Origin of the sequence: Nocardioides sp. (assembly GCF_047606145.1) — a bacterium.
Lineage (GTDB): Bacteria > Actinomycetota > Actinomycetes > Propionibacteriales > Nocardioidaceae > Nocardioides.
The window spans coordinates 1-111016 of sequence record NZ_JASGET010000025.1 but is presented as its reverse complement, the minus strand read 5'-3'; the positions used below and the strand labels follow the sequence as shown (position 1 = coordinate 111016).

The 111016-nt window shown below is 70.2% G+C and carries 114 protein-coding genes, 2 tRNA genes and 1 pseudogene (1 of these 117 cut by a window edge); 66 read left to right on the top strand and 51 right to left on the bottom strand.

The genetic code is table 11. The annotated features are described in order from the left end of the window. A protein-coding gene (locus QM638_RS04535) for a hypothetical protein (protein WP_415140746.1) crosses the window boundary here: on the top strand, positions 1–267 show its 3' portion. 357 nt of this gene lie to the left of the window's left edge; only the last 267 of its 624 coding nucleotides appear in the window; the start codon falls outside the window, past its left edge; its stop codon occupies positions 265–267. On the opposite strand, the gene QM638_RS04530 is transcribed toward QM638_RS04535, so the two are convergent. Beyond that, positions 227–964, bottom strand: coding sequence for a hypothetical protein (locus tag QM638_RS04530; RefSeq protein WP_415140745.1), 738 nt, complete (start codon positions 962–964; stop codon positions 227–229). The two genes, QM638_RS04535 and QM638_RS04530, sit on opposite strands and share 41 nt — an antisense overlap. A gap of 59 nt (positions 965–1023) precedes the next feature. On the opposite strand from QM638_RS04530, the gene QM638_RS04525 reads away from it, so the two are divergent. The 4 genes and pseudogenes from QM638_RS04525 to QM638_RS04510 all read left to right on the top strand — a co-directional run bounded on the left by QM638_RS04525 (position 1024) and on the right by QM638_RS04510 (position 5185). Beyond that, positions 1024–1821: an ABC transporter ATP-binding protein gene (locus QM638_RS04525; RefSeq protein ID WP_415140744.1), complete on the top strand. Its 798-nt coding sequence runs from the start codon at positions 1024–1026 to the stop codon at positions 1819–1821. 133 nt (positions 1822–1954) lie between these two features. Further along, positions 1955–2389 (top strand): annotated as a pseudogene (locus QM638_RS04520) (transposase); the annotation flags it as partial. 1112 nt (positions 2390–3501) lie between these two features. Next, a complete protein-coding gene (locus QM638_RS04515; RefSeq protein ID WP_415140743.1) occupies positions 3502–3942 on the top strand; it encodes an NfeD family protein in 441 nt (146 codons plus the stop codon). Positions 3943–3976: 34 nt separating this feature from the next. Continuing rightward, a complete protein-coding gene (locus QM638_RS04510; RefSeq protein WP_415140742.1) occupies positions 3977–5185 on the top strand; it encodes an SPFH domain-containing protein in 1209 nt (402 codons plus the stop codon). A 17-nt stretch (positions 5186–5202) separates the two neighbouring features. Here the strand turns inward: QM638_RS04510 and QM638_RS04505 are convergent, their stop codons facing one another. Next, positions 5203–6150 carry an alpha/beta hydrolase gene (locus tag QM638_RS04505; RefSeq protein WP_415140741.1) on the bottom strand — a complete coding sequence of 316 codons (948 nt, stop codon included), beginning with the start codon at positions 6148–6150 and terminating at the stop codon, positions 5203–5205. A 13-nt stretch (positions 6151–6163) separates the two neighbouring features. Then, positions 6164–6883 carry a glycerophosphodiester phosphodiesterase gene (locus QM638_RS04500; protein ID WP_415140740.1) on the bottom strand — a complete coding sequence of 240 codons (720 nt, stop codon included), beginning with the start codon at positions 6881–6883 and terminating at the stop codon, positions 6164–6166. Between the two features lie 146 nt (positions 6884–7029). Between QM638_RS04500 and QM638_RS04495 the strand changes: the two genes are divergently transcribed. Beyond that, the gene (locus QM638_RS04495) at positions 7030–8574 is read left to right on the top strand and encodes an amino acid permease (RefSeq protein WP_415140739.1); all 1545 of its coding nucleotides are present in this window, start codon (positions 7030–7032) and stop codon (positions 8572–8574) included. 78 nt (positions 8575–8652) lie between these two features. Here the strand turns inward: QM638_RS04495 and QM638_RS04490 are convergent, their stop codons facing one another. From QM638_RS04490 to QM638_RS04480, 3 genes are read right to left on the bottom strand one after another with little or no spacing between them, the layout of a single operon-like run. Beyond that, the gene (locus QM638_RS04490) at positions 8653–9675 is read right to left on the bottom strand and encodes an ABC transporter ATP-binding protein (protein ID WP_415140738.1); all 1023 of its coding nucleotides are present in this window, start codon (positions 9673–9675) and stop codon (positions 8653–8655) included. Position 9676: 1 nt separating this feature from the next. Beyond that, entirely contained in the window at positions 9677–10507 is an 831-nt protein-coding gene (locus tag QM638_RS04485; protein ID WP_415140737.1) for an ABC transporter permease, read from the bottom strand. Beyond that, positions 10500–11297 (bottom strand): ABC transporter permease, encoded by a 798-nt coding sequence (locus QM638_RS04480; protein WP_415140736.1) that lies wholly within the window; start codon positions 11295–11297, stop codon positions 10500–10502. The genes QM638_RS04485 and QM638_RS04480 overlap by 8 nt, the downstream gene beginning before the upstream one ends. Positions 11298–11402: 105 nt before the next feature. Between QM638_RS04480 and QM638_RS04475 the strand changes: the two genes are divergently transcribed. Next, positions 11403–12578 (top strand): LLM class flavin-dependent oxidoreductase, encoded by a 1176-nt coding sequence (locus tag QM638_RS04475; protein ID WP_415140760.1) that lies wholly within the window; start codon positions 11403–11405, stop codon positions 12576–12578. Then, a complete protein-coding gene (locus QM638_RS04470; RefSeq protein WP_415140735.1) occupies positions 12575–13228 on the top strand; it encodes an FMN reductase in 654 nt (217 codons plus the stop codon). Before QM638_RS04475 ends, QM638_RS04470 begins: the two co-directional genes overlap by 4 nt. A 47-nt stretch (positions 13229–13275) precedes the next feature. Here the strand turns inward: QM638_RS04470 and QM638_RS04465 are convergent, their stop codons facing one another. After that, the gene (locus tag QM638_RS04465; RefSeq protein WP_415140734.1) at positions 13276–14262 is read right to left on the bottom strand and encodes an ABC transporter substrate-binding protein; all 987 of its coding nucleotides are present in this window, start codon (positions 14260–14262) and stop codon (positions 13276–13278) included. A 114-nt stretch (positions 14263–14376) separates the two neighbouring features. Next, positions 14377–14904: a YbhB/YbcL family Raf kinase inhibitor-like protein gene (locus tag QM638_RS04460; RefSeq protein WP_415140733.1), complete on the bottom strand. Its 528-nt coding sequence runs from the start codon at positions 14902–14904 to the stop codon at positions 14377–14379. A 75-nt stretch (positions 14905–14979) separates the two neighbouring features. On the opposite strand from QM638_RS04460, the gene cobA reads away from it, so the two are divergent. From cobA to def, 3 genes are read left to right on the top strand one after another with little or no spacing between them, the layout of a single operon-like run. After that, entirely contained in the window at positions 14980–16224 is a 1245-nt protein-coding gene (cobA, locus tag QM638_RS04455) for a uroporphyrinogen-III C-methyltransferase (protein WP_415140732.1), read from the top strand. Between the two features lie 3 nt (positions 16225–16227). Next, the gene (locus QM638_RS04450; protein ID WP_415140731.1) at positions 16228–17061 is read left to right on the top strand and encodes a TrmH family RNA methyltransferase; all 834 of its coding nucleotides are present in this window, start codon (positions 16228–16230) and stop codon (positions 17059–17061) included. A 31-nt stretch (positions 17062–17092) separates the two neighbouring features. Further along, positions 17093–17686 (top strand): peptide deformylase, encoded by a 594-nt coding sequence (gene def / locus QM638_RS04445; RefSeq protein ID WP_415140730.1) that lies wholly within the window; start codon positions 17093–17095, stop codon positions 17684–17686. 76 nt (positions 17687–17762) lie between these two features. On the opposite strand, the gene QM638_RS04440 is transcribed toward def, so the two are convergent. After that, complete coding sequence (locus QM638_RS04440) at positions 17763–18689, bottom strand: DUF559 domain-containing protein (protein WP_415140729.1); 927 nt, start codon at positions 18687–18689, stop codon at positions 17763–17765. Positions 18690–18922: 233 nt separating this feature from the next. Here QM638_RS04440 and QM638_RS04435 point away from each other — a divergent pair, with 233 nt between their 5' ends. The 4 genes from QM638_RS04435 (at position 18923) to QM638_RS04420 (ending at position 22674) form a co-directional block, all read left to right on the top strand. Then, positions 18923–20287 carry an acyl-CoA dehydrogenase family protein gene (locus QM638_RS04435; protein ID WP_415140728.1) on the top strand — a complete coding sequence of 455 codons (1365 nt, stop codon included), beginning with the start codon at positions 18923–18925 and terminating at the stop codon, positions 20285–20287. Continuing rightward, positions 20287–21501, top strand: coding sequence for an acyl-CoA dehydrogenase family protein (locus QM638_RS04430; protein ID WP_415140727.1), 1215 nt, complete (start codon positions 20287–20289; stop codon positions 21499–21501). Before QM638_RS04435 ends, QM638_RS04430 begins: the two co-directional genes overlap by 1 nt. Before the next feature lie 79 nt (positions 21502–21580). Next, on the top strand, positions 21581–22132 hold the full coding sequence (locus QM638_RS04425; protein ID WP_415140726.1) for a hypothetical protein: 552 nt from the start codon (positions 21581–21583) through the stop codon (positions 22130–22132). Then, entirely contained in the window at positions 22129–22674 is a 546-nt protein-coding gene (locus tag QM638_RS04420) for a nucleosidase (RefSeq protein WP_415140725.1), read from the top strand. The genes QM638_RS04425 and QM638_RS04420 overlap by 4 nt, the downstream gene beginning before the upstream one ends. Before the next feature lie 28 nt (positions 22675–22702). On the opposite strand, the gene QM638_RS04415 is transcribed toward QM638_RS04420, so the two are convergent. Beyond that, positions 22703–23275: a LysR family substrate-binding domain-containing protein gene (locus QM638_RS04415; protein WP_415140724.1), complete on the bottom strand. Its 573-nt coding sequence runs from the start codon at positions 23273–23275 to the stop codon at positions 22703–22705. A gap of 13 nt (positions 23276–23288) precedes the next feature. Beyond that, positions 23289–24113 (bottom strand): cation diffusion facilitator family transporter, encoded by an 825-nt coding sequence (locus QM638_RS04410; protein WP_415140759.1) that lies wholly within the window; start codon positions 24111–24113, stop codon positions 23289–23291. A gap of 287 nt (positions 24114–24400) precedes the next feature. On the opposite strand from QM638_RS04410, the gene QM638_RS04405 reads away from it, so the two are divergent. The 14 genes from QM638_RS04405 (at position 24401) to QM638_RS04340 (ending at position 37275) form a co-directional block, all read left to right on the top strand. Next, positions 24401–24485, top strand: a tRNA-Leu gene (locus QM638_RS04405). Between the two features lie 193 nt (positions 24486–24678). Then, a complete protein-coding gene (locus tag QM638_RS04400) occupies positions 24679–25704 on the top strand; it encodes a LacI family DNA-binding transcriptional regulator (RefSeq protein ID WP_415140723.1) in 1026 nt (341 codons plus the stop codon). Positions 25705–25855: 151 nt separating this feature from the next. Next, positions 25856–27055, top strand: a complete 1200-nt coding sequence (locus QM638_RS04395; protein ID WP_415140722.1) for an ABC transporter permease — start codon at positions 25856–25858, stop codon at positions 27053–27055. Positions 27056–27087: 32 nt separating this feature from the next. Continuing rightward, positions 27088–27651, top strand: coding sequence for an FtsX-like permease family protein (locus tag QM638_RS04390; protein WP_415140721.1), 564 nt, complete (start codon positions 27088–27090; stop codon positions 27649–27651). Between the two features lie 69 nt (positions 27652–27720). Further along, positions 27721–28440, top strand: coding sequence for an ABC transporter ATP-binding protein (locus QM638_RS04385; protein ID WP_415140720.1), 720 nt, complete (start codon positions 27721–27723; stop codon positions 28438–28440). Positions 28441–28492: 52 nt separating this feature from the next. After that, entirely contained in the window at positions 28493–29995 is a 1503-nt protein-coding gene (locus tag QM638_RS04380; protein WP_415140719.1) for an APC family permease, read from the top strand. Between the two features lie 113 nt (positions 29996–30108). Beyond that, on the top strand, positions 30109–32088 hold the full coding sequence (locus QM638_RS04375) for a primary-amine oxidase (RefSeq protein ID WP_415140718.1): 1980 nt from the start codon (positions 30109–30111) through the stop codon (positions 32086–32088). A gap of 7 nt (positions 32089–32095) precedes the next feature. Further along, on the top strand, positions 32096–32656 hold the full coding sequence (locus QM638_RS04370; RefSeq protein ID WP_415140717.1) for a DUF5134 domain-containing protein: 561 nt from the start codon (positions 32096–32098) through the stop codon (positions 32654–32656). Between the two features lie 29 nt (positions 32657–32685). After that, positions 32686–33837, top strand: a complete 1152-nt coding sequence (locus tag QM638_RS04365; protein ID WP_415140716.1) for a tyramine oxidase subunit B — start codon at positions 32686–32688, stop codon at positions 33835–33837. Continuing rightward, complete coding sequence (solA, locus tag QM638_RS04360; RefSeq protein WP_415140715.1) at positions 33834–34997, top strand: N-methyl-L-tryptophan oxidase; 1164 nt, start codon at positions 33834–33836, stop codon at positions 34995–34997. Before QM638_RS04365 ends, solA begins: the two co-directional genes overlap by 4 nt. After that, positions 34981–36084: a P1 family peptidase gene (locus QM638_RS04355; RefSeq protein ID WP_415140714.1), complete on the top strand. Its 1104-nt coding sequence runs from the start codon at positions 34981–34983 to the stop codon at positions 36082–36084. Before solA ends, QM638_RS04355 begins: the two co-directional genes overlap by 17 nt. Before the next feature lie 165 nt (positions 36085–36249). Then, positions 36250–36411 carry a hypothetical protein gene (locus QM638_RS04350; protein WP_415140713.1) on the top strand — a complete coding sequence of 54 codons (162 nt, stop codon included), beginning with the start codon at positions 36250–36252 and terminating at the stop codon, positions 36409–36411. Positions 36412–36439: 28 nt separating this feature from the next. Then, the gene (locus tag QM638_RS04345; RefSeq protein ID WP_415140712.1) at positions 36440–36970 is read left to right on the top strand and encodes a Dps family protein; all 531 of its coding nucleotides are present in this window, start codon (positions 36440–36442) and stop codon (positions 36968–36970) included. A gap of 56 nt (positions 36971–37026) precedes the next feature. After that, positions 37027–37275: a hypothetical protein gene (locus QM638_RS04340; protein ID WP_415140711.1), complete on the top strand. Its 249-nt coding sequence runs from the start codon at positions 37027–37029 to the stop codon at positions 37273–37275. A gap of 8 nt (positions 37276–37283) precedes the next feature. Here the strand turns inward: QM638_RS04340 and QM638_RS04335 are convergent, their stop codons facing one another. From QM638_RS04335 to QM638_RS04325, 3 genes are all read right to left on the bottom strand, one after another. Beyond that, on the bottom strand, positions 37284–37862 hold the full coding sequence (locus tag QM638_RS04335) for a type 1 glutamine amidotransferase domain-containing protein (RefSeq protein ID WP_415140710.1): 579 nt from the start codon (positions 37860–37862) through the stop codon (positions 37284–37286). Positions 37863–37933: 71 nt separating this feature from the next. After that, a complete protein-coding gene (locus QM638_RS04330; RefSeq protein WP_415140709.1) occupies positions 37934–38572 on the bottom strand; it encodes an endonuclease in 639 nt (212 codons plus the stop codon). Beyond that, positions 38569–39291, bottom strand: coding sequence for an HAD family hydrolase (locus QM638_RS04325; protein WP_415140708.1), 723 nt, complete (start codon positions 39289–39291; stop codon positions 38569–38571). Before QM638_RS04325 ends, QM638_RS04330 begins: the two co-directional genes overlap by 4 nt. A 445-nt stretch (positions 39292–39736) precedes the next feature. Between QM638_RS04325 and QM638_RS04320 the strand changes: the two genes are divergently transcribed. Together QM638_RS04320 and QM638_RS04315 are read left to right on the top strand one after the other, a co-directional pair. Beyond that, positions 39737–40033 carry a DUF4235 domain-containing protein gene (locus QM638_RS04320; protein WP_415140707.1) on the top strand — a complete coding sequence of 99 codons (297 nt, stop codon included), beginning with the start codon at positions 39737–39739 and terminating at the stop codon, positions 40031–40033. A gap of 97 nt (positions 40034–40130) precedes the next feature. Continuing rightward, positions 40131–40436, top strand: coding sequence for a hypothetical protein (locus tag QM638_RS04315; protein ID WP_415140706.1), 306 nt, complete (start codon positions 40131–40133; stop codon positions 40434–40436). 69 nt (positions 40437–40505) lie between these two features. Here QM638_RS04315 and QM638_RS04310 read toward each other — a convergent pair whose 3' ends face one another. Both QM638_RS04310 and QM638_RS04305 read right to left on the bottom strand, forming a co-directional pair. After that, a complete protein-coding gene (locus tag QM638_RS04310; RefSeq protein ID WP_415140705.1) occupies positions 40506–42566 on the bottom strand; it encodes a catalase in 2061 nt (686 codons plus the stop codon). Beyond that, positions 42563–42757 (bottom strand): hypothetical protein, encoded by a 195-nt coding sequence (locus tag QM638_RS04305; RefSeq protein ID WP_415140704.1) that lies wholly within the window; start codon positions 42755–42757, stop codon positions 42563–42565. The genes QM638_RS04310 and QM638_RS04305 overlap by 4 nt, the downstream gene beginning before the upstream one ends. Before the next feature lie 165 nt (positions 42758–42922). On the opposite strand from QM638_RS04305, the gene QM638_RS04300 reads away from it, so the two are divergent. After that, positions 42923–44044, top strand: coding sequence for an enolase C-terminal domain-like protein (locus tag QM638_RS04300; protein ID WP_415140703.1), 1122 nt, complete (start codon positions 42923–42925; stop codon positions 44042–44044). A 91-nt stretch (positions 44045–44135) separates the two neighbouring features. Here the strand turns inward: QM638_RS04300 and QM638_RS04295 are convergent, their stop codons facing one another. Beyond that, positions 44136–44960: a sigma-70 family RNA polymerase sigma factor gene (locus QM638_RS04295; protein WP_415140702.1), complete on the bottom strand. Its 825-nt coding sequence runs from the start codon at positions 44958–44960 to the stop codon at positions 44136–44138. Between the two features lie 262 nt (positions 44961–45222). Here QM638_RS04295 and QM638_RS04290 point away from each other — a divergent pair, with 262 nt between their 5' ends. Beyond that, positions 45223–45390, top strand: coding sequence for a hypothetical protein (locus QM638_RS04290; protein WP_415140701.1), 168 nt, complete (start codon positions 45223–45225; stop codon positions 45388–45390). 129 nt (positions 45391–45519) lie between these two features. On the opposite strand, the gene QM638_RS04285 is transcribed toward QM638_RS04290, so the two are convergent. Further along, a complete protein-coding gene (locus QM638_RS04285) occupies positions 45520–46272 on the bottom strand; it encodes a GAF and ANTAR domain-containing protein (protein ID WP_415140700.1) in 753 nt (250 codons plus the stop codon). 153 nt (positions 46273–46425) lie between these two features. Between QM638_RS04285 and QM638_RS04280 the strand changes: the two genes are divergently transcribed. Continuing rightward, positions 46426–46755 carry a plasmid stabilization protein gene (locus QM638_RS04280; protein WP_415140699.1) on the top strand — a complete coding sequence of 110 codons (330 nt, stop codon included), beginning with the start codon at positions 46426–46428 and terminating at the stop codon, positions 46753–46755. 3 nt (positions 46756–46758) lie between these two features. Here the strand turns inward: QM638_RS04280 and QM638_RS04275 are convergent, their stop codons facing one another. Then, a complete protein-coding gene (locus QM638_RS04275) occupies positions 46759–47850 on the bottom strand; it encodes a carboxylate-amine ligase (protein ID WP_415140698.1) in 1092 nt (363 codons plus the stop codon). 171 nt (positions 47851–48021) lie between these two features. Here QM638_RS04275 and QM638_RS04270 point away from each other — a divergent pair, with 171 nt between their 5' ends. From QM638_RS04270 to QM638_RS04245, 6 genes are read left to right on the top strand one after another with little or no spacing between them, the layout of a single operon-like run. Then, positions 48022–49032: a response regulator gene (locus QM638_RS04270; protein ID WP_415140697.1), complete on the top strand. Its 1011-nt coding sequence runs from the start codon at positions 48022–48024 to the stop codon at positions 49030–49032. A gap of 5 nt (positions 49033–49037) precedes the next feature. Beyond that, on the top strand, positions 49038–50063 hold the full coding sequence (locus tag QM638_RS04265; protein ID WP_415140696.1) for an ATP-grasp domain-containing protein: 1026 nt from the start codon (positions 49038–49040) through the stop codon (positions 50061–50063). Then, positions 50060–50788, top strand: a complete 729-nt coding sequence (locus tag QM638_RS04260) for a PHP domain-containing protein (protein WP_415140695.1) — start codon at positions 50060–50062, stop codon at positions 50786–50788. The genes QM638_RS04265 and QM638_RS04260 overlap by 4 nt, the downstream gene beginning before the upstream one ends. Then, a complete protein-coding gene (locus QM638_RS04255; RefSeq protein WP_415140694.1) occupies positions 50781–52268 on the top strand; it encodes a glycosyltransferase family 2 protein in 1488 nt (495 codons plus the stop codon). The genes QM638_RS04260 and QM638_RS04255 overlap by 8 nt, the downstream gene beginning before the upstream one ends. Next, positions 52265–52456, top strand: coding sequence for a hypothetical protein (locus QM638_RS04250; RefSeq protein WP_415140693.1), 192 nt, complete (start codon positions 52265–52267; stop codon positions 52454–52456). The genes QM638_RS04255 and QM638_RS04250 overlap by 4 nt, the downstream gene beginning before the upstream one ends. After that, positions 52453–54141 carry a sensor histidine kinase gene (locus QM638_RS04245; protein ID WP_415140692.1) on the top strand — a complete coding sequence of 563 codons (1689 nt, stop codon included), beginning with the start codon at positions 52453–52455 and terminating at the stop codon, positions 54139–54141. Before QM638_RS04250 ends, QM638_RS04245 begins: the two co-directional genes overlap by 4 nt. Before the next feature lie 27 nt (positions 54142–54168). On the opposite strand, the gene QM638_RS04240 is transcribed toward QM638_RS04245, so the two are convergent. Both QM638_RS04240 and QM638_RS04235 read right to left on the bottom strand, forming a co-directional pair. Beyond that, positions 54169–55197, bottom strand: coding sequence for an NADPH:quinone oxidoreductase family protein (locus QM638_RS04240; RefSeq protein ID WP_415140691.1), 1029 nt, complete (start codon positions 55195–55197; stop codon positions 54169–54171). A 52-nt stretch (positions 55198–55249) separates the two neighbouring features. Further along, complete coding sequence (locus tag QM638_RS04235; RefSeq protein WP_415140690.1) at positions 55250–55957, bottom strand: VC0807 family protein; 708 nt, start codon at positions 55955–55957, stop codon at positions 55250–55252. 130 nt (positions 55958–56087) lie between these two features. Between QM638_RS04235 and QM638_RS04230 the strand changes: the two genes are divergently transcribed. Beyond that, positions 56088–57446 carry a M20/M25/M40 family metallo-hydrolase gene (locus QM638_RS04230; RefSeq protein ID WP_415140689.1) on the top strand — a complete coding sequence of 453 codons (1359 nt, stop codon included), beginning with the start codon at positions 56088–56090 and terminating at the stop codon, positions 57444–57446. A gap of 324 nt (positions 57447–57770) precedes the next feature. On the opposite strand, the gene QM638_RS04225 is transcribed toward QM638_RS04230, so the two are convergent. The 4 genes from QM638_RS04225 to QM638_RS04210 all read right to left on the bottom strand — a co-directional run bounded on the left by QM638_RS04225 (position 57771) and on the right by QM638_RS04210 (position 62068). Next, the gene (locus tag QM638_RS04225) at positions 57771–58358 is read right to left on the bottom strand and encodes a hypothetical protein (RefSeq protein WP_415140688.1); all 588 of its coding nucleotides are present in this window, start codon (positions 58356–58358) and stop codon (positions 57771–57773) included. A gap of 290 nt (positions 58359–58648) precedes the next feature. Continuing rightward, positions 58649–61084 (bottom strand): hypothetical protein, encoded by a 2436-nt coding sequence (locus QM638_RS04220; protein WP_415140687.1) that lies wholly within the window; start codon positions 61082–61084, stop codon positions 58649–58651. A 7-nt stretch (positions 61085–61091) separates the two neighbouring features. Then, the gene (locus QM638_RS04215; RefSeq protein ID WP_415140686.1) at positions 61092–61808 is read right to left on the bottom strand and encodes an ABC transporter ATP-binding protein; all 717 of its coding nucleotides are present in this window, start codon (positions 61806–61808) and stop codon (positions 61092–61094) included. Beyond that, complete coding sequence (locus tag QM638_RS04210; RefSeq protein WP_415140685.1) at positions 61808–62068, bottom strand: peptidase inhibitor family I36 protein; 261 nt, start codon at positions 62066–62068, stop codon at positions 61808–61810. Before QM638_RS04210 ends, QM638_RS04215 begins: the two co-directional genes overlap by 1 nt. Before the next feature lie 382 nt (positions 62069–62450). On the opposite strand from QM638_RS04210, the gene QM638_RS04205 reads away from it, so the two are divergent. Genes QM638_RS04205 through QM638_RS04195 form a run of 3 tightly spaced genes read left to right on the top strand, consistent with a single transcriptional unit; the run spans position 62451 to position 64575 of the window. Further along, positions 62451–62939, top strand: a complete 489-nt coding sequence (locus QM638_RS04205; protein WP_415140684.1) for a peptidase inhibitor family I36 protein — start codon at positions 62451–62453, stop codon at positions 62937–62939. Between the two features lie 54 nt (positions 62940–62993). Continuing rightward, on the top strand, positions 62994–63527 hold the full coding sequence (locus tag QM638_RS04200; protein WP_415140683.1) for an RNA polymerase sigma factor: 534 nt from the start codon (positions 62994–62996) through the stop codon (positions 63525–63527). Next, complete coding sequence (locus QM638_RS04195; protein WP_415140682.1) at positions 63505–64575, top strand: CU044_5270 family protein; 1071 nt, start codon at positions 63505–63507, stop codon at positions 64573–64575. The genes QM638_RS04200 and QM638_RS04195 overlap by 23 nt, the downstream gene beginning before the upstream one ends. A gap of 143 nt (positions 64576–64718) precedes the next feature. Here the strand turns inward: QM638_RS04195 and QM638_RS04190 are convergent, their stop codons facing one another. Then, on the bottom strand, positions 64719–64901 hold the full coding sequence (locus tag QM638_RS04190; protein ID WP_415140758.1) for a DUF5703 family protein: 183 nt from the start codon (positions 64899–64901) through the stop codon (positions 64719–64721). A 104-nt stretch (positions 64902–65005) separates the two neighbouring features. Next, positions 65006–65953: an aldo/keto reductase gene (locus QM638_RS04185; protein ID WP_415140681.1), complete on the bottom strand. Its 948-nt coding sequence runs from the start codon at positions 65951–65953 to the stop codon at positions 65006–65008. A 159-nt stretch (positions 65954–66112) separates the two neighbouring features. Between QM638_RS04185 and QM638_RS04180 the strand changes: the two genes are divergently transcribed. Beyond that, the gene (locus QM638_RS04180; protein ID WP_415140680.1) at positions 66113–66934 is read left to right on the top strand and encodes an undecaprenyl-diphosphate phosphatase; all 822 of its coding nucleotides are present in this window, start codon (positions 66113–66115) and stop codon (positions 66932–66934) included. A gap of 29 nt (positions 66935–66963) precedes the next feature. Here the strand turns inward: QM638_RS04180 and corA are convergent, their stop codons facing one another. Continuing rightward, positions 66964–67956, bottom strand: coding sequence for a magnesium/cobalt transporter CorA (gene corA, locus QM638_RS04175; RefSeq protein ID WP_415140679.1), 993 nt, complete (start codon positions 67954–67956; stop codon positions 66964–66966). Positions 67957–68005: 49 nt separating this feature from the next. On the opposite strand from corA, the gene QM638_RS04170 reads away from it, so the two are divergent. The 4 genes from QM638_RS04170 to mshC are packed head-to-tail and all read left to right on the top strand — an operon-like array spanning position 68006 to position 71526. Beyond that, positions 68006–68737: a histidine phosphatase family protein gene (locus QM638_RS04170; protein ID WP_415140678.1), complete on the top strand. Its 732-nt coding sequence runs from the start codon at positions 68006–68008 to the stop codon at positions 68735–68737. Positions 68738–68747: 10 nt separating this feature from the next. Continuing rightward, positions 68748–69485, top strand: a complete 738-nt coding sequence (locus QM638_RS04165) for a DUF3090 family protein (protein ID WP_415140677.1) — start codon at positions 68748–68750, stop codon at positions 69483–69485. After that, positions 69475–70260, top strand: a complete 786-nt coding sequence (locus QM638_RS04160) for an SCO1664 family protein (RefSeq protein ID WP_415140676.1) — start codon at positions 69475–69477, stop codon at positions 70258–70260. The genes QM638_RS04165 and QM638_RS04160 overlap by 11 nt, the downstream gene beginning before the upstream one ends. Before the next feature lie 30 nt (positions 70261–70290). Further along, a complete protein-coding gene (mshC, locus tag QM638_RS04155) occupies positions 70291–71526 on the top strand; it encodes a cysteine--1-D-myo-inosityl 2-amino-2-deoxy-alpha-D-glucopyranoside ligase (protein WP_415140675.1) in 1236 nt (411 codons plus the stop codon). 69 nt (positions 71527–71595) lie between these two features. Here the strand turns inward: mshC and QM638_RS04150 are convergent, their stop codons facing one another. Then, complete coding sequence (locus QM638_RS04150; RefSeq protein WP_415140674.1) at positions 71596–72444, bottom strand: PAC2 family protein; 849 nt, start codon at positions 72442–72444, stop codon at positions 71596–71598. A gap of 168 nt (positions 72445–72612) precedes the next feature. Between QM638_RS04150 and metH the strand changes: the two genes are divergently transcribed. Further along, positions 72613–76365, top strand: a complete 3753-nt coding sequence (gene metH, locus QM638_RS04145; protein WP_415140673.1) for a methionine synthase — start codon at positions 72613–72615, stop codon at positions 76363–76365. A 295-nt stretch (positions 76366–76660) separates the two neighbouring features. On the opposite strand, the gene QM638_RS04140 is transcribed toward metH, so the two are convergent. Beyond that, positions 76661–77710, bottom strand: a complete 1050-nt coding sequence (locus tag QM638_RS04140; RefSeq protein ID WP_415140757.1) for an IS110 family transposase — start codon at positions 77708–77710, stop codon at positions 76661–76663. Between the two features lie 400 nt (positions 77711–78110). Here QM638_RS04140 and nhaA point away from each other — a divergent pair, with 400 nt between their 5' ends. Together nhaA and QM638_RS04130 are read left to right on the top strand one after the other, a co-directional pair. Further along, the gene (gene nhaA, locus QM638_RS04135; RefSeq protein ID WP_415140672.1) at positions 78111–79415 is read left to right on the top strand and encodes a Na+/H+ antiporter NhaA; all 1305 of its coding nucleotides are present in this window, start codon (positions 78111–78113) and stop codon (positions 79413–79415) included. 46 nt (positions 79416–79461) lie between these two features. Further along, a complete protein-coding gene (locus QM638_RS04130; protein ID WP_415140671.1) occupies positions 79462–79869 on the top strand; it encodes a phage holin family protein in 408 nt (135 codons plus the stop codon). A 126-nt stretch (positions 79870–79995) separates the two neighbouring features. Here QM638_RS04130 and QM638_RS04125 read toward each other — a convergent pair whose 3' ends face one another. Beyond that, on the bottom strand, positions 79996–80415 hold the full coding sequence (locus QM638_RS04125) for an Hsp20/alpha crystallin family protein (protein ID WP_415140670.1): 420 nt from the start codon (positions 80413–80415) through the stop codon (positions 79996–79998). 161 nt (positions 80416–80576) lie between these two features. On the opposite strand from QM638_RS04125, the gene QM638_RS04120 reads away from it, so the two are divergent. Beyond that, entirely contained in the window at positions 80577–81074 is a 498-nt protein-coding gene (locus QM638_RS04120) for a J domain-containing protein (RefSeq protein WP_415140669.1), read from the top strand. Continuing rightward, complete coding sequence (locus QM638_RS04115; protein ID WP_415140668.1) at positions 81067–81432, top strand: MerR family transcriptional regulator; 366 nt, start codon at positions 81067–81069, stop codon at positions 81430–81432. The genes QM638_RS04120 and QM638_RS04115 overlap by 8 nt, the downstream gene beginning before the upstream one ends. 10 nt (positions 81433–81442) lie before the next feature. Here QM638_RS04115 and QM638_RS04110 read toward each other — a convergent pair whose 3' ends face one another. From QM638_RS04110 to nth, 4 genes are read right to left on the bottom strand one after another with little or no spacing between them, the layout of a single operon-like run. Beyond that, complete coding sequence (locus tag QM638_RS04110) at positions 81443–82618, bottom strand: MarP family serine protease (RefSeq protein ID WP_415140667.1); 1176 nt, start codon at positions 82616–82618, stop codon at positions 81443–81445. Further along, positions 82615–83298, bottom strand: a complete 684-nt coding sequence (locus QM638_RS04105; protein ID WP_415140666.1) for an NUDIX hydrolase — start codon at positions 83296–83298, stop codon at positions 82615–82617. Before QM638_RS04105 ends, QM638_RS04110 begins: the two co-directional genes overlap by 4 nt. Beyond that, positions 83295–83900 (bottom strand): TlpA disulfide reductase family protein, encoded by a 606-nt coding sequence (locus QM638_RS04100; RefSeq protein ID WP_415140665.1) that lies wholly within the window; start codon positions 83898–83900, stop codon positions 83295–83297. Before QM638_RS04100 ends, QM638_RS04105 begins: the two co-directional genes overlap by 4 nt. After that, a complete protein-coding gene (nth, locus tag QM638_RS04095) occupies positions 83900–84619 on the bottom strand; it encodes an endonuclease III (protein WP_415140664.1) in 720 nt (239 codons plus the stop codon). Before nth ends, QM638_RS04100 begins: the two co-directional genes overlap by 1 nt. 208 nt (positions 84620–84827) lie before the next feature. Here nth and QM638_RS04090 point away from each other — a divergent pair, with 208 nt between their 5' ends. Together QM638_RS04090 and QM638_RS04085 are read left to right on the top strand one after the other, a co-directional pair. Next, positions 84828–85505 carry a Crp/Fnr family transcriptional regulator gene (locus tag QM638_RS04090; RefSeq protein ID WP_415140663.1) on the top strand — a complete coding sequence of 226 codons (678 nt, stop codon included), beginning with the start codon at positions 84828–84830 and terminating at the stop codon, positions 85503–85505. A 288-nt stretch (positions 85506–85793) separates the two neighbouring features. After that, the gene (locus QM638_RS04085; RefSeq protein ID WP_415140662.1) at positions 85794–86735 is read left to right on the top strand and encodes a type IV toxin-antitoxin system AbiEi family antitoxin domain-containing protein; all 942 of its coding nucleotides are present in this window, start codon (positions 85794–85796) and stop codon (positions 86733–86735) included. 179 nt (positions 86736–86914) lie between these two features. Here QM638_RS04085 and QM638_RS04080 read toward each other — a convergent pair whose 3' ends face one another. From QM638_RS04080 to QM638_RS04060, 5 genes are all read right to left on the bottom strand, one after another. Then, positions 86915–87718 (bottom strand): MBL fold metallo-hydrolase, encoded by an 804-nt coding sequence (locus tag QM638_RS04080; protein WP_415140661.1) that lies wholly within the window; start codon positions 87716–87718, stop codon positions 86915–86917. Continuing rightward, on the bottom strand, positions 87711–88592 hold the full coding sequence (locus QM638_RS04075) for an NUDIX hydrolase (protein WP_415140660.1): 882 nt from the start codon (positions 88590–88592) through the stop codon (positions 87711–87713). Before QM638_RS04075 ends, QM638_RS04080 begins: the two co-directional genes overlap by 8 nt. 1 nt (position 88593) lies before the next feature. Beyond that, positions 88594–89052: a RidA family protein gene (locus tag QM638_RS04070; RefSeq protein ID WP_415140659.1), complete on the bottom strand. Its 459-nt coding sequence runs from the start codon at positions 89050–89052 to the stop codon at positions 88594–88596. Then, a complete protein-coding gene (locus tag QM638_RS04065; RefSeq protein ID WP_415140658.1) occupies positions 89049–89204 on the bottom strand; it encodes a DUF4177 domain-containing protein in 156 nt (51 codons plus the stop codon). The genes QM638_RS04070 and QM638_RS04065 overlap by 4 nt, the downstream gene beginning before the upstream one ends. 69 nt (positions 89205–89273) lie before the next feature. Next, positions 89274–90287, bottom strand: coding sequence for an Lrp/AsnC family transcriptional regulator (locus QM638_RS04060; protein WP_415140657.1), 1014 nt, complete (start codon positions 90285–90287; stop codon positions 89274–89276). Between the two features lie 144 nt (positions 90288–90431). Between QM638_RS04060 and QM638_RS04055 the strand changes: the two genes are divergently transcribed. The 4 genes from QM638_RS04055 to QM638_RS04040 are packed head-to-tail and all read left to right on the top strand — an operon-like array spanning position 90432 to position 96056. Continuing rightward, complete coding sequence (locus QM638_RS04055) at positions 90432–91868, top strand: MFS transporter (protein ID WP_415140656.1); 1437 nt, start codon at positions 90432–90434, stop codon at positions 91866–91868. Continuing rightward, positions 91868–93268: an L-serine ammonia-lyase gene (locus QM638_RS04050; RefSeq protein WP_415140655.1), complete on the top strand. Its 1401-nt coding sequence runs from the start codon at positions 91868–91870 to the stop codon at positions 93266–93268. The genes QM638_RS04055 and QM638_RS04050 overlap by 1 nt, the downstream gene beginning before the upstream one ends. A 36-nt stretch (positions 93269–93304) precedes the next feature. Further along, positions 93305–94558 (top strand): amidohydrolase, encoded by a 1254-nt coding sequence (locus QM638_RS04045; RefSeq protein ID WP_415140654.1) that lies wholly within the window; start codon positions 93305–93307, stop codon positions 94556–94558. 46 nt (positions 94559–94604) lie between these two features. After that, the gene (locus QM638_RS04040; protein ID WP_415140653.1) at positions 94605–96056 is read left to right on the top strand and encodes an amidohydrolase; all 1452 of its coding nucleotides are present in this window, start codon (positions 94605–94607) and stop codon (positions 96054–96056) included. A gap of 25 nt (positions 96057–96081) precedes the next feature. Here the strand turns inward: QM638_RS04040 and QM638_RS04035 are convergent, their stop codons facing one another. After that, a complete protein-coding gene (locus tag QM638_RS04035) occupies positions 96082–96543 on the bottom strand; it encodes a tRNA (cytidine(34)-2'-O)-methyltransferase (RefSeq protein WP_415140652.1) in 462 nt (153 codons plus the stop codon). 54 nt (positions 96544–96597) lie between these two features. Between QM638_RS04035 and QM638_RS04030 the strand changes: the two genes are divergently transcribed. The 3 genes from QM638_RS04030 to QM638_RS04020 are packed head-to-tail and all read left to right on the top strand — an operon-like array spanning position 96598 to position 99656. Beyond that, a complete protein-coding gene (locus QM638_RS04030; RefSeq protein WP_415140651.1) occupies positions 96598–97419 on the top strand; it encodes a maleylpyruvate isomerase family mycothiol-dependent enzyme in 822 nt (273 codons plus the stop codon). A gap of 51 nt (positions 97420–97470) precedes the next feature. After that, entirely contained in the window at positions 97471–98472 is a 1002-nt protein-coding gene (locus QM638_RS04025) for an ArsA-related P-loop ATPase (protein WP_415140650.1), read from the top strand. Beyond that, the gene (locus tag QM638_RS04020) at positions 98469–99656 is read left to right on the top strand and encodes an ArsA family ATPase (protein WP_415140649.1); all 1188 of its coding nucleotides are present in this window, start codon (positions 98469–98471) and stop codon (positions 99654–99656) included. The genes QM638_RS04025 and QM638_RS04020 overlap by 4 nt, the downstream gene beginning before the upstream one ends. A 7-nt stretch (positions 99657–99663) precedes the next feature. Here QM638_RS04020 and QM638_RS04015 read toward each other — a convergent pair whose 3' ends face one another. The 4 genes from QM638_RS04015 to QM638_RS04000 form a co-directional block, all read right to left on the bottom strand. Next, positions 99664–99942 (bottom strand): WhiB family transcriptional regulator, encoded by a 279-nt coding sequence (locus QM638_RS04015; RefSeq protein WP_415140648.1) that lies wholly within the window; start codon positions 99940–99942, stop codon positions 99664–99666. 404 nt (positions 99943–100346) lie between these two features. Continuing rightward, entirely contained in the window at positions 100347–100862 is a 516-nt protein-coding gene (locus tag QM638_RS04010) for a DUF2690 domain-containing protein (protein ID WP_415140756.1), read from the bottom strand. 697 nt (positions 100863–101559) lie between these two features. Then, positions 101560–103914 carry a penicillin-binding protein gene (locus QM638_RS04005; protein WP_415140647.1) on the bottom strand — a complete coding sequence of 785 codons (2355 nt, stop codon included), beginning with the start codon at positions 103912–103914 and terminating at the stop codon, positions 101560–101562. Between the two features lie 66 nt (positions 103915–103980). Beyond that, a complete protein-coding gene (locus QM638_RS04000) occupies positions 103981–104439 on the bottom strand; it encodes a GatB/YqeY domain-containing protein (protein WP_415140646.1) in 459 nt (152 codons plus the stop codon). A 25-nt stretch (positions 104440–104464) separates the two neighbouring features. Between QM638_RS04000 and QM638_RS03995 the strand changes: the two genes are divergently transcribed. The 3 genes from QM638_RS03995 (at position 104465) to QM638_RS03985 (ending at position 106563) form a co-directional block, all read left to right on the top strand. Further along, positions 104465–105370 carry a metallophosphoesterase gene (locus QM638_RS03995; RefSeq protein ID WP_415140645.1) on the top strand — a complete coding sequence of 302 codons (906 nt, stop codon included), beginning with the start codon at positions 104465–104467 and terminating at the stop codon, positions 105368–105370. A gap of 91 nt (positions 105371–105461) precedes the next feature. Continuing rightward, a tRNA-Pro gene (locus QM638_RS03990) sits at positions 105462–105535 on the top strand. Between the two features lie 245 nt (positions 105536–105780). Next, a complete protein-coding gene (locus tag QM638_RS03985; protein WP_415140644.1) occupies positions 105781–106563 on the top strand; it encodes a hypothetical protein in 783 nt (260 codons plus the stop codon). 32 nt (positions 106564–106595) lie between these two features. Here QM638_RS03985 and QM638_RS03980 read toward each other — a convergent pair whose 3' ends face one another. The 6 genes from QM638_RS03980 to QM638_RS03955 all read right to left on the bottom strand — a co-directional run. After that, positions 106596–107645: an aspartate-semialdehyde dehydrogenase gene (locus QM638_RS03980; protein WP_415140643.1), complete on the bottom strand. Its 1050-nt coding sequence runs from the start codon at positions 107643–107645 to the stop codon at positions 106596–106598. A gap of 138 nt (positions 107646–107783) precedes the next feature. Further along, positions 107784–109058, bottom strand: a complete 1275-nt coding sequence (locus QM638_RS03975; RefSeq protein ID WP_415140642.1) for an aspartate kinase — start codon at positions 109056–109058, stop codon at positions 107784–107786. Positions 109059–109098: 40 nt separating this feature from the next. Further along, positions 109099–109713: a DUF5063 domain-containing protein gene (locus tag QM638_RS03970; RefSeq protein ID WP_415140641.1), complete on the bottom strand. Its 615-nt coding sequence runs from the start codon at positions 109711–109713 to the stop codon at positions 109099–109101. A 42-nt stretch (positions 109714–109755) separates the two neighbouring features. Further along, positions 109756–110352 carry a recombination mediator RecR gene (gene recR, locus QM638_RS03965; RefSeq protein WP_415140640.1) on the bottom strand — a complete coding sequence of 199 codons (597 nt, stop codon included), beginning with the start codon at positions 110350–110352 and terminating at the stop codon, positions 109756–109758. Positions 110353–110369: 17 nt separating this feature from the next. After that, on the bottom strand, positions 110370–110768 hold the full coding sequence (locus QM638_RS03960) for a YbaB/EbfC family nucleoid-associated protein (protein ID WP_415140639.1): 399 nt from the start codon (positions 110766–110768) through the stop codon (positions 110370–110372). Positions 110769–110804: 36 nt separating this feature from the next. After that, positions 110805–111016 (bottom strand): hypothetical protein (locus tag QM638_RS03955; protein WP_415140638.1); only part of this gene is annotated, 212 nt, incomplete at its 5' end.

Below are 111016 nucleotides of genomic sequence, written 5' to 3'. Positions count from 1 at the left end.
GTCTCGGCGATCGGCACCGGCCAGCGCATCGACCTGGTGGTCCCCGGCAGCGGCGAGCAGCGACCCTTCACCGTGGCCGGGGTCGCCGGCCGGACCGTGGAGCTGCGGGTCCAGCGCGTCCCGGGTGGCCTGGCAAGCGACCTGTGGCTGTTCGGCTCGGTCCGGCTCGGCGACCGGATCCAAGTGGTCGGTCCGTTCGGTGCGGCGCGTCCGCCGGCCACGATGCTCAGCCCGGCGGCCACGCCTCCGGGGAACCGGCGGCACTGAGCGCGCGCCGCACCGCCCGGTCCAGCGGCACCAGCGCCTGGCGCCGTCGTTCGATCTCGCCGGCGCTGATCGCGGCGCCGTCGTCCTCGAGCGCGACCTCGACGATCTCGGCGGCCTGCGAGCCACGCGCGGCGAGCTCCACGCAGCGGGGCGGGATCCCCGGCACCTGTGGCAGCGCCGGCGCGTGCCGCAGGTTGATCAGCCGGTCGGCCGCCTCCGGCCGCCAGCGGGCCACGTCCAGCTCGGCGAGTGCCGTCGCCGAGTCCCGCAGCGCGGCCCGCAGCCCGCGGTCCGCCTCGCCGACGTCGGGCACCGCACGCCGCCATGCCGGCAGGCAGTGCCACTCGATGACGGCACCGACCCGGATCGGCACCAGTCCGAGACCGGCGTCGGTCACCACCGCCTGGCCGGCCTCCAGGGCCGCGGTGTTGAACTCCGGTGGCCCGCCCAGGCCGACCGGGTCGCCGTACGCCGGCACCGCCAGCCCGGCGCCGGTGCCACCCTCGACGCGCAGCCGCCCGAGGCCGCCGACCAGGCTCTGAGCCACTCCCGGCTCGCCGCCGAGACCGAGCTCCGGGAGGCCGAGGACGACGTGGGTGGCGTCGGCACCGATCACGCCGTCGAGGACGTCGTCGGTCGAGGCGTCGCCGCGCAGCCATGCCGTCACCCACCAGGCGAACCGCAGCGAGTCGAGCACGCGGTGACCCTACGCCGCCTGCCGGGGCGCGGCCAGGATGCCTCGATAGGGTGAGCGCCATGGCCGCTGTCATCGACCTCCTCGACGTCACGGTGCGCCGTGGCACCTCCGTCCTGCTCGACCAGGTCACCTGGACGGTGGAGGAGGACGAACGGTGGGTGATCCTCGGTCCGAACGGCGCCGGCAAGACGACCCTGATGCAGATCGCGGCGGCCCAGCTGCATCCCACCAGCGGGATCGCCGAGGTGCTCGGCGAGATGCTCGGTCGGGTCGACGTCTTCGAGTTGCGTCCCCGGATCGGGCTGACCAGCGCCGCCATCGCGGACCGGATACCGCGCGGCGAGCTGGTCCGAGACGCGGTCGTCTCGGCGTCGTACGGCGTGATGGGTCGCTGGCGGGAGGAGTACGACGACCTGGACCACGGTCGCGCCCAGGAGCTGCTCGTCGAGATCGGCATTCCCCATCTGGCCGAGCGCACCTTCGGCACCCTGAGCGAGGGCGAGCGCAAGCGCACCCTGATCGCCCGGGCGTTGATGGTCGACCCCGAGCTGTTGCTGCTCGACGAGCCGGGCGCCGGACTCGACCTCGGCGGTCGCGAGGACCTGGTCTCCACGCTGTCCTCGCTCGCCTTCGATCCCGACTCGCCGGCCACCATCCTGGTCTCGCACCATGTCGAGGAGATCCCGCCGGGCTTCAGCCACGTGCTGATGTTGCGCGAGGGCGGGGTGGTCGCCGCGGGCCTGATCGAGCAGGAGCTCACCGAGGCCAATCTGACCGCCACGTTCGGGATGCCGTTGCAACTGGAATCGCGCGACGGCCGCTACTTCGCTCATCGATCCAGCCGGCACGCCCGCTGACGGCCGATCCGCCAAGAGGGTCAGCGGAGTCAGTGAGGTTTTCTCACCGGGCGTCTCATCGGGTTCCTTTTTGAAGGTGAAGTAGAACGAGGGCGGCGGCGGTGATCTCGGTGATGCGATGGGGGTCGAGGCTGACGTGTTGGACCTCAAGACGCTCATCGGCCAGAAGGCTGCCGGTCTGCTGGCCGTCCACGGGGTTGGGGCCGACATCGCAGGCCAGCTCCTCATCACCGCTGGCGACAACCCCGAGCGCCTCAGATCGGAGGCATCCTTCGCTGCCTTGTGTGGCGTGAGCCCGCTGGTGGCGTCCTCGGGCAAGACCAACCGCCACCGACTCAACCGCGGTGGTGACCGGACCGCCAACAGTGCCCTACACCGCGTCGTGATCGTCCGGATGAAGTCCCACGAGCAGACACGGGCCTACGTCGAACGCCGCACGGCCGAGGGCATGTCCAAACGCGAGATCATCCGCTGCCTCAAGCGCTACGTCGCCCGCGAACTGCTGCCACTCATCAAGGCCACCAGCCAAGACCGCCCAGACCTGAAACTCCCTTCGATCGCCGCTTGACGATCTATAGGAGCTTCAGGTCACACACGCCACACCAGCCACTCCGGTGAGAAAACCTCAGTGAGGAGCGGGGTTCGTGCGAAGTTCTGGTGTTGCACGTTCGCCGGTATTTTGGCTGGTTCTGCGGTCTATCTGTGGAACGAGACATGGCCTATGGTCGCGGCAGTCACGTATGTGGCGTTCAGCCGACAGATGGACTGTGACGTTGGCAACATGACTGTTGTGATTCTTTTCTTGTCTCCGCCGACTTTGAGCCCGATTAGTCTTGTTGGCCCTATGCATCGGGTTCCCCAATTGCTTGTCGTCCAGACAAAGCCCACGTCCAATTTCCGGTTAGGATTTAGGCTGAGGTCTCGGGTCGAGATTTTTCCCCACGGCCTTGCTGCGTACTGAACAGTTCCGCCTGTCTCTACTGGCTGAAATATGAGATGCGCTCGCACATTGCAGGCCGCATGTGACGTATTTTTGATCGTCATTATGAGACTTGCGAACTTGACGCCGTGGCTGATGATTTCCTGGCCAATGTCTCTGGCGCTCCAGGAGGCGCTTGTGGCCGATAAGCAGTCGTCACTGTGTGGAGAAGAGGCCAGATCTGACGCAGACGGGGCCGTGCCGGATGTGGTGACCTGCGAGTGATGGGTGGTGGCGACGGATCCTCCACACGCGGAAAGCATCGACCCGCAAAGAGCAGCGATGGCGATCGACCGCGTGAGCGCAAGCGAGCGTGAGATCGTCTGGAGGTGAGGTCGCGTCTGGGGATTGAAGTGCTCGTGGTTCATGGTCGGCCGTCCCGTTCAATACGGATGGGTAGCTTGCCCGCCCGTTGTCATGGTTTAGACGCGAGAACGCCATAGTTGGTTGCGGCGGTACGTTCTTGGTGCGTTGAGCAGATTGTGGTGAAGATGGACTGGTACTAGTGACGGTGCGAGGTTGAGGCTCTCCGGTGGCTGCCCAGGGTGGAGATCGTCGCGTCGTGCGCGATTGCGGATCACTGCATGGCAGACGACCGTCCCCGGTCTGGAGGCGGGGCTGCTCATGGCCACAGACGGCCGGGGCGCGTTGAGGGCGGCCACGCCGGCCAGCGAGCCTGTTGTAGAGGCTAGAGTCACTATATGGACTGGCTGATCTGGGTGGGCGCCGGAGCGCTGCTGGTGGTGGCTGAGATGTTCAGCCTCGACCTGGTGCTGCTCATGTTGGCCGGAGGCGCGTTCGCCGGAGCGATCACCGCGGCCCTGACCGACAACCTGGTCATCGAGGCCGTGGTGGCGCTGGTGGTGGCGATGGGACTGCTGGCGGTGGTGCGTCCCAGCCTGCTCGGCCGGCTGCACACCGGTCCGGAGCTGATGCTCGGCACCCGCAAGCTGATCGGGCAGCACACCGTGACCCCGGTCCGGATCAGTGCGCACGAGCCCGGCCAGATCAAGATCGACGGCGAGCTGTGGAGCGCGGTTCCCTACGATGATTCGCTGGTGATCGAGGCGGGTAGTGCGGTGGAGGTCTTCGAGATTCGCGGTGCCACCGCGTACGTGCATCCGCTGCCGGAGATCGAATGAGACGAGAAGAGCGAGAAGAGAAGGTGGACCGACCATGACAGCTGCCCTGGTGATCCTGGTGATCCTCGCCATCCTGGTCATCACGACCTTGGCCAAGTCGGTGCGGATCATTCCGCAGGCGCGGACCGGGATCGTGGAGAGATTCGGGAAGTACAAGAACTCGCTGCCACCGGGACTGAACGTGGTGGTGCCGTTCGTCGACAAGGTGCGCTACATGATCGACATGCGCGAGCAGGTGGTCTCCTTCCCGCCGCAGCCGGTGATCACCGAGGACAACCTGACGGTGTCGATCGACACCGTCATCTACTTCCAGGTCAACGACCCGATCGCCGCCACCTACGAGATCGCGAACTACATCCAGGCGGTCGAGCAGCTCACCATGACCACGCTGCGCAACATCGTCGGTGGCATGGATCTGGAGGAGACGCTGACCAGCCGTGAGCAGATCAACTCCGGCCTCTCCGCGGTGCTCGACGAGGCCACCGGCCGGTGGGGGATCAAGGTCAAGCGGGTCGAGATCAAGAGCATCGACCCGCCGGCCTCGATCAAGGACGCGATGGAGAAGCAGATGCGCGCCGACCGGGACAAGCGCGCGGTCATCCTGACCGCCGAGGGGCAGCGCCAGTCGGCGATCCTGACCGCGGAGGGCAACAAGCAGTCGTCCATCCTGAACGCCGAGGGCGCCCGCGAGTCCCAGATCCTCCGGGCCCAGGCCGACCGTGAGTCCGCGATCCTGCGGGCCCAGGGTGAGGGGCAGGCCATCCAGACCGTCTTCCAGGCGATCCACGACGGCCAGCCGGACCAGTCGCTGCTGGCCTACCAGTACCTGCAGATGATGCCGAAGATCGCCGAGGGCGACGCCAACAAGGTCTGGATCGTGCCGAGTGAGATCGGCAAGGCGCTGGAGGGGCTCGGCTCGACGATGTCGCAGCTCTCCGGCATCCCGAGCGAGACCGAGGGCCCGCGCAAGCGGGTCGACATGGGGCCGACCGAGCCGCAGCTCCCCAAGCGGGACAGCGCGACCGACCAGGCGGTGCGCGACGCGATCGCGGCCGCCGAGGGCGCGAGCACGACCTCCGACCGCGGGCTGCCGCAGATGCCACCGCCCGGAGAGCTCGACGCGGCGGCTCCCGCGGCGCCTCCGGCTCCGCCCGTGGCCCCGCCGTCGGATGCGGACCCGCTCACCGACCCGATCCCGAACCCGGAGCCGCCGGCGGCCGGCCCGCAGCCGGGCGGTCACTGATCGGCCGCGGGTCGTAGCTACTCGACGTACGCGCCCAGCCAGCGGGCCAGCTCGGCATAGGCCCGGGCGCGTACGTCGGGCCGGGAGAGCACGATGTCGTGCCGGGCTCCGGCGACGGCGACGTAGGTGACGTGGGTGCCGACCGACGTGGCCCAGCGTCGCATGTGGGCGACATCGAGCACGATGTCGGTGGAATGCACGTCCTCGCCCATCTCGCTGGGCACCGAGGAGGCATCCGAGGACATCACCAGCACCGGCGCAGCCACCGCCAGGCCGGCATGCAGTCGCGCATGTCCGTTGCGGATCGCCCGCAGCCAGCCGGTGTAGACGTCGAAGGAGTCGACCGGCTTCCAGCTCAGGTCGAAGTCCCACTCACCGCCGTGCTCACGGTGCAGCGAGCTGGTGTAGAGCCCACTCACCGAGCGGGGGATCAGGCGCTTGGGCTGCCATCTGCCGATCTGTTTGAGGACCGGGGTGCCCAGTGCGCGCACCAGCGCCGAACCCTGCAGATCGAACCACGGTGAGTTGAGGAACATCCCGACCAGCTCGGCCGGCCGCCGGGCGTCCGCCCAGAGCGGACCGGTCAGGCCGCCGGTCGAGTGCGCGGCGAACACCACCTGCCGGTGCTCGGCGGTGATCTTGGACCAGGCCTGGTCCAGCGCCGGGAAGTACTCCTCGAGGTCGGTGACGAAGTGCGGGGTCTGGTGCTCCCGGAACGAGCGCCCCGCCTTGGGCAGGTCGAGAGCGTAGAAGTCGTAGCCGCGGGAGGTCCACCAGGCGGCGTACTCGGTCTGGAAGAAGTAGTCGGAGAACCCGTGCAGGTGCAGCACCGCGCGCTGGGCGGGGACGTCGGCGTCCGCCGGAAGGTGGACCAGGGTGGCGACTCGAGCGCCCTCGTCGTCGGGGGAGAGGTCGATGGTCTCGGCGGTGTACGGCGCGCCGAGCACGTCGGTCGTGGTCGTCATGAGCGGCATCCTGTCACCTGCCGTCCCGTCGGCGCAGCGCGGTCTCCGGGTCGTTGGTCACGACCAGCCAGGTCGCGCCCGGCCGGGTCCACCAGCGCAGCCCGAGGCGGGAGTCGACGGTCCACACGATCAGCCGCAGGCCGCGGCGGCGAGCGAGCCGACGCAGCCGTAGCAGCGCCAGCACATGGTGTGCGCACAGCGCCCCGGCGCCGGACGCCTCGAGCTGGCCCTCCGGGGTGAGCTGGGCACGCAGCGAGCGCCACGCGTCGCGCGGCCGCAGCCCGGCCAGGCTGGTGCCGACCGAGAGCCCCACCAGCAGGTCCACCCCTCGGGTGCGGGCCCAGCCCCTCAGCGCATGGGCGAGGACGGGCCGTCCGGTGGTCACCAGCACCCGCTCCGCGCCCAGCCGGTCCACCGCGCGACCGACCACGTCGAGCCAGCCGTCGACCTCGTCCGGTCGCGGGGGAGAGCCGAGCTTGAGATCGACATGCGCGCCCACGCCCGGCAGCTCGACCAGCGTGTCGAGCAGCGTGTCGATGCCGAGGAGCTCGGTGGCGGTGGATGCGCCGTGCGTGGCCGGGGCGTCGGCCGGCTGGTCGTGCGCGACGATGAACCTGCCGTCGCGGAGACGGCGTACGTCGAACTCGACGAAGTCGGCGCCGAGCGCTGCCGCCGACCGGATCGCGGCCGGGGTCTCTCGTCGATGGGCGCTGACCAGGACGGGCGTCTTCACGGGCACGACACATACCTCTGGGGAAGGCGGGCAAGTCTTCACGGCAACGTAACAGCACGGGCCAGCATGCCGACTCATCGACTGGCTATCTTCCGGGCTATCGCAGCGTCGCGCCTCCGCCACCGCGATCAGCCCACGAGGTTCCCATGACCGATGATCTCGCCAAGCCCCTGTCGACCACACCCACCCCGAGCGCCGCCGGGACCGGTGGGGTGACCTACTCGCACGCCGAGGAGGGCTACTTCGACAAGCGCCAGCTCAAGCGGACGGCGGGCTTCTGGGGTCTGTGGGGCATCGGCGTCGCCGCGGTCATCTCCGGCGACTTCTCCGGTTGGAACGGGGGACTCGGGACCGCCGGGTGGGGCGGCCTGCTGATCGCGACGATCCTGATGATCCTCATGTACTTCGGGATGCTCTTCTCGATCGGAGAGATGTCGGCGGCGATGCCGCACACCGGCGGTGCCTACTCCTTCGCCCGCGCCGCGATGGGACCGTGGGGCGGGTTCATCACCGGCTTCGCCGAGACGATCGAGTACGTCTTCACCACCGGCGTGGTGGTCTACTTCTCGGCCAGCTACGCCGACGGCGTCTTCGGGGGGAATCTCCCGAGCTGGCTGTGGTGGGTCATCCTGTACGTCGTCTTCGTGCTGCTCAACGCGGCCGGAGCCGAGGCCTCGTTCAAGTTCGCGGTGACCGTCGCGGTCATCTCGGTCGCCATCCTGGTGCTCTTCGGCATCCTCGCCGCCGCCAAGGGCGCCCTCGACTTCGGCACGCTGGACGACATCAGCCAGGCCGGCCACGGCACCTTCCTGCCGTTCGGCGTCACCGGGATCCTCTATGCGCTGCCGTTCGCGATGTGGTTCTTCCTGGGGATCGAGGAGCTCCCGCTGGCCGCGGAGGAGGCGCACAACCCGCAGCGGGACATTCCGCGGGCCGGCTTCTCCGGCATGGTCACCCTCGTCGTGTGCGCCGCGATCGTCTTCTTCCTCAACCCGGCCGTGCTCGGCTCTTCCGCTACCGCCGCCTCGGGCGAGCCTCTGCTGGACGGCTTCCGCGACTTCCTCCCCGGCGGCTGGGCGCGGGTGCTCTCGGCGTTCGCGCTGATCGGGTTGCTGGCCAGCCTGCAGGGCATCATGTTCGCCTACGGCCGCAACATCTACTCGCTCTCCCGCGCCGGCTACTATCCCAAGCAGCTCTCCCTGACCGGCAAGCGGCAGACCCCGTACGTCGCGCTCATCGTCGGGGCCGTGATCGGCTTCGTCGCCCTGGTCATCTCCGACAACGCCGGCTCGACCGCGGGCAAGATCGTGCTGAACATCGCCGTGTGGGGCGCCGTCATCGCCTACATGCTCCAGATGGTCTCCTTCGTCGTCCTTCGGCTGCGCTTCCCGAGCGCGACCCGCCCCTATCGGAGCCCGACCGGGATCGCCGGCGCCGTCGTCGCCTTCGTGCTGGCGCTGCTGACCTTCATCGGCATCCTGAAGAACCCCGACTACCGCCCGGCGATCATCGCGATCGTGATCATCTACGCCGTCGGGCTGGTCGTCTTCGCCTTCTTCGGCCGGCACCGGCTGATCCTCTCCCCGGAGGAGGAGTACGCGATGAGCGGCGGGCTGCACCGCGACCCCGAGGTCGAACACTACGGCGCTGAGTTGGAGGAGGAACTGCCCGCGAAGGACTTCGAGGACTGAGGGATGGGTCTCTCCATCGTCCTTCGTTCGGGGTCGGGCCGGTTCGGCCCGTGCAAGGGCCGTGACGCCGGCCCGCCGCTACCGCGAGTAGAGCTCCTTGATGACCTCCTCGATCTCCGGCTCGGCGATCGACAGGTCGGCGACGTCGTACGCCGCCGCGACGGCCGCCACGATCGGTGCCGCGCTGGCCCCGGCCGGGAAGGCGATCCACTGCCGGGGTCCCTCGACGCGGGTGACCTCGGCGCCGGCCAGGCCGGCGCTCTCCCACGGCAGCTCGATCCGCCGTCCGCCGGGAAGCTCGTCGACCAGGTCCACCACCAACGTGCGATGCGCGCCACCGATGCCGCGCAGCCGGTCGAGGCCGCCGTCGAAGACGCTGGTGCCGTGGTCGATCACGATCACCCGGTCGCAGAGCGCCTCGATGTCCTGCAGGTCGTGCGTGGTGAGCAGCAACGTGGTGCCGCGCTCGGCGTTGAGCGCGCGCAGGAACTCCCGCAGTCGCCCCTTGGAGATCACGTCCAGCCCGATGGTCGGCTCGTCCAGGTAGAGCACCTCGGGGTCGTGCAGCAACGCCGCGGCGATGTCGCCGCGCATCCGCTGACCCAGGGACAGCTGCCGCACCGGGGTGTCGAGCAGGTCGCCGAGGTCGAGGAGCTCGACGTACTCGGCGAGGTTGCCGGCGAACCGCGCGGCCGGGATCTCGTACATCCGGCGGAGCAGGTCGAAGGAGTCCCGCAGCGGAAGGTCCCACCACAGCGAGGTCCGCTGGCCGAAGACCACGCCGACCCGCCTCGCCAGGACGCGCCGGTGTCGGCTGGGCTCCAGCCCGGCCACCCGGACCAGGCCGCGGGTGGGCACCAGGATCCCGGTGAGCATCTTGATGGTGGTCGACTTCCCGGCGCCGTTGGGGCCGATGTAGCCGACCATCTCGCCCCGCGCGATGTCGAAGGAGAGATCGCGGACGGCGGAGACGACCTCGGTACGACGGTGGAACCGGCCGGTGCGGACGCGGACGGCGAAGTCGCGGCCGAGGCCGCGGACCCGCACGAGCGGGACATCGGTCGAGGACGGCGTTGCGTCGGTCGAGCCTGTCGAGACCATGTCAGCTCCCGGTCGATCGATAGTGGCGCACGCCGGCACGCCAGATGAGGGACATCAGCACCAGCAGCCACGCCGCGGCCAGCGGCGAGGCGAACCGCAGCCAGTCCGGCGCGCCGAAGGGGTCGGACCGGCCGAGCAGGAACAGGCACGGATACCAGTTCACGAAGGCGAGCGGCAGCACGTAGGTGAGCGACCTGGCCAGCTCCTTGGGATAGATGGTGAGCGGATACTGGTTGATCGTGTCGCCGCCGTAGGTGAAGGCGTTGGCGACCTCGTTGGCGTCGCCCGCCCAGAACTGGAGGGCGGAGAAGCCGACGAAGAGCGCGAAGAAGATGGCCCCGCCACAGCACAGCATCATCACCGCGACCAGTACCCGGGCGGGATCCCAGTCCACGATCGGCGCGGCCCAGGCGAACACGATCATCGCCTGAGAGATCCGGCCCAGCCGGCGCAGCTGGAACTGATCGGCGCAGACCTGGACGAGCAGCGGGACCGGCCTGGTCATCATCGCGTCGAGCTGGCCGGTCCGGATCTTGACGCCCAGCTGTTCCACGCTGCCGATCAGCAGATCGCCGACGCCGATCGCGATGCTGGTGGCGCCGTACAGCAGCCCGATCTCGCGCAGGCTGAAGCCGCCGAGGCTGTCGATGGTGTGGAACATGAACCAGACCCCGACGAAGTCGAGACCGTTCACGGCGAGCGCACCGACGGTGAGCATCCAGAACGAGACCGGGTAGGCGAACGAGGAGCGCACCCAGCCGCCGGCGATCACGCGATAGCTGCGCACGGCGTACGCCGCCTCGGCGGTCAACCCGCGTCGGCCGTCAGCCACCCTGGACCACCACCTTGTGCGTGGCGGCCCGCATCGCCGCCGCGCACCCGGCCAGCAGCACCAGCGCCCACATCGCCTGCCGTCCGAGCGCGGCCACCGCGTCCCAGCCGGTGTGCCTGCCCAGCCACAGATCGGCGGGAGTCTGGACGTACGACGCCCAGGGCAACCCCAGCGCGACCTGCCGGATGCCGTCGGGGAAGATGTTGAGCGGCAGCACCATCCCGGAGAAGAAGAGCGCCAGCACTCCGGCCAGCGCACGGGGACCGGTGGCGTCGAGCAGCCAGAACGCACTGGCCGCCACCAGGAAGCGCACGCCGAAGCTCACCACCACCGCGAGGACGACGCTGATCAGGAACGCGACCGCCGCGGCCGGCGTCGGGGTGACGAGGCCGAAGAGCAGCGCGCCGATGGCCGTCGGCGCCAGCCCGCGGGTGACGACGTGGTACGCCGCCCGGCCGAGGTCGCTGGCCAGATACCAGTGCAGCACCCCGACCGGCCGGTACAGGTCGACCGCCACGTCACCGCTGCGGATCCGGGTCGCCAGGTCGTCGGTGCTGCCGCCGCCCCACAGCGCCACCGTCATCAGCAGCGCCTGCCCGAGCCAGACGTAGGTGACGGCGTCGGCGGCGTCGTACCCGCCGGCTCCGGGGCGCTGGTGCCACAGCGCCAGATAGGCATAGCTGTAGATGACGCCGAAGACCGAGTTGGTGAAGATGCCGGCCAGGGTGGCCGTGGTGTAGGTCGAGTACCTCCGGAATGCCCGCCTGGCGATCGCGAAGGAGAGGGTCACTCGCCCCAGCCTGACAGGGGAATAGCGTGGTGGGCAACCGAGTTGTGCAGAGTAGTTCGAATTTCAACTAGATTCCGCGCATCAGGAGCGAGGTCTGTCATGGGCATGCAGTTCGGCATCTTCACCGTCGGTGACGTCACCACCGATCCGACCACCGGCACGACCCCCACCGAGCACGAGCGGATCAAGGCGACGGTCGCGATCGCCAAGAAGGCGGAGGAGGTGGGCCTGGACGTGTTCGCCACCGGCGAGCATCACAACCCGCCGTTCATCGCCTCCGCCCCGACCACCACGCTCGCCTACATCGGCGCCCAGACCGAGCGCCTCATCCTGTCCACCTCGACCACGTTGATCACCACCACCGATCCGGTGCTGATCGCGGAGAACTACGCCAAGCTGCAGCACCTGGTCGACGGCCGGGTCGACCTGATGATGGGCCGGGGCAACACCGGCCCGGTCTACCCGTGGTTCGGCAAGGACATCCGCCAGGGCATCAACCTGGCGGTGGAGAACTATGCGCTGCTGCACCGGCTCTGGACCGAGGACGTGGTCGACTGGCAGGGACGGTTCCGCTCGCCGCTGCAGGGCTTCACCTCGACCCCGCGTCCACTGGACGGCGTACCGCCGTTCGTCTGGCACGGCTCGATCCGCAGTCCCGAGATCGCCGAGCAGGCCGCGTACTACGGCGACGGCTTCTTCCACAACCACATCTTCTGGCCGATCAGTCACACCCAGCAGATGGTCAGGCTCTACCGCCAGCGGTTCGAGCACTATGGCCACGGCACCGCCGAACAGGCCATCGTCGGCCTGGGCGGCCAGTTCTTCATGCGCAAGAACAGCCAGGACGCGGTCGACGAGTTCCGGCCGTACTTCGACAACGCTCCGGTCTACGGGCACGGGCCGTCGCTGGAGGACTTCTCCGCCGCCACCCCGCTGACGGTCGGCTCGCCGCAACAGGTGATCGAGCGGACGCTCTCGTTCCGCGAGTACGTGGGCGACTACCAGCGCCAGCTCTTCCTGATCGACCACGCCGGGCTGCCGCTCAAGACGGTGCTCGAACAGCTCGACCTGTACGGCGAGATCCTGCCCACCCTGCGCGCTGAGTTCGCCGAGCGGCGGGCGCCGGGCGTCCCGGACGCCCCGACCCACGCCTCGCTGGTCGCGGCCGCGGGCGGAGGCAAGGACAGCACCGTGTACGCCGAGGCGGACTCGGCCACCGGCAGCAGCGACCGATCCCTCGACGACCCCGAGGTCGCACGAGTGCTGGAGGGGGAGCTGTGAAGCGGCTCGTGGTCGTCTCCGCGGGACTCTCGGTGCCGTCCTCGACCAGGCTGCTCGCCGACCTGCTCGGCGAGGCCGCCGAGCAGGCCCTGGGTGCCCGCGGGGACGAGGTCGACCTGACCTACCTCGAGCTGCGGCCGCTGGCGCACGCGCTGGCCGACCACCTGCTGACCGGGTTCCCCACCGGCGAGCTCGCCGAGGCGCTGGAGCGGGTCAAGCGAGCCGACGGCCTCATCGTCGTCACCCCGGTCTTCTCGGCGTCGTACTCGGGGCTGTTCAAGACCTTCTTCGACGTGCTGGAGACCGGTGCGCTGGACGGCACGCCGGTCCTGATCGCCGCCACCGCCGGCAGCGCTCGACACAGCCTGGTCCTCGACCACGCGCTGCGGCCGCTCTTCGCCTACCTGCACGCGGTGGTGGTCCCGACCGGCGTCTTCGCCGCCAGCGAGGACTTCGGTGAGGCCGCGACCGGCGGCAGCGCCGACCTGCACAAGCGGATCGAGCGCGCCGCGGCCGAGCTCGCCGCGCTGGTCGACGTCACCGGTCCCGCCCCGGCCGCTCCGCGACGGTTGGTCGAGGACGAGTTCGAGCACCCGACCGACTTCGCGGAGCTGCTGCGCCGTGCCTCGGACGGGCCGCCGCAGTACTGATCCCGAGCCCGTCCGATGCCGGGCAGCTCGCCGACATCGGACCGGGCTCAGGCGAGCGCCGCGGCCAGCTTGGGTGCCATCGAACGGAGCGCGAACGGGACGGTCAGCGGGTCCGGGAACGCGGCAGCGATGGCGACCGGGAACGGGATCGCCACGTAGTGACCCTTCTTGACCGCCGACAGCTTCTGGAAGAGCGGGTTCGACTCGAGCTTGGCACGCTGGGCGGTGTCGACGTAGGTGAGGATGAGCAGGTCGGCGTCGAGCAGATCGAGCCGCTCCGGGCTGACCACCGACTTGCCCGGAGTGCTGCTCGGCTTGAGGCTCGTGACCGCGTCGGAGAGCTTGAGGCCGAGCTGACCCAGCAGCGCTGCGCTGAGGTCGGTCGCGGAGTTGACGGTGTAGATGGTGCCGTCGGCCTGGACCGGGCCGAAGGTGAACGCCTTGCCCTCCAGCTCGGGGTGGGCCGCGCGCAGCCGATGTACGGCGGCCTCGACCCCGGCGATCACATTCTTCGCCTTGGCCGGACGGTCCAGCGCCGTGCCGAGCCGGGTGACGGTGTTCTGCCAGCGGTCGGTGTTCGGGCCGCTGGTGTAGCCCAGCACCGGCGCGATCTCGGTGAGCTGGTCGTAGCTCTTGGCGAGCTGGTAGTCGGTGGTCGCCACGATCAGGTCCGGTTTGGCGGCCGCCACCTTCTCCACCGGGATACCGGCGGAGGCGTCGATGAGCGTCGGGCGGGCGTCATCGAGCGCTGTCCGGGTCCACGGCTCGATGCCGCCCTCGACGTTGCTGTCCCGGGCGATCGCCACCGGGGTGACGCCGAGCGACAGGGCGATGTTGGTGTCGGGGCCGATCCCCAGGGTGACGAGCCGGGTCGGGACGTCGGTGAGCTCCGTGCTGCCGAGCTTGCCGCGCAGGGTGACCTGGTGGGTCGAGGTGCGGTGGGTGTCGGCCTGCTCGCTGCCGCAGGCGGACAGCCCGAGCGTGGCGGCGCCGCCGACCAGGAGTGAGCGACGGGTGGCGGTGGTGAGGGACATCGGTATCCTCCAGAGAAGTCGGTTAGGCTAACCTAACTTATCTCTCGAGGTGTCCGCCCGCACCCCCTGGTCCATCGCCGGATCTCGGCCGGTCTCGGCCGGTCTGGACCAGGCTCAGTGCTGGTAGGTGCCGACCAGGATCGCCCGGCCGAGTGCCTTGAAGGCCAGGTTGAACGAGACCACCGCGGGTGAGACGTCGGGCGTCACGCCGAGGCTCTCCTCGCCGACCGCGTGCACCACGAAGTAGTAGCGGTGCACCTGATCACCCTCCGGCGGTGCGGCACCGCCGAAGTCCGCGGTGCCGAAGTCGTTGCGCACGTGGAACGCCCCGCCCGGCAGTGCTGTGCCGGCGGCACCGGCGCCGGCCGCGAGGCTGGTCACCTCGGCCGGCACGTCGACCAGGACCCAGTGCCAGAAGCCGCTCGGGGTGGGGGCGTCGGGATCGAAGCAGGTCACCACGAAGCTCCGGGTGCCCTCCGGCGCGCCGGACCAGGACAGCTGCGGCGAGGTGTTGCCCTCGGCGTACACCTGGGCCGGGCCGAGCGGCTGGCCGGCGGTCACGTCGGTGCTGGTCAGATCGAAGCGCGGCAGAGCTGGCAGCAGGTCGTACGGGTCGGGGGCGACAGGTCGGTCGAGGCTCATGGATCGAGGCTACAGGGCTGTCCGGGTCGTGGCCCGGGCGCTCGTCGGGCCGTCCGATGACGGAGTATTGGCCCCGTGGCAGCGCATCCGCCCTATCCCTCGGGCCTCATCCTCACCGGCCGCCGGGTCGTCGTCGTCGGCGGTGGCCATGTGGCCCAGCGGCGCATCCCCGCGCTGCTCGCCGCCGGCGCCGAGGTGGTGGTGGTCTCCCCGCATGTCCGGCCGGCGATCGAGGGCCTCGTCGGCGCCGGGGAGGTCTCGTGGCGCGCGGGACGCTTCGAGCCCAGCGATCTGGACGACGCCTGGTACGTCATCGCCGCCACCCAGCGCGCCGAGGTCAACGAGGCGGTCAGCGCCGCCGCCGAGCAGCGGCGGATCTTCTGCGTGCGCTCCGACGACGCCGCCCTGGCCTCGGCCTGGACGCCGGCCACCGGGCGCGACGGCGAGGTGACCATCGCGGTGCTGAGCAACAGGCATCCGCGCCGCTCCGCCGCGCTGCGCGACCAGATCCTGGACGGGTTGCGGTCCGGTGCGCTCGGCGTTCGGGAGGAGGCGCCGCAGGGCGCCGCCCCCGACGGTATGGCGACCGGCCTGGTCACCCTGGTGGGCGGCGGTCCGGGCGACCCGGACCTGGTCTCGGTGGCCGGTCGCAAGGCGCTGATGGCGGCCGACGTGGTGATCGCGGACCGGCTCGCGCCGCGCGAGCTGCTCTCCGAGCTGCCGGCGGACGTCGAGCTGGTCGACGTCGCCAAGCTGCCGCGCGGGCGCTCGGCACAGCAGGAGGAGATCAACCGGCTGATCGTCGAGGCGGCCCGCGGCGGGCGGTCGGTGGTGCGGTTCAAGGGCGGGGACAACTTCGTCTTCGGTCGCGGCTACGAGGAGATCCTGGCCTGCCGCGAGGCCGGCGTACCGGTCCGGGTCATCCCCGGTCTGACCTCGCCGGTGACGGTCCCCGGCGTCGCCGGGATCCCGGTCACCCACCGCGGCGTGACGCACGAGTTCACGGTGGTCTCCGGGCATGTGCCGCCGGGGCATCCGGACTCGCTGACCAATTGGTCGGCGCTGGCAGGGCTCAACGGCACCGTGGTGCTGATGATGGCGGTGGAGAACGCGCCGGCCATCGCGACCGCGCTGCTGGCCGGCGGTCGCGACGCCGAGACGCCGGTCGCGGTGATCTGCGACGGCACCATGCCCACCGAGCGCACGGTGCTCGCCACCCTGGGCACCCTCGCCGACCGGCTCGCCGCGGAGGCGGTCCGGCCGCCGGCCGTCATCGTGATCGGCGAGGTCGTCCGGGTGGCGCACCCGGAGGCCTACTGAGTCGTGGCCGGGCTGATCGAGATCGACCGGGTCGACGACCCGAGGCTGGCGGACTACCGCGACCTGCGCGACGTCGAGCTCCGCAAGCATCTCGAGGCCCAGCACGGACTCTTCCTGGCCGAGGGCGAGAAGGTGGTGCGCCGCGCGGTCGAGGCGGGCTACCACCCGCGCTCGTTCCTGATGGCGCCGCGCTGGCTCGACACCCTGGCCGACGTGCTGGCGGCATCCGAGGCGCCCTGCTACGTGGTCTCCGGGGCGGTGGCCGAGGAGGTCACCGGATTCCACGTGCACCGCGGCGCGCTCGCCTCGTTGCGGCGGCGGCCGCTGCCGGACCTGGCGGACGTGCTCGCCGGCGCCCGCTCGATCCTGGTCCTGGAGGACATCGTCGACCACACCAACGTCGGCGCGATCTTCCGCAGCGGGGCCGGTCTCGGCTTCGATGCCGTGGTGCTGGCGCCGCGCTGCGCCGACCCGCTCTACCGGCGGTCCGTCAAGGTGGCGATGGGGGCGGTCTTCGCACTGCCGTGGACCAGGCTGCCGGACTGGTACGACGCGCTGCCGATGCTCTCCGCGGCGGGGTTCACCACCGTCGCGCTGACGCTGGCCCCGGACGCCGTACCCCTGGCCGAGGCGGTGGCCGATCTGGACAAGGTGGCGCTGGTCCTGGGCTCGGAGGGGCACGGACTCTCCGAGCACTGGCAGCGCGCGGCCGACCGGCGCGCGATCATCGAGATGTCGGGCGGGATCGACTCGCTCAACGTGGCGGCGGCGAGCGCCGTCGCGTGCTACGTCACCTCCCGCCGAGTCGGTCCCGAGAACCGCCGAGTCGGGCGTTAGAACCGGCGAGTCGGACGTTAGGGTGCCGCCCATGAGTGGGAGTGAGGAGCCGCTGGCGCCGTACGGTCCGCTGCCGTCCGGCGGGCGGGTCAGGCCGGTGACGCGGTGGGGGACACCGGTGATGCATACCGCGCAACGGAAGGTGACGGTCTTCGACGAGAGGCTGCGCGAGCTCGCCGCCGACATGGTGGCCACCATGTACGCCGCCGAGGGCGTCGGTCTGGCCGCCTGTCAGATCGGCGAGGACGTGGCCATGTTCGTCTTCGACTGTCCCGATGCCTCGGGCCGGCCGGTGGTGGGGGTGGTGTGCAACCCGGTGCTGACCCTGCCGGAGGGCAAGGACCGGAGTCTCGACGAGTCCGAGGAGGGGTGTCTGTCCTTCCCGGGCGCCTACATCGCCTGCCCCCGGCCGGACTGGGCCCGGGTCGACGGGGTCGGCCTGGACGGATCCCCCGTCACCTTCGCCGGCGACGGGCTGCTCGCCCGCTGCCTGCAACACGAGACCGACCACACCTACGGAACGGTCTTCGGCGACCGACTCGCCGCCAAGGCCCGGAAGAGGCTGGGCAAGCAGCACGACAAGGCCGCGGCGGAGTACCCGTTGGACTGGCCGGCCGACTCCTGACGCCGAGTCCGTCCCCAGCACCGCCGAATCGGTCGTTGGAGCCGGCGAATCGTGCCTTGGAACCGACGAGTCAGCACTACCAGCGCCGATTGTGGTACTGCTGGGCGAGCGCCGTCTCCAGATCCTGGAGCCAGCGGTGTCGTATCCCTGCGGTGAAGTCTCCGGAACGCACCACGATGACCGTCCAGCCATGGTCGGCCAGCCATGCGCGACGGCGCCGGTCGTGCTCGCGTTGCTCCGGCGTCCGCAGGTGGTGATCGAAACCGTCGTACTCGACGCAGATCCGGCGGTTCGGATAGGCGAAGTCGAGTCGGTACGTCGGCACGCCGTCGATCTCGATCCAGTATTGCGGCACCGGTGGCGGAAGCCCGGCATCGAGGATCTCGAGCAGGGTCCAGGCCTCCCGCGGCGACTCGACCCGCGGCTCGACGAGCGGCGCCAGGCCCCGTGCCTGGATGACGCCACGACGACCGCGGAACCGCCGTACGCCGGTGACGAGGTCGCGGCTGTCGAAGTCGTGGTGCTGGGCGAGCAGGCACATCGCCGCGAAGGCCTCCCGGCGCCGCAGCACGCAGCCGAGGTCCAGCGCGGTGCGCAGCGGAGTGGTCACGCGAACTCCCTCGAGCTCGATGATGTCCATGTCGCCGAGGTCGCGGGTGCGGCCGTCGAACTCTCCCCGACGAGTCGGAGCCTTGCCCCGCAGGGCGCAGACCTCGATCGGTGGGAGGGTGTCGCGTTCCTCGAAGGTCCAGGTGTCCACCCCGTGGATCCACGCGGCCGTCCGGTCGACGACCACGTGGGCCTCCGTCACGGCGAGGCGGACCGCGGCCAGCCGGAGACCGAGCGAGTCCTCGGTCGCGGCGTCGACGTAGACGCCGCGCGTCACTCGCCGTACCAGACCGTCGATCGACAACTGGCGCAGCTCTTGTTTGGTGAGCTCTAGAGCGGCGAGGTCTGCGGCACGGAACGGTTCGCGAGGGAGCACAGCGGGTGAGGAGGACATGACCGCCATCATGGGCCGCCGAACCCGCCGTACGCCGTCGTGCCCGGTCCGCCTGTGGACGAGTGAGCTCCACGGTGTGCCTGTGGAGGAACTCGGGATGCCCGGGTTGTCGATTCGATCGATTCGCCGGTTCCGACGACCGACTGGCGGGTTCCGGCGACCGACTCGGCGGTCCGAACGACCGACTCGGCGAGGTTGTAGACGAGAGTGTAACTGTGAGTTACAGTTGCCGCATGAGCCTACTCCAGAGCCTTCGTGGTGGGGGCCGCCACGGTGTGCCGGCTTCGGAGAGCCGCGACCCGATCGGCTATGCGGTCGCCGCGCTCAACCGGCTGGCACAGAGCGACGTGATCGACCGACTGGGCATCCGCAGGCAGACCGAGAGGGGGGTCTTCACCGTCACCCGCGGAGGCTTCACGGTGGCCACCAAGGCGGGACGGACCTTCGCCCGGGCGGGGAGGCGCGGCACCGCCGGAGCCCGGGCGCCGCACGCCTCGGCTAGCGGCGTCTTCGACATCACGCCGAGCGCGGACGAGCAGATGCTGGTCGACGTGGTCGGCGAGCTCGCCGCCGAGGTGCTGCGGCCGGCGGCGAGCGCCGCCGACGAGGCGTGCCAGGCACCGGCCGAGGTGCTGGCCGCCGCGCAGGAGGTCGGGCTGCCGCTGCTCGGCGTGCCCGAGGCGCTCGGCGGCGTCGCCGAGACCCGGTCGGCGACGGCCGGCGTCCTGGTCGCCGAGGCCCTGGCCAAGGGCGACCTCGGCCTTGCGGTCGCGTGCCTCTCCTCCGGTGCGGTCGCCACCGCGCTGGCGCTGTGGGGGAGCGAGGAGCAGCAGCAGACCTACCTGCCGGCCTTCGCCGACGAGTCGTCCTCCACCGCCGCGCTGGCGCTGATGGAGTCCGAGGTGCTCTTCGACGTGCTCCGGCCGAGCACGGTCGCGGTCCGCGAGGGTGACGGCTACCGGCTGGACGGGGTCAAGACCCTGGTGCCACGCGGGGCGGACTCGGACCTGTTCGTCATCGGTGCGCGACTGGAGGGGGCGCCGGTGCTCTTCCTGGTCGAGGCGGGCGCGGACGGGCTCGGGGTCGAGGGCGACCCGGCGATGGGAGTGCGGGCGGCGTCGCTGACCCGGCTGCACCTGGACGGCGTCCGGGTCGGCGCCGGCGCGGTGCTCGGCGAGACCGACGGGTCGACGTACGCCGCATGCGTGCGGCTCTCCCGGCTCGGCTGGTGCGCGCTCGCCATCGGCACGGCCCAGGCGGTGCTCGACTACGTCACGCCGTACGTCAAGGAGCGTCAGGCGTTCGGCGAGCCGATCGCGCACCGTCAGTCGGTGGCGTTCATGGTCGCCAACATCGCCATCGAGCTGCAGGCGATGCGGCTGGTCACCTACAAGGCGGCGGGCCAGGTGGCGGCCGGCAAGGACGCCCGCCGGGAGATCGCGCTGGCCCGCAAGCTCTGCGCCGACAAGGGCATGCAGATCGGTCTGGACGGCGTCCAGCTGCTCGGCGGGCACGGCTTCGTCAAGGAACACCCGGTCGAGCGGTGGTACCGCGACCTGCGGGCCATCGGAGTGATGGAAGGTGCGGTGTTGGTCTAGTGGCCATCAATCTGGAGGACCCGAAGAGGTTCCGTGGACTGCGCGACCAGGTGCACCAGGTCGCGATGAACATGCTCCGCCCGATCTCGCGGACCTACGACAAGGCCGAGCACGCCTATCCCAAGGAGCTCGACATGCTGGCGGCGATGGCCGACGGGCTCGCCGAGTCGGGCGCCAGCCAGGGGGCCGGTGCGGCCGGCGTACGACGCGAGGAGCGTGCGGACGACGGGTCGGTGGTCAACGGCTCCAACCTGGCCTCGGTGATGAGCGTCTCCGAGATGTGCTGGGGCGACGTCGGGCTGCTGCTGTCGATGCCGCGCCAGGGTCTGGGCAACTCCGCGATCGCCTCGGTCGCCAACGACGAGCAGCTCGAGCGCTTCGCCGGGGTGTGGGCCTCGATGGCGATCACCGAGCCGGGGATGGGCTCGGACTCGGCGAACCTCTCCACCACCGCCGTGCTCGACGGCGACGCCTACGTGCTGAACGGAGAGAAGATCTTCGTCACCTCGGGTGAGCGCTCCGACGCGGTGGTCGTCTGGGCGACGCTGGACAGGTCACTGGGCCGGGCCGCGATCAAGAGCTTCGTGGTGCCCAAGGGCACCCCGGGGATGAAGGTCGAACGGCTGGAGCACAAGCTCGGGATCAAGGCCTCGGACACCGCCACGATCACCTTCACCGACTGCCGGGTGCCCGCGGAGAACCTGCTGGGCTCGCCCGAGATCGACGTCAAGCAGGGCTTCGCCGGGGCGATGGCGACCTTCGACAACACCCGCCCGCTGGTGGCGGCGATGGCGGTCGGCTGTGCCCGGGCCTCGCTGGACCACACCCGCGAGCTGCTGGCCGAGGCGGGCGTCGAGGTCGACTACGACCGACCGGCCCAGCTGCAGTCGGCCGCCGCGGCCAGGTTCCTGCAGCTGGAGGCGGACTGGGAGGGCGCCTACCTGCTGATGCTCCAGGCCGCGTGGATGGCCGACAATCGCCGGCCCAACTCCCTGGAGGCCTCGATGGCCAAGGCGAAGGCGGGCCGGGTCGGCTCGGACATCACCCTGTCCTGTGTCGAGCTGTGCTCCGGTGTCGGTTACGGCGAGACCGAGCTGCTGGAGAAGTGGGCGCGCGACTCCAAGATCCTCGACATCTTCGAGGGCACCCAGCAGATCCAGCAGCTCATCGTCGCGCGTCGCCTGCTGGGGCTGAGCAGCACCGAGCTGAAGTGAGGTCGGGGCCGAAGTGAGGTCGAGCGCCGTCCGGACGTGACGCCAGGCGGACAATGAGGCGGACAATTAGGGTGGTGCCGTGACCCTGATCGACGATCCTCGGGTGGACGAGCCCAGCGTCTGGACGGTGCGCCTGTTCGGCTGGGTGATCGGCTGGCTGGTGTTGGCCGGGGCCGCGCTGTGGGCGGCGCGACAGGCCTCCGGCACGGCTGCGGTGCTGCTGGTGGCGGCCTGCGGGATCGCGCTGCTGGCCGCGCTGGGGCTGCTGGTCTCGGCGCTGGTCCGATCCCGGAGCGCCGGTGCGTTCGACCGGTGGATGGAGGAGGAGATCCAGGACCGGGAGGCGGCACGCGGACGGTCGCTGGTCGTCGTACGGGTGCCGGTGGGGGCGGACCCGCTCCAGCCCGAGCTGGTCACCACGCTCGCGGCGGACGGGGTCGCGGTGGTCTGGCGACAAGCTGGTACGACGACCCAGCCGGCCAGCTACGCACTCGCGTCGGCCGACCCCGCGGCGCTCGCCGACCGGGTCCGGGAGGAGCACCGCAGCCGGCCGCTGCCGGCGGGCTCCTACCTGTGGCTCCCCGAGCCGACCAGCGGGGGTGCGGCGCGCGGCCGCCGGATCGACCTGTGACCGGCCGCGGTGACGTCCTGGTGGTCTCGGCGACACCGGAGGAGGCGGCGTACGTCCCCGATGGCTACCCGCTGCTGATCACCGGTGTCGGCAAGGTGGCCGCGGCGACGGCGGTGGCCACCGAGCTGGCCCGCCGCCCCGGGACCCGACTGGTGGTGAACATCGGCAGCGCGGGGGCGCTTCGCGACGGGCTCGAGGGGCTGCACGAGGTCGGACGGGTGCTCAACCACGACCTGTCGGCGCAGGCGCTGCGGAGCTTCGGCTACGACCCGCAGGAGTGGCTCGAGGTCGGCGAGGGCACGGTGAGCCTGGCGACCGGGGACATGTTCGTCAGCGACCCCGCCGTGCGTGCCGAGCTCGCACGGCGGGCGGACCTGGTCGACATGGAGGGCTACGCCATCGCCTGGGCCGCGCGGGCGGCCGGCGTGACGGTGCGGCTGGTCAAGCACGTCTCGGACAACGCCGACGCCTCGGCGCTGTCCTGGCTCGAGGTGGTCGACCGGAGCGCGCGGGCACTGGGGGAGTGGCTGGAGGCGCGCTGAGGTCGGTCCGAGGATCCGAGGTCTCGGCTCAGCGGGAGGATCGGGCCGAACGGCCGCGGACGACGCCGACGAAGGCCTGGTGCCGCTCGCTGTCGTCGTCGACCAGCCAGGCCAGCCCGACCCTGGTGGGCGCCAGATCGGTCACCGGGCGGTGTACGACGTCCTTGCGGTGGTGGAGCCGTGCGATCGACATCGGCACGATCGCCACGCCGGTGCCCCCGGCGACGACCTCGACGGCGTCCTTGACACTCATCGCCGGCCAGTCGAGCTGGTCGACCTCGGGACGCCAGCCGGAGCGTTCGCCGAGGACCAGCTGCTCGGTGGCGAGATCGTCGGTGGTGACCTCGTCGGCGAGGCTGAGCAGGTGCTCGCGGGAGACGACCGCCACCGCACGCTCCTCATAGAGCGGGATCAGGTGCATGCCGGCGGGGTCGATCGGCAGCCGGACCAGGCACAGGTCGAGGTCGCCGGCGCGGAGCGCCGACTCCTGCTCGTCCTCGGTGACAGCGACGAGCTCGAGGCGCTCGCGGTAGCGCTCCCGCCAGGCGCGCGCCCACTTGTCGGGGGTCGTGCCGGTCACGAAGCCGACGGTGAGGGTCATGGTGTCCGCCGGCTCAGTGGGTGCCGGTCTCGTGCGCGGCATGCGCGGCCGGCTCCAGCTGGAAGGTGGAGTGCTCCAGGTCGAAGTGTCCGACCAGGCATGCCTGGACCTGATCGAGCAACCGCGGTGCCTCGCCGCTCAGGAAGCAGCCGTCCTCCACCGTGAGGTGCGCGGACAGCGCGGGCAGGTCGGAGGTGAGGGTCCAGATGTGCAGGTCGTGCACCTCGATGACCGCGTCGAGGGCGAGCAGATGGGCGCGTACGTCGTCGATGTCGACGTGGTCGGGAGCCGCCTCCAACAGGATCTTCCCCGAGTCGCGGAGCAGCCGGACCGCGGCGTACGCCATCAGCGCGACGACGACCAGCGAGGCGACCGCGTCGGCCTTGGCCCAGCCGGTGGCCAGGATGACGACCGCGGCGACGAGCGTGCCGGCGAAGCCGTAGAGGTCGGAGAGGACGTGTTGGTAGGCCCCCTCCATGTTGAGGCTGGAGCGGTTCGCCCGGGCGAGCAGCCAGCTGGCGAGCAGGTTGATCGCGCAACCGAGGATGGCGACCGCCAGCATCGGCCCGGCATCGACCTCGGGGCTGCCGGCGAGCCGGCGGACGGCCTCGACCGCCACGATCCCGCCGACCACGAGCAGGGTGATGCCGTTGACGGCGGCGGAGAGGATCTCGGCGCGCTTCCAGCCGAAGGTCCATCGACCGTACGCCGGCCGGGCGGCGAGACTGATCGCCCAGAGGGCGCCGAGGAGCGCACCGACGTCGGCGAGCATGTGCCCCGCGTCGGCGAGGAGTGCGAGCGAGCCGGACAGCAGGGCCACCACCACCTCGACCACCATGAAGCCGCCGAGCAGTCCGATCGCCCAGGCCAACAGACGCCGGTCGGCGTCGGGTGACACGCCGTGATCATGGCCGTGATCATGCGCGTGATCACCGGAGCGGCCGCCCGGGTGAGCGGTGTGCGCGGAGGCCGTCCCCTCTCTCGGATCGGCCCCGGCACACAGTCCCGGGCCGAGCGCACGATTGGTCATGACTCGATGGTAGTCAGTGCGGCTGGTCGACTCACCGGCCGACCGTTGCCGATTCGCCCACGCCACCCGACGCTGCTAACGTTCTCCACGCACTCGCGCGGGTGGCGGAATAGGCAGACGCGCTAGCTTGAGGTGCTAGTCCTCGTATAGAGGGTGGGGGTTCAAGTCCCCCCTCGCGCACGCGAGTCGCCCCGAGTCTCTGCAGGTCGGAGGCTCGGGGCTTTCCGTTTCGGCCGTCCCGGTCCTCATCGGCGGCCTGGCCGGCTTCTATCCCGCCGTTCGCGCCGACCGACTGTCCCCGGCGGAGGCCCTGGCGACCAACTGAGCGCGCGGCGTGCCCGTCGGGAGTGGGTGCGGACCCTAGGATCCCCCTATGGCCGTTCGGAGAGTGACCCTCGGTGACGTCGCTCGCGAGGCCGGGGTCTCGCTGGGCACCGCCTCCGAGGCGCTCTCCGGCAGCGGCCGGATGACGGAGACCACCCGCACCCTGGTGCGCGAGGCGGCGCAGCGGCTGGGCTACCGCGCCAACGCGCTGGCCCGCGGACTGCGCACCGGACGCACCCGTGCGATCGGCCTTCACGTGCTGAACGCGGCCGACAACTTCGACAACGAGTATTTCCGGGAGTTCGTCGCCGGCGTCGCCGATGTCGCCGTCGAGCACGACTACGACCTCAACCTGCTCTCCAGCAATCCGGACCGCAGACGCGTCGTGAGCCCCCAGGTCGACGGCATCATCCTTCCCGATCCGCTCGCCACCGACGTGCGGGCGATCGAGCTGCTCGACTCGGGGATCCCGTTGGTCGCCGGCGAACGGCTCCCGCCGGGGATGCCTGCCTCGCCGGTCATCGGCATCGATCACGAGACCGCGCTGGCGCGGCTCCTCGACCACGCCTACGCGGCCGGGGCCCGTCGTCCCGTCCTGCTCGCCGCCGACGAGCAGTCCGGTTGGGGCGTCGTGCTCCGCGACGTCTTCGCGCGCTGGTGCGCCGAGCACGACGTCGACGGGATCCACACCCCGTCGCCCTTCGAGAACGGTCGGTTCCTCGTGGTCGGTGAGGAGATGGTCGGCTCGCTGCTGACGCGCCACGTCGACGTGGATCTCCTCATCGTGCCCGGCGAGCATGCCGCGCGTGCCGCGCTCCGCCTGATCGCCGAGGCCGGCCGTCGGGTCGGGCGCGACATCATGCTCGCCGCCTGCGCGGACGCGCACCTGCATGAGGTGCTCGACCCTCCCGTCACCGCGCTCAACCTCACACCCCGTCTGCTGGGTGCGACCTGCGCCGAGGCGCTGATCAGGCATCTCGACCACGGCACGGTGATCGAGGAGGTCACCCTGCTGCCCGCCGAGCTCGTGACGCGCGCCTCCACGGCACCCCTCGCCGCCGACTGCCGGCTGTAGCCGCGCGGCCGAGCCCACGACCGACCCACCCGGCCTGTTCGCGGTGCCGCGTGGTCGTGATACGTCGTGGTTACCGCACGGGGCGTTCCCGTCATAAAACGCAATCTGCCGAAACCTTTCACCGAAACACCCGGCCCAGACGATCGAAGACGTGACAGCCTCTCAGTCCGTCAGCCAGGAAGAGACTCCGGTCTCGGCCGGTGCGCCGGCCGCCGCCTCGGAGCGCAGCCTCCCGATGGCCTCGGGCGGCTCCTTCGGACGGTTGCTGCGGTTCGCCCTGGCCAACGTCCGACGTCGCCCGGAGCGGTTCGTTCTCGCCGTACTCGGCATCGCGCTGGCGATCGCCGCGGTGACCGTGGTCCGCACCATCGCGGCCAGCTCGGCCATCACCGGCGCCGACTCGGTGACCAACGCGATCGGCACTCACACCATCTGGGTGGTCCCCGCCGCGGGCGTGACCTACGACAGCACCGCGGACGCGCTGGTGGCCGACGGTGCGCCCAGCGACATCTCACTGCCGAAGGGCTGGACCGGAAGCGAGATGATCGCCGGGCTGTGGCGCAGTCCGCACGGCCGGGTGGCGGTCTACGGCGTCAGCGGAACGTCGGCGGGCACGGCGACCGCCAGCAGCGAGCTCGCCCGGCGCCTGGGCGTCTCCGACGGCGGCACGCTCAGCCTGGGCGGCCACACGCTGCGGGTCACGGTCACCGGCGACAACCCGGCGCTGATCGTCGCTCCCGGCGTGGCCGAGGCAGTGGTCGGCGACGTCGGCTGGTGGATCGCCGACGAGCCGTCGGCCGACCAGGGCCGCACCGACCTCGGCACGCTGTTCGGCGACGCGGTCGACCTGCCGTCGACGCAGGATCCGGCGCAGGCGCCGGATCCTGCGGGCAAGGGGCTGGTCTACGACACGACCACCGGCAGCGGGGCGACCAGCTTCGCCCAGCGGTACGCCAGCGCCTTCTCCGGCCAGGTGACCAACTCCACCCTCGGCCTCATCTCGGTCATCGGCCTGATTCTCGGCTTCATCATCGCCATCTCCTCCTTCCTCGCCTCGGTCCAAGAACGCAGGCGAGAGTTCGGGATCATGTCGAGCATCGGCCTGGCCGATGAGGTCCTCTACTTCTTCCTCGTCGAATCCGGCGTCGTCTTCCTGGCCTCCTGGCTCCTCGGCGTGCTCGGGGCCGGCGTGGCGGTCTGGGCCGTGCTGCCGGACCTGGCCACCCCGGTCGCCTGGGCCCAGGCCTCGGCCACGGTCGCGGCGTTCCTGCCGGCGATGGCCATCGTCGGGGCCATCGTGCCCGTCCACCGACTCCTGCAGCAACGCCCCGTCGCGCTGCTGACCGATTGAGAGGACCGGATCATGCCGGAGAGGACCGCATCATGCTGAGGTACGGCCTCGCCTACGGGCTGCTCTCCTCGAAGCGGCGTGCGCGGGAGATGCTGCTGCCCGCCGTCACCATCGCCACCGGCGCCTTCCTGGTGGTCATCGTCTTCGCGATGTCGGCGGGCATCAAGAGGCAGGCCGCCAGCCTCGGGCACACCGACGAGATCGGCCATGCCATCGTGCTCATCTCCGTCACGGTCCTGCTCGTCGGCGTGGTCGAGGCGGCCGTGGCCACCACCCGGACGATCGCTCACCGCACCTGCGAGCTCGGGGTGCTCGGCGCCACCGGGGTCCGCTCGGGGCCCGTCCTGATCGCCCTGTTGGTCGAGCCGGTGATGGCCGCCTTCTTCGGTGCGCTCGGCGGTGCGGTCGCCGCCGCGGTCGTCGGCTCCCTGCTCGGCGTGACCGGGCTGGCGAAGTCGGGCGTCTCGGCGGGCGGTACGGCGACGGGGATCGTCGTCTCGGTCGCGGTCTCGGTGGTCGCCGCCGTCGTGACCAGCCTCGTCCCGACCTGGCGCGCGGTGAACCGTCCGCCGATCACCTCGCTCAGCGCCGGCTGAGCCCGACCGACCCAACCGACCGACCCAACCAGCCGACCCAACCAGCCGACCCAGAATCGGGAGCCAGCGATGACCATCACCTCCTCCGCCGCCGAGAGCACCCTCGCGCCCGGCGCAGCAGTCGTCCGGGTCACCGACGCCTGGAAGCTGCACAAGCTGGGCGACGAGGTGGTCAAGGCGCTCGTCAACGTCAGCCTCGAGGTCCATCCCGGCGAGTTCGTCTGCCTGATGGGCCCCTCCGGGTCGGGCAAGTCGACGCTGCTCAACATCATCGGCGGCCTCGACCGGCCCACCAAGGGCACCGTCGAGATCACCGGCCAGGACACCTCGAAGATCACCGAGAGCCAGTTCGCGGCCCTGCGTCACGACACCATCGGGTTCATCTTCCAGAGCTACAACCTGATCCCGTTCCTCTCCGCGGTGGAGAACGTCGAGCTGCCGCTGATGTTCGAGCCCTACGACCGCAAGGCGCTGCGCAAGCGCGCGATCGAGCTGCTCCATCTCGTGGGTCTGGGGCACCGACTCGACCATCAGCCGACCAAGATGTCGGGTGGCGAGCAGCAGCGCACGGCCATCGCCCGCTCGCTGATCTCCAACCCGACGCTCATCCTCGCCGATGAGCCCACCGCCAACCTCGACCATCGCACCGGCGAGGTCGTCGTCCAGACCCTGCGAGACCTGTGCTCCAAGCTCGGCGTCACCGTCGTCGCCAGCACGCACGATCCGACGGTGGCCGAGCAGGCCAGCCGGGTGATCCGCATGCAGGACGGTCACGTCCAGTCCGAGTGACCGCCGGCGGCGAGTCCCGCCTCACCCCGAACACCCCCGAGGAGCAGCAAGCATGGCCCACGACACGGCGTCCCCGCGCGACGCCCTTCTCACCACGGAGCTGGTTCCCGAGCAGATCCTGCCCAAGGTGCTCACCACCTTCGGCCTCACGGCGACCTATGTCTTCATCATCTGCTGGATCACCGGCTCCTCGGTCATGGCGACCGGCGGCTGGCAGGCGATCCCGTTCTGGATCCTCGGGGTGATCTTCTTCCTGGTGCCCGCGGGCCTCGCGGTCAGCGAGCTGGGCAACCTGTGGCCCGGGCAAGGTGGCGTCTACATCTGGGCCTACCGCACCATGAACGAGAACCTGGCCTTCGTCGGCGGGTTCCTCTCCTGGGTGCCGGTCATCCTCAACGGCGCCTCCGGACCCGCCACGGTGCTGCAGCTGCTGTTGATCGCCTTCCACGGCAGCATCGGGACGACGCTCTCGGTGATCCTGCAGCTGGTCATCTTGTGGGCGATCGTCGGCATGGCGCTGGCCAAGCTGGCCGCCAGCCAGAAGGTGATGAACGGGGTCTTCATCATCTACTGGGTGCTCACCGCGGTCGTCTTCCTCGGGGGTGTGGTGTACGCCATCCGCCACGGCGGCCCGGCGACGCCGTTCCATGGCAGCGACCTGTTCAAGCCCGACTTCAACACCAGCGGCTTCCTCTTCGGCACCGTACTGCTCTACCTGGTCGGCGTGGAGACGCCGTTCAACATGGGCGCGGAGTTCCTCTCGGTGAGGAAGAGCGCCACCCGGATGATCTTCTGGGGCTCGATCGGGCTGATGGTGATCTATCTGCTCACCACGATCGGCACGATGCTCGTGCTCCCCACCGCGAAGATCAACTCCGTCACTGGCGTGATCGACAACCTCGGCACCTCGTTCCCACCGGGAGTCATGGAGGCCGGCGCGATCGTGCTCGCGGTGATCGTGTTCGTCGCCCTGGCGACCTACGCCATCGCCTACTCCCGGCTGATCTTCGTCTCCGGCCTGGAGCGGCACCTGCCCCGGATCTTCACCCACCTCAACCCGCGTACTCGCAACCCGGTCACCGCGGTCCTGGTGCAGGCCTCGATCTCGTCGGTGCTGATCATCGGGCTGTTCAGCCAGGGGAGTCTGGCGAACGTGACCATCTACCTCACCGGCGGACTGAGCGTGATCTGGCTCTTCTCCGGGCTGTTCTTCTTCATCCCGCCGCTGATCGCGCGCAAGAAGTACGCCGACCGGTACGAGAACGAGGACTTCTGGCGCATCCCGGGCGGCCTGCCCGGCGTGTGGATCACGTGCCTGGTCGGCATCGCGGGCACGCTGGGCGGCATCTACTACTCGTTCGCCGCTCCGTGGATCGACGTGTCGAAGAGCACCTGGATGACCTGGCTCGGCGCGATCATCGCGGTCACCGTGGTGATCATGGGCCTCGTCTTCGTCTTCGGGCGCCGCTCGGCGGCGAAGCTGACCCAGGGCGACGCGCTGGCCCACCTGGCCAAGTTCGACCCCACCGGCGAGGAGACGCCGGACGCGGTCTGATCGATCAGCTCGGTCCGGGTCGGCGTGGACGCCGCGCCGACCCGGACCCACCCCGGTCGTGCCGAATCGTTTCCGCTCGACTTTTCCGCCCCGCCAGACCCGAGGAGAAGACCATGGCATTGGACATCGCGATGAACGAGCAGGTGGCGCCCGCCGCCACCTCGCACCCCCTCGACCCGCTCAGCGGTGCCGAGATCGAGAAGGCCGCCGGGATCATCACGGCGAGCGAGCGCGCCACCGACACGCTGCGGTTCGTGATGATCTCGCTGGAGGAGCCGCCCAAGCCGGCCACGCTGGAGTTCGACCCGCTGGAGGTGCCGGCTCGGAAGGCCTTCGCCGTCACCTACGACGCCGCGCAGAAGCTGGTCACCGAGGTGGTCGTCGACCTCGACGCGGAGACGGTGGAGTCGTGGACCCCGGTGCCGGGACGCTTCCCGTGCTACCTCTCCGACGCGATGCTCGGCGTCGAGCAGCAGGTCAAGCTGGACCCACGCTGGCAGGAGGCCATGCGCAAGCGCGGGGTGGAGGACTTCGACCTGGTCATGGTCGACCCGTGGCCGGCAGGCTACTTCGGTCCGCAGGACAGCTACGAGACCAGCCCGACCATCTGCCGGCCGCTCTCCTTCGTCCGCGCGGCACCGGGCGAGCACGGCTACGCCCGCCCGGTCGAGGGTGTCATCGTCACCTACGACATGGACGCCGGACGTGTCCTCGACGTGACCGACCACGGCGTCGTACCGCTGCCGCCGAAGGCGGGCAACTACTCGGAGAAGTACGAGATGTTCAGCCCGGAGAACCGCCCGGCCTTCACCGGCTTCCGCGACGACCTCAAGGAGATCGTCATCACCCAGCCCAACGGCCCGAGCTTCACCGTCGACGGGTACGGCGTGACCTGGCAGAAGTGGGCCTTCCGGGTCGGCTTCAACCCTCGCGAGGGGCTGGTGCTGCACACTCTCACCTACCAGGACAGGGGTGTCGAGCGGCCGATCATGTACCGCGCCGCGCTCTCGGAGATGGTGGTCCCCTACGGCGACGCCGCGCCGACCCACTGGAACAAGAACGTCTTCGACATGGGCGAGGTCGGCATGGGCATGAGCGCCAACCCGCTCACGCTGGGCTGCGACTGTCTCGGCGAGATCTTCTACTTCGACGGCGTCGTCAACGACAGCCTCGGCCATGCGGTGGTGATCCCGCACGCGGTCTGCATGCACGAGGAGGACTACGGGATCGCCTGGAAGCACACCGACTTCCGCACCGAGGAGGTCGAGGTGCGCCGCTCGCGACGCCTGGTGGTCTCGATGATCTGCACCGTCGGCAACTACGAGTACGGCTTCTTCTGGTACCTCTACACCGACGGCTCGATCGAATACCAGGTCAAGCTCACCGGGGTGCTCACCACCGGCGCCTTCACCGGTGAGACGCCGAAGTATGGCGTGGCCGTCGCCCCGGGCATCTACGGCCCGCACCACCAGCACTTCTTCAACGTGCGGATGGACATGGCGATCGACGGGCCGAACAACTCCGTCTACGAGATCGACTCGGTCGTCGAGGAGGAGGAGCTGAACCCGCACCACAACGCCTGGTACACCACGGCGACGCTGGTCAAGTCGGAGAGGGAGGGTGCCCGGGACTGGAACTGGGAGACGAATCGGTATTGGAAGATCACCTCGGACAGGCTCAACGAGCTGGGCGAGAGGACGGCGTACAAGCTCGAGCCGCACGACGTGGTCAAGCCGTTCGTTCAGCAGGGCTCCTACATCTACGACCGGGCCCGGTTCGTGCAGAAGCCGGTCTGGGTCACCAGATACGACCCGAAGGAGAGGTACGCGGCCGGGGACTACATGGCGCAGTCGGCGCAGATGCAGGGGCTGCCGGTCTATCTCGAGGACGACGCCGGCCTGGAGAACACCGATGTCGTGCTCTGGTACACCGTCGGCACGCACCACATCGTCCGCCCCGAGGACTGGCCGGTGATGCCCTGCGCCTACATCGGTTTCCAGCTCAAGCCGGTGGGCTTCTTCGACGGCAACCCCGCCCTCGACCTGCCGCCGAGCGCGCCCGACGGCGGTCACTGCACCCACCACGAGGGCTGACGGTGCGATGAGTGAGCTCCTGGCCTGGGCGTCGGCCGTGGTGATGCTCGCCGTGGCGGGCCACTGCATGCTGCGGACCGTGCGACTGCTGCGCTCGCCCGGGACCGCCCACCGGATCTCCCGCGAGCTTCTGGCCGAGGGTGCCCACGTGGTCATGGCCGTGGCCATGGCGGCGATGCTCGCCGGCTGGGTCGCGGATCGGTGGGCGTGGGCGGTCACGGTCGCCTTCGTGGCCCTGGCGGTGTGGCTCGCCGTCGAGATCGTCGTACGCCGGGAGCCCGACGGCGGGTGGCTGTGCCTGAGCAGTCTGGCAATGGCCGCCATGGTGTGGGCGACGACCCTGCCGCGCTCGTCGACGCCGGCCATGTCGTCGATGTCGTCGATGTCGTCGATGAGCGGGATGGCCGGGATGGACATGGGCGCGGGAGGCGCCGGCCTGCGCGGCGTCGCACTCTGGCTCGGCCTCCTGCTCAGCGCGGGTCTGGGGCTGTGGGCCCTGCGCCGTCGGCGACCCCGGGACGCCGTCATGGGCGGGGCGATGGCACTGATGCTGGGCTCCATGCTCTGAACCCCCGCAGATCGATGACCCTCACGGAGATGTCCTTGCCGACTAGCACACCCGAGACCAGGATCGACTTCCTCTACCTGTCCGAGGAGGACATGGTCGCCGCCGGCGTCACCGACGTGGCCGCCTGCGTCGACGCCATGGAGGAGACCTTCGCGCTGCTGCACGCGGGTGACTACCGGATGGGCGGACCCAACGCCAACTCCCACGGCGTCGCCCTGAGCTTCCCCGACGAGTCGGCGTTCCCGATGCCGGCGAACACCCCGGACCGCCGGTTCATGGCGATGCCGGCCTACCTCGGCGGAGCCTTCGGGACGACCGGGGTGAAGTGGTACGGCTCCAATCCGGAGAACCGGACCAGGGGTCTGCCGCGCTCGATCCTGATGTTCATGCTCAACAGCACCGAGACCGGGCAGCCGCTGGCGCTGATGTCGGCCAACCTGCTCTCGGCCTACCGCACCGGCGCCGTGCCCGGCCTCGGCGCCCGCTTCCTGGCCCGTCCCGACGCCCGCACCGTCGGCATCGTCGGCCCGGGCGTGATGGCGCGCACCTCGCTGGCCGCCTTCGTCGCGGAGTGTCCCAAGGTCGACACCGTCAAGATCAAGGGACGCGGGCGGGCGAGCATGGAGTCCTTCGCCGCCTGGGTGGCCGAGGACCTTCCGCAGGTCACCACCGTCGTCGAGGTCGACAGCATCGAGGAGGCGGTGCGCGAGAGCGACATCGTCACCTTCTGCACCAGCAACGTGCGGGGTGACCCGGCGCGGTACCCGACCGTGGTACGGGACTGGGTCAAGCCGGGCGCCTTCCTGAGCATGCCCGGGGTGTGCAACATCGACGCCGGGATGCAGCGGCCCGAGGTCCGCAAGGTCGTCGACAACGCCAAGATGTACCAGGCGTGGGCCGACGACGTCGGCTACCCGGTCCACCGCAAGGTCACCCTCCTCGGCAGCAAGTTCATGGACATGATCCACGACGGCCTGATGGCGCCCGCGGACCTGATCGATCTGGGCGCGGTGGTCGCCAGCGCGGCGGTCGGCCGACGTGACGACGACGAGATCGTGATCCTCTCCGTCGGCGGGATGCCGGTCGAGGACGTCGCCTGGGGCACCACGGTCTACCGCCATGCGTTGGAACGGGGCATCGGCACCTCGCTCCCGCTGTGGGAGGGGCCGGCGCTGGTATGAGCGGCAGCATCGAACACACCGAGGTCGCCGTCGTCGGGCTCGGCTCGATCGGCTCGATGGCGCTGTGGCAGCTGGCCAGGCGAGGCGTCGCGGTGCTCGGTCTCGAGCAGTTCGGTCGCGTGCACAGCGAGGGGGCCTACGCCGGCGAGTCGCGGCTCTTCCGCGTGGCGGCGAAGGAGGGGGAGCTCTTCACCCCTGCGCTGATGCGTGCGCGCGAGCTGTGGCGAGAGCTCGGCGCCGCCTACGGCCAGCCTCCGCTGCTCGAGGTCGGGGCGCTCAGCGTGGGTCCGCGGAGACACCCGGCGATGGAGTCGACGCTGGCCTCGATCGGGTGCTACGACCTGCCGCACGAGGTCCTCGACCCCGCCGAGATGCGAGCGCGCTACCCCCAGTTCCACGTCGAGGAGAACGACGTCGGTGTCCTCGACCGCCTCGGTGGGGCGCTGCGTCCGGAGCTGGCCGTCGTCGCCGGCACCGAGCTCGCCCAGCGTCACGGAGCCTCGGTGAGCTACCACACGACGGTCACCGCCATCGAGCCGATCTCCCACGGGGTGCGGTTGGTGACCTCGCGGGGCGAGGTGCTGGCCGACAGGGTCGTGGTCAGTGCCGGGCCGTGGACCACGCGGCTGCTGCCCGGGTTGGCCGACCTGGTCAAGGTGGCGACGTACACGCTGCTCTGGTTCATCCCGCGTCACATCGAGATGTTCGCCCCCGCGCGGTTCCCCGGCTTCATGCGCGACCTGAACGAGACGCACGCCTTCGGCATCCCGACCCTCGACGGGTACAGCGTCAAGGCCACCCCCAGCATCGCGCACCCGGTGGTGGACGACTGGGCCGACCGGACCAGGACCCTCACCCGCGAGCAGCTGCGCTGGGCGGGGGAGGCGATCCAGGCGATGCTGCCCGACCTCATCCCGGAGGCCTCGCGGTGGTCGGTGCACGGCGAGTCTCTGGCCGCCAACAAGATGCCGATCATCGACACCCTTGCCGACGGGGCGATCGTGGTGGCCACCGCCCTGAGCGGCAACGGCTTCAAGTTCTCCCCGGTCTGGGGCGAGACGCTCGCCGACCTGGCCACGAAGGGCGAGAGCGTGTTCGGCCACCGGGCGTTCACCGTCGCCGGACACCGTGAGGCCTGGGACGATGCCGCGCGCTCGTGACTACCTCGACCTCCCGGGTGAGCCCGGCGAGCACGACGCGATCACCGACGTCACCGGCGTCGAGGTCGGCTACGTCACCCTGATCGAGGATCGCGACGGCGGGCCGCGGGGGCCGGTGTCGGTGCGCACCGGGGTGACGGCCATCCTGCCGCGGGGACGGTCCGGTGTCGCGGCCCCGGTGGCGGCGGCGTTCCACTCTCTCAACGGCAACGGTGAGATGACCGGGACGATCTGGCTGGAGGAGTCCGGGAGCCTGGGCACGCCGGTGCTGATCACCAACACGCATTCGGTGGGAGCGGTGCACGAGGGTGCCATCCGGTGGCTGATCGACCATGCTCCCGAGGCGGCGCGGCAGTGGCTGATGCCGGTCGTGGCGGAGACCTGGGACGGCGTACTCAATGACATCAACGGCCTGCACGTGCGCCCCGAACATGCCGTCGCGGCGCTCGACTCGGCGCGGGGCGGCGCCCTCGCCGAGGGATCGGTCGGGGGCGGCACCGGGATGGTCTGCTACGGCTTCAAGGGCGGCTCCGGAACGGCTTCCCGCACGGTGCGCATCGGTGGCGAGCGGTACGTCGTGGGCGTCTTCGTCCAGGCCAACTTCGGTCAGATGGGGGAGCTGACCATCCGAGGCGTCCCGGTCGGGCACGAGCCAGCCGTCAGCGCGACCGGTCCCGGCGGCGTGCCGGCCGGCGCCGGCAGCGTCATCGTCGTGGTCGCGACCGATGCGCCGCTGCTGCCGGCCCAGTGCAAGGCCCTGGCCAGACGATCCTCGCTGGGCCTGGCCCGGACCGGAACGACCGGATCGCACTTCTCCGGTGACATCTTCCTGGCCTTTTCCACCGCGAACCGCGGCGCGCTGCGTGACGACTTCCCCGATCCGGATGCGGCGCCGGTGCTCGACACCCTCCACGCCTTGCCGTGGGGCCGGATCGACCCGCTTCACACCGCCGTCGTGGAGTCGGTGGAGGAGGCCGTGCTGAACGTCCTCGTGGCCGGCACGACCATGGTGGGCCAGGGTGGCCGCGTCGTGGCCGCGCTGCCCGTCGACCGGTTGGTTGCGGGTCGGGTACGACGAGATCCGTGATCTCCTGGTGGGCTGGAGGTGTCGCGGCCGGACCTCTTGCCGGGATGCGACTACTGCGGGGGGCCATCCGAGGGCGTGACTCGTGCCGGACAGGGACGGGAGGCGGCACGGGCCGGGAACCGCAGGTCGGCGAATGGGTCTGCGCGCGATGGGTACCGCCCATCGATGAACACCATGGCGATAGCAGCGATCGTGGTCATGGTGGCGCTGGCCGCGTTGTTGGCCGGTGCCGCCTTCTGGGACCGTCGGCGCGCCAAGCGCATCGAGCACGACCTGGCGAGCAAGCCGTCGGCACCGCGACGGGATTGCGGACAGGCCGGGTCATGAGTCGGCGACGATCGGGTACGGCGAGGACATGAGCATCCCAGCACCGTCAGCACCGCACATCGCGTACACCACCCCGGGGATGGAGGAGAGCGACGCCCGCCAGGTGATCTCGCTGCTACAGCGCAGACTGAACGCCTGCAACGGGCTCCAACTCACCCTCAAGCACGTCCATTGGAACGTGGTGGGCCCGCAGTTCATCGCGGTCCACGAGATGATCGACCCCCAGGTCGAGGACGTCCGGGCGATGGCCGACGAGCTCGCCGAGCGGATCGCGACCCTGGGTGGCTCTCCCCAGGGCACCCCCGGTGCGCTGGGCCGCAGTGTCGACCACGACTACGACGTCGGCCGTGACTCGACCCAGCGCCATCTCGCCGCGCTCGATCTGTTCTATCGCGGCATCATCGAACGGAACCGGACCGCCATCGAGGAGCTGGACGCCCTCGATCCGGTGACCCAGGACATCCTCATCGACCACACCAAGAAGCTCGAGCTGTTCCACTGGTTCGTCCGGGCGCACCTCGAGGACGCCGGCGGACACCTCGCCACCGACCAGGACTGATCGGCGCGAGCAGGCAGGACAGGACCGGCGGGACCGGCTGGACAGGAGGAATGACGATGACGGTCTGCGAGACGTGCGGAGCCGAGGGCTACCGCTCCTTCACGCTGACCACCGACGACGGTCAGCACCACGTCTTCGACTCGCTGGAGTGCGCGGCGCAGGTGCTGGCTCCGGCCTGCCCGAACTGCGGCGTGCGGATCCTCGGGCACGGGGTGGGCGACGAGACCCATGTCTTCTGCTGCGCCGCCTGCGCGCGTGCCATGGGTGTGACCGGCGTCGTGGATCACGTGACGAGCGGCTCCTGACCGAGCGGTCAGGCCCGGGACCCGGAGCGAGCGAACTCGTCGAGTATCGCCCGGTTGAAGGCCGGCAAGTCCTCCGGGCTGCGGCTGGTGACCAGCGTCCAGTGGTTGGCCGCGCACACCACGACCTCGGCGTCCGTCCAGGTCCCGCCGGCGTTGCGGATGTCGGTCTGCAGGCTGGGCCAGCTGGTCAGGGTCTTGCCGCGAAGCACGTCCGCCTCGACCAGCGACCAGGGTCCGTGACAGATCGCGGCGATCGGCCGGCCCGAGGTGACGAACTTGCGGATCAGCGAGCTCGTCGCCGGATGGGTCCGCAGCTTGTCCGGGTTCGTGGTCCCGCCGGGCAGGATGAGGCCGTCGTAGTCGGCCGGGTCGCAGCTGTCCAGGTCCTCCTCGGCGGTGAACGAGTCGGCGGCCTCGACGTCGTGGCGGTAGGCCTGGATGCCACGACCTCCCGGGGTCACCAGCACCGCTCGCGCACCGGCGTCCTCGACCGCCTCCCGCGGGCCGGTGAGCTCGACCTCCTCGACGCCGTCGGTCGCCAGGATCGCGATGGTCGTGTTGTGCAGCTCTCCACTGGTCCGGGTCATGACCGGGTGGTACCCGGCCGGCGCGGCGGTAGCCTCCCGCGTCGCAGGTCGTCGTAGGTCGTCGTAGGTCGTCACACGTCGTCGGGGTGGACCTCACCACGCGCGACCCGGACGCAGGCCGCCGCGAGCCGGGGAAGGTCGTCGCCGCTCACCAGTGCGGCCAGTCGCCGGGGAGTGCGCGGCAGGCCGAGCCGGTGGGCACCCTCGGCCACCAGGTCGTCGACGTACGGCGCGAGGGCGGGCCACACCGCCTGTGCCTCGCGGCAGAAGATCGCCGCGCCGACCGGGCCGATCCCGGTGAAGCGCCGCAGCGCTCGCTCGGCCTCGCCGGCATCGTGATGCGGCAGTCGACGCAGGTCGCCCCGATAGTCGTCGAGCACCCTGCTCGCCACCTCGCCGAGTTGAGTGGCGGTGCGCTCGTCGTACCGCCGATAGTGGCCACGACCCAGGGCGTCGACGCGGTCCTGCCAGGAGGCCTCGTGCATGCGACGCGGCGTCCGGTAGCCGGCGGAGAAGAGCTCTCGTGCGCCGGCCACCGCCACGTCGGCGCCGATCCGGGCCGACAGCAACAGGCTGAGCACCAGGAGTTGCCACAGCGGCGCGGGTTTGTCGGCGAGTCGGATCCCGGCGGCCTCGGCGTAGGTGGTGCCGTGGCGGGCGAGCAGGCTCGCGACGACGTCTGCCTGGCGTGTCTGGTTCGAACGGCTCATGCGGGTGCGGTACCCGATCGTGCGTCGTCGGTGCTCAGCGCTCGCGCCCAGTCGAGCCCGATCAGGTCGGCGGGGAGGTCGTCGACGCGCAGGGCACCGGCCTCCTCGAGCTCGGCGCGGCCGAACCCACCCGAGCGCAGCGCGAGGCATCCGATGCCGGCCCGGGAGGCCGATTCGACGTCGTAGACGGTGTCCCCGACGAAGAGCGCACGCTCGACGTCGCCGAGGCGCCCCAGTGTCTGCTGGATCAGGTCGGGCGCGGGCTTGGAACTGTCCACGTCGTCGGAGGTGAGCAGGGCGGTGACGTCGCGGGCGATGCCGAGCAGGTCCACCGCCTCGCGGGCGAACTGCGGGTCGCCGGAGGAGGCGAGGGCGACCGTCAGGCCGTCAGCGGCGAGCCGGTGCACCAGGTCGGCGGCGCCCGGCAGAGGTCGGACCTCGGCGTGGAGGTCCAGGTACTCGGTGCGCCAGGTGGCGCGCAGGTCGTCGCCGTGGTCCCGTTCGGCCCGTTCGCCGGCGACCTCGCCCACCAGACGGTCGCCGCCCATGCCGATCGCACGGTGGAGTCGCCACAGTGGCGGCACATCCATGCCCTGCCTGCCGGGGGCGACCTGCGCGACCCGGGCGACCTGGGTGAACGCACGATGCCAGGCGACGGCATGGTGGTAGGTCGAGTCGACGAGGGTGCCGTCGATGTCGAACAGGATCGCGGCGTTCATCGCAGGCCCGGCGGCGCGGCCGCGTGCAGTCGTTCCCGGTCGCGCGGGTCGGACCGCTCGGTCATCAACGCGTAGCCGAACCTCGTCATGCTCGCCTCTCGTCTCGGGCCGTGCGGGGTGGACCGACCCCTGCGGTACCCGGGAACGGCGGAGGTATTCGCCGGGTATTCGCCGGGTATTCGCCGGGTATTCGCCGGGTATTCGCCGGGTATTCGCCGGGTATTCGCCGGGTATCCGCCGGGTATCCGCCGGGTATCCGCCGGGTATCCGCCGGGTATCCGCCGGGTATCCGCCGGGTCCCCGGTCGGTCCGGACATCCGGACCTATTCGTCGGCCGGCTGGGTACCCGGCCGGTAGGCGGAGGTGCGGCGAGCGCGCGCTCCGAGGTCGCCGACGCCGGGTGAGAGCAGAAGAGACACGGAGAGCGGGAGAGAAGGGACGACCGATGACCGAGGAGAAGAGAGCGAGCACCGCCGCGAGGATCCTCTACCGGCCCTGGGGCCTGGCCGCGAGCCTGCTGGGCGGCCTCATCGCCGGCCAGATCTTCCAGCAGGTGTGGAGGCGCATCGATTCGCAGGACGCCGAGGATCCGCCGAAGGCGCTGCAGTCCGAGTACCGGTTGCCCAAGGTGCTGCTCGCCGCGCTCCTCCAGGGAGCGATCTTCTCGGTGGTCCGGGCTCTCATTGATCGAGGCGGCGCCCGGGCCTTCGAGCGCTGGACCGGGGAATGGCCGGGTGACTGAGCCCGCCGGCACGCCCGCCCTGCCCGGCGGAGGCATCGCCACCCCGTGCCCGGGGTACCTGCGAGTCGATACCCACGACTCACCAGTGAGGCGCCCCATGTGCACGATCCTGTACGAAGCCGAGCAGCGCAGGTTGCGCCTCACCGGTCGTTGTCTCCCCGACGACGGCCCGCGGGTGGCCGACGCGATCGCGGTCTGGACCGTGCAGCGGCGCGGTCTGATCGTCGACCTCACCGCGCTGGAGTCCCTCACCGCCGAGGTGGCCGCCGAGCTGCTGACGGCCGCTCGGGACCGATCCCGTCGCGTCTCGATCGTCCGGCGGTCGGGGAGCGACGTGGATCGCGCGCTGCTTCTCGCGGCCGGGACCGGTGGGTCGGCCGACGGATGGCTTCCGCTCCGGTGATCCACGAGATCGGAGCCCGACCGCCCACCTCGACAGCCCCGACCGATGGCCGGGTCGAGCGGAGCTCGATCAGCCGGCGACCCGTTCCCAGACCCGGTGGGTGGCGAGGAGCTCGATGAGTCGGGTCAGCGCCTGTTCGGCGTCCTCGGCGAGGACGACCCCGGCGGTCCGCGGAGCCATTCCGCCGGCGACCAGGGCCTGGTCCGCGTCCCCCACGCCGGCGATCGGCTTGGCGTGCCGCAGACACTCCGAGAGCAGCAGCCGCAACTCCTTGTCGTCGCGTTCCGCGGTCCCGGAGGCGAGGAGCACGGCGTCGTACTCGATCGACCGGGCGGTGGCGAACGTGCGCTGGGGCGGGAGGCCGCCGGGCAGCGGCGCGCCGGTGGGACCGATCAGCAGGGGTGTGATGCCGGCCTCGACGAGCGCCCCACGGATCCGCGCGATCTCGTCCGCCGGGCTCTCGGCGCATGCCACCACGCCGACGAGACGCCCCTCGACCGGCCAGGTCGCGCCGATCATCGAGAGTGCCGCACTGGGCGCGGGGTCGGCTGCCTCGGTGGTGGCCTCCGGAGCGGTCGCGTCGGGGGCGGGCAGTCCGAGCGCGTCGGCGACCCGGGCGCACAGCGTCGGGTCGATGTTGGCCAGGCACTGCAGCTGGCGCTCCTTGACGGCCTGATCGTTCACCTTGCCCAGCTCGAAGGAGTACGCCGCGACGATGTGCTCGCGCTCCACCGGCGTCATCGAGCGCCAGAACAGGCGCGGCTGACTGAAGTGGTCGTCGAACGAGGCCGCCTGCGCCCGGGTCTTCGGCCCGGCCGCGATCTGGACGGCGGTGTCGCGGAACGCGCCCTCGGCGTCTCCGGCGGTGAACGGGCAGCCGCCGTCCAGCGAGTTGGGTCGATAGGGCGCCACGCCTCGATGGACCGCGTGTTGGTGGAAGCCGTCGCGCAGCATGTCGTTGACCGGCGCGTGCGGACTGTTGATCGGGATCTGGGTGTAGTTGGGGCCGCCCAGCCGGGTGATCTGGGTGTCGACGTAGGAGAACAGTCGAGCCTGCATCAGCGGGTCGTCGGTGACGTCGATGCCGGGCACCAGATGCCCGACGTGGAAGGCGACCTGCTCGGTCTCGGCGAAGTAGTTGCTCGGATTGTGCTCCAGGATCATCCGTCCGATGGGTTGGACCGGGGCCAGCTCCTCGGGCACGATCTTGGTCGGGTCCAGCAGATCGATGCCGGCGAACATCTGGTCCGGCTCGTCGGGGAAGACCTGGATGCCCAGCTCCCACTCCGGATAGGCGGCGGCCTCGATGGCGTCGGCCAGGTCGCGACGGTGGAAGTCCGGATCGAAGCCGCAGGCGAGCTGGGCCTCCTCCCACACCAGGGCGTGCACGCCGAGCCTCGGCTTCCAGTGGAACTTCACCAGGCTGGTCTCTCCGGCGGCGTTGCTCAACCGGAAGGTGTGCACGCCGAAGCCCTCCATCATCCGGTAGGAGCGCGGGATACCCCGATCGGACATGTTCCACAGGGTGTGGTGTTGGGCCTCGGTATGCAGCGAGACGAAGTCCCAGAAGGTGTCGTGGGCGCTCTGCGCCTGCGGGATCTCCCGGGCCGGCTGCGGCTTGCCGGCGTGGATGACGTCGGGGAACTTGATCCCGTCCTGGATGAAGAAGACCGGGATGTTGTTGCCGACCAGGTCGAAGGTGCCGTCGTCGGTGTAGAACTTCGTGGCGAAGCCGCGGGTGTCGCGGACCGTGTCGGCCGATCCGCGCGAGCCGAGCACGGTGGAGAACCGCACGAAGACCGGGGTCTCCCGGTCAGCGCCGAGGAAGCCGGCGCTGCAGACCGGCTCTGCCGTCCCGTAGCCGATGAACCGGCCGTGCGCACCCGCGCCGCGGGCGTGCACCACCCGCTCGGGGATGCGTTCGTGGTCGAAGTGGGTGATCTTCTCCCGCAGATGGTGGTCCTGGAGCAGGGTGGGTCCGCGTTCCCCGGCCTTGAGCGAGTGGTCGGTGTCGCGGAGCCGTACGCCGCCGGCGGTGGTCAGCCACTCGCCCTGCTGCGCGTTGACGGACGCGTCGTCGGTCGCGAGCGCGCCGGTCGGCGTACGCGCCTGGGGAGCCTCCTGGTTCATCGTGCCCCCTGGAGCTCGGAATCCGGCTCGGGGACGGGTTGGGGGACGGGTCCGGGATCGGGCACGTCCGGTCCGGGCTCCGGAATCGTCGGATCGGGGATGTCGGGATTCTCCGGGTCGGGAAGGACCGGATCGGGGGCGATCGGTCCGGGCGGAACGGTGAGCGTGGGGGTGGCGAGACGGCGTGTCATCAGTCCTCCTCGAGTCGACCGGGCGGCGGCCCGGAATCGTGCGTTCGCACAGGCGGTACCCGCAGGTGCGGATGGCATGTGCCGCAACTGTCCGGGTCGTGCGGTTCGGCCGCGAGTCGTGTCCTCGGGCGAATGTGACGGCCGGGGGCGGGGTACCCCGCCTCCATGGGCTCGGTCAGCACGCTTCCACCGCTCCTCGACGGCCCGCAGGTCGAGGAGGTGTCCACCAGCGCGTACACGATCCCGACCGACACGCCGGAGGCGGATGGCACGTTCGCCTGGAGGAGCACCACCATGGTGTGCGTCGAGTTGACCGCGGCCGGCTGCACCGGCCTCGGCTGGACATATGCACCCGCACCCTGCGCGGGCCTGATCGCCCAGACGCTCGCACCGCGGCTGATCGGCCTGCCGGCGTTCGCCATCCCGCGGTGCGTGCGGGTGATGAGCACGGCGATCCGCGACTTCGGCCAGGTCGGTCTCGCCTCGTACGCCGAGTCTGCGGTGGACGTGGCGTTGTGGGATCTCAAGGCCAGGCTGCTCGACGTGCCGTTGGCGGCTCTGCTCGGCCTGGTGCACGACGAGGTCGCCGTCTACGGAAGCGGTGGATTCGTCACCTACGACACCGCCACCATGACGGCTCAGCTGCGGGGTTGGCTGGAGGCCGGCATGGGCGCGGTGAAGATCAAGATCGGCGAACGCGGGGGCGGGAACGTCCGCCGTGATCTGGCCAGGGTCGGCGAGGCCAAGCAGGTGCTCGGCGACGCGGCCCTCTTCGTCGATGCCAACGGCGGCTATCGACGCAAGCAGGCGATCCAGGTCGGTCGGAGCCTGGAGGCCTACGACGTGGCCTGGTTCGAGGAGCCGGTGACCAGCGACGACAAGGAGGGTCTGGCCCGAGCCAGCACCAGCCTGGACCTGGACGTGGCCGCGGGGGAGTACGCCGACGACGTCTACGAGATGCGGCGGCTGTGCGAGGTGGTGGACTGTCTGCAGGTCGACGTCACCCGCTGTGGCGGCATCACCGGCTGGCTCCGGGCCGCCGCGATCGCCTCGTCGTACGGATTGGACGTCTCCGGCCACTGCGCCCCGCACGCGCATCTGGCGGCCGCGGCCGCGACCCAGAACGTGCGGCACCTGGAGTGGTTCCACGACCACGCCCGGATCGAGTGCCGCTTCCTGGACGGCGCGGAGGATCCCCAGCTCGGTCGGCTCCGGGCGCGCTCGCCGAGCATCGGTCACGGCTATCGGCTCAAGGAGCCGGACCTGGCGCCGTACCGGGTGGCCTGAGCGGCGTGCCGATCACCACGGACTGCCACGGTGAGGAGATCCTGCCGCCGGCTCCGGGGGACGTGAGCCTGCGGCAGGACCCCGACGGTGGTCAGGCGGCGTCGTCGGCGAGCGCCACCCGGAGGTCGGCCATGATCCGGCTGATCAGGCGGGAGACCTGGGTCTGGGTGACGCCGATCTCCTCTCCGATCCGCTGCTGGTTCCATCCGTGGAAGAACCGCAGCTCGATGATCCGGTGATCGCGTCGGCTGAGCCGCGCCAGCAGCGGCTCCACCATCATCCGGATCTCGGCATGCGCGTAGCCGGTATCGGGACCGCCGTGCCGGTCGATCACGGCACCGTCACCCTCGTCCCCGGTGTCGGCGTCGAGGGAGGTGGGGGAGAAGCAGCCGTCGATGCTCAGGGCCTCGATGACATCGGCGGTGCTGGCCTCGACCTCGGTGGCGAGCTCGGCCGGCGTGGGGGAGAGCCCCAGCCGCTGGGTCAACTCGGCCTCGGCCGCCCAGATCTTGGCTTGCAGCTCCTGGAGCCGACGGGGCGGGCGCACCATCCAGCCGAGATCGCGGAACGCCCGACGCAGCTCGCCCTTGATGGTGGGCACCACGTAGGAGAGGAAGTCGTTGGCGCGACCGGGATCGAACCGGCGCGTGGCCGCGACCAGGGCGAGATAGCCGATCTGCTCCAGGTCCTCGGCTGCGATGCCACGCCCGGCGTAGTGCCGCGCGAGCAGCCGGGCCACCGGCATGTTGACCTCGACGATCCGTTCGAGGAGCTCGTCGCGTCGGGACTCGTCTGCGGCGTCGCAGGTGCGCAACTGGTGGAGGAGCTGCTTGGTTCGGGTCTCCCGGCCGCGACGCGACCGCGGCGGTTCGAGCTTGGGGAGGGGGCTGATATCGAGAACGGTCGAGTGACTCACCGGTGATCTCCGGCCTCAGTCGTTCCGCACGGCACGTGGCTTGGCCGCTCCCCGCCAGTCAAGCACGCGGCGATGGCGCTGCCAAGGCCGGGCGTGGCCGCATGAGGGCGGCGCCAGGGGGTACTGGCCGGAGACCAGCGTCGACTCACCCGTCGGTCGAGTAGCCGCCGTGAGGGACCAGCGGCGGCGTATCGAGACCCCGGCAGTCGCGACCCCTGACGTTCCAGCCGACGTTTCATCCGACGACCAAGGAGTGAGCACCATGGAGGACCCCACGCCGCTGGCGCATCGACTCGAGCTGGTCGAGGCCGAGGTGCAGGCCATCTCCCAGGGCGGCGATCGCCCCGAGGACGACGCTCGCCTGCTCGAGCTCGCGGCCGAGGAGTACCGGATCCTGGAACGGTTGACCCGACCCTGGCGCCAGGCCTGAGCTCACCGAGCTCCTCCTCGGGCCCGCCGAGATCGTGCCATCCCGGGGGGTACGACGCCCGGGCGAGCCGGCCGGTCCGGTGGTGCGATCGCTGCGCCGCGACGGTGGTGAGGGGTGAGCGGCTGCGGATCAGACCTGGGCGGGACTGCCACCGGGCAGGTCGCGGGTGGTGATCAGCTGCTCGGCCACCAGGCGCAGCTTGATGTTGTTGCTCTGCGAGTAGCGGAGGAGGACCTGGAAGGCCTGATCCTCGGAGAGGTCGTAACGCTCCATCAGGATGCCCTGTGCCTGCCCGATGCGCTTGCGGGCGTCGATGGCGTGCCACAGGTTGGCCGTCTCCTGGGCCTGGGAGAGTGCGATGGCGGCGTGTCGGGCGAAGATCTGGGCGACCGCCTGGTCCTCGAGGTCGAACCGGTTCGGGCTTGGATCGTAGAGGTTGAGGGTGCCGACGGTCTCCTTGTCGGTGTAGAGCCGCGCGCCGAGCATGCTGCGAATGCCCGCCTTCGCGACCCGGCTGCTCCAGCGCGGCCACCGGGACTCGTGCCGGATGTCGGTGACCAGGACGCCGACCCGGTCCGAGATCAGGTCGATGTCGGGGCCCTCGTCGAGCTCCAGCTGGAGCTCGTCGAGCCCGGCGACGAGTTCGTCGGTGCTGGCGATGGTCTCGATGCCCCGCCCCCGGCGCAGGCTCACGCCGGCGTAGCCGCATTGCAGCGCGGTGAGCGCGAACCGAAGGATCAACTCGACCGTCTGCTCGACGGTGTCCTCGTTGTGGATCGCGGCGGCCATCTCCGCGAACCCCGCCGCCGAGGCCGTCGTGGTCCGGGCTCCCAGGCGCTTGGTCGTCACGTCCGAGGTCGTCTCGTCAGAGGCTTGGCTCACGCGTGCAGTCAAGCACTCGGTGGTGGCCGCTTCAATCGCGGGGGACGCGCCCAGCCGCCCACGCCCGGCGGGGTCCGGTGCGGGCATGCCGGCCGCGGTTTCGGGTACCGGTCCGGCGTACGCCGAGCCGAGCAGCGAGGAGAGGAGATCGTGATGCCGCAACAGGCATGGAGCAAGAAGCGCGAGCGCGAGTACGAACACATCAAGGACGGGCTCGAGAGCCGGGGCCACCGTGAGGACGAGGCCAGCGAGATCGCCGCGCGGACGGTGAACAAGGACCGCGCCCGGGCGGGCGAGTCGAAGCGGACCAGCAAGACCTCCACCCAGGACATCTCCTCGTCTCGACGCGGCGGCCTGCGCTCGCATCGGGGTGAGGGCGGCCGCACCAAGGACCAGCTCTACGCCGAGGCGAAGAGGCGCAACATCAAGGGCCGCTCCTCGATGTCGAAGGCACAGCTGGAGAAGGCGCTGGGCGGGCGCTGAGGCTCAGCGCCGCGCCGTGGGGGCCGGCGAGGTCCGGGCGATCATGTCGTCGACGACGGCTCGCAGGTCGTGGTCCGGCCCCGCCATCAGGCGCTGCCGGGCCGCCCCGGTGCCGTGGCGGTGCAACCTCCGCAGGCCGCGCTCGACCAGACCGTCGTCCCCGGCGTCCCGCAGGGCCGGTCCGATCCTCTCCAACAGCGTGCCCAGCGCCTCGGTCGCCGGCACCAGACGCCCCGTGAGCGGGTCGATCAACCGGTCCCCGAGGCCGTCGCGTCGTGCCCGCCATCGCGCCGCGCGCAGCAGCTCGACCCGCCAGTCGCAGGCCGGTTCGCGCAGACGCCACGCCTCGGCGCAGGTCTCCACCAGGGCACGCACCACCGCGGCGATCACCATGGTGTCGTCGAGGTCGGTGCACACGTCGCACACCCGGACCTCCACGGTGGGGTAGGAGGAGGAGAGTCGGGCGTCGAAGTAGATCATCCCGGGGTCCATCGCGGCGCCCGAGTCGATGAGATCGGTCACCGCACGGCGGTAGGTCGCGGCGTCGCCGAACGGCTCGGTGGGCCCCGCGGACGGCCATGACTCCCACACCTGGGAGCGCCAGCTGGCATAGCCGGTGTCGACGCCGAGGCCGAAGGGCGAGTTCGCGGAGAGGGCGAGGACGAGTGGCAGCCACGGCCGCAGGCGATCGAGTACGGCGACGCCCTCGTCGTCGTCGCGGATCTGGACGTGCACGTGGGTGCCGCACACCAGCGCTCGACGGCCGACCTCGCCGAACCGTGCCAGCATCAGCCGATAGCGGAGCTTCGGGGTGATGTGCCAGTCCGCGGCGGGGATGATCGGGGTGGGCATCGCGGCCAACCGGGTGCCGGCCGCTCGTGCCGCCTCGGCGGCCACCAGCCGCGATCGGGTCAGGTCCCGGCGTACCTCGGCGATGGCGTGGTGCGGGTCGGACTGGGTCTCGACCTGTTCGAGGAAGAGCTCGTGCTCGGCGCCGTCCTCGTCGACCACCTGATCGGAGGAGGGCACGGGCCTACGGGTGTGCGGATCGACCAGCAGCATCTCCTCCTCGACGCCCACCGTGCGACCCGGCATGTGAGGAAGATACCCAAGACCTTCGCGGATCAGCCGGGATCAGCCGGGATCAGCCGGGCCGTTCGGGCCGCCTCGAGGACCGACTCCGTCTATCGTTGAGGCAGGCTCTACCCACGATGGGGGATGAAACGGAGGGCGCCGGTGGTCGCTGAGACGCCTCGTGTGCTGGTCGTGGACGACGATCCGGATCTCGGGAACCTGGTGCGAGTGCTGCTCGAGCGCCGTGCGCACTGCGTCGTCGAGCTCGCCGGGGACGGCCACGCCGCCGCCGCGGCGGTGCGGTCCTTCGAGCCCGATGTGGTGGTGACCGACATCGAGATGCCCGGGCTGGGCGGCCTGGAGCTGCTGGAGGCGATCCGGCGGGAGGCGCCGTGGTTGCCGGTGGTGGTGATGACCGCGCACGTCTCGGTGGACTACGCGGTCTCGGCGCTGCGGGCACAGGCGGACGAGTTCCTGACCAAGCCGCTGGACAACGCGGCGCTGGTCGAGGTCGTCACCCGCCTGGCGGCCGAGGGCCGGGCGCGGCGCCCCGGTCGCCCGCGGCAGACGGTCCTCGCGGTGGGCGCACATCCGGACGACGTCGAGATCGGGGTGGGGGGCATCCTGGCCGCGCACTGCGAGATGGGCGATCACATCACCATCCTCACCATGTCGCGTGGCGCTCGTGGCGGCGATGCGGACCGCCGGCAGATGGAGTCGCTGGCGGCGGCCGAGCTGCTCGGCGCCCGGCTGTTCATGAAGGACCTGGTCGACACCGAGATGGTGGGTGACGGACGCACCGTCCGGCTGATCGAGGAGGTGGTCAACGAGGTGGCGCCGACCATCGTCTACACCCACAGCGGCCACGACCGGCACCAGGATCATCGCGCCGTGCACGATGCGACCATCGTCGCCACCCGTCTGGTCGGCACGGTGGCCTGCTTCCAGAGCCCGTCCGCGACCATCGACTTCCGACCGCTGCGGTTCGTCGTGGTCGACGGGTTCCTGGAGCGCAAGCTGGAGCTGCTGTCCTGCTTCGCCTCCCAGAGCGACAACCGCGACTACATGGCGCCCGACATGGTCAATGCCACCGCGCGCTACTGGTCCAGATTCACCGGCGGCAAGGCGGCCGAGCCGCTCGAGGTCGTGCGCGACACCGTGGATCTGGCGCACCTGGTCGAGCGCTCGGGTGCCGTCCGGTGAGCCCGGTGAGCCCGGTCACGCGGGTGCTGGTCACCGGCGCCGGCGGCCCGGCGGGGGTGGCGGTGATCCGATCGCTGCAGGAGCGTACGGACCTGCTGGTCTTCGCCGCGGACATGGACGGGTGGGCCAGCGGCCTCTATCTCGTGCCGGCCGAGCGGCGCCGACTGGTCGAGCCCGGGAGCGGCAGCGCCTTCGTGCCGGCGCTGGCCACCATGGTGGCCGACGACCGCATCGACCTGGTGATCTCGACGGTCGACGCCGAGCTCACCTCCCTGGCCGGGCGGCGAGCGGCGATCGCGCCCGCCGTCCTCGCCGCCCCGTCCCAATCCACCCTCGAGGTGTGCCTGGACAAGCTGGCGCTGGCCGAGTGCTGTGCCACCGCGGTCACCGTGCCGCGGACCGTGCTGGCCGGCCCCGACGCGCTCGCCCATGACTGGGAGTTCCCGGTCTTCGCCAAGCCGAGGTCGGGGGCCGGCAGCCGCGGGGTGCGGCTGGTTCCCGACCGCGCGGCGCTCGAGGCGCTGCCGGTTCGCGAGGGGCCGGACGGGTTGATCGTGCAGGACCTCCTGCCGGGTGAGGAGTATTCGGTGGACGTGCTGGCGGACGCCCACTCGCGGGTGGTCGCGGCAGTGCCGCGCATCCGCGCCCGGGTCGACTCCGGCGTCGCCATCGCCGGGCGGACCGTGCACGACGCCGAGCTGGAGGAGACCGCGACGGCGGTGGCGGAGACGATCGGCCTGGTCGGCGTGGCGAACGTGCAGCTGCGTCGTGACCGGGCCGGCCGTGCGGCGCTGCTGGAGGTGAACCCGCGCTTCCCGGGCGCGCTGCCGCTGACCATCGCGGCGGGAGTCGACATCCCCGCGCTGGTGGTCGACCTGTTCCTGGGACGACCGCTTCCCTCGCGTCTGCCGTTCCGCAGCCTGGCCTCGGTCCGCTATCTCGAGGACGTCTTCATCGACCCCGGCGAGGTGCTGGATTCGGCCCACGCCGGGCATCAGGACGAGGAGCTCGCCGGAAGCGAGCGGACATGAGGCACCCCGTCCTGGAGGTCGACCACCATGTCCATTCGACCTTCTCCGACGACGCGCGGTCCACCCTCGCCGAGAACGTCGCGGCGGCGCAGGTGGCCGGGCTGAGGGAGGTCCGCCTGGTCGAGCACGTACGGCGGAGCACCGACTGGGTGCCGGAGTTCGTGGCGGCCGTCGCCGGGCTCCGACCGGTCGAGGGACTGAGGATCCGAACCGGGGTGGAGGCGAAGATCGTGGACTCCACCGGCCTGCTCGACGTACCGGAGCTGCCGCACGGCGTGGAGACGATCCTGATCGCCGACCACCAGTTCCCCGGGACCGACGGTCCCTGGTCGCCGGCCCGGACGGCGGCCCGGCTGGCCGACGGACTGCCGGCCGCCGATGCCCTGGACCTGCTGGTGGAGGCCATCGTGCGGGCGATGCGGCGGTATCCGGGGAATCAGCTCGCGCACTGCTTCTCCATCCTGCCGAAGATCGGTCTCGACGAGTCGCAGCTGGGGCCCGAGCGGCTGCGGGTCTGGGCGCAGGCGGCGGCATCCTCCGAGACCACGATCGAGGTCAACGAGAAGTGGGGCTGTCCCGGGCCACTGGCGCTCGCCGCCGCGCTCGAGGCCGGCGCCCGGCTGGTGGGCTCCACGGACAGCCACCATGCCGACGAGGTCGGCCGCTACCACCGGGTCGTCGAGCTGCTGCGAGCGATCGAGCCGGGAGGGTCGGCAGATGAGTGAGTGGTGGGCGGTGGCAGACGACACGGCCGTGGTCGTCCTGCTTCTCGGCGTCCTGGCCGGGACCATGCCGGTGCTCACCACCCTCTACCAGTGCCTGCTCGTCCCGCTCCATGCGGTGATCAACCACTACCGCCGAGCCGCGCCGTACCTGCCGAACGTGGCGGTGGTGCTGCCCGCCTGGAACGAGGCGCCGGTCATCGGCGGTTCGATCGACCGGCTGCTCTCGCTCGACTATCCACCCGAGCGGCTGCGCGTCTACGTCGTCGACGACGCCTCCACCGACCAGACGCCGACGATCGTCGCCTCGAGGGCGCTCGCCAACCCGGGCCGCGTGGTGCATCTGAGACGAGAACGCGGGGGAGAGGGCAAGGCCCATACGCTCAACCACGGCATCTCGACGGTGCTCTCCGAGGCGTGGGCCGGCGCCGTACTGATCATGGATGCCGACGTGATCTTCCGGCCCGACGCGCTGGCGAAGATGACTCGCCACCTGGCGGATCCGAAGGTCGGGGCGGTCACGGCGTACATCGCCGAGGGGAGCCGTGACCGCAACTACCTGACACGCTTCATCGGCCTGGAGTACGTGCTCGCCCAGCTGGCCGCCCGGCGGGCCCAGAACGTGCTCGGCGCGATCGCCTGCCTGGCCGGCGGAGCACAGCTGCACGCCAGGGAGAACCTGGAGGCCATCGGTGGTCGCATCCCCACCGGGACGCTCGCCGAGGACACGATGACGACCTTCGAGTCCCAGCTGCGGGGACGCCGGATGGTCTTCGAGCCGCATGCGGTGGCGCTCGCCGAGGAGCCCCGGACGATCGACGGGCTGTGGCAGCAGCGCCTGCGGTGGTCGCGTGGGAACGTCCAGCTGACCAGCCACTACCGCGATCTGTGGTTCCGTCCCGGGCGGACCCACCGGCTGGGCCGGGTGTCGTTCGGCCTGATGTGGTTCAGCACCCTGCTGCTGCCGGTGCTGATGGTGGTCGCCTCCGCCAGCCTGCTCCTGCTGCTGGTGCTGCACAGCGGCGTCGCCGCACACGTCTTCCGCCTGATGTGGATCATCGCCGCGTGCACCTACGTGTACTCGATCGTGCTCGCCGTCCAGCTGGACGGGCGAACCGGTCGCCGCTCCTGGCGCGAGGCGCTGCTCTTCCCCGGGATCGGTGGCCTGGCGATGATGGTCGCGGCGCTGTGTCCCGGTCTGCTGGAGGATGGGCTGACGCAGCTGGTCGGCCCCTCGCACGGCGATCGGACCGACTGGGCGATCGCGCTCTACCTGTGGGGGCCGTTGGCGATGCTGGGCGCCTGGCTGGCACGGGCGGTGGAGCGGACCCGGCTCGGCCGGTTCGTCTCGCCGGCGCTGATCTACCTGGTCGGCTACGGATCGCTGCTGTGTGCCATCACCGTCGACTCCTACCTCAAGGAGTGGCGGGGCCATGAGGCGGCGTGGGTCAAGACCGAGAAGGTCGGAAGGGTGCTCGGATGACGGGGCCGACACCGGGGCCGACACCGGGGCCGACACCAGGGCCGACACCGGACACGGACGCGTCGGGCCGGGGCCGCGAGGACATCGAGCGCGACGCTCGGCTCGAGCACCGGCTGCTGGCCCAGGCCCTGCTGGCGCTGGTGGTGGTGGCCGCGGTCATCGCGATCCGAGAGCTGTACGGGTGGTGAGCGCCACGGCCATGGTGGACGAGCCGGTCCCCGGCTGGCGCCGGTACGTCGACCATCCGAACACGCTGATCAAGCAGACCCCGACGGTGGTGCTGCTCTTCTGCTCGGTCCTGCTCGTCGCCTTCGTGCCTCATCTGGCGGCGGTGGAGCCGGCCCAGGCGATCACCGGCGTCGCGCTGGTGGCGCTTGCGACCGCCGTCGCCGCGCTGCTGTCGACCTCGAGGATCGACGAGGGTCAGCTCACCCTGGTGGTGCCGATCCTGGACCTCATCGGACTGGGGCTCTTCCGGGCGGGCACCGGCGGCTCCTCGTCGTTGTTCTCCGCCCTCATCCTGGTGCCGGTGGTGTGGCTCGCGGCGGCGCCCGGGGCGCGGCAGATCCTGGTGGTCGCCGTACTCACCGCCATCGTCCTGCTGATCCCGTACCTCACGACGCCGCCGACGACCGGCACCGCCTGGTTGCGCAGCGTCACGGTGCCGGCGGTGTACGCCACCGTGGCCGCGGTCATCAACGAGCTGTCCAGGCAACAGCGCACGCGGGCCCATGCGGCGGAGGAGCTGGCCGCGGAGAGGTCCGCGGCGCTGAGCCAGAACATCGACATCCTGGCCCGACTCCAAGCCAGCGAGCAGCGCTATCGCGAGCTGCTGGCGACCTATCACAGCATGTGGGAGGCGACCACCTCGCTGGCGCTGATCAGCACCGACGCCGACGGGCTGGTGATGACCTGGAACCCGGGCGCCACCAACCTGTTCGGACACTCGCTCGAGGAGGCCGTCGGGCGCCTGCGGATCGCGGACATCCTGCCCGACGCCGAGCAGCGGATCCGGGAACTGCTGGTGCTCGCGAACAACGATCTCCCGGCCGACTGTGAGATCGGGATCGTCGCGGCCGACGAGCGCCTGGTGCCGGCACGGCTGACCGTGACACCGCGCCGGGACGCCTCCGGCGAGCAGCTCGGCTACCTCCTGGTGGTCCTGGACGAGACCAAGGCCGCCGAGGTCGCCCGGCTCAAGGACGAGTTCATCGGGATGATCTCGCACGAGCTGCGCACCCCGCTGTCCTCCATCATCGGGTACGTCGATCTGCTGCAGCACGATCCCGAGCGCCCGCCCAGCGACGAGCAGCGCGACTACCTCGTGGTGGTCGAGCGCAACGCGCGGCGGCTGCTCAAGCTCGTCGGCGACCTGCTGTTCACCACCCAGGTGGAGTCCGGCAGGTTCGCCCTCGATCCGCAGGAGGTGGATCTGCACGACGTCGTCGACGCCGCGATCGCCTCGGCCCGGCCGGCGGCGCTGGCCGCCGGCGTGGATCTGGTGGCCGACATCGGACCGGAACCGACCACGGTGTCCGGGGATCCGGTCCGTCTCGGCCAGGCCGTGGACAACCTGATCTCGAACGCGGTCAAGTTCAGCACCGAGGGCGGCGCGGTGACGGTGACGCTGGCGGCCGACGCCGAGACCGCGACCATCACCGTGCGCGACACCGGGATCGGCATCCCCAGCGCCGAGATCGCTCAGCTCTACTCGCGGTTCTTCCGTGCCTCGACGGCGACCCGGCACGCGGTCCCCGGAGTCGGCCTCGGCCTGAGCATCACCCGGGCGGTGGTGCTCGCCCACGGGGGACGGCTGGACGTCAGCAGTGACGAGGGCGTCGGCACGGAGTTCCGGATCGTCCTGCCGCGATAGCACCGTGCCGGCCTCGGCGGCGCGCGGTCAGCCGCTCGTCCGCCGCGCGGACGAGGCCGGGGCTCCCGGCGTGACGACCACCCGGCCCACCGTGCCGCCGTCGGCGAGCCGCTGGACGCCGTGGGCGGCCTCGGCCAGCGGCACCCGCTCGCCGACCAGCGGACGGATCAGGCCACGGTCGGCGAGGTCGGTCAGGGTGCGATGGCACTCGGCGACCGCGTCGGGGTCCATGGTGTGGTAGCGGCCCCAGTGCAGGCCGAGGATCGAGTAGTTCTTGATCAGCGCATGGTTGAGGGCCGCCGACTGGATCTCGCCGCCGGCGAAGCCGATCACCAGGATCCGGCCCTCGAAGGCCACGCACTTCGTCGATCGTCGGTAGGTCTCGCCTCCGACCGGGTCGTAGATCACGTCGGCGCCGCGGCCGTCGGTGTGGTCCATGACCACCGTCACGAAGTCCTCGACCTGGCGGTCCACCACCAGGTCGGCGCCGAGCCGGTGGGCGACCCGCGCCTTGTCGGCCCCGCCGACCACGCCGATCACGGTCGCGCCGGCCGCCTTGCCGAGTTGGACCGCGGCGCTGCCGACGCCGCCCGCGGCGGCGTGGACGAGGAGGGTCTCGCCGGGGCGCAGCCCGGCTCGCCGGTGCAGCCCGAACCAGCCGGTCTGGTAGCCGACGTAGAGCGCGGCGGCCTCGGCGTCGTCGAGCGACGCGGGCGCGGGGAACGTCGTCGCGGTGTCCATCAGGGCGAGCTCGGCGAAGCCGCCGTAGGGCAGCACCGAGGCACCCAGCACCCGGTCGCCGACCTGCGGCCGCTCCCGGCCGCCGGCCCCCTCGCCGACGGCGACGACCTCGCCGCAGAGCTCCACCCCGGGGGTGAAGGGCAGGTCGGGGCGGATCTGGTAGAGCCCGCGACACATCAGCGCGTCGGGGAAGTTCGCCGGTGCGGCCAGCACCCGCACCACCACCTGGCCCGGACCGGGCCGGGGCGCCGCCACGTCCTGCAGTCTCATCACCGCGGCCGGCTCGCCGAGCTCGGCCACCTGCCACGCCCTCATCGTGCGATCCTGGGTCACGCGAGCAGACTACGGCCGGCCCGGCTGCTCCGGGTCAGCTGCGGAACTGCAGCCTCGTCCCGGGGATCGCTCGCACCCGGCGCCAGCCCCAGTAGGCACACCCGGCGATCGAGAGCGCGGTCAGGCCGATGGAGAGGACCCCGCGCACCAGCACGCCGGCGTCGACCCCCCAGCTGAGCAGCGAGTTCAGGCTCAGGCCGGCGTCGAGCATCCGGGTGAAGCCCCAGATCAGCGCCACCTCCATGAACACCCGGTGCATCCGGTGATCGGTCAGCAGGCGCTCGGGAAGATGGATGAAGTCCAGCGCGAGCCGCTTGGTGATCGGCCGCCCCAGCGCCGCGGAGCCGACGAAGACGAGCGCCATCAGCACGGATGCGGCGATCGGCTGCAACAGATAGAGCCAGACGCTGCTGCACGCCAGCGCGATCGCCGTACGCGCCACCAGGATGCCGACCACCAGCAGCAGGGTGGAGGGCACGCCGCGGCCGAGGGAGAAGCGGGCCGCCATGGTCAGCGCGCACCAGACGAGCACGCCCACCAGGCCGGCGACGGTGCCCACGGTGCGCATCGCGCCGTACAGGATGATGGTCGGCACCAGCACGGTCTCGACCATCAGGAACACCGCCCGCCGGATGACCGTGCGCAGCTCGCCCATCTCGATGAGGTCGAGCTCTCCGGTCGCCGAGGCGTCCGCCGGAGCGATCCCCTCGGCGTTCTCGTCGGGGGCGGTGCTGGTCGGCATCGGGATCTCCGCGGCGGTGGTGGGCAGTGGACGTCGTACGACCATAACCTGGCTGCGGACCCGGTGGAGACCGCCGACGGCGCCTGTGGGTGAAATCTTGTGGTACTCACAGGCCGGATACCGTGGCGCCATGACCGACGATGTCGCCAACCCGCAGCCCTCGGGGGCCGAGGCCGAGGTCGTCGGGATCGCCCGCGACCTGATCCGGATGGACACCAGCAACTTCGGCGACGGGTCCGGGCCGGGCGAGCGGGCGGCCGCGGAGTACGTCGCCGCCAGCCTCGACGAGGTCGGCATCGCCGCCACCGTCTACGAGTCCGACCCGGGCCGGGCGTCGGTGATCGCCCACTGGGGCGGTGGCCGCGGCCGCGACGCTCATGACGGTCGCGCCGGGCGCGATGGTGAGGGAGCGCTGCTGCTGCACGGCCACCTCGACGTGGTCCCGGCCGCGGCCGAGGACTGGCAGGTCGACCCGTTCGCGGGGGAGATCCGGGACGGCTATCTGTGGGGCCGCGGCGCGGTGGACATGAAGGACTTCGACGCCATGCTGCTGGCGGTGGTGCGCGAGCGGCAGCGGACCGGCCGGGTCCCGGACCGTCCGGTCGTGCTCTGCTTCACCGCCGACGAGGAGGCCGGTGGCCACCGCGGCGCGCAGGTACTGGTCACCGACCATGCCGACGAGCTCGCTCACTGCACCGAGGCGGTGGGCGAGGTCGGCGGATTCTCCACCACCGTCCGCGGACGGCGGCTCTACCTGGTCGAGGCCGCGGAGAAGGGCATGGCCTGGATGCGGCTGACCGCGCGCGGCACGGCGGGGCACGGCTCGATGATCAACCGCGACAACGCGGTGACCAGGCTCGCCGGCGCGGTGGCGCGGATCGGCGCGCACGAGTGGCCGGTGCAGCTCACCCCGACGATGCGCACGCTGCTGGCCGCGGTCGGCGAGCTGGCCGGGGTCGAGGCCACCCCGGAGAACGCCGAGCGGCTGGTCGAGGAGTTCGGTCCCGCCGTCCGGATGCTCGGCGCCACCCTGCGCAACATCGCCAACCCGACGATGCTGGGGGCCGGATACAAGGTCAACGTCATCCCGACCGAGGCGACGGCACACCTCGACGGCCGCTTCCTGCCCGGTTTCGAGGACGACTTCTTCACCACCCTGCGCGCGCTGTGCGGTGACGGCGTGGAGCTCGACTTCATCACCAACCAGCGGCCCTGGGAGACGCCGTACGACGGCGAGCTGGTGGACGCGATGACCAGGTCGCTGCTCGCCGAGGACCCCGACGCGATGGTGGCGCCCTACCTGATGTCGGCGGGCACGGACGCCAAGCACTTCCGCAGCCTCGGCATGGCCTCGTTCGGCTTCGCGCCCCTGCGGCTGCCCGAGGACCTCGACTTCACCGGGCTCTTCCACGGCGTGGACGAGCGGGTGCCGACCGACGCCCTGGAGTTCGGCGTACGGGTGATGGACCGGTTCCTCGACGAGATCTGATCCCGGATCCTCGATCGTTGGACCAGCTCGATGGACTGGGACAGCCAAGGCCCCGGATCGAAGGCCTCGGGCCAGTCGCTGGTGTGCGCGCTTGAGGTTTGCAGGTCGCCTCGGCCGTTCGGAAACCGCTCCCAAGGTTCGCTACCTGCTTCTCCCATGGTCCGTCAAAGTAGTTCGGCGGCCTGTAGCGCGATGTCTGCGGCTGTTCAGTGGCCTTCTCTGGCGCCGGGAGGTACCGGTCGCTGGTCTGACCGATCCGACCCTCCGAGCGGCCAGATGCCGGTGGTCGTGATGGGTTCGATCGGGGCCTGGGACTCCCACGATTCATCGCTGTCTCGTGACGCGACGAGGCGTCCAACTTTTCAATGGGGTCGGGCGCTTCGTGGTGGCTGCAGCTGTAGTTATCTCGTCAAGCCGCGACGCCGCGGGGCCCGGGAGTGATGCGAGTGTTGCTTCCCACTGTCGCTTATTGGTCTTGCCGGGCGGGGCGATCACGACACCGTCGTGGGTGTTGGCCTTGGCTTCGAGGATCTCGATAACGCGCACGTTCGTGACCGCGATCGAGGCATCGAGGGTCAGGGCGTAGAAGGCGGTCTTGCGTGGTGCCATCGAGCGGCGCGAGAGGTTGGCGCCGGAGTGTGCCCAGTTGAGCAGGGAGTTGTGGCGCTCGTTGGCCGAGCGGGGTCCGGTAGACCAGTCGGTGCGCTCGAACGAGCCGACCATGAGGTCGTGCTGGTGGGTCTTGAACGCCTCGAGGTCGATGTTGAGGACCATGTTGCCGCTGATGTTGCGACAGCACGCAGGTCGGTTCTGCGGTTCCAGGCAGGCTGGCGGGTTCGGGACCTCGGGCAGGTCGGCATACTCGGTGAGTTGGCTTCGGTGAACAGCGCAGCGCGCGGTGTCGGCGACCATCGGAGGGCGAGGTCACTTTCATGACCTTCACGAGGCCTGGGCAGGGCGTCCTTGCGTTGGTCGCCGCGCTTGCGCAGTTCGCTGAGGTCGGCAACCGCAAGTCGATACGCATTGAGACCAAGGCGTGGTTCGAAGACGGCCGGCTCCGCGCTCGGCGCCGAAGACCGCCGCCTCCTAGGACCCCGCCTTCGCCCTAGCGCCGATCGCGGGCCGCCAGCACCGCGGATCACGGCGATGAGTCAGATGAGCGAGGGTGACCTCACGGCCGTGCCGCGGGACGCTCCATCGAATCACTCCTCGGTTCCGGTGCCGGTATCGATCCTGTGGGTCCCTGTCCAGACTGCGGCTGCAGTGATGATCAGGATCAGTCCGGCAACGACGCCGATCTCGAGAACGGGAATCGAGACCCGCACGCCACGGATCCGGCTGGCCACGGCGAGGACCGGAGTGTCGACGATGAGAATCGTCAGGACGGCTCCGGCCACGAAAAGAGCGAGCATCTCGCCTCCGATCACCTGTCCGATCCATCCTCGGGGGATCCCGAGGGTGTGGAGGGACCTTCCGTGGCGACGCAGGGTGCGTACCTGGACGTTGGCGAGTGCAATGCCGACCAGTAGGAGGATCGCTTCTACACCGATCCGGGCGACATCGAAGACGACCGGAAGTGTGTAGGGCACGGGCGGGCGGTAGGCATATACCGAGGAGGTGTCCAGGCCCCGGGCTTCGAGGTCCTGCATCATGGTGCTGGCTTGTGTGATGGAGAGCCCGGTGAACACCTGCGTCGTCCAGGTATGCGGCAGCTCGAGCGCGTTTGCTGCTGGCAGGAGCATGAGACCGGAATAGAGCCCTTCCCAGGACTTCTGGAATGGCGCGTTGAGTACGTCGATGGGTTTGGTCTTAGCCTGCTTGAGGCCGTCGCGAATGTAGATCGCGTGGTCATCGCCGTCGCGGTTCCACGTCAGCACGCCTCCGCGAGCAAGAACCGTCCGCTGGTCGGCAGTGAGATGCCCGTTGGCGAGGTCTTGAGCGTCATCGACGGAGGCGACCGCAGCAATCAGACCTGCCTGGGGGTCCAGGGATACTGCCCGGCTTCCCTTGGACAGGTCGTAGACCTTGACCTGGTCGGCGGTGGTGGGGGCGGCCGCGGCAAGGGCGTCAAGAAGTTTCTGTTGGGGTCGGCCGCCGCCGCCGTTAGGCCCGGTCACCAATATCTGGCCCGGCGCGGCCGTCGAGGCCAATTGCTGGTTCTCGGTGGCGAGGATGGTGCGCGTCAGTGTCGGCACCAGGATGACCGGTCCGATCGCGATGACGCTCAAGATGAGCACAACGGTTGGGCGCCAGTGCTCAGAGTCGACATGTCGGGCGATCAGGCGCACCCGGGGCTCTGTCGTTGCCGAGACGCGCCAACGGGAAAGTCCGCGCACTAGTTCTGGCGCGAGGAGAATCGCGATGACGGTGAGCGGCGCCATCAGCAGGGTCGCGTCGACGAGCTGACGGGTCCGCGCGGCGTAGACCGCAGCGACCAGGGCCAGAACTGCGATCAGCCCACGGGACACGATCCGCGCCTTGCGGCCGGCAGGAAGGCGAAGCCGCCTGACGCCGGGCTGTGACGTCACTCGGAGCGCGACGCTGCCGACCACGCAGCCGACAACTGTCAACAAGAGCCATGTGCCAACAGCCCCGAGGGGGACCGTGAATGGCGAGAGCGGCCTGTCCACTCTGCCCGCGAGAATGGCTCTCACCCCCAGTCCGGCAACCACGCCGAGCAGGGCTCCGATCAAAGTGCTCAGGAACACGGCCCCAGCCAGCGCCAACGCTGAGGCGGTGGTCGAGGTTCGAGGGAGGACTCCCACTGCAAGCAGTGTTTGGATCCGCCGCCGTTGGTGTCGTCGGGCAAGACCGAAGGCGCAGATGCAGGACCCCAACGCCAGACCCACGCTCGGGATCTTGTACCAGATCGGGATCCTGTCGATCCAGTGCGAGGGACTCGCTCCGGGCGTGTTGACTGAATCGAACTGGACGCCGTGTTTCGCGAGGGCGTTCGCGGTCGCCAACGGATCGTTGTCGTGCCACCACAGCGTCTGGGTAGCACTCAGGGAACTCCCCGATGCCCGCAGCGCCGCCCAATCGAAGGACGCGAAGGTGCCGGGCGCGGACATGAACTGCTGGCCGTCTTGATCGAAGATGTCGTCGATGATGGCAACGACCTTCAGACTTCCGTGCCCGGAGGCGACGGACACGGTGGTCCCAACGGGAAAGGTCTTGCTTAACGTCGTGGAGACTGCCGTCTGACCCGGCCGGGTTGGCCAGCTGCCTGCCTTCAAGACATATCGACTGTCCCAGCCCGCGTTTCCCCAGTTGCCTTCAAGAAGAGGCAAGGGTCGCATCGTCTGGTCTGAGGGCTGAACCTGGGAAAGCAGCGTCGTCTGCGACGACAGCCCCCGTTCGCTCAGGAGCGCGCGCGCTTTCGTGGCCAGCGGGCTGGGCTGCCCGGCGGCACTGTCGCCGAGTTGCGCCATAGCGTCGAAGGTTCCGAAGTCGCGTTGGCGGACCTGGTCGGGGGAGAGGTCCAGCGCAGTCAAGGAGACGAACAGCGCGATGCCGGCAACCGCACCGACGAGTGGGATCAGGCCCAGCCGCCTGATGATCCGCGATCTTCCCAGACGGATCGCGAGCCGCACTGCGGTGCGAGCGGAGGATTGTCTGGCGACGTATGTCACAGCCACGTTTGGCTCACCTAAGGTCTAGAGAACTGATCGGCTCGATCGCGCCATCAGTCATCACGAAGCAACGGTCGGCGTAACGGATTGCCCGCTCTTCGTGCGTGGCGAGCAGGACCGCTTGGCCCCGCTCCGATAAGGCCCGCAGGAGTTCGAAGAGCGCCAGTGAATTGGCCGAGTCGAGTGATCCTGTCGGTTCGTCGGCCAACAGCAGGGAACGATCCCCGACTAGGGCGCGCGCGATTCCCACGCGCTGCCGCTGACCGCCCGACATCTGGCGGGGGTACCGGTCCTCAAGCCCGCCGAGACCCACCTTCTCCAGCTGGGACATCGCTTCTGCAACCGCGGCCCGCGTCGACCAGCCCGCAACCTCAAGAGGCAGCATGACATTCTCCAACGCGGTGAATTCGTCGAGGAGGTTGTGATCCTGGAAGACCACCCCGACACGCGACAGCCGAAGGTTTGCGCGTTCCTGGTCTGAGGCGTGGACGAGGTCGAGGCCGCATACGGCCAGCTCCCCGCCGCTAGCCACCTCGAGACCAGCGACCAAGTTGAGCAGAGTCGACTTCCCGGAACCGCTTGCGCCGAAGAGACAGACGAATTCGCCGGCGACGACGGTCAGGTCGACTCCGGCAACCGCAGTGACGCGTTCGGACTCAAGCTCGAAGATCTTCTGCAAAGAGGCAGCCATCACGACGCGGACGGCCGCCTCCTGTTGCTGAACGGTCATTACTTACAGTAACCGTTGGTTGCCCACGAGGAGAGCTCGTCGCTGGGGTTGACCCCGATGTTGCCGTCCCGGGTGCCCGGAGCGAAGTTGTTGCACGTGCCCTTGCCGTTGCCGTCGTAGTACCAGCGTGCCTTCGAGTTGGTCTCGTTCCACCACGAGTCCATCTGGTCGTTGTAGGCCGGGTTGATGTTGGCCACGCCCTTGCCCGCTGCGCGGTCGCCGATCTCGCCGACGTAGTTGTTGCTCGAGTAGATGCACACGTGAAGCGCGGTGCCGCCGCATGTCGGGGCACCGGGGAGCGTTGCAGCCTCCACACCCACGTAGCCAACGCCGATCATGGCGGTCGCTCCGGCCGCGGCCGCAACACTCTTCACCACAATACCTGAACCGAACATATGCCTGCTCCTCATGAGTGGGGTAGAGACGGGCCTCGTACGGTCCCTCCCAACGGGTAGTTGTCCACTTGGGAGCGAGCAGCGACACGCAATCGGCCGTGGTCACAAATTCGATGCGCCACCGCAGATCTCAGCCGCCCGAACGCAGCGCCATCGTCTAGTCCATGCTGGGAGCGCCGTACGCAGTCCGCGAGCATGGGGCGGGATCTGCTGTCGCGCCGCTGTTGACGCCGGACAACTACCGGGCATGAAGATCGCAATCGTCGCAGCGTCGCTGCTTGGCGCGGCCGCGCTCTACAACCCGGTCCAATCCAGTGCGGCGGCCACTTCGGTGGCGCCCAACGACACGCCCGGAGCCATCGCCCTGGACTACCTCAGCGAGCACCCAGGAGGGACGTTGACCGCCGAGGACAGCGTGGTCTATCCCGATGGGACCACCTTCGTCGCGGTGCCGGCCGGCACGCTATCGCTCTCGCAGTGCTCCACGGGCCGGTTCTGCATGTGGGGCAGCACCAACTACAGCGGCTCGTTCGTCTACAAGAACGGTGACGGGTCCACGCTCACCATCAGCAGCAACGTCTACTCACTGTGGAACAACCGCTCCCACGCGGCTCGCCTGTACAACAATGGCAGCACTGCGTCGATGTGCCTGGCCGCGAGGGCCAAGAAGCCGACCTTGGCGGCGGCCTACCACCAGCCCGATAAAGTTCACCTCTCAACGACCAGTTCTTGTTAAGTAAGCCCGGGTTCCTGTCATGATGCTTCTCTGGGTAGCGGAGGGGCTCAACGGGTGGGGCGCGACGAGTTCGAGAAGATCTACTGGGAGCTGCATCCCAGGCTCCTTGCCTACGCCCGAGGACAGCTCGATGATGCGGGGGCCTACGATGTCGTGGCGTCCACCTTCGAGACGCTGTGGAAGAAGGAGCTCGTCTATCCAGCCGACGATCAGGGCGGTTGGAAGCAGTTCACCGCGTTGGCTTTCCAGGTGCTCAAGGGCCATGTGAGCAACGAGTACCGCTCCCGCCATCGCCGCGCCTCGCTCTGGCGCAGGTTACTCGTGCTCGGTCCCGAGCCGGAGACCTCGGTCGATTCCTCTGCGCACGTGGACAGTGCCGAGGCAGCCCGTGACTGGTTGTCACGTCTGAGCGAGGCAGACCGCCATGTGATTGCGTTGTTCAACGCCGGATACTCCACTAAGGAGACGGCGGAGATCCTTAGCTGCTCCGTTTCGGCCGCAGCACGGCGACGCGACCGCGCGAAGCAGCGACTGCGTGAGATCGTCAACAGGGAGGTGAGCAGCGGTGACCAAGACACCAGGGTCTGAGGACCCCGAACTGCGGAACCTGCTGGACTCGATCGGCCTGCGAGCCACCCACGTCCCTGCCTCTCCGACACAGGATCTGCTCGACCAGGCACGAGCTCAACGAGACCTCGACGCCATCACCTCCAAGCGACACATTCCCAAGCGTCGAATCCGCCGATGGTGCGGACGAGGAGCGATCGGGCTCGTCATGGCAGCGGCGATCGCCTTGGTGTGCTACCTGGTCTTGCCCTCCACCAGTACACCGGCCGCCGCCCAGACCCCGCCGATGCTCTCGTTCAGCGGAGCTGAGAAGACCACGGCAGGCGGTCTTCATGGTGTCCCTGCAGCCAACACCCTCGCCGAGCTAGCGGCCCACGCAGCCGCCCAGAACCCCCCGGCCGACCTGCCGGTCCAACGCATCGAGCAGTATGCCTGGTGGGCGGCTACCGAGTCCGAGCATGGCACAACGACTACAACCGTGCTTGTGCCCGTCGAGCGGACCACCTACCTACTGCCCAACGGCAAGATGCGTGACATCGAGCACCGGGGCGAGCCACTGGATCGCCACGGCCAGATCAGCCGAGCCACAGGCTCCTGGCAAAGCAGCCCCCGCGCTGCTGACGAGACCTTCGACACCGGCCAACCAGCGAACTACCCCGAGACACTGCCAACCGACCCCGCGAAGCTCGTTCGTGCACTGGCACCGAGAAACGGATGCGCCGACGCGCGCGGAGACTGCCTGCTCAACGCGTTGGCCAACATCTACACCACCTACGTCGTCGCACCGTCTGTGTCACAGGCGCTGTGGCGCGCCACCGCGCGCCTTCCAGACATCGAGACTCTTGGCACCACCACTGACCGGCTCGGCCGACACGCCATCGCCTTGACCGCCCCAGCACCCAGCACAGGTCAGCAGATCATCGTCCTGGCCGACCCCCAGACCGGCAGCGTTCTCGGTTCCGAGACCATCCTCACCAAGCCGAACAAGGATTTCACCTTCTCCCCGCCCGCCGTCGTGGCCTTCACCGCGCTGCTTGACTCCCAGCGGGTGGCTGCGAAAGAGTCGTGACCATCACCTGACCAGCGCGCCCTTCTCAAACTGGCAGCACGACGTCAACGCTGATCAGTGCCAAGTGCAGTGGCACTTCACCACCCACGACGCCCGGACCAAGCTCCGCCGCCTATACCCCAACTACTAGCAGCGACGCTCTACTAGGCGGTGCGCATCGCGCGGATGATCTTGCGGCGCAGCACCACGCGCCGGGTGCCGTCGGCGGTGATCCGCACCCGGTCCAGCTCCCAGCCGCCGTGCTCGGCCCGATCGACCAGCAGCCTGGTGACCACGTTGCGGGAGAAGTCCCGGGAGAACGTCACCTGATCGAACTCCCAGGACACGCCGGGTCGTGGGGCGCGTCGTTCGATTCGGGGCACCTGCTCTCCTTCCCTCTCCTTCCGGCTCGGCCCGGTCGAACCGGTGGTGCTGTGACCAGGTCAGCCGGTCAATCGACCGAGACGTCGTCCAGCGCGGCCGCGATCTCGACCGGCAGGGTGAGATCGGCCACCGCGAGGGCGTCGCGCAGCTGTGCGGCGGTGCGCGCGCCCAGGATCGGCGCGGTCACCCCGGGGCGGTCGCGCACCCAGGCCAGCGCCACCTGCAGCGGAGACCAGTCCAGGCCCTCCGCGGCCCGGCAGACCGCCTCCACGATCCCCGCGCCGCGTTCGTCGAGGTAGCCGTCGATCCGGCCGGCGAAGTCGCCGGATCCGCCGCGGGAGTCGCCCGGGGTGCCGGTGCGGTACTTCCCGGTCAGCGTGCCGCCAGCCAGCGGGGACCACGCCAGGATGCCGAGCCCGAGCGCGGCGGCCGCCGGCACCACCTCGAACTCGACATCGCGGGAGAGCAGCGAGTACTCCACCTGGGTCGAGGCCAGCGCGACCCGCCCGGGGACGGCGCGCTGCCAGGTGGCCGCCTGCGCGGTCTGCCAGCCGGCGTAGTTCGACACCCCGACGTACGACGCCCGGCCGCTGCTCACCGCGAGGTCGAGTGCGCTCAGCGTCTCCTCGAGCGGTGCGTCGTCGGACCACACATGGACCTGCCAGAGGTCCACGTGGTCGGTCTCCAGCCGCCGCAGCGAGGCGTCCAGGGTGGCGAGCAGGTGGCCGCGGGAGGTGTTGACCTCGCGGCTGCCGTGCCGCCGGGAGATGCCGGCCTTGGTGGCCAACACGATCTCCTCGCGCCCCACCACGTCGCCGATCAGGCCGCCCAGCAGTCGTTCCGAACCACCGTCGGCATACCCGGCCGCCGTGTCGACGAGAGTGCCACCGGCCTCGACGAAGGCGGTCAGCTGGTCGCGCGCCTCATGCTCGTCGGTCGAGCGGCCCCAGGTCATCGTGCCGAGTGCCAGCGACGAGACCCGCAGCCCGGTGGCTCCCAACAGACGCTGATGCATGACGCCGAACCTATCCCGCGGCGTGTCGGCGCGCGGCGACGGCTCGCCGTACGCCCGGCCGACCGGGAGCGGGCCGGCTCGCCCGGGTGTCGTCAGGCTGGGGTCAGGCAGGAACATCTAGGCTGTCCCGCGTCCCGCCGCCGCAGCAGAAAGCGACAGATGAACATCCTGGACTCCGTCGTCCTCGGGATCGTGGAGGGACTCACCGAGTTCCTGCCCGTCTCCTCCACCGGTCACCTGACGATCGCCGAGAAGCTGCTGGGCCTGCAGATCGACGACGACTCGGTCACGGCGTACACGGCGGTGATCCAGATGGGCGCCATCGCGGCTGTCTTCGTCTACTTCTTCCGCGACATCGTCGGCATCATCGGCGGGTGGTTCCGGGGACTGGCCAAGCCGGAGTACCGCGGTTCGATCGAGCACCGGATGGGCTGGTACGCGATCGTCGGCACCATCCCGATCGGGATCGTCGGCTTCGTGGCCAAGGATGTGGTCTCGGGGCCACTGCGATCGCTGTGGTGGGTGGCCGCCGGGCTGCTCGCCTGGAGTGCGGTGATGGTCCTGGCCGAGCGCACCGCGCGGCAGGATCGCGCCGAGCGACAGCTCACCCTCACCGACGCGATCGTGATCGGGCTGGTCCAATGCGTGGCGCTGGTCCCCGGCGTGTCCCGGTCCGGTGCGACCATCTCCACCGGTCTCATCCGCGGCCTCGACCGGGTCACCGCCACCCGGCTGAGCTTCTTCCTGTCCATCCCGGCGCTCACCGGTGCCGGGCTCTACGAGCTCAAGGACGTGCACGGGATCAGCGCCGGTCCGGTGGTCATCGGCACGCTGGTCAGCTTCGTGGTCGCGTACGCCGCCATCGCCTGGCTGCTCCGGTTCGTGGCGGGCAACTCGATCGCCAAGTTCGTGCCGTACCGGATCGGGCTGGGCGTGCTGCTGGTGGTGCTGCTCGGCCTGGGCGTGATGCAGCCGACCTGAGCGACGGCCCCGGGCATCGCACCGGAGCGTCACAACCAGCCGGACTTGTGGAACCAGACCCACAGCCCGATCGCCGATCCCACCATCAGCAACAGGGCGTAGGCGTAGCCGAACTGCCAGCCGAGCTCGGGCATGTGGGTGAAGTTCATCCCGTAGACCCCGGCGATCAGCGTCGGCACGACCACGATCGCGGCGCCGGCCGAGATCTTGCGCATGTCGTCGTTCTGCTGCAGCGAGATCCGGGCCAGGTGCGCCTCGAAGGCCGAGGAGAGCAGCGAGTCGAGACTCTCCACCTGCTCGGTGGCGACGTTGAGGTGGTCGAGCACGTCGCGGAAGTAGGGCCGCAGCTCCTGCTTGGGATCGAGGGAGCCGAGCGATGCCTCCACCGTGGCCAGCCGGCGGATCGGGTCCCGCAGCGGTACGACGGCGCGGCGCACCTCGGCGAGCTCCCGCTTGAGTCGGTAGATCCGCGCCGAGTCGCGGGTGCGCTCGTCGGAGAAGACCGAGGTCTCCACCTCGTCCACGTCGGTGGTCAGCTCGCCGAGCACGCCCAGATAGCCGTCCACCACGAAGTCGGTGAGGGCGTAGACCGCGGAGAACGGCCCGCGCATCAAGATGTCGTGCTCGCCCTCGAGCAGGTGCCGGGCCGCGCCGAGCCGCGACCCGCGCCCGTGCCGCACCGTCACCACGTAGTCGCGGCCCAGGAACACGTTGACCTCGCCGGTCTCCACGGCGTCGTCCTCGTCGACGTACCAGAGCGTCTTGAGGACGAAGAACAGGCTCTCGCCGTACCGCTCGAGCTTGGGGCGCTGATGTGCCACGTAGGCGTCCTCGACGGCCAGGGCGTGGAACTCGAACGCCTCGGCGACCTCGCTCAGCTCGGTCTCACTGGGTTGGTACAGGCCCAGCCAGACGAAGTCGCCGTCCTCCCGGACGCCGGACCGCAGAGTGGCGTAGTCGTGCGGGGCGCAGTCCAGCTCGATCCGCTCACCGCCGCGGTAGAGCGCGCTGTCGACGATCACGAGACCCACGCTAATCGGTCCGCGCCGCGTGGCTGGCTACGCTCGCGGTATGGCGACGCTCATTCTGGTGCGGCACGGTCGCACCACCGCGAACGCGAGCGGTGTGCTCGCCGGCCGGACGGCGGGGGTCAAGCTCGACGAGCTCGGCGCCGAGCAGGCCCGTCGTACCGGGGAACGGCTCGCGGTGGTGCCGCTGGCGCTGGCGGTGACCAGCCCGCTGGAGCGCTGCCGGCAGACGACGCGGGCGATCCTGGCTGCCCGCGAACCGGACGCGCCGCCGGTGCCGGTCTCCACCGACCGGGCGCTGACCGAGTGTGACTACGGCGAGTGGCAGGGCCGGCCGTTGCGCGAGCTGGCCCGGGAGAAGCTGTGGAAGGTGGTGCAGAGCCAGCCGTCGGCGGCGACCTTCCCGGCCGGTGAGTCGATGGCGCGGATGCAGACCCGGGCGGTGACGGCGGTACGCCGCCACGACGCCGCGGTCGCCGCGGAGCACGGCGCGGGGGCGGTCTGGCTCGCGGTCAGCCACGGCGACCTGATCAAGGCGATCCTGGCCGACGCGCTCGGCATGCACCTGGACCTGTTCCAGCGGATCGCCGTCGACCCCGCGTCGGTCTCCATCGTCCGCTACGGCGACGCTCGTCCGACGGTGCTGGCGACCAACACCCACGCCGGCGACCTGTCCTGGCTGGCGGCGCGCAAGCGCGGCCGTCGTCGCGCTCCGGGCCCGGCCGGGGGCGCCCCGGTCGGCGGCGGGGCCGGCCCGGCACCGGGCCCGGCATAGGGTTTGACACATGGCAGTCGTGTTCGCGTTCGACCCACCGGAGAGATTCGTTGCCGGCACCGTCGGGGAGCCGGGCGCCCGCACCTTCTTCTTGCAGGCGCGCAGCGGCTCCCGGCTGGTCAGCGTCGCGTTGGAGAAGCAGCAGGTGGCGGCGCTGGCCGAGCGCCTCGACGAGCTGCTCGACGAGCTGATGTCCACCGCCTCCGGAGTGGTGCCGGCGGTGGCGCCGTACGACCTGACCGACAACGATCCGCTGGAGCACCCGATCGAGGAGGAGTTCCGGGCCGGCACGATGACGCTCTCCTGGGACCCGCACGCCGAGCGGGTCGCGATCGAGGTGTTCTCGCTGGACCAGGTCGACGACGTCGATGAGGCCGATGAGGTGGACGAGGCCGACGGGGCCGCGGAGACCCTGGCGATCGACGAGACCGACGAGGAGCCGGGCGCCACCGACCGGGACGACGACACCGACGACACCGGCGACGCCGGAGACGGGGACCGGGCCGCCGCCGGCGGTCTCGGTGATCTCGAGGACGTGGCCGGCCTGACCGCCGAGGCCGCCGAGGCCGCCGAGGCCGCCGAGATGCTGCTGGTCAAGCTCGACCCGGCCCATGCCCGCGCGTTCGTGCAGCGCGCCGGCCTGGTGGTGGAGGCGGGACGGCCCTCGTGTCCGTTCTGCGGTCAGCCGATCGACGTCGACGGGCATCTGTGCGTGCGGGCGAACGGGTTCCGGCGGCGTGATCCCTGAGCCCCACCCGGAGGGCACCCTGCGGGTGATCGGCCGCATCCGGGCCGCCTCCAACGCCACCTTCCTGGCCGAGTTCGGCGGTGAGACCGAGGGAGACGATGCCGTCGCGGTGGTCTACAAGCCGGTGGCCGGCGAACGTCCGCTGTGGGACTTCCCCGACGGCGACCTGGCCGCGCGCGAGCTGGCCGCCTACCTGGTCTCCGAGGAGCTCGGCTGGGCGGTGGTCCCGCAGACCTGGCTGGGGGAGGGGCCGCACGGTCCGGGGATGCTCCAGCGCTGGTGCGAGCCCGACCCGGAGGTCGAGGCGGTGACCATCGTGCCCGAGGGCGCCGTGCCGGACGGGTTCCGCTGGGTCTTCGACGGCTACGACGTCGCGGACCGGGTGATCTCGCTGGTGCACGAGGACAGCCCTGCGCTGCGCCGGATGGCGGTGTTCGACGCGATGGTGAACAACGCCGACCGCAAGGGCGGACACGTGCTGGCGATGGCCGACGGCCACCGCTACGGCTGCGATCACGGCCTCACCTTCCATCACGAGCCCAAGCTGCGCACCGTGCTGTGGGGCTGGCAGGACGAGCCGTTGACGGGCGTCGAGTGTGACGGCATCCGGCGGGTTCGCGCCGGCCTGGACGGCGTCCTCGGCGACGCCCTGGGGAAGCTGCTCAGCGTGGTGGAGCTGGCGGCCCTGGCCGGGCGGTGCGACCGGCTGCTCGACCGTGGCCGGTTCCCGGTGGCCGCGGACGACCGGCATGTCGTTCCCTGGCCGCCGTTCTGAAGAGCCACGGTCCGCCGATAGGCTGCCGCCATGCGCGCCTGGCCTGCCCCCGACGTACCCGCTCTGCCGATCCAGGGTCCGGAGGTCTCGCTCTACGACCACGCGCGAGACGAGCTGGTGGCCACCGAGGGCGGCCCGGGACCGCGCTCGCTCTACGTCTGCGGGATCACGCCGTACGACGCCACCCACCTGGGCCACGCCAACACCTTCGTCGCCTTCGACCTGCTCCATCGGGCCTGGCTCAACGCCGGTCACGAGGTGGCCTATGTGCAGAACGTCACCGACGTGGACGACCCGCTGCTGGAGCGGGCGGAGAAGGTGGGGGTGGACTGGACCGCGCTGGCCGAGCGGGAGACCGACCTGTATCGCGCCGACATGGAGGCGCTGCGGGTGCTGCCGCCTCGGGAGTACGCCGGCGCGGTGGAGTCCATTCCGCTCTTCATCGACATGCTCGCCACCCTGGACGCCGCCGACGCGCTCTATCGCGTCGAGGACGACGTCTACTTCTCGGTCGGCGCCGATCCGCGCTTCGGCACCGAGTCGCGGATGGCGCGCCCCGAGATGCTGGAGCTCTTCGCCGAGCGCGGCGGAGATCCCGACCGGGTCGGGAAGAAGGACCCGCTGGACCCGCTGGTGTGGCGCGCCGAGCGTCCGGGCGAGCCGTCCTGGCCCTCGCCGTACGGGCCCGGCCGCCCGGGCTGGCACATCGAGTGCTCGGCCATCGCGTTGTGTCACCTCGGTGCCGGGTTCACCGTCCAGGGCGGCGGCTCGGACCTGATCTTCCCGCACCACGAGATGTCGGCCAGCCACGCGCACGCGGCCGGCTCGGAGTTCGCCCGGATCTACACCCACGGCGGGATGGTCGCCTACGACGGGCACAAGATGTCCAAGTCGCGCGGCAACCTGGTCTTCGTCTCGGCGCTGCGCAACGGTGACATCGACCCGATGGCGATCCGGCTGGCGCTGCTGCGCCATCACTACCGCAGCGACTGGGAGTGGACCGACGACCAGCTCTTCGACGCGGTCGACACGCTCGCCCAGTGGCGCAAGGCGATCGCGCTGCGCGGCGGGGCGCCGGCCGGCCCGGTGACCGAGACGGTGCTCGGCGCGCTCGCCGACGACCTGAACGCACCGCGTGCGGTGGCCGTGGTGCAGGCCTGGGTGGAGGCGACCCTCGGCACCGACCACCTCGCCGAGACCTCGCACAACGACGCCGGCGCGGTGGTCGAGGCGCTGGTGGACGCGGCGCTCGGGATCAAGCTGTAACTCGCCGAGTCGGCGCTTACCGTACGGCTGAGGACGCCGAGTCGGCGCTTACCGTACGGCGCGGCCAACTCAGCCCTCGTCGGCCCGGCGCTTGAGGTAGCGCTCGAACTCACGGGCGATCGCCTCGCCGGAGGCCTCCGGCAGGTCGGCGGTGTCGCGCGCCTCCTCGAGGGAGCGGACGTAGTCGGCGATGTCCTCGTCCTCACCGGCCAGCTCGTCCACGCCGCGCTCCCAGGCGCGCGCGTCGTCGGGCAGGTCGCGCAGCGGGATGGCGCACTGCAACAGCTCCTCGAGCCGGTTGACCAGCGCCAGCGTCGCCTTGGGACACGGCGGCTGGGCGACGTAGTGCGGCACCGCCGCCCAGTAGGAGACGGCCGGGATGTCGAGGCGCACGCACGCGTCCTGGAGTACGCCGACGATCCCGGTGGGGCCCTCGTAGTTGGACTCGTCGAGCTGCAGCCGGTCGACCAGCTCGGGCTCGGTCGCGGTGCCGCTGACCGAGATCGGCCGGGTGTGCGGCGTGTCGGCGAGCAGTGCGCCGAGGGTGACCACCAGCTGCCCGCCGAGGTCGTCGACCCCGGCCAGGATCTCGGCGACGAACTGCCGCCAGCGCATGTTCGGCTCGATGCCGCGCACCAGGATGATGTCGCGGTCCAGATCCGGCGGGGAGCAGACCGCGATCTGGGTGCCGGGCCAGGTCAGCTCCCGGTGTCCCTGCGGACTCACCCCGACCGTCGGACGGTTGACCTGGTAGTCGTAGAAGTCCTCCGGATCGAGTCTCGCCACCACCGTCGCGTCCCAGACCTCCATCAGGTGGTCGACCGCGCCGGAGGCGGCCTCGGCGGCGTCGTTCCACCCCTCGAACGCGGCGATGACCACCGGATCGACCAGCTCGCGGATCTCTTCGATCTCGATCACCCCTCCACCCTACGGCGTACCGCCCGACGCCAAGGATTCTCAAACTCTGGACAGAGGGTGTCAGGATCTGGGAAAGGCGGCCCTGCGCCGGACGCTGCCACCTAGCGTTGGCTGACGCCTCCCGTCCACCGAGCCGGTCCCCGCGCGGGTCCGGAGAGGAGCCCACCCGTGACCCTGCGCCCCGACGCCACCGACGCCCTGACCGCGACCCTGCGGCAGCGGATCATGGTGCTCGACGGGGCGATGGGGACCGCGATCCAGCGCGACCGACCGGACGAGGCCGGCTACCGGGGCACCCGGTTCACCGATCGCGAGGAGTGGCCCGGCGACCTGGTCGGCAACAACGACCTGCTCTGCCTGACCCAGCCCGAGCTGATCGCCGGCATCCATGCGGAGTACCTGGCGGCCGGCGCCGAGATCATCGAGACCAACACCTTCAACGCCACCGCGATCTCGCTGTCCGACTACGGCATGTCCGAGCTCGCCTACGAGATCAACCACGCCGCGGCCACGCTCGCCCGCCGGGTGGCCGACGAGTTCGCCACCCCCGACCGGCCCCGCTACGTGGCCGGGGCGCTCGGCCCGACCAGCCGCACCGCCAGCATCAGCCCCGACGTCAACGACCCGGGCGCGCGCAACGTCAGCTACACCGAGCTGGTCGACGCCTACGCCACCGCCACCCGCGGACTCCTGGAGGGTGGCGCCGACCTCCTCGTCATCGAGACGATCTTCGACACGCTCAACGCCAAGGCCGCGGCGTACGCCGTACAGAGCGTCTTCGAGTCCTACGGCCGGCGCTGGCCGCTGATCGTCTCCGGCACCATCACCGACGCCTCCGGCCGGACCCTCTCCGGCCAGGTCACCGAGGCGTTCTGGGACTCGATACGGCACGCCAAGCCGCTGCTGGTCGGGCTCAACTGCGCCCTCGGCGCCGCCGAGATGCGTCCCTACATCGCCGAGCTCGCCCGAGTCGCGGACACCTTCGTCTCCTGTTATCCGAACGCCGGCCTGCCGAACGCGTTCGGGGAGTACGACGAGACCCCGGCCCAGACCGCCGGCCATCTCCGGGAGTTCGCCGGCGCGGGGTTCGTCAACCTGGTCGGCGGCTGTTGCGGCACCACCCCCGCGCACATCGCCGAGATCGCCGCCGCGGTCGACGGGCTGGATCCGCGACAGGTGAGTGGCCGCGAGCCCGCGCTCCGGCTCTCCGGGCTGGAGCCGTTCGCGATCACCGACCAGAGCCTGTTCGTCAACGTCGGCGAGCGCACCAACATCACCGGCTCGGCGCGCTTCCGCAACCTGATCAAGGCGGGGGACTACGACACCGCCGTCGGGGTGGCCGCCCAGCAGGTCGAGAACGGCGCCCAGGTCATCGACGTCAACATGGACGAGGGCATGATCGACGGCGTCGCCGCGATGGACCGGTTCCTCAAGCTGGTCGCCTCCGAGCCCGACATCAGCCGGGTGCCGGTGATGATCGACTCCTCCAAGTGGGAGGTCATCGAGACCGGACTGCGCAATGTGCAGGGCAAGCCGATCGTCAACTCGATCTCGCTCAAGGAGGGCGAGGAGAGGTTCGTCGAGCACGCCCGCGCCTGCCTTCGGTACGGCGCCGCGGCGGTCGTGATGGCCTTCGACGAGGACGGCCAGGCGGACTCCTACGAGCGCCGGATCGCGGTCTGCGAGCGGGCCTATCGGATCCTCGTCGACCAGGTCGGGTTCGATCCCGAGGACATCATCTTCGACCCCAACGTGTTCGCGGTCGCGACCGGCATCGAGGAGCACGCCAGCTACGGCGTGGACTTCATCGAGGCGACCCGCTGGATCAAGCAGAACCTGCCCGGCGCGAAGGTGTCCGGCGGGATCTCCAACGTCAGCTTCAGCTTCCGCGGCAACAACCCGGTCCGGGAGGCGATCCACGCCGTCTTCCTCTACCACGCCATCGCCGCCGGCCTGGACATGGGCATCGTCAACGCGGGTCAGCTGGTGCCCTACTCCGAGGTCGATCCGGAGCTGCGGCTGAGGATCGAGGACGTCATCCTCAACCGCGAGCCGGTCGGCGGCGGGACCCCCACCGAGCGGCTGCTCGAGATCGCGGCCCGGTTCGACGTGGGTCAGCAGGAGGCCGAGGAGAAGGAGCAGGAATGGCGCTCGCTGCCGGTGGCCGAGCGCATCACGCACGCGCTGGTCAAGGGCATCGACGCCTACGCCGAGGCCGACACCGAGGAGCTCCGCGGTGAGATCGCGGCCCGCGGCGGCCGTCCGATCGAGGTCATCGAGGGCCCGTTGATGGACGGCATGAACGTGGTCGGCGATCTCTTCGGCGCCGGCAAGATGTTCCTGCCGCAGGTGGTCAAGTCGGCGCGGGTGATGAAGAAGGCGGTCGCCTACCTGATCCCGTTCATCGAGGAGGAGAAGGCGAACAACCCCGCGCTGGCCGCCGCCAAGGAGACCAACGGCACGGTCGTGATGGCGACCGTCAAGGGCGACGTGCACGACATCGGCAAGAACATCGTCGGGGTGGTGCTGGCCTGCAACAACTACGAGGTGATCGACCTCGGCGTGATGGTCCCCGCGCAGAAGATCCTGGACACCGCTCGCGAGGTCGGCGCCGACCTGATCGGCCTGTCCGGCCTGATCACGCCGAGCCTGGACGAGATGGTCTCGTTCGCGACCGAGATGCAGCGCCTCGGGCTCGACCTGCCGCTGCTGATCGGTGGAGCCACCACCAGCCGGGCGCACACCGCGGTCAAGATCGACCCGAAGTACGACGGCCCGGTGGTCTGGGTCAAGGACGCCTCCCGCTCGGTGCCGACCGCCGCCGCGCTGCTCAGCGACGAGCGCCGGCCGGCGTTGCTGGCCGAGGTCAAGGCCGACTACGACGCCCTGCGCGCGCGGCACGCGGAGAAGCAGGAGCGGCCCCAGCTGACCTACGCGCAGGCGCTGCGCAACGCCACCGAGATCCGGTGGGACGGCTACCTGCCGCCGCAGCCGGAGATCACCGGGGTCCGGGTGCTCGCCGACTACGACCTCGCCGAGCTGCGCGAGTTCATCGACTGGCAGCCGTTCTTCAACGCCTGGGAGATGAAGGGGCGGTTCCCCGACATCCTCAACAACCCGGCCACCGGGGAGACGGCGCGCAAGCTGTACGACGACGCCCAGCGGATGCTCGACACGGTGATCGCGGAGAAGTGGGTGAGCGCCCACGGCGTCTACGGTCTCTTCCCGGCCAACACCGGCGTGACCGGCGCGCGTGACGACATCACGGTCTGGGCGGACGAGTCGCGCAGCACCCCGCTCGCCGTACTCCATCACCTGCGGCAGCAGGGCAAGCACCGCACCGGCATCCCGAACCGGTCGCTGGCCGACTACGTGGCCCCGATGGAGACCGGGCTCGCCGACCACGTCGGCGCCTTCGCGGTGACCGCCGGGATCGGGTTGCCCGAGCGGATCATGAAGTTCAAGGAGGAGCTCGACGACTACTCCGCGATCATGCTGGAGGCGCTGGCCGATCGGTTCGCCGAGGCGTTCGCCGAGCGGCTCCACCAGCGGGTGCGCACCGAGTTCTGGGGGTACGCCGCCGAGCGATCGCTCTCCAACGAGGACCTGATCGCCGAGCGCTACACCGGCATCCGGCCGGCGCCGGGCTACCCGGCCTGCCCGGACCACACCGAGAAGCGGACCATCTGGGAGCTGCTCGACGTCACGGCCAACGCCGGCATCGAGCTCACCGAGTCGATGGCGATGTGGCCCGGAGCCTCGGTCTCGGGCACCTACTACAGCCACCCGGACGCGCAGTACTTCGTGGTCGGCCGGCTCGGCCAGGACCAGGTGGCCGACTACGCCGCGCGCAAGGGCTGGACCCAGGCGGAGGCGGAGCACTGGCTCTCACCCAACCTCGGCTACGAGCCGGAGGACTGATATGTAGGGCCTTCCTGTCAAGAGGCAGGGTGAAGCGCCGCCACGGCTGGTTGTCGTGGCGGCGCTTCGTCTTCTGGTGGGGCTGCTGGCCGTGTCGAGCGGGTCTGTCGACGCACGTGGTCAGACTGATATGCGCGGGTTGGTTACCGCAGTGCCGCAATTCGGCTGGAGCGCTCCGCTGGGGTCTGAGGTCGAGCGTCACGAACGGGTTCGTGGCTCACAGTCCTAGCGCGGGTCGGCTCCGCACGTTGGTCGGCGGTCAGCAAGGGCCCTGCCAGAAGCGCAGGGGCGGAGCTCACTCCGGCAGCGTTGCCAAGGACCAGCACCACCCGGCCAGCTCACGCGCGATCGCGGTGGTCGCGACGGTGTGCTTCTTCTTCCGGGCGCAGTAGACGGCCCAGCGTTGGTGGAGCCGCTGGTTGCCCACGTGGGCGCGGGCACGGGCAGCCGCTGGTGCCTGGTCCCAGCGCGCTTGAAGGGTCTTACCGACCTTGTAGCGCGGCTTGTGATGCCAGGCAGCCTCGATGAGCAGCCGTCGTACGTGGGAGTTGCCGGCCTTGGTGATCGATCCCTGACGCCGCGATTGCCCGCTGGAGTGCTCCGATGGCACCAGCCCGAGGTAGGCACCGACGCTGGAACCGGTGAACCGTTCCCAGTTGCCGATCTCCACCGCGAGCGCGAACGCGGTCAAGGTCGAGACGCCCCGTAGGCACCACAGCTTGCGCACCGTGGCGGTGAACTCGCTATCGGCGGCCATCGCCGCAATCGTGGCGTCGAGCTGGTCGCGTCGGGCGATAGCGAACTCGACTGCCTCGAGGTCGGCCTCGTAGGCGGCGCGGGTGCCGGGCTGATCGAACCGGATCTGCCGCAGCCAGGCATGGTGCTTCGCGGACCAGGTCTCACCGCCGTAGTAGACATGCCCGTGGCGCAGCAGCAGCTTCGAGACACGGTGCCGGGCAGACATCAGGTCCCCTCGGACGTCCTCGCGGGCGCGGACCAGGTCACGGGCGGCTTCCTCGCTCACGCTCGGCACCCGCACCGAGGTGATCTGCCCTACCTGCAGCAACTGTGCGAGCAGCAGGGCGTCCTTGGCATCGGTCTTGACGCGCTCCCCGGATGCTCGGCGCAACTTCGACGGAGCGGCGACCTCGCAGCGGATCCCGGCCGCGGTCAACGCCCGATAGAGCCTGAAGCCGGTAGGCCCGGCTTCGTAGGTCGTCGCGACCGGACCCGGCAGAGTCCGCAGCCACCCGATCACCGCCTCGTCGCTGGGAATCAGGGTCTTCTTGAACACCTCACCCGTCACCACGTCCAGACCGGTCGCCACAACCGATCGTGCGTGCACATCCAGGCCAACACTCGTACGCTCAACAATCACCGGGGCCTCCTACGACTGTGGATAGGCCGAGCAGGCGGCCCCTGCTCGGTAACCCACGAACATGCGCAGAGAGGCCCCGGCCCGCAACCCCCTCAACCCGAGGCGGTCACGCCATACGGTCTGAGCCCTGGCCGGGTGCGGCGTGGCCGGGCGCGGGTGCGGCGTGGCCGGGCGCATTCGTCAAGGTATGCAGTCGAACAGGCACTTCCCTCGCGGAGTTCCGCGGGGGAAGTGCGCATTTCCCTGCATACCTTGACGAACCGGCGACACGGCGCACAGGCACCTCCGGCGCCTACCGGGATAGGATCACACCCGGTGTGCCGGGAAGTCTGGTCGGCGGCAATGCTCCCGACCCCGGAAGGCGCCCATGAGATCGGCGAGATCGGCCCGACGCAGGCTCTTCACCCGCGGTACCTGGCCGGAGGTGTCGCGGGTTGCCGGGGTGCTGCGCGCCGAGACCACCGGCGGACTGCTGCTGATCGCCGCCACCGTGGCCGCGCTGGCCTGGGCGAACAGCCCCTGGTCCGGGTCGTACGACGCCCTGCGCGACGCCCGGTTCGGCATCGCCGGCCTGGACCTCGATCTGAGCGTCGCCGCATGGGCCTCCGACGGGTTGCTGGCGATCTTCTTCTTCGTCGCCGGGCTGGAGCTCAAGCGGGAGTTCGTCGCCGGTGACCTCCGCGACCCGCGGCGCGCGCTGCTGCCGGTGGCCGCCGCGGTGGGCGGGATGCTGGCTCCAGCCCTGATCTACACCCTGGTCAACCTGACCGCACACGGGGCACCCGAGGGCTGGGCGATCCCGACCGCGACCGACATCGCGTTCGCGGTCGCGATCCTGGCGGTGATCAGTTCCCATCTGCCGACCGGCCTGCGCACCTTCCTGCTCACCCTGGCGGTGGTCGACGACCTGCTCGCCATCGTCGTGATCGCGATCTTCTACACCGACCGACTGCGCTCCGTCTGGCTCGGCGCGGCACTGGTGCCGATCGTCGTCTTCGCGGTCCTGGTCCAGCACCGGATCCACCGGTGGTGGCTGCTGGTGCCGCTGGCCGTGACGGCCTGGGCGCTGGTGCACGCCAGCGGCGTGCATCCGACGGTGGCGGGAGTGCTGCTCGGCTTCACCGTGCCGGTACGCCGCCGCGACGTCGACCCCGACCGGCCCGGCCTGGCCGAGCACCTGGGGCATCTGGTGCAGCCGCTGTCCGCCGGCGTCGCGGTCCCGGTCTTCGCCTTCTTCGCCGCCGGGGTGACGGTGGGCGGCTGGTCCGGGATCGACGACTCGCTGCACGATCCGGTCACGCTCGGCATCGTGCTCGGTCTGTGCTGCGGCAAGACCGTCGGTGTGGCCGGCTCGACCTGGCTGCTGGCCCGGTTCACCCGCGCCGACCTCGATGAGGAGCTGTCGTGGTGGGACGTCCTCGGCCTGGCGATACTCGCCGGAGTCGGCTTCACGGTCTCGCTGCTGATCGGCGAGCTCGCCTTCGGATCTGGGTCGGTCCGCGACGAGCACGTCAAGGTCGGCGTACTCCTCGGGTCGCTGGTCGCGGCCACGGCGGCGACCGTCGTGCTGCGCACGCGCAACCGCGTCTACCGGCGTATCCAGGCCGCGGAGACCCGCGACACCGACGGTGACGGGGTTCCGGACGTCTTCGAGCCGGACCCGGGTCGGTAAGGTCAGCACCGAAGAGCCGGACGACCCGACCAGCGTTAGGACCCTCATGGCAGTCGACACCGTCAAGCACCCGCAGGATGACGACCCGACCATCGGGCGGCTGGTTGCCGACGCGAGCCGCGACATCTCCAGCCTGGTCTCCAAGGAGATCCAGCTGGCCAAGAGCGAACTCAAGGTCAGCGTCACCAACGGCGGCCTCGGGATAGCGCTGTTCGCCGCCGCGGGTTTCCTGGCCGTGCTCGCCATCATCATGCTCTCGGTGGCGATCGCCTACTTCATCCACTGGGCGGGTCTCGGCCTGCAGTGGTCCTTCCTGATCGTCTTCGGCTTCTACCTGCTCCTCGCCGGCCTGCTGGTGCTGATCGGCATCAGCCGGCTCAAGCGCGTCAAGGCGCCCGAGCGCGCCATCGCCCAGGGCAAGGAGATCCCGCGGGCGCTGAAGGGCAAGGCCTGAGCCCGGGTCGCACGCCCCGCGGGCGAGGCGCCCGGCACCGGGTGGGATCCGGCGGCGTCCGCTCGGCTCCCACCCGGACGATCGCCGGGCGTCGACAGGTACGCCGCCCGACGCCCGCGCGCGGGATCAGGCCCTGATCTCCTTGACGGACTCCCCGGCGGTGATCTCGACCTTGCGCGGCTTGGCCTTCTCGGCGATCGGGATCCGCAGGGTGAGCACGCCGGCGTCGTAGTTGGCGCTCAGCTGGTCGGCGTCGAGGGTCTCGCCCAGGAACAGCTGACGGCTGAACACGCCATAGCTGCGCTCGTCGACGACCCGCTCGGCGTCGCCGGCCGGGGGCTTGCGCTCGGCATGGACGGTGAGCACGTTCTGCTCGACGGTGAGATCGATGGAGTCGGCCGAGGCGCCGGGCAGGTCGAGATGGACCACGAAGGAGTTGTCGTCTCGATAGGCCGTCATCGGCATCACGGCCGGGCGGGCACGAGTGCCCAGCATCGCCTCGGTCAGGCGGTCGAAGTCACGGAACGGATCGGTGCGCATCAGCATCGGTTCTTCCTCCTCACATCTCGCGATGAACGATGTCCGAGGCCTCCGTCGACCTCAGACAATCTGTTGTTTCTATTTGAGATTTTCTCTCGCCATGCGACGATGTCAAGAGAGAGTTCGAAGTTTTCCCGGGTTCGTGGGCCGACGAGAGGACGGGTGGGATGGACAGGAGACGGACCGAGGCGTTCCGGGTGCTGGGGATCCCCGTGGACAGCGACCAGGAGGCGGTGCTCGACGCCTATCGGCGGCTCGCCCGCGCGACCCATCCCGACGTCTCGGCCGACCCGGACGCCGGCGACCGCTTCGCCACCCTTGCCGCCGCCTACCGACTGGCGTCCCGCGGTCGCGAAGCCGCACCCGGTCCGGCATCCGACCCCAGACCCGGCCCGGCGCCCAGCGCCGCTCGCACCGGCCGGTTCACGCGCGGCCCGGACTCCGGGCCCGACCAGCCGCTGTCGGCTGGACCCGCGAAGGTGACGCCGAGTGGGGCTCCCGGCGGGACTCCGGGCAGGCTCGCCGGCCAGGACTCCGGTCGGATCCCCGTCCGGTCGTCCAGCGGAACGACCCGGCGGCCGGCACCCGACGCGCCGATCGTGGCGGGACCGGTGTTCGTCAGCCCCCTCCGCCGCAGCGGGCCGGAGGGATCAGGCCGTGGTTGACCTGGGCGCCGACCGTGCCCTGTTCTCGATCTCGGTGGCCGCGGAGGTGACCGGGGTCAACCCGCAGATGCTGCGCGTCTACGAGCAGAGAGGACTCCTGGAGCCCCAGCGCACCGAGGGCGGGACCCGCCGCTACAGCGGCCTCGAGCTGGACCGGATCAACGAGATCGCGACGCTGCTGGCGGCCGGACTGAACCTGACCGGGGTCGAGCACGTGCTCCGGCTCCGGGCCGAGAACCACCGTCTGCGGGGTGAGATCGACCGGCTCCGCTCGCGGGGACACAGACCGACCGAATGGACCGAACGGACCGAGCCGGCCGAGCCGAGCGGGGCCGGCGAGCCGTCCGCCGGCAGCTGACCCGGAGGGCTCAGCCCGCGCAACCCTGGGTCGACACCGCCGCCGTACGCCCCACCGCCTTGGCGGCGAGGTCGTCGACCTGGTCCGCGGTCAGCGCGTAGCCGGTGTCCGAGTCGGTCACCGAGGCGGCGAAGACCACCCCGACGACCTTCCCCGCCGAATCGACGATCGGCCCGCCGGAGTTGCCGGGCCGGACCAGACCACGCAGCGAGTAGACGTCGCGCAGCACCGTCCCGTCGCCGTAGATGTCGGGAGAGCGAAGGCGTTGTCCGGCGCGGATCCGGGCGGTCTCGACGTCGTACGGCCCGTCCTCGGGATAGCCCAGGATCGCGACCCCGGTCTTCGACGCGGCATTGGTCCGGAACGCCAGCGGTGTCCTCGATCCGCTGTCGAAGTGCAGCACCGCGACATCGACGTCGGGGTTGTAGTAGACCACCGTCGCGTCGACGTCGCGGTCCCCCACGATGACGTTGGGGTCGCTGACGCCGGCGACGACATGGGCGTTGGTCATCAGATATCCGTCGGCGATCAGGAAGCCGGAGCCCTCGACCCCGCGGCCGCACGAGTTGGCGCCGCGCACCTTCAGCACCGACTTGCCGGCCCGTACGACGTCCGGATCAGTCAGCAGCCGCTTCGGCCCCGGTGAGACCTGGACGATGCGCTCCGGCGCGAACGGCTCCAGGTAGCGCGGGAAGAAGCTGGTGCCGACCACGTTGTTGAACGCCGAGAGCGCGTTCGTGGCCCCACTCGGCAAGACGCTGTCCACGCGTGCGAGCACCGTCGAGTTCCGCACCAGCGAGGTCACCCCGCTCAGCCCCGATCCGGCCACCGCCACCCCGAGCGCCCAGGCGACCAGCAGGACCGCCGCCGCGCTCAGCACCGCGCCGCCGCAGGCGTCCACGACCCGGGCCGGCTGCCAGGTGATCTTGTCGCGCACCCGTGCGCCGGCGTACTGCAGCAGCCCCTGGCCCAGCGAAGCCGCCAGGATCACGATGAACAGCGCGCCCAGCGAGACCCACACCGACGGGCTGGCGTTGCCCAGCGCCTTCGGCGCCAGCCAGACCCCGAGCAGCCCACCGAGCAGCAGCCCTGCGGTGGCGAACGCACCGGTGACGAAGCCCTGCCAGTAGCCGGAGAGCGCGTAGGCGGCGACGAGCACGATGAGGATCCAGTCCAGCAGGTTCATCGCGTCCGCTCTCGCCCGGTGAGCATGTAGTCCGGCAGGATGGTCAGCGGCGCGTCCGGCACCTCCCGCAGCCAGCCCAGGTAGGCGAAGAAGCGGGCCACGATCCCCGCGGTGAAGCCCCACAGGATGACGTCCTTGTCCGGCCCGATCAGGAAGCCGGGTAGCACCCAGTCGGTGCGCGGCGATCTGACCCGGATCCGGTTGGCCGGGTCGACGAGCTCACGCAGCGGCGTCCGGTAGACCGCGTGCACCTCGCCGGCGGAGGCGGCGTGCACCGGACTCGGCGTGTGCCACCAGCCGATCACCGGCGTGACCACGTTGTTGGAGTGGGGCAGCCACAGCCGCGGCAGTTGCGCGATCGGCCGTACGCCGGCGGGGTCGAGCCCGGTCTCCTCCCACGCCTCCCGCAGGGCCGCCTCTCCGGCACTCTCTCCCACCTCGACCCCACCACCGGGGAAGGAGACCTGGCCGGGATGGGAGCGCATCGTGTGCGACCGCTCGGTGAACAGCAGGTCGGGGCCGGCCGGCCCCTCGCCGAACAGCATCAACACCGCCGACTCGCGCGCGCCGTCATCGGCCGGCGGCAGGAACGCCGTGATCTGTTCGCCGGTGATGGTGTCGGCGCCGGCGATCACCGGTCGCAGCCAGTCCGGGACCGGACTCGGATCCGCCGCGCTCACAGAGTGATCCCCAGCTTCTGCTCGACCAGTCGCCTGACCTGGGCCTCGCTGTCCATGCCACCGCGCTGGAGCCGGGTCACCGAGCCGTCGGCGGTGAGCAGATAGGTGGTGGGCACCCCGGAGACGCTGAGCGAGCTGCCCTGCAACTCGCCGCCCGGATCGGCGACCATCGGGAAGGTCACGCCCCGGTGGATGGCCTGGCGCAGCGCCACCCCGGGGATGGTGTCGATGACGTCCACGCCGAGCACCGGCACCCGGTCGCCGTACTGCCGATAGAAGGCCTCGAGCGCCGGCATCTCCTTCTTGCACGGCGCACACTCCCCCTGGAACATGTTGATGACCAGTGGGCCCTCGAGCCTGCTCAGGTCGACGTCGCGACCGCCGCCCAGGCACTTCAGCGTCACACTCGGCAGTCCGCCGTCCCGGGTCTGGGCCGTGGGGCAGGGTTCGACGTCCGACCTGGCCTTCATCGCCACCATCTCGGCGGTGGCGACGTCGATGTCGGAGCCGCTCGGCGCGGAGACGATCTTCTGGGCGCTACAGGCGCTCACGGCGAGCGCGAGCACGGTGGTGGCCGTGGCCACCCACCAGGTACGCCGCATCAGGCCCGTCCCTCGGTCCGGACCAGCTTGGCCGCGACCACCGGGTCGGTCGGACCCGCGCCGTACGACGGGCAGAGCCGGGCCACCGGACAGGCGCCGCACGCCGGCCGCTGTGCGTGGCACCGGCGGCGGCCGTGCCAGATCAGGTGGTGGGACAGCATGGTCCAGTCCCGCTTCAAGAACAGCTCGCCGACCTCGTGCTCGACCTTGACCGGGTCGGTCTGCTCGGTCCAGCCGAACCGCCGGGCGAGGCGACCGAAGTGCGTGTCGACGGTGATCCCCGGCTTGCCGAAGGCGTTGCCGAGCACGACGTTCGCGGTCTTGCGGCCCACTCCGGGCAGCTTGACCAGCTGCTCCAGCCGGTCGGGCACCCGGCCGTCGTACTCGGCGACCAGGGTCGCGCTGAGCTTGAGGATCGCGTCCGTCTTGGCCCGGAAGAAGCCCAGCGGGCCGACCAGCGTCTCGACGTGCTGCCGATCCGCCGCGGCCAGCGCGGCCGCATCCGGATAGGCGGCGAACAGCGCCGGACTGGCGGCGTTGACCCGCTTGTCGGTGGTCTGCGCCGAGAGCACGGTGACCACCAGGCACTCGAACGGGTTGCCGAAGTCGAGCTCGGCGCGCGCCTCCGGATAGGTCTCGCCCAGGATCCGGTCGATCTTGCGGGCACGGCGCACCAGCGCCAGGTGGGTCTCGCGAGGGGCCAGCACGACGTCAGACACGGGCCAAGGCTACGTCGCGACACCGACAGCCCACCCACACCGCACCCGCATCCGGCACCAGCACCGAGCCGAGCACCGGCCCACCGACCGTCGCCGAACCCGCTCGGAGGACGACTCGCAGCTGACCGGTGGTGCCTGTGAGAAATTCCACGGATAGGATTCACCACGACGCGCCCGCTCGGGGCAGCTTCGGCAAGGAGGAAAAGGCATGGACAACGACGTACTTCGTCAGGCGCCGCTCTTCAGCGCGCTCGACGACGAGTCGATGCAGGCCCTGCACGCCTCGATGACCGAGACCCGGTTGCGGCGCGGCGAGGTCCTCTTCCACGAGGGTGACGCCGGCGACAAGCTGTACGTCGTCCTGGACGGCAAGGTGAAGCTCGGCCGCACCTCCTCCGACGGACGGGAGAACCTGCTGGCCATCCTCGGCCCGGGCTCGATGTTCGGCGAACTGTCGCTGTTCGACCCCGGCCCGCGCTCGGCCACCGTCACCTGCGTCACCGATGCCGGCTTCGCCTCGCTCTCCCACGAGGATCTGCTCAAGTGGCTGGACGGCCGTCCGGCGGTCGCCCGCGGGCTGCTCGCCCAGGTGGCGGGCCGGCTGCGCAAGGCCAACGACGTGGTCGCCGACCTGGTCTTCTCCGACGTGCCCGGCCGGGTCGCCAAGGCGCTGCTCGACCTGGCCGACCGGTTCGGTCGCACCGCGGACGACGGCGTCCACGTCCATCACGACCTCACCCAGGAGGAGCTTGCCCAGCTGGTCGGCGCCTCCCGCGAGACGGTCAACAAGGCGCTCGCCGACTTCGCCTCCCGCGGCTGGATCCGGCTGGAGCCGCGCTCGGTCGTGATCATGGACATCGAGCGAATGGCCCGCCGCGCCCGCTGATCTGGGCGGTTGAACTCGCACTCGGCGGCATCGGTCGGCCGGGGCTCGCCCGCTCGGCTCGGTAGCTGTGGCCGGCGCGTTCGTCTAGGTATGCAGCCGAATGGGCGGTTCCCCGGTGGAGTTCCACGTGGGAAGTGCCCACTGAGCGACATACCTTGATGAACGCGCCGGCGGCCGACCAGGCAGCCGCTACCCCAAACCGTCCACAGTCGCCGTTCGCGATGGCGTTCTCCACAGCGCGTCCGAGCCCGGCCGTTGCCTGACGGTCCATTGCAGGATGCTCCGGCCATGGACCCACTACTGACCATCTCCGCCGAGGCTGGCTTCTTCACCAGACAGGAGGCCAAGGCGGCGGGGTACGCCGACAAGCAGATCACTCGCGTGGTCCGAGCCGGGACCTGGCACCGGATCCGACGCGGTGCCTACGTACTGACCGACGCCTGGCGAGCGATGACCGCGACCCAGCGACACAGAGTCAGAGCCAGCGCCGTGCTGCGCTCGCTCGGTCCCTGCGTCGCGCTCAGCCACACCTCCGGCGTCGTTCGACACGACATCGAGTGCTGGGGGTTGAACCTCGACCGGGTCCACGTGACCCGCCTCGACGGCGGTCCTGGACGCATCGAGGGCGACGTCGTCCATCACGAAGGATTCTGTGCCGACGACGACGTCACCGAGGTCGGCGGCGAGAAGGTGCTGCGGGCAGAGCGATGCGTGCTCGAGGCGGCATCCAGGACCAGACAGGAGGTAGCGCTGTGCCTGTTCAACTCTGGTCTGCGCAATGAGCGGTTCGACGAGGAGGCCCTGGCCACGACGTACCGACTGATGGAGCATTGGCCGTTCATGCACCGCGTCGCGCACTGTGTCGAACTCGCCGATGCACGGTCCGGCTCGGTCGGCGAGGACCGCGGCCTGTTCCTCTTCGACATGCTGGGGATCCCGGCCCCCGAGCTGCAATATGAGGTACGCCGCCCCGACGGCGCCATCGCCGGCATCTCGGACTGGGCGTGGCCCATGCTGGGTGTGCTCGGCGAATTCGACGGGCAGGTCAAGTACGGCCGTCTGCTGCGGCCCGGGCAGGAGCCGGGCGATGCGGTCTTCGCCGAGAAGCGTCGCGAGGACGAACTGCGCGAGCTCACCGGCTGCCGGATGTTCCGACTGGTCTGGAACGACTATGACACCCCACAGGCGACCGGCACACGGATTCGACGCGTACTGCGGTTAGCCAGCTGACCCTGCTCCGGCCGGTCGGCCTACGATGCGTGGCGACGGTCGGCTGGCTGACTCCCGGCAGCATGCTCGTCAAGGTATGCAGACGAATGGGCACTCCCCCAGCGGAGTTCCACACGGGATGTGCCCACTGAGCTGCATACCTTGCTGAACGGGCGGGGAGCGCGCCGAACCCGGGCCGATCAGCCCCGTTCGGCCAGGTGAGCCAGCTGCGCCTTGACCGATAGCTCCGCCGCACCCCACAGCACCGGGTCGACGTCGGCGTACACGATCTCGACGACCCGCCGGGCGAGGTCACCGGCGGCCGGGTCGACCTGACCGAGCGCCTCCTCCACCTGCGCGAGCCGCTCGCGGCGATGCGAGCGGTAGTAGTCCAGCACCGCCAGCGCGTCGGGGATGACCGGCCCATGGCCGGGCCAGACCGAGGTGATCTCGTGGGCCTCGGCCAGGCCGTGGAGCCGGTCGAGCGAGGAGAGGTACGCGCCCAGCTGTCCGTCGGGGTGCGCGACCACGGTGGTGCCCCGGCCGAGCACCGTGTCCCCGGTCAGCACCGCCCGCTCGGCCGGCAGTACGAACGAGAGCGAGTCGGCGGTGTGCCCGGGAGTGCCGACCACCCGGACCTCGAGCCCGTCGAGCTCGATCACCTCGCCGTCGGCCAGTCCCTCCGAGCCCAGCCGGTGTGCCGGATCCAGCGCCCGTACGCCGACCCGGTGCCGCTCCGCGAACCGTCGGGCCGCCTCGGAGTGATCCAGATGATGGTGGGTCAGCAGCACCAGCCCGACCTCGCCGGCCGCGTCGGCGACCGCATCGAGGTGCGCCTCGTCGCTCGGCCCGGGGTCGATCACGATCGACCGGCGCGCGCCGGGTTCGCGCAGCACCCAGGTGTTGGTGCCGTCCAGCGTCATGGGGCCGGCGTTCGGCGCCAGCACGCACCGTCCGCGCTGCCCGAACGCGCCGCCGGTCCAGGACGGGCTCGCCTCAGCCACGCCGGTGCGTCTCCAGCAGGGCCGCATGATGGGGCAACAGCGAGAGCACCAATCCGTCCGCGACCGGCTCCGCCTCGGGAGTGAACATCTCGACGCTGCGATCCCGGGTCGCCGCTATCACCGCCGCCGCATCGGCGTACCCGCTGAGCTCGAGACAGTTCAGATAGGTGGGCGGCATCAGTCCGAGCTCGCCCCGCTCCGCCGCCGCGATCGCCTCCCCGGCAGCCAGCCAGGCCACCGAGGAGGACTCGGTGGAGACGTCCCGGGTGACCTGACCCTGCGGCAGCCGCGCGGTGAAGAACCAGGTGCGGTAGCGCCGCGGCTCGAAGGCCGGCGTGGTCCAGGCCGACCAGATCCCGAGCAGCTCGGTGCGCAACGCCAGGCCACGGCGGGCGAGCAGGTCAGTCAGCGACAGCTCGCGGGACTCCAGCGCCGCCCGGTCGCGCTCCCAGTCCTCGCCGGCGACGTCGCCAACGACCCGACCCGGCGCGCTCGCCGGTCCGGCCAGCAGCACGCCGGACTCCTCGAAGGTCTCCCGGACCGCGGCGCAGACCAGCGCTCGCGCCTCGGTCTCGGTGCAGCCGAGCCGTCCCGCCCAGGCGGAGGCCGAGGGTCCCGACCAGGCCGACTCGGGCAGCTCGCCGTCGCGCGGATCCACGCCGCCACCGGGGAAGACGGCCATCCCGGCCGCGAACGCCATCGAGGTCTGCCGATGCAGCAGGTAGACCTCCGGTCCCGGACCGGTGCCGTCCCGCAGCACGATCACGGTGGCGGCGTCGCGGGGCTCGACCGGCTCGAGGTCGCCGGCGAGGTACCGCCGCGCGAGCTCGGCCGCCGTGCCGGAGAGCCGGACCGGCGGGAGCGCGATCTGCATCTCAGACCTCGACGATGATCTCGACCTCGACCGGAGCGTCGAGCGGCAGCACCGAGACACCGACCGCCGAGCGGGCGTGCACGCCGGCCTCGCCGAACGCGATGCCGAGCAGCTCGGAGGCGCCGTTCGCCACGGCCGGCTGCGCGGTGAAGGAGGGGTCCGAGGCCACGAAGACGACCACCTTGACCACCCGCTTGACCAGTGAGAGCTCGCCGACCTCGGCCTTGACCGCGGCGATCGCGTTGAGCGCGCACTGCCGGGCGCACTCGGTGGCCGTCTCCTGGCTGACCTCGGCACCGACCTTGCCGGTCGCGACCAAGACCCCCTCGCGCAGCGGCAGCTGGCCGGCGGTGAAGACGTGTCCGCCGGAGCGCACGAACGGCACGTACGCCGCCACCGGCGGAACGACCTCGGGGACGCTGAGCCCGAGGCCCGCCAGGGTCTCCTCGGGGGTGGTCATCCCTCGACCTGGCGCTTGAAATAGCCGACCAGGTTGCCGGTGCCGTTGTCGGTGATCGTCACCAGCTCCCAGCCGTCCTGGCCGAAGTTGTTCAGGATCTGCGTGGCGGCGTGGTTGAGGATCGGCGCCACCTGGTACTCCCACTTGGTCATGCTTCGCACCCTACCCATTCACCGCCGGGCCGCGACCGCACGGCCAAGGCCCAATAACCGGCGCCGGCGTCACCTCGGACGGACAGCGGCCCGGCCGTCGTCGCCGAGGAGTACGCCGACCCGCTTGGTCGTGCGCAGCACCACCGACCGGTCGACGATCGCGACATCGCGCAGCTTGCTCTCGATCGCCGCCTCGAGCCGAGAGACGTCGGTGAGCTCGCGCAGCCACACCGCCATGATCACGTTGCTGGGTCCGGCCACCTGCATCACGCTGCGGATCTCCGGAAGCGAGCCGAGCTGCGGACTGATCGTATCCAACGACCTGGACGGCATCCGCAGAAAGAGCCAGGCATAGATCGGCCACTCGGTGGCGGCCGCCTGAAGCTCGGTGCGCAGGGTCACCCGGCGCTCGGAGAGGAGCGTTCGGATCTGGTCCCGCATCCGGCGGACGGGCCGGTCGAGCCGCGCGGCGATCTCGGCGGTCGGCATCCGCCCGTCCTCGGCCAGACAGGCGAGCACCCTCCGCTCCTCCTCGGTCAGCCTCGAGCCGTGTCGGGTCGGCTCGAGGTTGGCCAGGAGACGCGCGGTGCCGCCACGACCGGGCGGGGAGAGGCGGGTCAACTGCTCGACGGTGAGCTCGCGCAGCCGCCAACCGGCGCCCTCCGCGATCACCCGAGTGACCATGTGGGTACGGACCGCTCGCACCTGGTCCAGCCGGCCCAGCCTGGTGAGCAGGTAGTCGGTCATCGTGACGTCGTCGTCGGTGTTGACGGTGATCAGCAGATCCCGGCCACCGGAGGTGACGTCGATGCTGGCGCACTCCGGATCGTGCAGGAGCTGGGCGGCCACACCCAACGAGTCGCCCGCGCAGTCGATCTCGACCAGGGCGAGCGGCCCCGGGATCCCGGCGTACGCCGTCACCCAGGCGACACCAGCCTCGTGGAGTCGCTGCCAACGCCGAGTGCCGGTGACCGGGTCGATGCCCAGCACCGCGCCGATCTGGGTCCACGAGGCTCGCGGACTGGCCTGGAGCGCTGTGACGATCAACCGATCGATCTCGTCCATGGCGACCTGATCCTGCACACATGAAGTCTATCGAGGACAGATCCTTCATTTGGGTGAGTGGCGAGCGTCATCTAGAGACGATCGATCCCGCTGGCCGTCGCCGACATCGTGGTCACCACGACTGGCAGCCCTCATCGGACGACATTCGAAGGAAGAATCCCCATGTCGACAAGCCCGCCCCTCGTCGTCCCGGCCCCCGTGGCGACCAAGACCTTCTCCCTGGTCGGCTTTCTGGTGGTCATGGAACTGGCCTCCGGACTGACCCAGGGCTGGATATCGCCGTTGCTGTCCAGCTTCATGGTGCGCTACGACCTCACCTCGGCCCAGGCCACCTGGATCACCACCTCCGCGCTGGTCTCGACGGTGGTCTGCGTGCCATTGCTGGCCAAGCTGGGCGACCTGTACGGCCACAAGCGCCTGCTGATGGTGGCGGCGTGCTGCGTGGCGCTCGGCTCGACCATCGTCGCCATCGCGCCGAGCTTCACCGTGCTGCTGATCGGCCGCGTCCTGCAGGGTGCGGTGACCGCCTTCCTTCCGCTCGAGTTCGCCATCGTCCGTGAACGCGCCGGTGACAGCGCCAACCGCGCCATCGGCCTGCTGGTCGGAGCGCTCACGATCGGCGCCAGCCTCGGGCTGCTCTTCGCCGGCATCTGTCGGCAGTACATGAGCCTGAGTGGCACGCTGTGGCTCCCGGCGATCCTGATGATCCTCGCGGTGCCGCTCCTGGCCCGGCTCGTCCCCGAGACCGTCTCGCGCAAGGCCGGCGCGATCGACTGGGGCGGGGCCGTCCTGCTCGGCGGTGGCCTGGCGATCTTCCTGGTCTCGCTGGGCAACGGCGCGAGTTGGGGCTGGACCAGCGGGCGCACACTGACCGGTCTGATCGTGGGCGTCGTGCTGCTGACCGCCTGGATCTCCTGGGAGAACCGCTCCGCCCACCCGTTGGTCGAGCTCGGCCTGATCAGCCGGGGCGGTCAGGGCCTGCCGCTGCTCACCGCCTTCCTCTTCGGCGCACACCTGTTTGGCAGCTCCGCACCGACGGCCGTCTTCATGAGCGCCAGCGAGAGCACCAGCGGCTTCGGCTTTGGACTCTCCGGCAGTTCCCTCGGCGCCTCGCTGCTCGTCCTCGGCGCGTCCATGTTCGCCGGCACCGCGATCGCGTCCCGGCTGGCCGCCTCGGTGGGGCTTCGCCCGGTGCTTGTCGGCGGTGCGCTGCTCTCGGCTCTGGGCTACGGCGCCCAGGCCGCCTTCCACGTGGACCTCGGCGTGTTCCTGGTCTGGCAGACCCTGCTCGGCCTCGGCGGTGGTCTGGTCGCGGCGGCGCTGCCCACCATCGTGGTCGATCGCGCTCCGCGAGACTCTGTCGGCATCGTCTCCGGCCTCTACAACACCACCCGTACGGCAGCTGGCTCGGTCGCTGGGGCGGTCTTCGCCGCAGTGATGACCGGCATGCTGACCACTCGCGCCGTGGGTGGAACCCCGACGCCGATCGTCCCGGCCTCCGCGTACGCCGTGGTCTGGCTGATCTGCGCCGGCCTGGCCATCGCGGTGGCCGTGCTCGCCGTACCGCTGGTCCGCGTCCGTCCTACGGTGTCCGCCTGATGAGTGGCTCCGGCCGGCCGGCACTTCGTTCGGTACTGGACCTGTTCTCGATCGGCATCGGACCGTCCTCCTCGCACACCGTGGGTCCGATGCGCGCAGCCGATGCCTTCGTCCGCGAACTGCACCGCGCCGGCCTGCTCGAGCAGGTCACTCGGGTCGAGGCCGACCTCCTCGGCTCGCTGGGCGCCACCGGCGCCGGTCACGGGACCCCGGACGCCGTTCTGGCCGGGCTCCGCGGTCTCGACGCCGAGACCTGTGATCCGACCGAGGTCACCGGACGGTGGCTGGCGCTGGCCGACGGTGGTGCGATCGCGCTGCTCGGCAGGCACGAGATCACCATGCGGACCGACGACGTGCATCTGCGCCCCGACCTGCGTCACCCACGTCATCCGAATGCGCTGCACCTGTCTGCCTGGACCACTGGGGGCACCCCGTGCCTCGAGCGGATCTACCTCTCGGTCGGAGGAGGCACCATCGCGGAGGTCGATGACGGCAACCCCGACGAGATCACCCCGGCATCCGTCCCGACACCCGAGGTCCCGCATCCGTTCTCCACGGCCGTGGAACTCCTCGCCCTGTGTCGTCTGCTGGGCTGCGACATCGCCACCGTGGTACGCCGCAACGAGCTCGCCCACTGGAGCCCCACCGAACTCGATGACGGACTGCGTGCGCGCTGGGCGGCGATGCGCTCGTGCATCGAACTGGGCCTGCGAGGCGAGGGCGTCCTGCCGGGCGGGCTCGGCGTACGACGCCGGGCGGCCGGGCTGAGCGCCGTACTCGACGGCGAGGGGGCCGCACCGGACTCTCTCGAGCGACTCCAGGCCTATGCCATCGCCGTCAACGAGCAGAACGCGGCCGGCCAGCGGGTAGTGACCGCGCCGACCAACGGCGCGGCGGGAATCGTCCCCGCGGTCCTGCATCATCACCTGACTACAGCCGGCCTCGCCGAGGCGCAGGCGCAGGACGCGGCAGCGACCTACCTGCTCACCGCCACCGCGATCGGGTCCCTTGTGGTGCACAACGCCTCGATCTCCGGCGCCGACGTCGGCTGTCAAGGAGAGGTCGGCTCGGCGGCGGCGATGGCCGCCGCTGGCTACTGCGCGCTACTCGGCGGCGATCCGGCCGCCGTCGAGAACGCCGCCGAGATCGCTCTCGAGCACCACCTCGGACTGACCTGCGACCCGGTCGCCGGGTTGGTCCAGATTCCCTGCATCGAACGCAACGCGGTCGCGGCCGTGACGGCTGTCAGCGCTGCCCGCCTGGCCCTGCGTGGAGACGGCATCCACGTCGTCTCCTTCGACACCGTGGTGGAGACCATGCGCCGCACCGGCCACGACATGTCCCACCGCTACAAGGAGACCGGCAGCGGCGGACTGGCCGTCACCGTTCCCCTGTGCTGATGCTGTCGATCCCACCCCTGCCAAGGAGAAAGAACCATGACCAGCAACACCTACGTCGCCCCCGGCCGGCTACGCGTCGCCGAGACACATGACCGGCTGCGGGCCCAGGTCGTCCGCGCTGTCGAGGAGCGCGCCACCGACCTCGCCCGACTCAGTCACGCGATCCACGCCGACCCGGAGGTCTCCTATCAGGAGCACCACTCGGCCGAACTGGTCGCCCAGGCGATCGAGGCGGCCGGCTTCGCCACCGAACGCGGCGCCTACGGCCTGGCCACCGCACTGGAGGGGGTCGCCGGGGACGGCGACCTCACCGTCGCCATCTGCGCGGAGTACGACGCCCTGCCCGAGATCGGACACGCCTGCGGGCACAACATGATCGCCGCGATGGGAGTGGGCGCGGCGACGGCACTGGCCGAGGTGGCCGCCGAGGCCGGCCTGCGGGTCAAGCTGCTGGGCACGCCCGCCGAGGAGCATGGCGGTGGGAAGGTCGACCTTCTCCTGGCCGGCGCATGGGAGGACGTCGCCTTCTCGATGATGACCCACGGCGGCACCGGCACAGATCTGCGGTGCGACGCGATGAAGGCCACCGCGGTCGAACGACTGGAGGTCGTCTACACCGGGCGGGCCGCCCACGCAGCCGGAGCGCCCACCCAGGGCATCAACGCCGCCTCGGCCGCCACGGTAGCGCTGAGCGCCCTGGGCCTGGTGCGCCAGCAGTTGGCCTCGGGGGTCAACGTCAACGCGTACATCTCCTACGGCGGCGAGGCGACCAACATCATCCCGGAGCGCTGCGTGGTCCAGGTCGAGGTCCGGGCCTACGACCTCGAGGAGTGGCGCACCGCCCGGCGCCAGGTGATGGCCTGCTTCGAGGCCGGCGCCGTGGCGACCGGGTGCGAGTGGCGGTCCCGGCGTACCGAGCACCCCTACGCACCGCTCATCTCCGACCCCGCGATCGCGGAGCTGTGGAACCGCAACCTGGCCTCGCTGGGGCGCATCGCGGACCCGGACCGGGTCATGGGAGGCGGTTCCACCGACATGGGCAACGTCTCCCAGGTCGTTCCCTCGATCCACCCCATCATCGCCATCCAGGACAACGACGCGGTCGGGCACCACCCCGACTTCGCCGCAGCCGCCGCCTCTCCGGCGGCGGACCGGGCGATCGTGGACGGAGCCATCACGATGGCGCTGACCGCTCTCGACGTGGCGCTCGACCCGACCTTGCGCGCGGACCTGCTCGACCGGCAGCTCGCACGACCGGCGGGCGCGACCCAGCAGACGCTCGAGCCGTGACCCGCGCGCCGGCCCCCGCTCCCACCAACACAAGGAGACATCTACCGTGACTTCGGTCAGCGACCTGCGGACTCTCATCAACGACCTGGCTCCCACCTTCCACGACCTCTCCGACGCGATCTGGGACCATCCCCAGTTGCGCTGGGAGGAGCACGACGCCGTCGAGCGGCACATCGAGGTCGTGGAGAAGGAGGGCTTCACCGTGACCCGCGACATCGCCGGCATCCCCACGGCCTTCAGCGCCGAGATCGGGCAGAGTGGGCCGGTGATCGCCTTCCTGGGCGAGTACGACGGCTTGGACGGCCTGAGCCAGGCGTTGGGAGCACTCGAACCGCGGCCGGATCCAGCGAACCTCACCGGCCACGGCCACGGGTGCGGCCACCATCTGCTCGGCGCGGGCTCGCTACTGGCCGCCGTCGCCCTCGCCCGTCACCTGCAGGCCAACCGTCTGCCCGGACGAGTGCGCTACTACGGCTGCCCGGCCGAAGAGGCGGCCGCCGGCAAGTCGTTCATGGCGGCGGCCGGCGCCTTCGACGACGTCGATGCCGCCCTGACCTGGCATCCGGCGGGCGGTACCGGCACCATCTCGACCCAAGGCCGCTGCTTGGCGTACGTACAGGCCCACTTCCGCTTCACCGGTGTCGCAGCCCACGCGGGCGTCTCGCCGCACCTGGGTCGTAGCGCGCTCGATGCCGCCGAGCTGATGAATGTCGGCGTCAATTTCCTGCGCGAGCACATGCCCGACAGCGCTCGCATCCACTACGCGTTCACCGACGCGGGGGGCGAGTCGCCCAACGTCGTACCGGCTACCTCGGAGGTCTACTACCTGGTCCGTGCCGAGACCGTCCCGGCGATGCAGGAGCTCTATGAACGGGTCGTGGCCATCGCCGAGGGCGCCGCGCTGATGACCTCCACCGAGTTGGCGGTCCAGTTCGACGGAGCCAGCGCGGAGATCCTGCCGAACCGCGTCCTCGAGGAGGCGCTGCACGCCACCCTCGCCGAGGTGGGCGGGGTGCCGTTCGACGCTGCCGACCAGGAGCGCGCCGCCGCCTTCAGTGCCGGCGTCGATCCTGATGAGCTGCGCCGTGCCCGAGTCGCTGCGGGAATGGCGCCCGACGACCCGCGCTGCCTGCACGACGGCGTGCCGGAGCTTGCGGCACCCGCGTATCGGCACCTCAACTCGGGATCGAGTGACGTCGGTGACGTCAGCTGGATCACCCCCACGGTGCAGATTCTCTCCAGCACGGTCGCGCTGGGCACTCCCTGGCACTCCTGGCAGTACGTCGCCCAGGGCAAGCTGCCTGCGGCACACAAGGCCATGACACATGCCGCGACCGTCATCGCCACCACCGCACTCGACCTGGTGACCAAGCCCGAGCTCCTGGCCGCGGCCAAGGCCGAGCATCGGGACGTCACGACAGCGACGCCGTACGTCTGCCCGATCCCGGCCGGGACGCTCGCGCCGCCGGCGCGCGACCGCGCCCGGGCAGGGGCGTGACTGGCGTCTGTCCCGCCGTCCCGGCTCAGGCACCCGCGAAGTCGTGCTGTCGCCAGGCCTCGTACGCCGCGACGGCGGCCGCGTTGGAGAGGTTGAGCGAGCGCCGACCGGCGAGCATCGGAATGCGCACCCGTTCGGTGACGCGCGGATCGGCGAGCACCTCGGCGGGGAGCCCGGTTGGCTCCGGGCCGAAGAGCAGCACGTCGCCGGGGCGGTACCCGGGGTCGGTGTGACGGACCGTCGCGGAGGCGGTGAACGCGAAGACCCGGGCACCCTCGAAGGCGGCCCAGGCCGCCGCCAGATCCCGATGGACCGTGACCGAGGCCAGGTCGTGGTAGTCGAGCCCGGCCCGCCGCAGCTTGGCATCCTCGAGGTCGAAGCCGAGCGGCCCGATCAGGTGCAGCTGGGCGCCGGTGGCCGCGACCATCCGGATCGCGTTGCCGGTGTTCGGCGGGATGCGCGGGGTGAGGAAGGCGATGCGGAACACGCATCCCAGTGGACCAGACGGCGCCGGGAGCGCACCAATCCCTACGCTGGGCCCATGACGGATGCCGGCGCGGTCGACCTGAACGGCTACATCGAGATCTGGTGGGAGTCGGTGGGCGACTTCCTCGCGGTGGCCGAGACCATCCCGGACGACGCCTGGGACCGTTCCACCGACCTTCCCGCCTGGGATGTGAAGGCGGTGGTCTCACACGTCGCCCATCTGGAGTCGCTGCTGGCCGGCGGCCCGCACGAGGAGGCCGAGGTCGGCGACGCGCCGCACCTGGACAGCCCGATGAGCCGGTTCACCGAGATCGGCGTGGTCAACCGCCGCGACACCCCGCCGGCCGAGATCCTCGCCGAGATCCGGCGCTGCACCACCAGCCGCCACGAGCGGCTCCGGGAGGACCCGCCGAGCGATCCCACCGCGCCGGCACCGGGCGTGTTCGGCGCGATCGGGTGGGATCTCGGACTGTTGCTGCGCAACCGACCGCTCGACCTGTGGATGCATGAGCAGGATCTGCGCCGCGCACTCGGCACCCCCGGTGGCCTCGACACCCGAGCCGCGGACCACACCGTCGGCTATCTCGGCCAGGGCCTCGGCTTCGTGCTGGCCAAGCGCGCGGGCGCGCAGCCCGGCACGACCCTGGTCCTGGCGATCGACGGCGACCCGCCGACCGGCCACATCGTGGCCGCGGACGGCCGGGGACGCCCGCTGCCCGAGCCCCCGGACAACCCGACCGTCACCGTCGGCATGGACCGGGACACCTTCGTCCGGCTGGTCGGCGGTCGCGGCCCGGTCCCGCCCGACGCGGTGCGCATCGACGGCGACCGGGACCTGGGCGCGACGGTCGCCGCCCGGCTCACCCTCACGCCCTAGGGGTACACCTGGACCTCCGGGGGACCGACCCGCCGCATTAGAGTCGCCCTCATGACCTCCGACTGGCCGCAGGTCCGCCTGCACGTGGTGACCGGCAAGGGCGGCACCGGCAAGTCGACCGTCGCGGCGTCACTGGCGCTGGCGCTGGCATCGCGGGGCCGCCAGGTGTTGCTGTGCGAGGTCGAGGGCCGCCAGGGGGTGGCTCGGATGTTCGACGTCGACCCGCTGCCGTACGCCGAGACCCGGATCGCCACCGGGCTGCGCTCCGGCGCCGCCGCGCCCGGCAGCGTCTACGCGCTGCACATCGACGCCGAGCAGGCGCTGCTGGAATACCTCAAGATGTACTACAAGCTCGGCCCGGCGGGGCGGGCGCTGGACCGCTTCGGCGTGGTCGAGTTCGCCACCACCATCGCGCCGGGCGTACGGGACGTGTTGCTCACCGGCAAGCTGTTCGAGGCCGTTCAGCGCAACACCCGCAACCGCGGGGCACGGCAGTACGACGCCGTCGTGCTCGATGCGCCACCGACCGGCCGGATCACCAACTTCCTCAACGTCAGCGAGTCCGTCGCAGGACTGGCGAAGGTGGGGCCGATCAAGCATCAGGCCGACACCATGATGACGCTCTTCCGGTCACCGCTCACGGCCGTCCACCTGGTCACCCTGCTGGAGGAGATGCCGGTCCAGGAGACCGCGGACGGGATCGCCGCCCTCCGGGCGGCCCGGTTGCGGGTCGGCGGCGTGGTGGTCAACCGGGTCAGGCCCCGGGACCTTCCGGACGAGGCGCTCAGCGCGGCCCGGGCCGGCACCCTGGACACCGCCGCCGTGGCCGGCGGTCTGACCCGTGCCGGGATCGAGCCGGCCGCGCCGCTGCTGGACGCGCTGCTCGCCGAAGCAGGCGAGTACGCCGAGCGTCGCGTCATCGAGGACGAACAGCGCCGCCTGGTGACCGAGCTCGACGTGCCCACCTACGAGCTGGACCGGATCGCCGGTGGCGTCGACCTGGGGGCGCTCTACCTCCTCGCCGAGCGGCTGCGCGGCCAGGGGATGGCATGACCGCACACACCTCGCCCGAGTTCGACGTCGACGGGCTGCTCGCTGATCGGGGCACCCACATCATCGTGTGCTGCGGCGCGGGTGGCGTCGGCAAGACCACCACCTCGGCGGCGTTGGCGCTGCGGGCCGCCGAGCAGGGCCGCAAGGTCGTCGTACTCACCATCGACCCGGCCCGCCGACTGGCGCAGTCGATGGGGATCGGCCAGCTCGACAACACCCCGCGGCCGGTCGTCGGCGTGGCCGGCGGCGGCAGCCTGGACGCGATGATGCTGGACATGAAGCGCACCTTCGACGAGGTGGTGGAGTCCCAGGCCAGTCCGGAGAAGGCGAGGGCGATCCTGGCCAACCCGTTCTACGTCGCGCTGTCGAGCTCGTTCGCCGGCACCCAGGAGTACATGGCGATGGAGAAGCTCGGCCAGATCTACCGGGACGCCTTCGCCGAGGGCCGCTACGACCTGATCGTCGTGGACACACCCCCGTCGCGCAGCGCCCTGGACTTCCTCGACGCGCCGGAGCGACTCTCCAGCTTCCTCGACGGCCGGTTCGTCCGGCTGCTGCTCACCCCCGCGCGGGGCCCGGCGCGGTTGATGTCGGCCGGGCTCGGCCTGGTCACCGGCGCACTGAACCGGGTGCTCGGCGCGCAGGTGCTGCGCGATCTGCAGACCTTCGTGACGGCGCTCGACACCGTCTTCGGCGGCTTCCGGACGCGGGCGCGGAAGACCTATGCACTGTTGCAGGCCGCCGAGACCGCGTTCTTGGTGATCGCCGCGCCGGAGCCGGACGCGCTGCGGGAGGCGGCGTACTTCGTCGAACGGCTCGAGGGCGACGCGATGCCGCTGCGCGGCCTGGTCGTCAACCGGTCCGTGCTCCCCGACGGCGCGGGCCTGTCGGCGGTGGCGGCGCAGGCCGCGGCCGAACGGCTCGAAGGCCTCGGGTACGGCGACCGGGCGACCGAGTCGGCGAACGGCTCGGTCGCACTGACCGCCGGGCTGCTCCGGGTGCACGCCGACCGCGAGCTGATGGTCGAGCGCCAGCGACTGCTGCAGGCACGGTTCGCCGCCGCGCACCCCCGGGTGCCGACGGCGGTCGTGCCGGCCCTGGCCAGCGACGTACACGACCTCGACGGTCTACGGACCGTCGGTGACCTGCTCGCCGACCAGCCGCGAAGCGGGCCCGCGGACTGACGGCGGACTACAGCGCGATCTGCTCGCCCCGGCGAGCCGACTCGAGCACGGCCCGCCAGGAGGCGTTCGGGCGACGGCGGAGCAGAGCACGGCGCTCTCGCTCGGTCATGCCACCCCAGACCCCCCATTCGATCTGGTTGTCGAGCGCCTCGGCCAGACATTCGGTGCGCACCGGGCACCCCGAACAGATCTGCTTGGCCCGGGTCTGCTCGGCACCCCGGACGAAGAGTTCGTCCGGCTCCTGCCCGTTGCAGGCAGCCTTCGCCGCCCAATCGTCGTTCCACATGTGTGTGTCCCCACTTGTCTGCGGGAGGCATCCGTTCGTCCCCACGACAACGGATCCACCCGACTACGCAGCAAGATAGAACGGATTCCGTCGTCGCAACAGCCCCCGGACTACCCACGTTGGAGTAGTCCGAAATGACTAGTTCGAGCTAGCCCGCTGGTGCGGTGCGTCGGCGATGTCAGGCGTGACCACGCGAGGGTCTGAGAGAGGCCGTTCTCGGGTCGGTCGTGCGTTCAGTTCAGCAACGAGAAGCCCCTTTCACCCATCCCGCGCTGCCCCTCGAGGTTCAAAGACCCACCGTTCCATCAGCTCACCGGGTACGGCGCGGGCGGCACCAGGGCCACCTCCTCGGCCCAGCCGTCGGTGCCAGGTCTCACGCGCTCACCACGCGATCTCGCTACAATTCACCACTTCTTCTTGACACATGGGGCGTAAGTTGAATCGTATCCCCATGGGCCACTAAAGTCTGGCTTGCCGTATGTACCCATCCGGAAGCAAAACCCAACACGAAATGACTTCCCGGTTCTGCCGACCATTTTGGTCCACATGCGCTTGCGACAGTTTTTTGCAATGTCAAACTGACGTTGTTCTTTCGCGATGACCGCACCAGACGCCCGCAAGTTCCTGATTCGCACCTGCCCAGGTGTGCCACCACCACAGCCGATGTCGCTCGTCTGGGACTTGAATCTGATCCATTTCGACTTGCACTTGTTGGAGTGACGCAACTCGACTAGGATCCCGCTCCCGAGTCCGCTGGAGAACTCCGCGCGAAAGCTTGCGACCGTTCGAGCGTCACTCGAGCAACCCTGCCGATCGGGATCCTTGCCGGTACAAGACGTGCCGACGCAACCGGTTGCTGCCGAAGCAGACGGGGCCTGCGAGAACACCGCTCCGATTGACACCACGGCCGCGACCGTCATGACCACGATCGCGGTTCTCAATGAACGTCCGTCCATCTATCCCACCTCCTCATACCAACGGCCCCGCGAGTTGCGGGCACCGATAGAAAGCACGCCCCATGGCAAGGACGCGAAACCCCACCTCATATCCCCATTCAAGCCTCGCGCCAATATTTCTTGGAACAGGACTTGAATCCAACGATTCCGCGGATACGTACCGCGACCCACCTGCCGGCACCCGATCCGGTGCGGCATTCGTCCGGTCGGCTCACCTAGCCGACGGAAGAATATACTGTCGGCCCCTCGATGATGACGAGCACCGACGCGAGAGAACGCATATAAGTCGTAAGGGATCGTCAACTATCCCGCCCCCCGAGATGACTTTCTTCGCCCAAGCGGGCCACCGTTTGGGGATGGTACCTAGCATCTCCCGCGAAGCACAAGGGCCTCGTCTGAGATGGGTGCCGAGGGCAGCCGAGCGGTGTCGGCGCGGTGGGTCCTCACGCCGCACCTGCCGGTCGGTGCAGCTGGGCCCCGATCCGTCACAACGCCATGCCGTGTCGCGATCGTTAGCCAGGTGTTGGTCGACGTGTTGCCTCTCCCACCGCCGGGGTCCGTCTCTGCTCGCCTGTATCAGCGCCGGCAACGTCTTCGCCGAGCGTGAACGCTAGACGCTGCACCACCGGCCTAGGAGCTCGCCCGTCATGAATGACCGCAACTAGCCCCGGCCGTGCTTCTTGCCGTTGCCGTTGCCCTTCTTCTTGCCGCCGCTGTTGTTGTTCTTCTGTGGCGCCGAGCCGGCGGATGTGTAGAGGGTGACGGGGCTGCCCTTGGCCGCCGAACCGGACGGCGACGTGCCGGCGACAGTGCCATAGGAGTAGCTGGAATACGTGCTGCCACCCACACTGACCTTGAACCCGGCGGCCCGCAGTTTCGCCGTCGCCGCCGAGACCGACAGACCGCCCACCGACGGGATGGTGACCTCGTCTCCCTTGATCACGGCCTGTGTCGGCGCGACGAAGTCCTCGTCGGGGAGAAGACGCTGGATCGCGTGCATCGCGTCACCCCACATCGGCCCAGCAGTGGTCGATCCATGGGCAGTCTCGACATACGACCCGTTCAGCGACTGCCCATTCAGGGTGACCCAGTGGCCTGCAGAGTTCGCGCCCGCGATCATCGAAACCGTCGCCAGCGACGGGGTGTACCCGTCGTACCACACGGCCATGTTGCTGTCGATCGTGCCCGTCTTCGCAGCGCTGGGAAGCACGCTGCCGTCCTTGGCGGTCAGACCCAGGCCGGCGCTTCCGCCGAAACCGCCCGCTTCCTGGACACCGCGCAGGATGTCGTTCACCGCATCCGCGGTGGTCTTGTTCATCACCTGCTGGCACTTCGACTTGTACCTCTTCACGACTCCCGACGAGTCGCTGATCTCGGTGACGGGCAGCGCGTCGCAGTGCTTTCCTCGAGCGGCGACTGTCGCGTACGCCTCAGCCATCTCGAGGGGGCTGACGTCGGCGACTCCCAGTGTGAAGGTCGGAACACGCTCGCTTACCGGATCACTGAGCTGCACACCCATCGCCTGAGCGAGCTTGTACGGCTTGCACAATCCGGTCATCTCCTCGACCTGTGCGAAGTAGGTGTTCACCGACAACTGGGTGCCGGTGTAGGCGGTCATCGCCCCCGAGCTCGTCGAGTTGTGCCAGGTGTGCTCGCCGACCTTCACACCGTCGCCAGGACAGCCGGCGAAGTTGGCATTGGCGATCGTCTTCTCCGCCGGGGAGTTGATGACCTGATTCAGCGGCAGCTTGTTGTACTGGATGGCGCTGGACAACACGAACAACTTGAACGTGGATCCGGCTTGGAACCCATTGGCGTTGCCGTACTGGCTCGGCACCACGTAGTTCAGATAGGTCTCGCCCTTCTTCGAGTTCGCACCCATCGGCCTCGACTGCGAGACCGCCCGGACGTAGCCGGTCCCCGGTTCGATCATCGCGATCGCGCCGATCGCATTGTCCGTGGCCGCCACATGTGAGTGAACCGACTTGTCGGCCGCAGACTGGAAGGCCGGCCGCAACGTGGTCTTGATGGTGAGGCCACCACGGTAGAGCGCGTTCTTGCGCTCCTTGACCGTGTCGCCGAGCGCCTGATCCTGCTCCAGATACGCGACGACATACTGACAGAAGAAGGGCGCGGTCGAACTCACACACCCGTTCGTGCTCTTCTGTACATCCAGACCGAGGCCCTTCTTCTTGAGCTTCTCGGCCTTCTGCTGGCTGATCACGCCGAGCTGTGCCATCCGGTCGAGCACCACGTTGCGGCGCGCGATGGCCGCGTCCGGATAGTTGGTCGGGTCGTAGCCGGAGGGGTTCTTGACCAGCCCGGCCAGCAGCGCCGCCTGGTCCCAGCTCAACTGGTCGGCGTTGACGTTGAAGTAGTGCTTGGCGGCCGCCTGGATGCCGTACGCGCTGTCGCCGAAGTAGGCCGCGTTGAGGTAGTGCTCCAGGATCCAGTCCTTGGAGTGCTTCTGCTCCAGCGCGATCGCGTAGCGCAACTCCTTGAGCTTGCGGGCATAGGTGTCGGCGGTCGCTTCCTTCTGCAGCTTCTTGTTCCCACGCGCCTTGTAGAGCAGCGTCATCTTCACCAGCTGCTGGGTGATCGACGAACCACCCTGCACCGTGCCCGAGTTGGCCTCGTTGGTGATGAACGCCCGCAGCGTGCCCTTCAGGTCGAGCGCGCCGTGCTGGTAGAAGCGGTAGTCCTCGATCGAGAGGATCGCCTTGGACATCTTCCGCGAGACCTGCTTCAGCGGACGGTAGACCCGGTTCTGGTCGTACAGCGTGGTGATCAGGTTGCCCTTGGCGTCCAGGATCCGGGTGGTCTGGTCCAGGTCACCGACCTTGAAGTCGGCCGGCAGCTCGTCCATCGTCTTCGCCGCCTTGCTCGCCCCGAGCCCGACCAGGCCGGCGAACGGGATCGCCAGACCGGCCACGACGACGCCGAGGACGGCGGCCACCGAGCACATCACCACGAGGTGCTTGAGCACACGGGAGACCGGCAGATTCGGTGAAGACATGGCCACCAGGGTACGGGAGCATCCTGAAGGTATCGCGATCCTCGGCGCCCCGGCGCCACAACCGGATCAACCGAGCTGGCGGCGTACCTCCGCGGCGACGGCGGCACCGTCGGCCCGGCCCTTGGTCTGAGGCGTCAGTACGCCCATCACCTTCCCCATCGCGCGCATCCCGTCCGCGGCCGCGCCGGTCTGGGCGATGGCGGCGGTGACCAGCTCGGCGATCTCGGCCTCGTTCAGCTGCTCGGGCAGATAGTCGGCGATCACCTCGGCCTCGGCACGCTCCTTGGCGGCGCTCTCGGCCCGGCCGCCGTCGGCGAACGCGGTGGCGGCCTCCCGCCGCTTCTTGGCCTCACTGGTCAGTACGCCGATGATGTCCTCGTCGCTCAGCTCGCGGGCCTGCTTGCCCGCCACCTCGGCGTTGGTGACGGCCGCGAGCACCATCCGCAAGGTGGAGGAGCGGACCTCGTCGCGGGCCTTCATGGCCGCGGTCAGGTCGCTACGCAGTCGGTCCTTCAAAGAGCTCATGGGGCCATTGTGGCAGGGTTGCCGCATGCCCCTCCCCCCGTTTGCCGGTTGGCTCGGCCGCACCGTCGGGTGGGGACTCCTCGCGGGGGCGGGCGTCACCGCGTACGCCGCCGCGGAGGCACGCGCCTACACGCTGCGCGAGGTGGAGGTGCCGGTGCTGCCGGCCGGCGCGCCCGAACTGCGCGTGCTGCACCTCTCCGACATCCACCTCACCCCGAGCCAGGAGGCGAAGCGGGCCTGGCTGGCCGGGTTGGCCGAGCTCGAGCCCGACCTGGTCGTCGACACCGGCGACAACCTCGCCCACCAGCAGGCGGTCGAGCCGCTGCTGGCCTCGCTCGGTGACCTGCTGTCGGTGCCCGGGGTGTTCGTGCACGGCTCGAACGACTACTTCGAGCCACGCCTGCGCAACCCGATCGGCTACCTCCTGCCCGACCGAGGCAAGCGTCACACGAACGTGCCCCAGCTGCCGTGGCGCCAGCTCTCCGCCGCGCTGACCGACGCGGGCTGGCACGACCTGAACAACGCCCGTGCGAACCTCGAGGTACGTGGGCTGCGGATCGCCTTCGCCGGTGTCGACGATCCTCACCTGAGGTTCGACGACCTGGCCGCGGTCGCCGGTCCGGCCGACCCGGACGCCGGCCTCCGGCTCGGGGTGGCGCACGCGCCGTACCTGCGGGTCCTCGATCAGTTCGCCGCCGACGGGTACGACGCGATCCTGGCCGGCCACACCCACGGTGGCCAGCTCTGCCTGCCGGGAGGCAGAGCGCTGGTGACCAACTGCGACCTCGAGCCCGCCCGGGCGCGCGGGCTGCACCGCCACGGCGACGCCTGGCTGCATGTCTCGGCCGGGTTGGGCACCTCGCCGTACGCCCGGATCAGGCTCGCCTGCCGACCGGAGGCGACCCTGCTGCGACTGGTGCCTCGCCGGTGACGGGCTCCGTCGTCGCCTGGTGATCCCCGATTACGAACGGGGCCCGGCGCTGGGATATGCTCCGGTGCTTGTGAGCCGTCGAGGCTCACATCGGGCTGTGGCGCAGTTTGGTAGCGCGCTTCGTTCGGGACGAAGAGGCCGCAGGTTCAAATCCTGTCAGCCCGACCGTGTGATGTCGCAGGACATCGGCAAGGCCCGGACCCACTGACGGTGGGTTCGGGCCTTGCTTCTCCGACCCCGCTGGTCGGGCTGCGCGTGCCGCGTGCGGGTGCGCGCGCCCGTTCATCGAGGTATGCAGCTCGACGGGCACTCCCCGTGTGGAACTCCGCCGGGGGAGTGCCCATTCGTCTGCATACCTCGATGAGCGCGCCGGCCAGTGGTCGCGCGCCGGCCAGTGGTTGACTGACGCCATGGGGAACGACGACCTGAGCGATCGGCTTGCCCCGCCGAAGCTCAGCCTGCGACGCAGGAAGAAGGAACGAGCACCGGCCGAGGACGAGGCGAACGAACCCGCCGACCAGTCCGCCGACCAGCCCGACGCCGAGGCCGCCGAAGAGCCTCCCGCGGAACGGGCCGCCGAGGCGACTCAGCCGATCGCGGCCGCGACCGCTCCCGAGCCAGACCCACAGCCAGACCCACAGCCAGACCCAGAACCGGCCGGCACCGCCGTCCTGGCCGTCGAGGAGACGCGGCTCGCGCCCGCTCTCGACGAGCCGGACCTACCGGCCGAGCCAGACACCGAGCCCGACACCGAAGGCGTCCCGGCGACCGTCGTCGACGACACCGGCACGAAGACGCGCTCCCCACGGATCAGGCCACCGGGGATGAACACCGCCGCGGCGGTCGTCGGGCTCGCCGTGGGTCTCTTCTTCAGCGTCGCCATCTGGGTCTGCGAGCAGATCAGCCAGCAGGCCCGTGGCACCACCTCGCTGGGCAGCGCCGGGTTCCCGATCCTGATCGCGATCTTCGTGCTCGCGGTCGCGATCGGCGCCCTCTTCCTCAAGCTCGCGGGTGTCACCTCGCCGATCAGCGTCAGCTTCCTGGGCACCTGCCTGGTCTCGGTGATCGGGCTGCTGTTCCTCAGCGACTCGATGGACACCTTCACCGGCGCCCTGATCGTGGTGGCGGTCGCGATCGTCTCGTTCGTGCTCTTCCGCTGGGTCAACGATCGCTACCTCGAGGAGCACTCCTGAGCCCGGCGCACTCCTGACCCGCCGCGCCGGGACTACAACGCGGCGGCGACGATCTCGGCGAGCTGCACGGTGTTGAGCGCGGCCCCCTTGCGCAGGTTGTCATTCGAGATGAACATCGCCAGCCCACGGTTGTCGGGGACACCCGGGTCCTGCCGCAGACGGCCCACGTACGACGGGTCCCGACCCGCGGCGTACAACGGGGTCGGCACGTCGCGCAGCTCCACGCCGGGCGCGCCGGCGAGCAGCTCACGCGCCCGGTCCGGGGTCATCTGCTCGGCGAACTCGGCGTTCACCGCGAGGGAGTGGCCGGTGAAGACCGGCACCCGCACACAGATCCCGGAGACCGCCAGGTCGGGGATGTCGAGGATCTTGCGTGACTCGTTGCGGAGCTTCTGCTCCTCGTCGGTCTCGCCCAGACCGTCGTCCACCACGCTGCCGGCCATCGGCAGCACGTTGTAGGCGATGGTGTCGACGTACGTGTGCGGTGCGGGGAAGCTGACCGCGGCGCCGTCGTAGGCGAGCTCGCGGGCCTTCTCCCCCGCCGCCGCCACCTCGTCGGCGAGCTCGGCGACACCGGCGATCCCGGAGCCCGACACGGCCTGGTACGACGACACGATCAGCCGGGTCAGGGTGGCCGCGTCGTGCAGCGGCTTGAGGATGGGCATCGCCGCCATGGTGGTGCAGTTCGGGTTCGCGATGATCCCCTGGCGAGCCTCGATGACATCCGCCATCGCGCTCGGGTTCACCTCGGCGACCACCAGCGGGATGGCCGGGTCCTTGCGGTGCGCCGAGGAGTTGTCGATCACGATCACGCCGGCGGCGGCGAACTTCGGCGCCAGCTCCCGGGACGCGGTCGCGCCGGCGGAGAAGAGCGCGATGTCCAGTCCGCTCGGGTCGGCGGTGGCGGCGTCCTCGACCACGACGGTGCGCCCCGCATAGGTCAGCTCCGTCCCCGCCGAGCGTGGCGAGGAGAAGAACCGGACCTCGCCGACCGGGAAGTCCCGCTCGGCCAGGATCTGCCGCATCGCGACGCCGACCTGGCCGGTGGCACCGACGACCCCGATGTTGACGGTGCGGCTCATCGGGGTCCCCGATCGGTTGTTCGGCGGGGGAGCGAAGCGGAGGAGACGAAGAACCGAGTGGGGTGATTCATCGGGGTCCCCGATCGGTTGTTCGGCGGGGGAGCGAAGCGGAGGAGACGAAGAACCGAGTGGGGTGATTCATCGGCCGGTCCCGCCGTACACGACCGCCTCGACCTCACCCGCGTCGAGGTCGAACGCGGTGTGGGCGGCCTGCACCGCGGCGTCGATCTGGGCCTCGTCGACGATCACCGAGATCCGGATCTCCGAGGTGGAGATCATCGAGATGTTCACCCCCGCCGAGGCGAGCGCGGAGAAGAACTTGGCGGTGATGCCCGGGTGCGAGCGCATCCCGGCACCGATCAGGGAGACCTTGCCGATCTGGTCGTCGTAGAGCAGCCGGTCGTAGCCGATCTCGGACTGCAGCCGGGCCAGCGCGCCCATCGCGTTCTGGCCGTCGCTGCGCGGCAGGGTGAAGGAGATGTCGGTGAGCCCGGTAGCGGCGGCCGACACGTTCTGCACCACCATGTCGATGTTGATCTCGGTGGCCGCGAGGGTCTCGAAGATGCGGGCCGCCTCGCCGACCTTGTCCGGTACGCCGACCACGGTGATCTTGGCCTCCGACCGGTCGTGCGCGACGCCGGCGATGATCGCCTGCTCCATCTCTTCTCCTGCGAATTCGGTGTCGGGAATGACCCACGTGCCCTCGAGCGAGCTGAACGAGGAGCGGACGTGGATCGGCATGTCGTAGCGGCGGGCGTACTCGACGCACCGCAGGTGGAGGATCTTGGCGCCGGAGGCGGCCAGCTCGAGCATCTCCTCGGTGGAGACGCGCTCCAGCTTGCGGGCCGACTTCACGATCCGCGGGTCGGCGGTGAACACCCCGTCGACGTCGGAGTAGATCTCGCAGACCTCGGCGCCGAGCGCCGCCGCCAGCGCCACCGCGGTGGTGTCGGAGGCGCCCCGGCCCAGGGTGGTGATGTCCTTGGTGTCCTGGGAGACCCCTTGGAAACCGGCGACGATGGCGATCGCGCCGTCGCCGAGGGCCTGCTCGATCCGGCCCGGCTTGATGTCGATGATCTTGGCCTTGCCGTGCACCGAGTCGGTGATCACACCGGCCTGCGAGCCGGTGAACGACCGGGCCTCGTGGCCGAGCTGGGCGATGGCCATCGCGACCAGCGCCATCGACATCCGCTCGCCCGCCGTCAGCAGCATGTCCAGCTCGCGCGGCGGCGGCAGCGGGGTGACCTGTTCGGCCAGGTCGCGCAGCTCGTCGGTGGTGTCACCCATCGCGGAGACGACCACGACGACGTCGTGGCCCTGCTTCTTGGTGTTGACGATCCGCTGCGCGACGCGCTTGATGCCGACCGCATCCGCGACCGAACTGCCGCCGTACTTCTGGACGACGATGCCCACTGTGCAAATCCCTCGTGGTGTGGCGCTGTGACACCCGATTCTAACGACCGGAGGGGGCCTGTTCGTCCAGCATCTCATTGGCCGCCGCGACATCGTCGGCCTCACCGCTGAACTCGCTGTCCAGCCGGTCGTGCGAGACGATGGTGATCAGCGCGTTGAGTACGGCGCCGGCCAGGTTGCCCCAGTTGGAGACGTAGCTGAACTGCCACCACCACAGCGCCTCGGCGAGGTCACCGCGCCGGTAGTGCCGCATCCCGTTCTCCACGTCGGCGACCACGCTGGCCAGGTCGTCGGAGATCTGGCTGATCACCACCTCCGGCTCGTAGGGGTCGAAGACGAAGCTGTAGGTGTCCACCGAGCCGAGCAGGTCGGCCAGGTGGAGCCGGAACTCGTCGACGTCCACCTCGGGCCCGACGTCGGGCTGATACTCCTCGATCGGCCGGAAGTCCCGATGTGCGCCGAGCTGCGCCCCGCCGAGCAGGACCTGGCTCACCTCCAGCAGCAACAACGGGACCGCGCTCCCGGAGTCGCCCTCGGCCGCGATCGCCCGTACGGCGCCCAGGAAGCTCTCGAACTGGCCGGCGACCTGTGCCGCCAGCTCCCGGTCGATCGCATCGGGCAGCCACTCGGTGCCCCGGTTGTCGTCGATTCCCATCAGCTCATCAGCCCCATCAGCCCATCGGCCTCGTTCGCCATGTCAGTCCGCAGCACGCCGTCCGGCGAATGCGCGCCCGAGAGTCACCTCGTCGGCGTACTCCAAGTCTCCGCCAACCGGCAGCCCGCTGGCCAGTCGCGTCACTCGCAGTCCCAGCGGCGCGAGCTGTCGGGTCAGGTAGGTGGCCGTCGCCTCGCCCTCCAGATTGGGGTCGGTGGCCAGGATGATCTCGGTGATGGTGGCGTCCCGCAGCCGGCCGAGCAGCTCGCGGATGTGCAGCTGATCCGGGCCGATGCCGTCCATCGGACTGATCGCGCCACCGAGCACGTGGTAGCGGCCCTTGAACTCGCGGGTGCGCTCGATCGCGACCACGTCCTTGTACTCCTCGACCACGCAGAGCGCGGTCGGATCGCGCCGCGGGTCGCGGCAGATCCGGCAGGTCTCCTCCTCGGAGACGTTGAAGCAGATCGTGCAGAACTTCACCTTCGCCTTGACCTCGAGCAGCACGTCCGCGAGCCGGCGTACGTCGACCGGGTCGGCGGAGAGCAGATGGAAGGCGATCCGCTGGGCGCTCTTCGGGCCCACGCCGGGCAGCCTGCCGAGCTCGTCGATCAGGTCTTGGACGACACCTTCGTACAACGCTGCCCGCTCCTAGCTCAGCTGCCCAGCTCGGTCGGGCCGCCGCCAAGGCCCGGCAGGCCACCGCCCAGACCCCCGGCCAGCGGGCCCATCGTCTCGGCGGCGAGCGCGTCCGCCTTCGACCTCGCCTCCCGGTACGCCGCCACGATCACGTCGGAGAGGTCCTCCAGCTCGTCGGGGTCGTTGCCGTCGAACTCACCCTGCCGGATCTCGACGCCGAGCAGCTCGCCGAGTCCACTGACCCGGACGGTGACGGCGCCGCCGGCCACCGTCCCCTCGATCACCGAGTCGGTGAGCTGCTGTTGGGCGTCGGCGAGCTTCTCCTGCATCTGCTGGGCCTGCTGCACGAGGGCGCCGAGGTCGAACCCACCGCCGCCCAGTGAGTCGCCGAGTCCCTCGAACGGGTTCTGTGTCATGGATGCTCCTTGCCGCCTGCGTCGGTGTCGACCCGGTCAGTCATGCTCGATCTCCTCGATGATCTGTGCGCCGAGCTCGCGCTGCAGCAGCTCCGCGCCACCGAGGATCTCCTCGTCCACGTCGGGATCGTCGGGATGTGCCTCGGCGTCGGCCGCCGCCAGCCGGGCCACCCGGTCGTCGGTGGGTGGCGGCGCGTCGGCGGTCCGGGTCGGCCGGATGGCGCCGCGGGCGCGGGCGACCGAGCCGG

Excerpts from the sequence above, each read along its gene's own strand:
- QM638_RS04280 (WP_415140699.1), top strand. The coding sequence starts at position 46,426 with ATGCCGCAACAGGCATGGAGCAAGAAGCGCGAGCGCGAGTACGAACAC.
- QM638_RS04045 (WP_415140654.1), top strand. The coding sequence starts at position 93,305 with ATGACCAGCAACACCTACGTCGCCCCCGGCCGGCTACGCGTCGCCGAG.
- QM638_RS04350 (WP_415140713.1), top strand. The coding sequence starts at position 36,250 with ATGAACACCATGGCGATAGCAGCGATCGTGGTCATGGTGGCGCTGGCC.
- QM638_RS04055 (WP_415140656.1), top strand. The coding sequence starts at position 90,432 with ATGTCGACAAGCCCGCCCCTCGTCGTCCCGGCCCCCGTGGCGACCAAG.
- QM638_RS04370 (WP_415140717.1), top strand. The coding sequence starts at position 32,096 with ATGAGTGAGCTCCTGGCCTGGGCGTCGGCCGTGGTGATGCTCGCCGTG.
- QM638_RS04465 (WP_415140734.1), bottom strand. The coding sequence starts at position 14,262 with ATGTCCCTCACCACCGCCACCCGTCGCTCACTCCTGGTCGGCGGCGCC.
- QM638_RS03995 (WP_415140645.1), top strand. The coding sequence starts at position 104,465 with ATGCCCCTCCCCCCGTTTGCCGGTTGGCTCGGCCGCACCGTCGGGTGG.
- QM638_RS03970 (WP_415140641.1), bottom strand. The coding sequence starts at position 109,713 with ATGGGAATCGACGACAACCGGGGCACCGAGTGGCTGCCCGATGCGATC.
- QM638_RS04460 (WP_415140733.1), bottom strand. The coding sequence starts at position 14,904 with ATGAGCCTCGACCGACCTGTCGCCCCCGACCCGTACGACCTGCTGCCA.
- QM638_RS04015 (WP_415140648.1), bottom strand. The coding sequence starts at position 99,942 with ATGTGGAACGACGATTGGGCGGCGAAGGCTGCCTGCAACGGGCAGGAG.
- QM638_RS04345 (WP_415140712.1), top strand. The coding sequence starts at position 36,440 with ATGAGCATCCCAGCACCGTCAGCACCGCACATCGCGTACACCACCCCG.
- QM638_RS03960 (WP_415140639.1), bottom strand. The coding sequence starts at position 110,768 with ATGACACAGAACCCGTTCGAGGGACTCGGCGACTCACTGGGCGGCGGT.
- QM638_RS04100 (WP_415140665.1), bottom strand. The coding sequence starts at position 83,900 with ATGCGGCGTACCTGGTGGGTGGCCACGGCCACCACCGTGCTCGCGCTC.
- QM638_RS04185 (WP_415140681.1), bottom strand. The coding sequence starts at position 65,953 with ATGCATCAGCGTCTGTTGGGAGCCACCGGGCTGCGGGTCTCGTCGCTG.
- QM638_RS03980 (WP_415140643.1), bottom strand. The coding sequence starts at position 107,645 with ATGAGCCGCACCGTCAACATCGGGGTCGTCGGTGCCACCGGCCAGGTC.
- QM638_RS04335 (WP_415140710.1), bottom strand. The coding sequence starts at position 37,862 with ATGACCCGGACCAGTGGAGAGCTGCACAACACGACCATCGCGATCCTG.
- QM638_RS04050 (WP_415140655.1), top strand. The coding sequence starts at position 91,868 with ATGAGTGGCTCCGGCCGGCCGGCACTTCGTTCGGTACTGGACCTGTTC.
- QM638_RS04070 (WP_415140659.1), bottom strand. The coding sequence starts at position 89,052 with ATGACCACCCCCGAGGAGACCCTGGCGGGCCTCGGGCTCAGCGTCCCC.
- QM638_RS04005 (WP_415140647.1), bottom strand. The coding sequence starts at position 103,914 with ATGTCTTCACCGAATCTGCCGGTCTCCCGTGTGCTCAAGCACCTCGTG.
- QM638_RS04260 (WP_415140695.1), top strand. The coding sequence starts at position 50,060 with ATGAGGCACCCCGTCCTGGAGGTCGACCACCATGTCCATTCGACCTTC.
- QM638_RS04125 (WP_415140670.1), bottom strand. The coding sequence starts at position 80,415 with ATGCTGATGCGCACCGATCCGTTCCGTGACTTCGACCGCCTGACCGAG.
- QM638_RS04310 (WP_415140705.1), bottom strand. The coding sequence starts at position 42,566 with ATGAACCAGGAGGCTCCCCAGGCGCGTACGCCGACCGGCGCGCTCGCG.
- QM638_RS04025 (WP_415140650.1), top strand. The coding sequence starts at position 97,471 with ATGACCTCCGACTGGCCGCAGGTCCGCCTGCACGTGGTGACCGGCAAG.
- QM638_RS04475 (WP_415140760.1), top strand. The coding sequence starts at position 11,403 with ATGCAGTTCGGCATCTTCACCGTCGGTGACGTCACCACCGATCCGACC.
- QM638_RS04525 (WP_415140744.1), top strand. The coding sequence starts at position 1,024 with ATGGCCGCTGTCATCGACCTCCTCGACGTCACGGTGCGCCGTGGCACC.
- QM638_RS04490 (WP_415140738.1), bottom strand. The coding sequence starts at position 9,675 with ATGGTCTCGACAGGCTCGACCGACGCAACGCCGTCCTCGACCGATGTC.
- QM638_RS04380 (WP_415140719.1), top strand. The coding sequence starts at position 28,493 with ATGGCCCACGACACGGCGTCCCCGCGCGACGCCCTTCTCACCACGGAG.
- QM638_RS04120 (WP_415140669.1), top strand. The coding sequence starts at position 80,577 with ATGGACAGGAGACGGACCGAGGCGTTCCGGGTGCTGGGGATCCCCGTG.
- QM638_RS04215 (WP_415140686.1), bottom strand. The coding sequence starts at position 61,808 with ATGACCGTTCAGCAACAGGAGGCGGCCGTCCGCGTCGTGATGGCTGCC.
- QM638_RS04415 (WP_415140724.1), bottom strand. The coding sequence starts at position 23,275 with ATGACCCTCACCGTCGGCTTCGTGACCGGCACGACCCCCGACAAGTGG.
- def (WP_415140730.1), top strand. The coding sequence starts at position 17,093 with ATGAGTGGGAGTGAGGAGCCGCTGGCGCCGTACGGTCCGCTGCCGTCC.
- QM638_RS04225 (WP_415140688.1), bottom strand. The coding sequence starts at position 58,358 with ATGGTCGCCGACACCGCGCGCTGCGCTGTTCACCGAAGCCAACTCACC.
- QM638_RS04435 (WP_415140728.1), top strand. The coding sequence starts at position 18,923 with ATGAGCCTACTCCAGAGCCTTCGTGGTGGGGGCCGCCACGGTGTGCCG.
- QM638_RS04090 (WP_415140663.1), top strand. The coding sequence starts at position 84,828 with ATGGACAACGACGTACTTCGTCAGGCGCCGCTCTTCAGCGCGCTCGAC.
- QM638_RS04205 (WP_415140684.1), top strand. The coding sequence starts at position 62,451 with ATGAAGATCGCAATCGTCGCAGCGTCGCTGCTTGGCGCGGCCGCGCTC.
- QM638_RS04170 (WP_415140678.1), top strand. The coding sequence starts at position 68,006 with ATGGCGACGCTCATTCTGGTGCGGCACGGTCGCACCACCGCGAACGCG.
- QM638_RS04000 (WP_415140646.1), bottom strand. The coding sequence starts at position 104,439 with ATGAGCTCTTTGAAGGACCGACTGCGTAGCGACCTGACCGCGGCCATG.
- QM638_RS04165 (WP_415140677.1), top strand. The coding sequence starts at position 68,748 with ATGGCAGTCGTGTTCGCGTTCGACCCACCGGAGAGATTCGTTGCCGGC.
- QM638_RS04235 (WP_415140690.1), bottom strand. The coding sequence starts at position 55,957 with ATGCCGACCAGCACCGCCCCCGACGAGAACGCCGAGGGGATCGCTCCG.
- QM638_RS04300 (WP_415140703.1), top strand. The coding sequence starts at position 42,923 with ATGGGCTCGGTCAGCACGCTTCCACCGCTCCTCGACGGCCCGCAGGTC.
- QM638_RS04010 (WP_415140756.1), bottom strand. The coding sequence starts at position 100,862 with ATGACGGTCGCGGCCGTGGTGTCAATCGGAGCGGTGTTCTCGCAGGCC.
- QM638_RS04365 (WP_415140716.1), top strand. The coding sequence starts at position 32,686 with ATGTCCTTGCCGACTAGCACACCCGAGACCAGGATCGACTTCCTCTAC.
- QM638_RS04110 (WP_415140667.1), bottom strand. The coding sequence starts at position 82,618 with ATGAACCTGCTGGACTGGATCCTCATCGTGCTCGTCGCCGCCTACGCG.
- QM638_RS04085 (WP_415140662.1), top strand. The coding sequence starts at position 85,794 with ATGGACCCACTACTGACCATCTCCGCCGAGGCTGGCTTCTTCACCAGA.
- QM638_RS04340 (WP_415140711.1), top strand. The coding sequence starts at position 37,027 with ATGACGGTCTGCGAGACGTGCGGAGCCGAGGGCTACCGCTCCTTCACG.
- QM638_RS04240 (WP_415140691.1), bottom strand. The coding sequence starts at position 55,197 with ATGAGGGCGTGGCAGGTGGCCGAGCTCGGCGAGCCGGCCGCGGTGATG.
- QM638_RS04020 (WP_415140649.1), top strand. The coding sequence starts at position 98,469 with ATGACCGCACACACCTCGCCCGAGTTCGACGTCGACGGGCTGCTCGCT.
- mshC (WP_415140675.1), top strand. The coding sequence starts at position 70,291 with ATGCGCGCCTGGCCTGCCCCCGACGTACCCGCTCTGCCGATCCAGGGT.
- QM638_RS04320 (WP_415140707.1), top strand. The coding sequence starts at position 39,737 with ATGACCGAGGAGAAGAGAGCGAGCACCGCCGCGAGGATCCTCTACCGG.
- QM638_RS04075 (WP_415140660.1), bottom strand. The coding sequence starts at position 88,592 with ATGCAGATCGCGCTCCCGCCGGTCCGGCTCTCCGGCACGGCGGCCGAG.
- QM638_RS04385 (WP_415140720.1), top strand. The coding sequence starts at position 27,721 with ATGACCATCACCTCCTCCGCCGCCGAGAGCACCCTCGCGCCCGGCGCA.
- QM638_RS04510 (WP_415140742.1), top strand. The coding sequence starts at position 3,977 with ATGACAGCTGCCCTGGTGATCCTGGTGATCCTCGCCATCCTGGTCATC.
- QM638_RS04030 (WP_415140651.1), top strand. The coding sequence starts at position 96,598 with ATGACGGATGCCGGCGCGGTCGACCTGAACGGCTACATCGAGATCTGG.
- QM638_RS04305 (WP_415140704.1), bottom strand. The coding sequence starts at position 42,757 with ATGACACGCCGTCTCGCCACCCCCACGCTCACCGTTCCGCCCGGACCG.
- QM638_RS04230 (WP_415140689.1), top strand. The coding sequence starts at position 56,088 with ATGACCGACGATGTCGCCAACCCGCAGCCCTCGGGGGCCGAGGCCGAG.
- QM638_RS04315 (WP_415140706.1), top strand. The coding sequence starts at position 40,131 with ATGTGCACGATCCTGTACGAAGCCGAGCAGCGCAGGTTGCGCCTCACC.
- QM638_RS04180 (WP_415140680.1), top strand. The coding sequence starts at position 66,113 with ATGAACATCCTGGACTCCGTCGTCCTCGGGATCGTGGAGGGACTCACC.
- QM638_RS03985 (WP_415140644.1), top strand. The coding sequence starts at position 105,781 with ATGGGGAACGACGACCTGAGCGATCGGCTTGCCCCGCCGAAGCTCAGC.
- QM638_RS04495 (WP_415140739.1), top strand. The coding sequence starts at position 7,030 with ATGACCGATGATCTCGCCAAGCCCCTGTCGACCACACCCACCCCGAGC.
- QM638_RS04390 (WP_415140721.1), top strand. The coding sequence starts at position 27,088 with ATGCTGAGGTACGGCCTCGCCTACGGGCTGCTCTCCTCGAAGCGGCGT.
- QM638_RS04375 (WP_415140718.1), top strand. The coding sequence starts at position 30,109 with ATGGCATTGGACATCGCGATGAACGAGCAGGTGGCGCCCGCCGCCACC.
- QM638_RS04065 (WP_415140658.1), bottom strand. The coding sequence starts at position 89,204 with ATGACCAAGTGGGAGTACCAGGTGGCGCCGATCCTCAACCACGCCGCC.
- QM638_RS04400 (WP_415140723.1), top strand. The coding sequence starts at position 24,679 with ATGGCCGTTCGGAGAGTGACCCTCGGTGACGTCGCTCGCGAGGCCGGG.
- QM638_RS04515 (WP_415140743.1), top strand. The coding sequence starts at position 3,502 with ATGGACTGGCTGATCTGGGTGGGCGCCGGAGCGCTGCTGGTGGTGGCT.
- QM638_RS04325 (WP_415140708.1), bottom strand. The coding sequence starts at position 39,291 with ATGAACGCCGCGATCCTGTTCGACATCGACGGCACCCTCGTCGACTCG.
- solA (WP_415140715.1), top strand. The coding sequence starts at position 33,834 with ATGAGCGGCAGCATCGAACACACCGAGGTCGCCGTCGTCGGGCTCGGC.
- QM638_RS04355 (WP_415140714.1), top strand. The coding sequence starts at position 34,981 with ATGCCGCGCGCTCGTGACTACCTCGACCTCCCGGGTGAGCCCGGCGAG.
- QM638_RS04255 (WP_415140694.1), top strand. The coding sequence starts at position 50,781 with ATGAGTGAGTGGTGGGCGGTGGCAGACGACACGGCCGTGGTCGTCCTG.
- nhaA (WP_415140672.1), top strand. The coding sequence starts at position 78,111 with ATGAGATCGGCGAGATCGGCCCGACGCAGGCTCTTCACCCGCGGTACC.
- QM638_RS04505 (WP_415140741.1), bottom strand. The coding sequence starts at position 6,150 with ATGACGACCACGACCGACGTGCTCGGCGCGCCGTACACCGCCGAGACC.
- QM638_RS04130 (WP_415140671.1), top strand. The coding sequence starts at position 79,462 with ATGGCAGTCGACACCGTCAAGCACCCGCAGGATGACGACCCGACCATC.
- QM638_RS04410 (WP_415140759.1), bottom strand. The coding sequence starts at position 24,113 with ATGGTGGTCGAGGTGGTGGTGGCCCTGCTGTCCGGCTCGCTCGCACTC.
- QM638_RS04330 (WP_415140709.1), bottom strand. The coding sequence starts at position 38,572 with ATGAGCCGTTCGAACCAGACACGCCAGGCAGACGTCGTCGCGAGCCTG.
- QM638_RS04440 (WP_415140729.1), bottom strand. The coding sequence starts at position 18,689 with ATGTCCTCCTCACCCGCTGTGCTCCCTCGCGAACCGTTCCGTGCCGCA.
- QM638_RS04275 (WP_415140698.1), bottom strand. The coding sequence starts at position 47,850 with ATGCCGGGTCGCACGGTGGGCGTCGAGGAGGAGATGCTGCTGGTCGAT.
- QM638_RS04290 (WP_415140701.1), top strand. The coding sequence starts at position 45,223 with ATGGAGGACCCCACGCCGCTGGCGCATCGACTCGAGCTGGTCGAGGCC.
- QM638_RS04250 (WP_415140693.1), top strand. The coding sequence starts at position 52,265 with ATGACGGGGCCGACACCGGGGCCGACACCGGGGCCGACACCAGGGCCG.